Below are 113,288 nucleotides of genomic sequence, written 5' to 3'. Positions count from 1 at the left end.
CGAAGAAGCTGAAGGAGGAGCAGGAGCAGCGCCAGCTCCGCCTCGTGCCGGGCGCGCGCGTCATGACGCGCAGCGGCCTGTTCGGCACCATCGTCGAGTTCGACGCCGACGACCTCACCCAGCCCGCGCAGATCGAGATCGCCCCCGACGTGGTCGTCGAGGTGCACGCGCAGGCCATCGACCTGGCGCCCGAGACGGAGGCCGTCGTCGAGGAGGAGGACACGGCCGACGCGGCCGAGAGCCTCGAGAACCTCAGCGGCGCCGACGTCGAGACGACGACCGACGAGGCCCGTCCCCCGCAGGGCGCGCACGACCTCGACGGCGCCGCTGCCGACGACCTTCCCCGCGAAGACAAGCCCAAGGCCTGACATCTCCTGATCACGGGCCCTCGGGCCGACCGGAAAGCTGACGTTTCGTGGCGACACTCTCTCCTGTGCGCAGGGCCCTGCGCGCTCTCATCGGGCTCCTCGCGATCGCGGCCGTCCTCTTCGGAATCAACGCGCTCGGCGTGTACGCCTTCAAGGGCAGCTCCTGGGTGCCCGAGCTCGCGCTCGACCTGCAGGGCGGCACGCAGATCGTGCTCGAGGCCCAGACCGACGGCGCATCCCCCTCGTCCGAGCAGATGAGCCAGGCGGTCACGATCATCCGCGAGCGCGTCGACGCGTCGGGCGTGTCCGAGGCGGAGGTCACGACGCAGGGCGCGAGCAACATCGTCGTGCAGATCCCCGGCGAGGCCGACGAGGCGACGCGCGAGCGGATCGAGGCGAGCGCGCAGATGCAGCTCCGCAAGGTGCTGTACGCGACGCAGGCCGCCACGACGTTCGTGGGGGAGGACGGCGAGCCGACGCCGTATCCGACGCCCGACCCCTCGCTCGAGGCGACGCCGACGATCGAGCCGACGGCGGGCAACGACCCCAACTGGATCACGCCCGCGCTCGAGGCCGAGTTCCTCGCGTACGACTGCGCCGACCCGGCCGACCAGTCGTCGGTCGCGAACGACCAGCCGCTCATCGCGTGCGACGAGGGCGGTACGGCGAAATACCTCCTCGGCCCGCTCGAGATCGACGGCTCGGCCATCACGGACGCTCAGGCCGTCGTCGACCAGCAGAACGGCCAGTGGGCCGTGCAGCTGCGGTTCGACGACGAGGGGACCGAGCTGTTCTCGACCGTGAGCCAGGAGCTCTACGGGCAGACCGAGCCGTACAACATGTTCGCGTTCGTCCTCGACGGACAGGTGATCTCCGCGCCGACGATGGACGGCGTCATCACGAACGGCCGGCCGAGCATCTCCGGCACCGGCATCACGCAGGAGACGGCGCAGACCCTCGCCGACCAGCTGAAGTTCGGCGCGCTGCCGATCAGCTTCGAGGTCGTCTCCTCCGACACGATCTCCGCGACGCTCGGCTCCCAGCAGCTGCAGGTCGGCCTCATCGCCGGCCTCATCGGCCTGGGCCTCGTCGCGCTCTACGTCGTGCTCATCAGCTACCGCGCGCTCGGGTTCGTGATCATCGCCTCGCTCGGGGTGATGGCGGTACTCACGTACATCCTGCTGTGCATCCTCTCGTGGCGGATCGGATACCGCCTCTCGCTCGCGGGCGTCGCGGGGCTGATCGTGACGATCGGCTTCACGGCCGACTCGTTCATCGTCTACTTCGAGCGCATACGCGATGAGCTGCGCGACGGGAAGACGATCACCGGCGCGGTCGAGGACGGATGGTCGCGTGCGAAACGCACGATCTACATCTCGAAGTCGATCAACATCCTCGCGGCCGTGGTGCTGTACATCCTCGCCGACGCGACCGTGAAGGGCTTCGCCTTCACGCTGGGCCTCACGACCCTGCTCGACGTGCTGATCTTCGTCATCTTCACGCATCCGGTCATGCAGCTCCTCGCCCGCACCCGGTTCTTCGGCGGCGGCCATCCGCTCTCCGGCCTCGACCCCGAGGCGCTTGGCGCCGTCTTCCGCGGCCGCGCGCAGTTCCGGGCGCCGACCGCGACGGGGCCGCGGGCGAAGAGGTCCCGGGGCGAGGCGGAGCGCCGTCAGACGATCGCCGAACGCAAGGAGGCCGAGCGCGCCGCGGCGGAGCTCGGCGGCAAGAAGGAGAACGTCTGATGGGCATGGCGCAGTGGGGCAACGACCTCTACACCGGCAAGGCGTCCGTTCCGTTCGTCCGTCGCCGCCGGCTGTGGTTCGTCATCGCGATCGCGCTGATCGCCGTCTCGATCCTCGCGCCCTTCCTGCGCGGCGTGGAGTTCTCGATCGAGTTCACCGGCGGATCGCAGTTCACCGTCTCCGGCCCGTCGTCGACCGACCAGGCGATCGCGACCGACGTCGTCGCGGAGGTCGTGCCCGAGGCCGAGGCGAGGGTGACCGTGATCGGGGAGTCGGACATCCGCGTGCAGACGTCGCAGATGACGCAGGACGAGACGCGCTCGGTCGCGAGCGCCCTCGCCGAGGCGTACGACGTGCCCGCCGCCGAGGTCGCGGACTCCTTCATCGGCCCGACGTGGGGTGCGGACGTCACGCGGCAGTCGCTGTGGGGGCTCGGCGTGTTCCTCGCCCTGACCTTCGTCATCCTCGCGATCTACTTCCGCACCTGGAAGATGTCGGTCGCCGCGATCGTGGGCCTCGTCGACGTGCTCGTCATCACGATCGGCGTCTACTCGCTCGCGGGGTTCGAGATCTCCCCGGCGGCGGTGATCGGCTTCCTCACGATCCTCGGATACTCGCTCTACGACACGACCGTCGTCTTCGACAAGGTCCGCGAGAACACCTCGGAGGACGGCGAGACGTCGACGCGCACGTTCGGGGAGTCCGTCAACCTCGGCGTCAACCAGACGCTCATCCGATCGATCAACACCTCGATCGTCGCCGCGCTTCCGGTGGCGGCCATCCTGTTCATCGGCGTGTTCTGGCTCGGCGCCGAGACGCTCTCGGACATCTCGCTCTCCATCTTCGTGGGCATCCTCGTCGCGACCTACTCGACGCTCTTCGTCTCGGCCCCCCTGTACTCGCTCATGCGCGAGAGGGAGCCCGCGATCGCGCAGCGCGACGCGCGCGTCCTGGCCGCACGGGAGACCGCCCGCGTCGAGGCGAAGGGGTGACGACGGTCGTCGTCTCGGGCCCCTCCGTCCGGGCGTAGGATGATGTCCACGTCGGCGGGCAGGGGGAGGAGAGCGATGGCGGACACGACGGCCAGCCCGACGAGCCTTCGCAGGCTCGTGCCGAGGATCTTCTCGCGGGCGCCGCGTTACGCCGATCTCTCCCGGCTGCTCGCCGCCGTCAAGGCCAATCATCCTCGCGGCGACATCGCGATCATCGAGAAGGCGTACCAGGTCGCCGAGGAGCGGCATCGCGGCCAGAAGCGGCGCAGCGGCGAGCCCTACATCACCCATCCGCTCGCGGTGGCCGAGATCCTCGCGGAGCTGGGGCTCGGGCCCAAGGCGATCGCGGCGGCGCTCCTGCACGACACCGTGGAGGACACGGGGTACCCGCTCGAGGACCTGCGCGCGGAGTTCGGCGACGAGGTCGCGCTCCTCGTGGACGGCGTGACGAAGCTCGACAAGGTCAAGTACGGCGAGAGCGCCCAGGCCGAGACCGTCCGCAAGATGATCGTGGCGATGTCGAAGGACATCCGCGTGCTCGTCATCAAGCTCGCCGACCGCCTCCACAATGCGCGGACCTGGGGCTTCGTGCCGCCCGAGAAGGCGAAGAAGAAGGCGACCGAGACGCTCGAGATCTATGCGCCGCTCGCGCACAGACTCGGCATCCAGGCCATCAAGTCGGAGCTAGAGGACCTCTCCTTCGCGGTGCTCTATCCGAAGATCTTCAACGAGATCGACAGCCTCGTGAAGCAGCGCACGCCGCAGCGCGAGCAGTACGTGCAGCGCGTCATCGACGACGTGAACGTCGACCTGCACGAGCTCCGCATCCGGGGCATGGTCGTCGGACGGCCGAAGCAGCTCTACTCCGTGTACCAGAAGATGGTCGTGCGGGGCCGGGAGTTCGACGACATCTACGACCTCATCGGCATCCGGGTGATCGTGAGCAGCGTGCGCGACTGCTACGCGGTGCTCGGCGCGATCCACGCCCGCTGGACGCCGCTCCCGGGCCGGTTCAAGGACTACATCGCGACGCCGAAGTTCAATCTGTACCGCTCGCTCCACACGACCGTGATCGGGCCCGGAGGCCGTACCGTCGAGATCCAGATCCGCACGCAGGAGATGCACCAGCAGGCGGAGTACGGCGTCGCGGCGCACTGGAAGTACAAGGAGCGGATGGCCTCGGGCCAAAGCGACCAGCGTCCCTCCGACACCGACATGGCGTGGGTCGCACGCCTGAGCGACTGGCAGGCGGAGACGAAGGACCCCGGCGAGTTCCTGGACTCGCTGCGGTTCGAGATCGGCGCCAAGGAGGTCTACGTCTTCACGCCGAAGGGCCGCGTGATCGGCCTCCCGGCCGGCGCCACCCCCGTGGACTTCGGGTATGCGGTGCACACCGAGATCGGCCACCGGACGATGGGGGCGAAGGTCAACGGGCGGCTCGTCCCGCTGGACTCGCAGCTGAACTCGGGCGACGTCGTCGAGGTGTTCACGTCGAAGAACCCCGACGCGGGGCCGAGCCAGGACTGGCTGACCTTCGTGAAGAGCTCGCGTGCGCGGAACAAGATCCGCGGCTGGTTCACGAAGGAGCGTCGCGACGAGGCGATCGAGCAGGGCAAGGAGGCCATCGCGCGAGCGATGCGCCGCAACAGCATGCCGCTGCAGAACCTCAAGAACTCGCTCGGCGACGTCGCGCACCAGCTGCATCTCGAGGACGTCTCCGCCCTCTACGCCGCGGTCGGCGAGGGGCACGTCTCGACGCAGTCGGTGCTCGAGAAGGTCACCGCGCTGCATCAGACGGTGGAGCCCGTCACCGGCCCGCTGGATCTGCCGCCGACCGTCTCGCAGCGGAAGATCCGCGGCGGCGACTCGGGCGTGCTCGTGCGCGGCGCCGACGACATCCTCGTGAAGCTCGCGAAGTGCTGCACGCCGGTCCCCGGCGACGAGATCGTGGGCTTCATCACGCGCGGCCAGGGAGTGTCCGTCCACCGGGCGGACTGCACCAACGTCTCGGCGCTGAAGGACACCCCCGAGCGCATGATCGACGTCGAGTGGGCGCCGACGACCAAGAGCGTCTTCCTCGTCCAGATCCAGGTGGAGGCCCTCGACCGGGCCGGGCTCCTCTCCGACATCACGAAGGCGCTGAGCGAGCACCATGTGAACATCCTGTCGGCGAACGTGTCGACGACGCGCGAGCGCCTGGCGATCTCCCGCTACGTGTTCGAGATGGGCGACACGGTGCACCTCGATCGGGTGCTCAACGCGGTGAGGCGCATCGACGGCGTGTACGACGTCTACCGCGTGACGTCGTCCTGACCGCGGTCGTCTCCCGCTGCGCCGACGGAGCGCAGGAACGCGACGGCGGCGACGGCGTGCGTGCGCCGCGGATGCGCGTCGAACCACGCGAGCGCGCCGCGGCACGCTGAGGCGTCGGCGGCGAGACGGATCGCCGCGTCGTGCGCGACGGGGTCGGGACGCACGGCGTCGCGGGCGAGGTCGGCGAGCGTGCGAGACGGCGTGGAGACGGTGGCGCCGGCGAGGACCACGCCGTCCTCGGGCGGCAGCTCCTGATCGCGATAGCGGATCCTCCGGTCGACGATCCGGGTCGTCTGCCACGGCACGGCGCGCTGGACCTCCCACCTGTCTCCGAGCTCATCCGTCGCGCCATGGATCCATGCGGCGGTGAGCCGCACGAACGCGTAGCTGGAGGCGATGCAGGGAGCGATGGCGGCGGCGCGGACGAACGGCGGCGTCGGCGCGTCGGCGGGGAGATACCCCGCGCCGAACGGGATGAGCTCGCCGTCGAGGCACGCGGCCCGGAGCTCGGCGACGGAGAAGCGGGGTCCGGGGAACAGCACGGGGGCGATGGACGGCATGCGGGCCAGTGTGCCGGTCGACCGCGGGGTGGCGTGCATGCCTGTGGACAGCGCCACGCTCCGGACGGTCGGTCCGGAGCGTGGCGCCGCCGCGTCCGTGCTCCTCAGCCGCCGATCGCGCGAAGCCAGGCCTGGCGTGCGTCGAGGGCCTCCCTGGCCTCCGACGCGGCCTTCGCGTCGCCCGTCGCCTCGGCCTCGGCGATCTCCGTCTCGAGCTTCTCGATCGCCTCGCGCAGCTGCCCGCCGAGGTCGTTCGCCCGCGCCTTGGTCTCGGGGTTGTTGCGCTTCCAGTCGACGTCCTCGCGCTGCTTGAGCTCCTGCTCGATCTTGCGGAGCTGATCGTCGAGACCCCGCTCGACGTCGCGCGGGAAGATGCGGCCGACCTCGTCCCAGCGGCGCTGGATGCCGGTGAGGATCCTCCGGGCCTCGGTGAGGTCCTTCGTCTCGGCGACGATCCTCGCCTCCTCCAGAAGCGCCGTGCGCGCCTCGATGCGCGGAGCCGACTCCGCCTGCTCGGCGGCGTCGCGGTCCGCGCGTGCCCGGTAGAGGGCGTCTCCCGCGGCCTTGAAACGTGCCCAGAGCGCATCGTCGGCCTTTCGCCCCGCGCGTCCGGTGCGCTTCCACTCGTCGAGCAGGCCGCGGTAGGCGGGGATGCCGTCCTCGCCCTGCGGCGCGAGGGCCTCGGCGCGCTCGATGAGCCGGTTCTTCACGTCGCGCGCGGCCTTGTGCACCTCGTCCAGCTCGGCGAAGAACGCCCTGCGGCGACGCTCGACCGTCGAGCGCGCGTCGCGGAACCGCTTCCAGAGCGCTTGCGCCTGAGCCTTCGGAAGGCGGGGGCCGTTCTGCTGATGGCTCTGCCACGCGGCGAAGAGATCGGCGAGGTCGGCCGTCGCCTGCTTCCACTGCACCGACTGGGGATCGCGGGCGGCCAGCTCCTCCGCCTTCTCGACGATCGCCGTGCGCTCGACGACGGCGGCCTCGACCGCCGCGCGCGCGGCGGCGGCCTCTTCGGCCGTGGCCTCCGCCAGCGTCTCGACGAGCGTGCCGAGGCGGCGTTCGAGTCCCTGCAGGTCGCCGACCGCGGCGGCGCCCCGGACGTCGCCCTGGAGACGGGCGGCCTGGCTGCGCAGATCGCCGGCCGACGCGCCGCCCCGCGTGTGACGCTGCTCGAGCGTCCGCACCTTGAACTCGAGGTCGGCGAACTTGCGCGCGAAGTACTCCAGCGCCTCCTGCGGGGTGCCGTCCGGATACTCGCCGACGACACGCCATCCCTCCGCCTCGCGGACGGAGACGACGCCGTTCTCGGTGACCTGCGCCCAGGTCTCCTCGATGACCACGGCGCCCGGGGTGGCGGGCGCGGCAGATGGTTCTTCCGCGGCGGGAGCGGCGGGCGCGGTCTCCGTCACGGCGGGCGCGGGCTCCGGCGCGGGCGCGGTCTCCGGCGCGGGCGCGGTCTCCGGGGCGGGCGCGGCAGATGGCTCCTCTAGTGCGGGAGCGGGTGCGGCCTCCGTCTCCGGGGCGGCGGGCGCGGCCTCGATCGGCCCCGGGGCGTCCTCCTGTCCCTCCGCGGCATCCGTCTTCGGCGCCGGCACCTGGCCGCCTTCGGAGACGGCGCTGTCCGCGACGGCCTTCGCCGTCAGGGGGTCCGCGACGCCGGCATCCGCGTCGACGGTCGGCTCGTCCGCCGGCCGGGGCGCGGAGTCGTTCTCGGGGGTGTGATCGGAAGTCGACACAGGAATCTCCTTGCGCGGGATCCCGCGGGAGGGGGACAGGACGGCCCCAGCCTAGTACGCGTCGACGCCCCGTCGCGGGCCGCGCGGGTCACTCGGCCGGCGTCGCGGCGGGCGAGGGCGTCGAGCCCTCCGGCGTGACGAGCGGAGCGGGTGCGCTCGTCTCCGAGGGCGACGGCGAGACGGCGGGCTCCGGCGCGCCGGGCCCGACGGAGTAGAAGAGCGCCTGAGCGCCGATCGCGGCGGCGACGATGACGGTCGCGGCGCCGATGGAGACGATGTTGTCGCGCTTCCGGCGCGCGACCTGAGCGTCGTGCAGCCGGGTGCGGGCCTCGTACGCTCGTACGCGCTGACGCGCCTCGCGATCGTCACGGTTCTTACCGGTGGCCAACGGATTCTCCTTCGCTCCCTCGGTCTGAGCCGGGGAAGAGACTACGCCGCACGGTACGCGCAGCCAAAACGGCGCGCCCCGGGCGACGGACGGGGCGGACCGCGTCCGTTCGGGGCCTCGAATGACGAGAACGACCCGGTTCGGACGACGAGTCGGGTCGAATCCGTCAGGTGAACGGAGGCGACGTCGCCGAATTCGCCGACGGCGGGAACAGACCGTGTCGGAGATCGCGACGAGCCTGGGGAGGTCGGCGCGTACCGCGGGCCTAGGGTCGTGTCATGAAAGCAGGACGGGCGGCGCGAGGACGGTGCGGATGAGGCCGGGTGCGCCGTCGTGGCTCTCCCGGGCGATCGGGCGGCCGGGCAGCGTGTCGTTCCGGCGATTCGCGCCCGTGGTCGGACGAGCCGCGTTCCTCGCCGACGAGATGCGCGCGGGCAGCGATGCAGAGGTGAAGGCGGTCGTGGCGACGTCCGTCCGGGCGGCGCACGCGGAGCCCCCGCCGGCGCGGCTGCTCGCCGCCCTGCGCGAGGCCGCGCGACGCACAATCGGCGTGGAGGCCTTCGATGAGCAACTGCTGGCCTGCTGCGCGCTGGTCACGGGCCACGGCGTGGAGATGGACACGGGCGAGGGGAAGACGCTCGTGGGGGCGCTCGCGGCTGCGGTGCACGCCGCGGAGGGCCGCCACGTGCACGTCGTCTCGGTGAACGACTACCTCGCCCGACGTGATGCGGAGGGGATGGGCCCGTTGTTCGCGCTTCTGGGCATGAGCGTGGCCTGGGTGGGCCAGGAGACGCCTCAGGACGTCCGGCGGCGCGTGTACCGCAGCGACGTCGTGTACGCGCCGGTGGGCGAGATCGGCTTCGATGTCCTCCGAGACCGCTTCGTCGTCGACCCGGCGGAGCGCGTGCGGCCCGTCCTCGACGTCGCGATCGTCGACGAGGCCGACGCCGTGATGATCGACGAGGCCATGGTCCCGCTCGTCCTCGCGGGGAGCGACGCCGCTCGCGGGCCCGAGACGGACGAGGCGACGCGTCTTGTCGAGCGGCTCCAAGAGGGGCGGGACTTCGCCGTTGACGCGGACCATGCGACCGCCTCGCTGACGGACCGGGGAATCGACGCGATCGAGGGGATGCTCGGCGGCCAGAACCTCTTCGCGGAAGACAGTATCCACATCCTCACGCGCGTCAACCTCGCTCTTCACGCACGCGTGTTCCTCCGACGCGACGTGGACTACCTCGTCGAGGGCGACGCCGTTCGGCTCGTCAGCACGAGCCGGGGCCGAGTCGCCCGTCTGCAACGCTGGCCCGACGGTCTGCAGGCCGCCGTGGAGGCGAAGGAACGCCTCGCGATCAGCACGCCGGGCATCATCCTGGACAGCATCACCATTCAGGATCTCCTCCGCTCGTACGCCACGCTGACGGGCATGAGCGGGACCATGCTGGCGGTGGCCGAAGACCTGCTCGAGTTCTACGAGCTCCCGGCGGGGCGCGTCGAACGACGAGAGCCGAACAGGAGGGCCGACGAGCCCGATCGCGTGTTCCTCACCGGGATCGAGAAGACGACGGCCGTCGTCGACGAGGTCGTCGCACGTCACGGGGGAGGGCAGCCCGTCCTCGTCGGGACGCAGAGCGTCGCCGAGTCGGAGTCCCTCGCCGATGCCCTTCGTCGCACCGGGATCGAGCCGCGGGTGCTGAACGCGAAGAACGACGCCGACGAGGCGTCGATCGTCGCGCGCGCCGGTGAGCACGGCGCCGTGACGATCTCCACCCAGATGTCGGGCCGCGGGACGGATGTCCGCCTGGGCGGCGCCGACGAGGGCGACCGCGAGCGCGTCGTGGCGACAGGCGGGCTCGCCGTGGTCTCGGCGGGCAGGTACCCGTCGGGCAGGCTCGACGCCCAGCTCCGCGGGCGGGCGGGCAGGCAGGGCGACCCCGGCTCGAGCGTCCTCATGGCGGCGCTCGCTGACGAGCTCGTCCAGGCGCACGCGCCGGCGCATCTGCTCGCGGAGGTCGCGCGGCGCGGTGCGGGGATGGCGCAGGCACGCCGACGCGCGATCGTGGACGCGTCGCAGCGGATCGCCGCGGGGGTGCGGCGCGATCGGCACCGAGCCACATGGGTCTATAGCCGCGCGATCTCCGCGCAGCGCGCCGCCGTCCTCGCACGGCGCCACGCGCTCGAGGCGGAAGACGCGGCGGTCGGAGCGCTGCGGAGCGAGCTCCCGGACCATCTGGCGCTGCTGGAGGCGGGCAGAGGGCGTGACGCGACGGCCGGAGCGGTCCGGAGCGTGCTGCTCTTCCACCTAGACGACCACTGGACCGATCATCTCGCCCTGCTCCAGGAGGTCCGGGACGGGATACATCTGCGTGCCCTCGCGGGCCAGCGACCTTCCGACGAGTTCCATCGCATCGCCCTTCGCGAGTTCGCAGGCTTCTTCGAGAAGGTCTTCCGCGATGCCGCGGACTTCGTGGCATGCCTGAGCCCGGATGACGTCGGCCGCGACCTGGAGGAGCTCGGGCTACGGCGTCCGTCGGCGACGTGGACGTACATGATCACGGACGACCCCCTCGGAAGCGCCGGCGATCGGCTCACGGGCCGGGCTGGGCGCGCCTTCCGCTCGAAGGTGCTCGGCATCGAGTGAGGCGCGGGCCGGACCGGACGGTGTCCCAGGTCGCGACTAGCCTGGGGGGATGACCTCCCCATCCGCGCTGTTCCAGGGGCAGACGCCGCTCGCCGTGCGGATGCGTCCGACGTCGCTCGACGAGGTCGCCGGTCAGTCGCACCTGCTGCGCCCGGGGTCGCCGCTCGTCGCGCTGGCCGACCCGAGCGCGACGAAGCCGGGCACGGTGTCGGTCATCCTCTGGGGGCCGCCCGGGACGGGCAAGACGACCCTCGCGCAGGCGATCGCCCGCTCCTCCGGCCGGCGGTTCGTGGAGCTCTCGGCCGTCACGGCGGGCGTCAAGGACGTGCGCGAGGTGATGCAGGAGGCGCTGAACCAGCGCGATCTCTACGGTCAGTCGACCATCCTCTTCCTCGACGAGATCCACCGCTTCACGAAGGCGCAGCAGGACGCGCTGCTTCCCGGCGTGGAGAACGGCTGGGTGATCCTCATCGCCGCGACGACCGAGAACCCCTCGTTCTCCGTCGTCTCCCCGCTGCTGTCCCGGTCGCTCCTGCTCACCCTCCAGCCCCTCACGGACGACGACCTCGGGACGCTCGTCGACCGGGCCGTGAGCGACGCGCGCGGCCTCGCGGGCGCGGTGACGCTCTCGCCGGAGGCGCGCACCGCCCTCATCCAGCTCGCATCGGGCGATGCGCGCCGAGCGCTGACCGCCCTGGAGGCGAGCGCGGCCGTGGCGGTCTCGGACCGCACGGAAGACGACGACGCCGAGGACGAAGGCGCCGAGGACGACGACCGGACGGAGGATGAGGCGGCGCCGTCCGTCGTGACCGCCGAGCAGGTCGCCCAGGCCGTCGACCGCGCGCTCCTTCGCTACGACCGTCAGGGCGACGAGCACTACGACGTCATCAGCGCCTTCATCAAATCGATCCGGGGCTCCGACCCCGACGCGGCCGTCCACTACCTCGCGCGCATGATCGAGGCGGGGGAGGACCCGCGCTTCATCGCTCGCCGGCTCGTCATCCACGCCGCGGAGGACATCGGCCTCGCCGACCCTCAGGCGCTGCAGATCGCGGTGGCCGCCGCCGACGCGGTCGCCTTCATCGGCATGCCGGAGGGGCGCATCCCCCTCGCCGAGGCCACGATCTACCTGGCGACGGCCGCGAAGTCGAACGCGGCCTACACGGCCATCTCGTCCGCGATGGCCGACGTGCAGGCGGGACGGATGGGACCCGTGCCGAAGCACCTGCGCGACGCGCACTACGCGGGCGCGAAGCGGCTCGGGCACGGCAAGGGATACGTGTACCCGCACGACCACGATCTCGGCGTCGTCGCCCAGCAGTACCTCCCGGACGAGCTCGTCGGACGCCGGTACTACGAGCCCACCAACCACGGCGGCGAGCGCGAGGTCTCCGCGCGACTCGAGCGGATCCGCCGCATCCTCGGCTCCTGAGGGCTCCCGGCCGCGCGGCGAGCGGCGCCCATCCCCGTCTGATAAGCTCGGGTGGCTCGAAATCCGGGCACATCCCTCTTCGCATTCCTCTGGGCAGTCCGGCGTACGCCCTCTGCGGGAGAAGAGCGATGTACGTCCGTGCGACCGCGACAGACGCGGCCACGTGAAAGGAAACCGATGGTCACCAAGTCCCAGGACCGCCGCAAGGTCCGTCTCTCGCGCGCGCTCGGCGTCGCGCTCACCCCGAAGGCCGCGCGCTACCTCGAGAAGCGCCCCTACGGCCCCGGCCAGCACGGCCGCACCAAGCGCAAGGCAGACAGCGACTACGCCGTCCGTCTCCGCGAGAAGCAGCGTCTGCGCGAGCAGTACGGCATCCGCGAGAAGCAGCTGCGCATCGCGTTCAACGAGGCCCGTCGCCACGACGGCCTGACCGGTGAGAACCTCGTCGAGCTCCTCGAGGTGCGCCTCGACGCCCTCGTGGTCCGTTCGGGCTTCGCCCGCACCACGGCGCAGGCCCGCCAGTTCGTCGTGCACCGCCACATCCTCGTCGACGGCAAGATCGTCGACCGCCCGTCGTTCCGCGTGAAGCCGGGCCAGACCATCGAGGTCAAGGCGAAGAGCGAGGGCCTCGAGCCCTTCCAGGTCGCGGCCGCCGGCGGTCACGCCGAGGTCCTGCCCCCGGTCCCGGGCTACCTCGAGGTCGCGCTCGACAAGCTCCAGGCCAAGCTCGTGCGCCAGCCGAAGCGCGCCGAGGTGCCCGTCACGTGCGACGTGCAGCTCGTCGTCGAGTACTACGCGGCTCGCTGATCCCGCACGGCGGGGCGACCGGGAGGGCGTCGGGGCTTCGGCCCCGGCGCCCTCCCGCGTCGCCGCCGCCATTCGCAACTAGGATGGACGGACGCCGCTCGCGAGGTGCGGCGCCGGCGGACGAGACCCGCGAGGACGGATGAGATGAAGAGACTGCTGTGGTTCCTGATCGGCATCGTCGGCGGGTTCGTCGCCGCGCACGTCCTCAACAAGGACCCGCGCGGTCACGAGGTGCTCGCATCGATCGACGCCCGCATCGAAGAGTTCACCGAGCGCATCTCCGACGCGTACTACGCCGAGGCGTCACGCCGCGACGACGAGACCGGCGAGCGCGCCTGACCCCCTGACGTTCCCCGGCCGCCCGCCCGGCGGCCGCTTCCGCACGCATCAGCAAGGACGAGTCCCCATCCCATGAAGACCGCGGAGATCGCGCAGCGCTACCTCGACTACTTCGAGAAGAACGAGCACACCATCGTCCCGTCGGCATCGCTTGTGAGCGACGACCCGTCGATCATGTTCACGATCGCCGGCATGGTGCCGTTCATCCCGTACCTGACGGGCGTGGTGCCCGCGCCCTACGCGCGCGCCGCCGACGTGCAGAAGTGCATCCGCACGAACGACATCGAGGAGGTCGGGAAGACCGCCCGGCACGGCACCTTCTTCCAGATGCTCGGCAACTGGTCGTTCGGCGACTACTTCAAGGAGGGGGCGATCTCCTACGCCTGGGAGCTCCTGACGTCGAGCGAGGCGGACGGCGGCCTGGGCTTCGCCGAGCGCGACCTGTGGGTCACCGTGTACGAGGACGACGACGAGGCCGCGGCCCTCTGGCAGCGGATCGCGGGTCTTCCCGCCGAGCGCATCCAGCGCCTGGGACGCGCCGACAACTTCTGGACGACCGGGCAGCCCGGTCCCGCGGGCCCGTGCTCGGAGATCTATTTCGACCGCGGCCCCGCCTACGGCGCCGAGGGCGGGCCCGCCGTCGACGACAACCGCTTCCTCGAGATCTGGAACCTCGTGTTCATGCAGAACTCGATCGCCAACGTGCGCTCCAAGACCGAGTTCGACATCGTCGGCGAGCTGCCGGAGAAGAACATCGACACGGGCATGGGGCTCGAGCGCGTCGCCTTCATCAAGCAGGGCGTCGAGAACATGTACGAGACCGATCAGGTGCGCCCTGTCCTCGACCGCGCCGTCGAGCTCTCCGGCCGCCGCTACGGCGCCGAGCACGTCGACGACGTCCGCTTCCGCGTCATCGCCGACCACGTGCGCTCGTCGCTCATGCTCCTCTCCGACGGCGTGACGCCGTCGAACGAGGGCCGCGGCTACATCCTGCGCCGGCTGATGCGGCGCACCGTGCGCTCGATGCGTCTGCTCGGCGTCGAGGAGGCGACCTTCCCCGCCCTGTTCGAGGCCTCGCGCGACGCCATGAAGGCGGGCTACCCCGAGGTCGAGACCGACTGGCAGCGCATCTCCTCCTACGCGTTCGCGGAGGAGGAGACCTTCCTGCGCACGCTGACCGCCGGCTCCACCATCCTCGACACCGCGGTGGAGAAGACCAGGGCGTCCGGCGGATCGACGCTCACGGGGCCCGAGGCTTTCCTCCTGCACGACACGTACGGGTTCCCCATCGACCTCACGCTCGAGATCGCCGAGGAGGCGGGCCTGGGCGTCGATCGCGACGCCTTCGACTCGCTCATGCAGGAGCAGAGGCAGCGTGCGAAGGCCGACGCCCGCTCGCGCAAGCGCGCCATCGCCGACGTCGGCGTCTACAGCGCCTTCCGTGCGCAGGGGGAGACGGCCTTCACGGGCTACACCGATCTGGAGACCGAGACGAACGTGCTCGGCGTGCTCGTCGACGGCGTGAGCGTGCCCAGCGCGACGCAGGGTCAGATCGCGGAGGTCATCGTCGCCGAGACGTCGCTCTACGCCGAGTCCGGCGGGCAGGTCGCGGACAAGGGCGTGATCGTCGGCCCCGGGTTCGAGCTCGAGGTGCTCGACGTGCAGCGGCCCGTGCCCGGTCTCGTGAGCCACACGGTCGAGGTCGCGCGAGGCGAGGTCGGCGTCGGACAGCCGGCGTCGACGATCGTCGACGCCGCCAACCGGCGCGCCGCGACGCAGGCGCACTCCGCGACGCACCTCGTGCACGCGGCCCTCCGCGACACCCTCGGCAAGGGCGCGACGCAGGCCGGCTCGCTCAACCGCGCCGGATACCTGCGCTTCGACTTCACGTGGGGCCAGGCGCTGAGCCCCGTCACCCGCACCGAGATCGAGGAGATCGCGAACAACGCGGTGCGCGACAACCTCGAGGTGACCACGCGCGTGCTCTCCCTCGATGACGCCAAGGCCGCCGGCGCCACGGCGCTGTTCGGCGAGAAGTACGGCGACCGGGTGCGGATGGTCGACATCGGGGGACCGTGGTCGCGCGAGCTGTGCGGCGGCACCCATGTGGCGTCGTCGGCCGAGATCGGCCTCATCAGCATCACGGGCGAGTCGTCGGTGGGCGCGTCGAACCGGAGGGTCGAGGCGCTCGTCGGCCTCGACGCCTTCCGCGAGCTCACGGCGGAGCGCGCCCTCGTGAACGAGCTCACCTCGGCGCTGAAGACGCCGAAGGACCAGCTCGCGACGCGCGTGTCCGAGCTCGCCGCGAGCCTCAAGGCCGCCGAGAAGAAGATCGCCCAGTTCGAGGCGAAGGCGCTCGGCGAACGCGTGCCGGCGCTCGTCGACGCCGCGACGCGTGCGGGCGCCGTCCGGCTCGTGGCGGAGTCCGTCGGCGCCGTCGGATCGCAGGACGACGTGCGCTCGCTCGTCTCCAGCGTGCGGGAGAGGCTGGGCAGCGAGGCCGCCGTGGTGGCGCTCGCCGCCGAGGTCGCGGGACGCCCGGTCGTCATCGTCGCGACGAACGACGCCGCTCGTCGTGCCGGGGCGAAGGCCGGCGCGCTGGCGAAGGCGGCCGCGGCGGCGCTGGGCGGCGGAGGCGGCGGCCGGGACGACATGGCGCAGGGAGGCGGCGCCGACGCGTCGGCCGTCCCGGCGGCGCTCGATGCGGTGCGACGCGGCCTGGTCGCTGCGTGACGGGCTTCCGTCGCGGCGTCCGGCTCGGCGTCGACGTGGGGAAGGCCCGCATCGGCGTCGCCCGCTGCGACCCCGACGGGATGCTCGCCGTGCCCGTGGAGACGGTTCCGCGGAACGAGCGCTCGATCGCCCGGCTGGTGGAGCTCGCGGTCGAGCACGGGCCGCTCGAGTTCGTCGTCGGGCTCCCGCTCAACATGCGCGGCGACGACACGCCGTCCACGCAGGACGCGCGCGACTTCGCCGCGGCTCTGGCGGCGCGCCATCCCGTGCCCGTGAGGCTCGTCGACGAGCGGCTGAGCACCGTGAGCGCGCATTCCGCGCTGCGGCAGTCCGGGCGATCGCAGAAGGGCTCGCGTAGCATTGTCGACCAGGTCGCCGCGGTGGTGCTGCTGCAGCACGCGATCGACACGGAGAAGCAGACGGGATCCGCCCCCGGGGAGCCCGTCGGCACCGGTTTGGAGTAGACCCCCGAATGCCCGAGACCTCGAATCCCGATCCCGAGCGCCCGCTGACGCGTCGTGAGCGGCGCGCGCAGGAGCTGGCCGCCGAGTCGCGCCGCACGCTGCCCAGCGCCGCCGCGCACGACGCGGCCTCCGGTCCGCCGATCACGCGCCCGCCCGCGGACGCCGCTCCGCAGGGCGCGACCATCGACGAGGCCACGGCGAGGGGCGAGCGACAGCCCGCGGGCCTGGACGACCTCTTCACGCCGGAGACCGTGGGGCGACCCGCGCCGCGCAAGGGCAGCAGGCTCGGCTGCCTGATCTCCATCGTCATCGTGCTCGTCCTCCTCGGCGGCGTCGCCGCGGGCGGACTGTGGGCGTGGAACGCCTACGGCGACCGGATCTCGGCCGTCATGGGTTGGGACGGCCCGCACGACTACGAGGAGGGCGACGCGACCGGCGAGGCGCTCGTCACGGTCGCCGACGGGGACACGGGCGAGGCGGTGTCCGCCTCGCTGCACGAGGCCGGCGTCACGCTCGAGTCGGACTCGTTCTACCAGTACCTTCTCGACAGCGGCGAGAACCCCACCTTCTATCCCGGCGTCTACCGCCTCCAGCAGAAGATGACGTCCGCGGCGGCCCTCGACGCGCTCGAGGACCCCGAGACGCGCCTGGAGAACACGGTGCTGATCACGGAGGGGAGCTTCGCCGCCGACGCGCTCGTGAGCATCTCCGAGGTCACGGAGATCCCGCTGGAGGAGCTGCAGGCAGAGGCGGCCGACTACACGCAGTTCGGCATCCCGGCCGACGCCCCGAGCATCGAGGGCTTCCTCTTCCCCGCCACCTACACGTTCGAGCCGGATGCGACGGCGGAGGACGTCATCCGCGTGCTCGTCGACGAGATGTTCGAACGGCTCGACGGTCTGGGCGTTCCCGAGGAGGACCGGCTGCAGATCCTCACGATGGCGGCCCTCGTCCAGCGCGAGTCGGGTGGCGAGGACGACATGGCGCAGATCGCGCGCGTCTTCTTCAACCGCGTCGACGAGGGCATGCTGCTGCAGTCGGACGCCACCGTCGCGTACGGCGCCGACAGCACGCACACGGTGTGGACGACCGACGAGCAGCGCGCCGACGAGTCGAACCCGTACAACACCTACGTGCACCAGGGGCTGCCCGTGGGGCCCATCGGGCTGCCCGGCGAGGCCGCGATCCAGGCGGCGATGTCGCCCGCGGACGGCGACTGGCTCTACTTCGTGCCGGTCGACCTCGCCACGGGGGAGACGGTGTTCTCGAGCACGCTCGCGGAGCACGAGGCGGCCGTGGAGCGGCTGCAGGAATGGTGCCGGGCGAGCGCCGAGAACGCGGTCTACTGTGAGTGAGACGCGCCTCGAGGTCTGGGGCGCGCCGATCGAGCACAGCCGGTCGCCGCAGCTGCACGGCGCCGCCTACCGCGTGCTCGGGCTCGACTGGACGTTCGGACGCCGCCTGGTCGAGCGGGCGGCGTTCGACCAGGCGCTCGCGGGCATCGGAGCGGGATGGCGGGGCCTGGCGGTGACGATGCCGCTCAAGGAGGCGGCGTTCCGCGCCGCGTCGTGGCACGGCAGGCGCGCCGAGCTGACGGGGGCCGTCAACACCCTCTTCTTCGGCACCCCCTCCCGCGACCTCCCGGGCATCGACAGCGGGGACGGAGCGGGCCCGATCGGATTCAACACGGATGTCGGCGGCATCGTCGTCGCGCTTGCCGAGCTCGGGATCCGCGAGGTCGAGACCGCGCGCATCGCGGGGGCCGGAGCGACGGCGGCGTCGGCGCTCGTGGCGCTGGGCGAGCTGGGAGCGCGCCGCGTCCACGTCGTCGCACGCACGCCGGAACGCGCGGCGCCGCTCGTCGCGATCGGCGAGCGGGCCGGCGTCGCGGTGCAGGCGGAGCCCTTCGGGGCCGCGCACGAGCCGGTGGACCTGACCGTCGCGACCCTGCCCGGGGGGACCGTGCTCCCCGACGCGCACGCGGAGCGGCTCGCGCGGGCGGGAGGACCGCTCTTCGACGTGGCGTACGATCCCTGGCCCTCCGCGCTGGCGCGACTCTGGACCGACGGCGAGGCGCATTCGGGGCTCGGCATGCTCCTTCACCAGGCCGTGCTGCAGGTGCGCGTGTTCACGTCCGGCCGTCTCGACACCCCGCTCGACCGGGAGGCGGACGTGGTGGCCGCGATGCGCGCGGCGCTCATGGGAGAATAGCGATCATGCTCCGTGTGCTCACGGCCGGCGAATCGCACGGCCCCGAACTGATCGCCCTCATGGAGGGACTCCCGGCGGGCGTCCCCGTGACCGCCTCCGCCATCCAGGAGGATCTGCAGCGGCGCAAGCTCGGCTACGGGCGCGGCTCGCGCATGAAGTTCGAGCAGGACGAGCTGTCGATCTCCGCCGGCATCCGACACGGACTCTCGATCGGGAGCCCCGTCGCACTGCGGATCGGGAACACCGAGTGGCCGAAGTGGACGGAGGTCATGAGCCCCGAGCCCGTGGAGCTCACCGAGAAGTCGCGCGGCCGCGGTGCGCCGCTCACGCGGCCCCGGCCCGGACATGCGGACCTCGTCGGGATGCAGAAGTACGGCTTCGACGAGTCGCGCCCGGTCCTCGAGCGGGCGAGCGCCCGCGAGACCGCCGCCCGTGTCGCCCTCGGCGCCGTGGCGCGCGCGTTCCTCGGCGAGCTCGGGATCCGTCTCGTCAGCCACACGCTGTCGATCGGCCCCGTGCGCGTGCCCGACGGCTCCCCGCTTCCGTCGCCCGACGACGTCGCGGCGCTCGACGCCGATCCGCTGCGGTGCTTCGACCCGGCGACGAGCGCGCTCATGGTGGCCGAGGTCGACGCGGCGAAGAAGGACGGCGACACGCTGGGCGGGGTCGTCGAGGTGCTCGCGTACGACCTGCCCCCCGGGCTCGGCTCGCACGTGCAGTGGGACCGCCGTCTCGACGGCAAGCTCGCACAGGCTCTCATGAGCATCCAGGCCATCAAGGGCGTCGAGGTCGGGGACGGGTTCGAGACGACGCGCCGTCGCGGCTCGCAGGCGCACGACGAGCTCTTCTCCACCGACCGGGGCATCGCCCGCGGGACCGACCGGGCGGGCGGGACCGAGGGCGGGATGTCGACGGGCACGCTGCTGCGGATCCGCGCCGGCATGAAGCCCATCGCGACGGTGCCGCACGCCCTGCGGACGGTGGACGTGGCCACGGGCGACACGGCTTCGGCGCACCATCAGCGCTCGGACGTGTGCGCCGTGCCCGCGGCCGGCGTCGTCGCGGAGGCCATGGTCGCCATCGTGCTCGCGGACGTCGTGCTCGAGAAGTTCGGGGGGGACTCCGTCTCGGAGACCCGTCGCAACCTCGAGTCATACCTCGCCGCCATCCCCGAGACCCAGCACACGGCGGCCGGCGCGGTGTCGCATGACCTCGCCCGCTGAGGCGGGATCGCGCGGTTCCTCCGAGGCGGGACCGGCCGGGAAGGGCGCGATCGTGTTCGTCGGCCCCATGGGCGCGGGAAAGTCGAGCATCGGCAGGCGCGTCGCACGCGCCCTGAACGTCCCGTTCACCGACACCGACGCCGAGATCGTCCGCGCGCACGGGGCGATCGCGGACCTGTTCGCGCGGGAGGGCGAGGAGCGCTTCCGCGCCCTCGAGCGCGAGGCGGTGCGCGAGGCGCTGGAGCGTCGAGGCGTCGTCGCGCTGGGCGGAGGGGCCGTGCTCGCGCGGGAGACGCGCGAGCGCCTGCGCGATCACCGCGTCGTCCTGCTCACGGTCGACGAGGACTCCATCGCGCGGCGGATCCGGGGCCGGAGACGGCCGTTGCTCAACGGCGGCGATCCGCTCGCGGAGTGGGTGCGGATCGCCGGCGAGCGCGCCCCGATCTACGCGGAGGTCGCCGACGTGGCCTTCGACACGTCGCGGCTCCCCACCCAGACGACCGTCGAGCACGTCGTCGCGTGGCTGCGCGGCGAGGAGCAGCACGCCGCTGCCCCGGAGGAGGAACGATGAACGACACCGTCATCCCGGTCCGCGGGACGCCCGGCTACGACGTCGTCGTCGGAAACGGCGTCATCGCGCGACTGGGGGAGCTGCTGCCCCCCGCGGCGAAGAAGGTCCTCATCGTGCACCAGCCGTCGCTCGGGGCCCGGGCCGAGCAGCTGCGGTCCGAGCTCGTCGGGGACGGATCGCGCGAGATCCTCCTCGCGGAGGTGCCCGACGCGGAGCAGGCCAAGCGCGTCGAGGTCGCGGCCTTCTGCTGGCAGATCATGGGCCAGGCCGACTTCACGCGCACCGACGCCGTCATCGGCCTCGGCGGAGGCGCGGTCACCGACCTCGCGGGCTTCGTCGCGGCCACGTGGCTGCGCGGGGTCGACCTCGTCCAGATCCCCACGACCGTCCTCGGGATGGTCGACGCGGCGGTGGGCGGCAAGACCGGCATCAACACGGCGGAGGGCAAGAACCTCGTCGGCGCCTTCTGGGCCCCGCGCGTCGTGGTCTGCGACCTCGACCTCCTCGCGACGCTGCCCGCCAACGAGGCGGTCGCCGGGTTCGCCGAGGTCGTGAAGGCCGGGTTCATCCGCTACCCGGAGATCCTCGACGTCGTCGAGGCGGATCCGGCGCGCGCGACGGACCCGACGACGGCGGAGTTCCGCCGCTGCATCGAGCTGGCCATCCGGATGAAGGCCGACGTCGTCGGCCAGGACTTCCGCGAGGCGGGGCTCCGCGAGACGCTGAACTACGGCCACACCCTCGGCCACGCGATCGAGCACGCCGAGCGCTACCGCTGGCGTCACGGCGCTGCCGTGTCGATCGGCATGATGTACGCCGCGGAGCTCTCCCGGCTCGCCGGCCGCCTGTCCGACGCGGCCGTGGACCGCCACCGCGCCGTCCTGACGTCGCTCGGCCTGCCGACGACCTATCGCTCGGGCGCCTGGCGGCAGCTCCTGGCGACGATGCAGCGGGACAAGAAGGCGCGGGCGGGCATGCTGCGCTTCGTCCTGCTCGACGACATCGGCAAGCCCACCGTGGCGCAGGCGCCCGACGAGTCGCTGCTCTTCGCGGCGTACCAGGAGATCGGCGAGGAGGACGCGGGCCGCATCATCCCGACGGGCGGCGCCCGCTAGACTCGTTCATCGGCCCGGAAGCGGGCCCGCCGACTCCCGACGAACCGACTCCTCACGAACGGACCACATACGACAATGGCATCGACCGCAGACATCAGGAACGGCGTCGTGCTCGCCATCGACGGGCAGCTCTGGAACGTCGTGGAGTTCCAGCACGTCAAGCCCGGCAAGGGCGGTGCGTTCGTGCGCACGAAGCTCAAGAACGTCGTCTCGGGCAAGACCGTCGACCGCACGTTCAACGCGGGGGCCAAGGTGGACATCCAGAACGTCGACCGCCGCGACTTCACGTACCTCTACAACGACGGCGAGTCGTTCGTCTTCATGGACGCGGCCGACTACGACCAGATCAACGTCTCGAGCTCCGTCGTGGGCGACGCCGCCAACTATCTGCTCGAGAACCAGCTCGTCACGATCGCCCTCCACGACGGCCTGCCGCTGTACGTCGACCTCCCCGCGTCCGTCGTGCTGGAGATCACCTACACCGAGCCGGGCCTGCAGGGCGACCGCTCGTCGGCCGGCACCAAGCCCGCCACGGTCGAGACGGGCTACGAGATCCAGGTGCCGCTCTTCCTCGAGACCGGCACGAAGGTCAAGGTCGACACCCGGACGGGCGACTACCTCGGCCGGGTCAACTGAGCCGCCGGAGTGAGCGCACGCACCAAGGCGCGCAAGCGCGCCCTCGACATCCTGTTCTCCTCCGACGTCCGCGGCGACGCCGTCGAGGCGACCCTCGCGGCCGAGGCGAAGCGCGCGGCGGGGGAGCCGGCACGCCAGGCCTCCTGGCTGTACGCGCGGGACATCGTCGACGGCGTCCTCGACCATCGCGACGAGATCGACGAGCAGATCACGACCCACAGCCGGGACTGGCGGATCGAGCGCATGCCCGCCGTCGACCGGGCGCTCCTGCGCATCGGCGTCTGGGAGATCCTCTTCAACGACGAGGTGCCGACCGCCGTCGCGATCGACGAGGCCGTCGAGCTCGCGAAGGAGCTCTCGACCGAGGAGTCCGGCGCGTTCGTCCACGGCGTGCTCGCCCGGATCGCGCGGTCCAGCTGAGAGCGCGGGCGTCCTCGGGGTGATCGTGCCGTACATCGAGCCCGAGGCCATCCGCCGCATGGCGGAGGGCGGGGCGTACGAGCGCGGTCTCGCGTACTTCCAGGAGGGCGCCGTCGCGCACGCGCAGTGGCTCTCCGACGGCGTCACGCTCACGGCCGCCGTGCACGGCAGCTCGGGGCGCAGCTACCGCAGCCGCGTGCTCGTCGACGGTCGCTCGGGGGCGATCGCGGCGACCGAGTGCAGCTGCCCCCTGCGCAGCCGCTGCAAGCACGTCGTCGCCGCGCTGCTGGCGGCGAACGCGCAGCAGCGCTCGGCCGCCGCCGGGCTCCGGCCCCGGGGCGGACCCGCGGCCTCGTCGTGGCGCTCGCTCGTCCCCGAGACCGCGGCGGAGACGGGGGCGGTGCCGCTCGCCCTCGGCGTGGAGCTGCGCAGGCGGTCGCCCGGCGGGGCACGAGCGTGGCAGACGCGCCGTGCGGAGCCCGCCCGTCCGCGCGACCTCGCGGGGGAGCGGCTGCCCGAGCTGTTCGTCGGCCTGCGCCCCCTGCTCCGCAGCGACAGGTCGAGCGCATGGATCAAGGGCGACGCGTCGTGGGAGACCGTCCGGCGTCCGGGAGGACGCTTCCCCCGGGCGCAGTCGCGGTGGTTCGCGGAGCTCTACAGCATCGCGCGCGACGTGTTCCGTCTCGACGCGTTCGGCGACGGCGCGGAGTGGCTCACGCTGGACACGATCGCATCGGCGCTCCTCTGGCCGCACCTGCGCACGGCGGCACGCCTCGGCATCCCGCTCGTGCCGACGCAGAAGCTGCTCGACGTGCGCCTGGCGGACGGCGCGGCCGCCCGCATGCGCATCGTCCGCGACGAGGACGGCGGGATGAGCGTGCACGCCGAGATCGAGATCGACGGCGAGGACGTGACCGCCGCGTCGGCACGGCCGGTCTCCCGCGCCGGGCTGTACGCGTTCGCGGTCGAGGACGGCCGGATCGCGCTCGCGCTCGCCCCGGTCGAGCTGACGGATCCGCTGCAGGCGCTGCTCGCCGCGGGCGGGACCCTCGCCGTCCCGGCGTCGGAGTCGGAGGAGTTCCTGCGCGAGGCCGTCCCGGTGCTCGCCCGGCGCGCGGACGTGCGCGCCGGAGACGGGATCGAGCTGCCGGAAGCGCCGCGGCCGCGTCCGCTCCTCGCGGTGGTCTTCCGCCCGGGGGACAGGACCGCCTACGAGCTCGCCTGGTCGTACCCCGGTCTCGGCCGCCGCCCGTTCGACGGGGAGCCGGGGGCCGCCGCAGCCGACCCGGACCGCGACGCCGCCGAGGAGGCGGAGCTCGCCTCGCGGATCGCCGGCACGTGGGCGGACGCCTCCGACCTGCCGTTCGCGGCCTCGGGAGAGCTCCGCGACGTCGACGCGGCCGAGTTCTCGGCGAAGGTCGTGCCCGCCCTCGAGGCCGCGGGCGTCGTCGTGGAGGCGACGGGGACGCCTCGCCGGTATCGCGAGCTCACCTCCGCGCCCGAGATCACCGTCTCGACGGTCGAGAGCACGGATGCGGACTGGTTCGACCTCGGCGTGATCGTGACGGTGGACGGCCGCAACATCCCCTTCGCGCCCCTGTTCACGGCGATCAGCCAGCGCCGGAAGAAGATGCTGCTCGCCGACGGAGGATACTTCTCGCTCGCCCATCCCGCGCTGCAGCGTCTGCGGGATCTGGTCGACGAGGCCGCGACGCTCTCGGAGTGGGAGAGCGGGCCACGCATCAGCCGCTATCAGACGGACCTCTGGGCCGACTTCGAGGACCTCGCGGACGAGGCCGTGCCCGCCGTCTCGTGGCGCGCGACGGCCGAGGGGCTGCGGGACTTCGAGCGCATCGAGCCGACCCCGCTGCCCGCGGGGCTCCGTGCGCAGCTGCGCACCTATCAGAAGGCGGGCTTCGACTGGCTCGCGTTCCTCTGGCGGCACCGGCTGGGCGGCATCCTCGCGGACGACATGGGGCTCGGCAAGACGGTGCAGATGCTCGCGCTCATCCTGCACACCCGCGAGGCCGGCGAACGTCGGCCCTTCCTCGTCGTCGCGCCCACCTCCGTGACGTCGACGTGGGAGGACGAGGCCGCGCGCTTCGCGCCGGAGCTCAGGGTGCGCCGGATGACCGCGACACGCGCGAAGCGGCCGGCGTCCGTCGCGGACGCGGCGGCGGACGCGGACGTCGTGGTCGCCTCCTATGCGCTCCTGCGGTTGGAGGGCGACGAGTACGCGGCCGTGGAATGGGCCGGCCTCGTGCTCGACGAGGCGCAGTTCGCGAAGAACCCCCGGACGAAGGTGCACCGGGCGGCACGGGAGCTCCGCGCGGACGTGACCTTCGCCGTGACGGGCACGCCGCTGGAGAACGGCCTCGAGGACCTGTGGGCGCTGCTCTCGCTCGCCGCTCCCGGTCTCTTCCCGTCCGCGCGGCGGTTCCGCGAGGAGTACGTCGGCCCCATCGAGAAGGGCAAGGTCCCCGAGAACCAGGAGGGGAGCGCGTACCGCGCACGGCGACTCGAACGCCTGCGTCGCCGCATCCGCCCCCTCATGCTGCGGCGCACCAAGGAGCACGTCGCTGAGGACCTGCCTCCCAAGCAGGAGCAGCATCTGCACGTGGAGCTGAGCGCCGCGCACCGCGCCGTCTACGACGTCGTCCTGCAGCGCGAACGGCAGAAGGTGCTGGGGCTCCTGGACGACCTGGACCGCAACCGGTTCATCGTGTTCCGCTCGCTCACGCTCCTGCGGCTGCTGAGCCTCGCCCCCGAGCTCGTCGACCCGGCGCACGCGCACGCCGGGTCGAGCAAGCTGGACGCGCTCGCCGAACGGCTGACCGAGATCGTCGCGGAGGGCCATCGCGCGCTCGTCTTCAGCCAGTTCACGTCGTACCTCGATCTCGTCGAGTCCCGGCTCGGTCGCGAGGGGATCGCGCACGCACGGCTCGACGGCGCGACGCGCGACAGGACGGGGGCCGTCGACGCGTTCCGGCAGGGCGACGCGCCGGTCTTCCTCATCAGCCTGAAGGCCGGCGGGTTCGGCCTCACGCTCACCGAGGCCGACTACGTCTTCCTGCTCGACCCGTGGTGGAACCCCGCCGCGGAGTCGCAGGCCGTGGACCGCGCGCACCGCATCGGCCAGACGCGCACCGTCGTGGTGTACCGGATGATCGCGGCCGACACGATCGAGGACAAGGTCATGGCGTTGCAGGAGCGGAAGTCGAGGCTGTTCCGCGCCGTGATGGACGACGACGCGCTGTTCTCGCAGGAGCTCACGGCCGACGACATCCGCGGGCTGCTCGAGGACTGATCGCCTGTACCACCGATTCGTCCGGTGGTACACTTGACGCATGCCCACGGCGCTTCCCCGCATCCAGGTCACCCAGACGCCTCCCGTCGCGGAGGCGCTCGACCTGGCCGCCAAGGAGTGGCCGGGCGTCGCGCGCTCGGAGCTCGTCACGCGGCTGCTGACCGCGGGGGCCGAGTCCGTGGCCGCGACGCGCTCCTCCCGCCGCGCGGAGAGGCGTCGCGTGCTCGAGGAGACGCGTGGCACGATGACCGACGCGTATCCGCCGGGGTATCTCGAAGAGCTCAGGGGGGACTGGCCGGCGTGATCGTCCTCGACGCGAGCGTGATGATCGCGCACATGGTCGGAGGCGATGCGCATGCGGAACGGGCTTTCGAGATCCTCGACACCGAGGACGAGTTGATGCTGCACCCCATGACCGCTGCGGAGAGCCTCGTCGGACCGGTGCGTGTCGGACGCGAGGCGGAGGCGCTCGCCGTGCTCACGAGGCTCGGCGTGGAACGCCACGTCCCGGCCGACGACGAGCCCGTCGAGCTGGCCCGGCTGCGGGCGGAGACGGGGCTGCGCCTGCCGGGCTGCTGCGTCCTCGCCGCGGCCCTGGTGGAGGGTGCGAGCCTCGCGACCTTCGACACGAGGCTCGCGCGCGCCGCCCGTGAGCGCGGCGTGGACGTGATCGGGGCGGACGAGGAGCCGGCGGCCGGGTAGACTCGGGGCATCTGCACCTTTAACCCCGTCCCGTGAGGCGGAGAAGGGAGCGGCGGATGAGCACGCGGACCGTGCTGCATGACGCTGACATCGCCCGGGCCCTGACCCGGATCGCCCACGAGATCCTCGAGGCGAACAAGGGGCCGGACGGCCTCGTCCTCCTCGGCATCCCGACCCGTGGCGTGACGCTCGCCCGCCGTCTGGGCGAGCTCATCGAGCGCTTCGGCGGCCGGCACGTGCCCGTCGGCTCCCTCGACGTCACGATGTACCGCGACGACCTCGCCAGGCACCCGACGCGGTCGCCGCGGCCCACAGAGATCCCCGACGACGGCATCGACGGCCGCACGGTCGTGCTCGTCGACGACGTGCTCTTCTCCGGGCGCAGCATCCGCGCCGCGCTCGACGCCCTGAACGACATCGGCCGGCCCGCGGCCGTGCGCCTCGCCATCCTCGTCGACCGCGGGCACCGGGAGCTCCCGATCCGCCCCGACTTCGTCGGGAAGAACCTGCCGTCCTCGCGAGCGGAGCGCGTCAACGTGCACCTCGCCGAGGTCGACGGCGACGAGCGCGTGTCGATCGAGGACGCCGGCTGATGCGCCATCTCCTCGACACCAAGACGCTCTCCCGCGACGACGCCGTCCGCATCCTCGACGTCGCGGAGGACATGGCGGGCACCCAGGAGCGGGAGGTCAAGAAGCTGCCGACCCTCCGCGGCAAGACCGTCGTGAACCTCTTCTTCGAGGACTCCACGCGCACGCGCATCTCGTTCGAGGCCGCCGCGAAGCGGCTCTCGGCGGACGTCATCAACTTCTCCGCCAAGGGATCGAGCGTCTCGAAGGGCGAGAGCCTGCAGGACACGGCCCAGACGCTGCAGGCGATGGGCGCGGACGCGGTGGTCATCCGGCACGGAGCGTCCGGCGCGCCGCGGACGCTCGCGACGAGCGGATGGATCTCGGCGGGCGTCGTCAACGCGGGCGACGGGACGCACGAGCATCCCACGCAGGCGCTCCTCGACGCGTTCACGATGCGGAAGCGCCGCCACGGCCACGGCAGCCGCGGCCGCGATCTCGAGGGATACCGCGTCGCGATCGTCGGCGACATCCTCCACTCCCGCGTCGCGCGCTCGAACGTGTGGTTGCTCCGCGCCCTCGGCGCCGAGGTGACGCTCGTCGCGCCGCCGACGCTGCTGCCGCAGGATCTGTCGCTGTGGCCCGTGACGGTGCGCTACGACCTCGACGAGGCCATCGCCGACGGGCCCGACGCGCTCATGATGCTGCGGATCCAGCTGGAGCGGATGAACGCCGCCTATTTCCCGTCGGAGCGGGAGTATTCCCGCCGCTGGGGCCTCGACCCCGAGCGTCTGGCGACGCTGCCGGAAGCTACGATTGTCATGCACCCCGGTCCCATGAACCGGGGACTGGAGATCTCCGCAGCAGCAGCCGACTCGCCCCGGGCCACCGTGCTCGAGCAGGTGAAGGCCGGCGTCTCGGTGCGGATGGCCGTGCTCTACCTGCTGCTCGCGGGCGAGCGGACGAGCGAGGAGGAGCGATGAGCGAGGTGCTTCTCATCCAGGGGGCCGCGATCGAGGGCGGCGAGGCGGCGGACATCCTCGTCGAGGACGGCCGCATCACCGAGGTCGGCACGGGCGTCAGCCGCGCCGGCGCGCGCGTCGTCGACGCCCACGGCCTCGTCGCCCTGCCGGGGCTCGTCGACCTGCACACGCACCTGCGCGAGCCGGGATACGAGGCGAGCGAGACCATCCTCACGGGGACGCGCGCGGCCGCGGCGGGCGGCTTCACGGCCGTCTTCGCCATGCCCAACACCTCTCCCGTGGCGGACGTCGCGGGCGTCGTCGAGCAGGAGCTCGCGCTCGGCGAGGCCGCGGGCTACGCCACCGTGCAGCCCATCGGCGCGGTCACCGTGGGGCAGAAGGGCGAGCGTCTCGCCGAGCTCGGCGCGATGGCGGGCTCCCGGGCCCGCGTGCGCGTCTTCAGCGACGACGGCTTCTGCGTGTTCGACCCGCTCATCATGCGCCGCGCGCTGGAGTACGTGAAGGCGTTCGACGGCGTCGTCGCCCAACACGCGCAGGACCCGCGCCTCACGGAGGGCGCGCAGATGAACGAGGGCGTCGTGTCGGCGGAGCTCGGCCTGGCCGGATGGCCGGCCGTCGCCGAGGAGTCGATCATCGCCCGCGACGTGCTGCTCGCCGAGCACGTCGGCTCGCGGCTTCACGTCTGCCATCTCTCGACCGCCGGCTCCGTCGACCTCATCCGGTGGGCGAAGCGCCGCGGCGTCGACGTGACGGCGGAGGTCACGCCGCATCACCTGCTCCTCACGGACGAGCTCGCCCACGGCTACGACGCGCGCTACAAGGTCAACCCGCCGCTGCGGACGGCCGAGGACGTGCTCGCCGTGCGCGAGGGACTCGCCGACGGGACGATCGACATCGTCGCGACGGATCACGCGCCGCATCCGGCCGAGAGCAAGACGTGCGAGTGGGCCGCCGCGGCCAACGGCATGGTCGGGCTCGAGAGCGCCCTGCGGGTCGTCCACGAGTCGATGGTGGCCACGGGCCTCCTCGACTGGGCGGATGTCGCACGCGTCCTCTCGAAGGCGCCCGCGCGCATCGGCCGGATCGACGGGCACGGCACGCCGCTCGAGGCCGGGCAGCCCGCCGAGATCACCCTCTACGACCCGCGGCCGGCCGGCGTGTTCTCCACAGACGACCTCCGAGGCCGCAGCGCGAACTCGCCGTACCTCGGCCGGGAGCTTCCTGGCCGTGTCGTGTGGACGATCCATCGCGGATACGCGACGCTCGCCGACGGCGTGCTCGCCGACCTGGAAGGAGCCCGCCCATGAGCCCGTACGTGCCGGGACTGCTCGTCATGATCGCGATCGCCGCGGCGATCCTCGCGGGGATGGTCTGGGGCTGGCGACGACGCGTCCGCCGCGACGCCGGGGTGGTCGCGCCCGTCCGCGCGACGGAGGGCGCCGCGACCGCGGCGTTCTCCGGCCTGTACGTCGCGACGACGCGCCACGGCGAGCCGCTCGAGCGGATCGCCGTGCGCCCGCTCGGCTTCCGCGCGAGGACGACCGTCACCGTCACGGACCGCGGCGTCGCGCTCGATCTCGTCGGCGAGCCCACCGTGTTCCTCCGCGTCGACGAGCTCGCCGGCGCCGGACGGGCCACCTGGACCATCGACCGCGCCGTGGAGCAGGACGGCCTCGTGCTGATCGCCTGGCACGCCGCGGACGGCACGGTCTGCGATTCCTACGTGCGCCTGCAGGGAGGCGACCCCGACGCCCTCGTCGAGGCGATCGAAGACCTGCGCGCCCCTTCCACCCCCACAGGAGCCACCCGATGACCTCTCTCCTCGACCGCGATCCCGCGGTCCTCGTCCTCGAAGACGGCACGCGCTTCAGCGGCCGCGCCTACGGCGCGCGCGGCACGACCATCGGCGAGGTGGTCTTCTCCACCGGCATGACCGGATACCAGGAGACGCTCACGGACCCGTCCTACGCGGGGCAGATCGTGCTGCAGACCGCGCCGCACATCGGCAACACCGGCGTGAACTCCGAGGACCCGGAGTCGCGACGCATCTGGGTCGCGGGGTACATCGTCCGCGACCCCAGCCGCGTCGTGTCCAACTGGCGTGCCGACGAGTCGCTCGAGACCGCCCTCGAGCGCGACGGCGTCGTCGGGATCAGCGGCATCGACACGCGCGCCGTCACCCGGCACATCCGATCGGCGGGCTCGATGCGGGGCGGCGTGTTCTCGGGGGAGGCCGCGGCCATCGAGCCGGCGGAGCAGCTGCGCATCGTGACCGCGGCGCCCGAGATGGCAGGCCGGAACCTCTCGGCGGACGTCTCGGTCGAGGTCGCCGCCGTCACCCCCGCCGTGGGAGAGAGGATCGGCAACCTCGCGGTCATCGACCTCGGCATCAAGCAGGCGACGGTCGAGAACCTCGCCCGTCGCGGCTTCGAGGTGCACGTGCTGCCGCAGAGCGTCTCCTTCGCGGAGCTCAAGGCCGTCGACCCCGTCGCGGTGTTCTACTCGAACGGGCCCGGCGACCCCGCGGCGAGCGACGACCACGTGGCGCTGCTGCAGGACACCCTGCGGGACGGCCTGCCCTTCTTCGGGATCTGCTTCGGCAACCAGCTGTTCGGCCGCGCGCTCGGGCTGGGCACCTACAAGCTGCCCTTCGGGCACCGCGGCATCAACCAGCCCGTCAAGGACAAGCTCACGGGGCGCGTCGAGATCACGGCGCACAACCACGGCTTCGCCGTCGACGCGCCGGTCGAGGGCTCCTTCGAGAGCCCCGCCGGCTTCGGCCGGGTCGAGGTGAGCCACGTCGATCTCAACGACGACGTCGTCGAGGGCCTGCGCGCGCTCGACATCCCCGCGTTCTCCGTGCAGTACCACCCCGAGGCCGCCGGGGGCCCGCACGACGCCAACTACCTCTTCGATCGCTTCCGCGACATGGTGATCGACACTCTCAGCAAGAAGGACGCGAATGCCTAAGCGCGACGACATCCACTCCGTCCTCGTCATCGGATCCGGCCCGATCGTCATCGGCCAGGCCTGCGAGTTCGACTACTCGGGCACCCAGGCCTGCCGCGTCCTGCGCGAGGAGGGCGTGCGCGTCATCCTCGTGAACTCGAACCCGGCCACGATCATGACCGATCCGGACTTCGCGGACGCGACGTACATCGAGCCGATCACCCCCGAGGTCATCGAGACGATCATCGCCAAGGAGCGGCCGGACGCGATCCTGCCGACGCTCGGCGGGCAGACGGCGCTCAACGCCGCCATGGCGCTGCACGAGCGCGGCATCCTGGAGAAGTACGACGTCGAGCTCATCGGCGCGAAGGTCGACGCCATCCGCAAGGGCGAGGACCGCCAGGTGTTCAAGGAGCTCGTGGTCGAGGCGGGCGCCGAGGTGGCGCGCAGCCGCATCGCGCACACGATGGACGAGGTCCTCGAGGCCGCCGAGGATCTCGGCTACCCGCTCGTCGTGCGCCCGTCGTTCACGATGGGCGGCCTGGGCTCCGGCTTCGCGTACGACGAGACGGACCTCCGCCGCATCGCGGGCGCGGGCCTGCACGAGTCGTCGACGACGGAGGTGCTCCTGGAGGAGTCGATCCTCGGCTGGAAGGAGTACGAGCTCGAGCTCATGCGCGACACCGCCGACAACACGGTGGTCGTCTGCTCCATCGAGAACGTCGACCCCGTCGGCGTGCACACGGGCGACTCGATCACCGTCGCCCCCGCGCTCACCCTCACCGACCGCGAGTACCAGCGCCTGCGCGACATCGGCATCGACATCATCCGCGCCGTCGGCGTGGACACGGGCGGCTGCAACATCCAGTTCGCGATCGACCCCGCGGACGGGCGCATCATCGTCATCGAGATGAACCCGCGCGTCTCGCGCTCGTCGGCTCTCGCGTCGAAGGCGACGGGCTTCCCGATCGCGAAGCTCGCCGCGAAACTCGCCCTCGGCTACCGTCTCGACGAGGTCCCGAACGACATCACGCGCGTCACGCCCGCGTCGTTCGAGCCCACGCTCGACTACGTCGTCGTCAAGGTCCCGCGCTTCGCGTTCGAGAAGTTCCCCGCCGCCGACCCGACGCTCACGACCACCATGAAGTCGGTCGGCGAGGCGATGGCGATCGGCCGCAACTACGCCACGGCGCTGCAGAAGGCCCTGCGCTCGGTCGAGAAGCGAGGTTCGAGCTTCCACTGGGGCGAGGAGACCCGCACGGTCGCGAGCCTGCTGGAGAGCATCGCCACGCCCACGGACGGCCGCATCGTCGACGTGCAGCAGGCGCTGCGTCTCGGGGCCACGGCGGAGCAGGTGTTCGAGGCGACCAAGATCGATCCGTGGTTCATCGACCAGATCGTCCTGATCAACGAGGTCGCCGACGCGATCGCGGGGGCTGCGGAGCTCGACGAGCGCGCCATCCGCCTCGCGAAGGACCACGGCTTCTCGGACGCCCAGATCGCCCAGCTGCGCGGCGTCGCGGAGACCGAGGTGCGCGGCGTCCGCCACGCCCTCGGCATCCGGCCGGTGTTCAAGACGGTCGACACGTGCGCCGGGGAGTTCCCCGCGGCCACGCCGTACCACTACTCGAGCTACGACCTCGAGACCGAGGTCACTCCGTCCGACCGCCGCAAGGTCGTCATCATCGGTTCGGGTCCCAACCGCATCGGGCAGGGCGTCGAGTTCGACTACTCGTGCGTGCACGCGTCGTTCGCGCTGTCGGACGCGGGCTTCGAGACCGTGATGGTCAACTGCAACCCCGAGACCGTCTCGACCGACTACGACACCTCCGACCGCCTGTACTTCGAGCCGCTCACGCTGGAGGACGTGCTCGAGGTGCTCCACGCGGAGGCGCAGTCGGGCGAGATCTTCGGCGTCGTCTGCCAGCTCGGCGGGCAGACGCCGCTGGGCCTCGCCAAGGGCATCGAGGACGCCGGGTACACGATCCTCGGCACGAGCCCCGCGGCGATCGACCTCGCGGAGGAGCGGGGCCTGTTCTCCGGCATCCTCGACAGGGCCGGCCTCCTCGCCCCGCGCAACGGCACCGCGATCGACGCCGACGGGGCCGTGGAGGTCGCGCAGGAGATCGGCTTCCCGGTCCTCGTGCGCCCGAGCTTCGTGCTCGGCGGACGCGGCATGGAGATCGTCTACGACACCGCGAGCCTGCGCGACTACTTCGTCCGCATCGCCGACCAGGCCATCATCGGCCCCGGTCAGCCCCTCCTCGTGGACCGCTTCCTCGACGATGCCGTGGAGATCGACGTCGACGCGCTCTACGACGGCCACGAGCTCTACGTGGGCGGCATCATGGAGCACCTGGAGGAGGCCGGCATCCACTCCGGCGACTCCAGCTGCACGCTGCCGCCCATGTCGCTCGGACGCAGCGAGATCGACCGCGTGCGCGAGGCGACGCTGGCCATCGCGCAGGGCGTCGGCGTGCGCGGCCTGCTGAACGTGCAGTTCGCGATCAGCGCCGGCGTCCTGTACGTGATCGAGGCCAACCCGCGGGCGAGCCGCACCGTGCCCTTCGTCTCGAAGGCGCTCGGCATCCCGCTCGCGAAGGCGGCCAGCCGCGTCATGGCCGGCACGACGATCGCCGATCTGAAGGCGGAGGGCCTGCTGCCGGTGGCCGACGGATCGCGCGTGCCCTTCGACGCCCCCGTCGCCGTGAAGGAGGCCGTGCTGCCCTTCAAGCGCTTCCGCACGAAGGACGGCGCCATCGTCGACTCCGTGCTCGGACCCGAGATGCGCTCGACGGGCGAGGTCATGGGCATCGACCGCGACTTCCCGACCGCGTTCGCGAAGAGCCAGGCCGCGGCCTACGGCGGCATCCCGCTCTCGGGCACCGTGTTCATCTCGGTCGCCGACAGCGACAAGCGCGACGTCATCCTGCCCGCGCACCGGCTGCGCCAGCTCGGCTTCGAGCTGCTCGCGACGGAGGGCACGGCGGAGATCCTGCGGCGCAACGGCATCGAGGTCGAGGTCGTGAACAAGTACAGCGCGACGCAGGCTTCCGGCGAGGAGAACATCGTCGACCTCATCAACGCCGGCCGCGTCGACATCGTCGTGAACACCCCGAGCGGGATGTCGGCGCGCGCGGACGGATACGAGATCCGCGCGGCCGCCGTCGGAGCGGACAAGGCGCTGTTCACGACCATCTCGGTGCTGGGCGCGGCGGTGAGCGCCATGGACACGATGGGCGGCGGCTTCCGTGTGCGCAGTCTTCAGGAGTTCGCGGCCGACCGGGCCGCGAGCCTGGCCGCGGCGACCGCGGGCGAGGCCGTGGTGAGCGCGTAGTGGCCGCCTTCGGAGAGCGGGTCCGATCCGTCGTCGGCGCACGCGGGCCGCTCTGCGTGGGCATCGACCCGCACCTCTCCCTCCTCGCGGAGTGGGGGCTGGCGGCGGACGCCGGCGGCGTGCGCGAGTTCGGCCTCCGCGTCGTCGAGGCGGCGACGGGTCGTGCGGGCTTCGTCAAGCCGCAGGCGTCGTTCTACGAGCGGTTCGGGTCCGCCGGCTTCGCGGCGCTGGAGGAGGTGCTCGCCGCGGCGCGCGCGGCGGGGCTGATCGTCATCGCCGACGCGAAGCGCGGGGACATCGGCTCGACCATGGACGCGTACGCGGCGGCCTGGCTCGCCCCGGGGTCGCCGCTCGAGGCGGACGCGCTCACGATGAGCCCGTACCTCGGCGTCGGCGCGCTGGAGGGCGCGCTGTCCCTCGCGGACGCGCACGGGAAGGGCGCGTTCGTCCTCGCGGCCACGAGCAACCCGGAGGCCGTCGGCGTGCAGCGCGCCGCGACGGAGCGCGGGACGGTCTCGGCGTCGATCGTGTCGGACGTCTCGGCCCGCAACGCGCGCGTCGCCGCCGACGGCGAGTGGGGGAGCACCGGGCTCGTCATCGGCGCGACGGTGGGATGGACGGACGCCGGGCTCGCGCCGTTCGCGCCGCCGGCTCCCATCCTCGCGCCCGGCTTCGGGTTCCAGGGCGCGCGCGGCGGCGACCTCGCGTCGGTCTTCGGGGACATGGCGCCGTGCGTCATCGCCTCCGAGAGCCGGAGCATCCTCGCGGCCGGTCCGGCCGACATCGCCGACGCCGTCGCGGAGGCCGCGCGGGCCTACCGGCGCGAGCGGGACGGAGGATCCGTTGACTGAGCACCCGGGCGTGCCCCGCCCCGCCCCGCCCGAGGTCGACCGCGCCGCCGCGTCGCGGAGGGCCGTCGAGGCGCGCCGTGCACGGGCGAGCCTCAAGCGGGACCTGTCGACGCGCGTCGTGACGCCGCAGGAGATCCTGCGCCGTGCGGACGCCGATCCGCACTCGCCGGCCGGGACCCTGCGCGTGCCGGAGTTCCTCACCGCCCTTCCCGCGATCGGGGAGGGGAAGCGCGACCGCATCCTGACGGAGCTCGCGATCTCGCCCGTCAAGCGCATCGGCGGCCTCGGCGGCCGGCAGCGCCAGGCGCTGGCCGCATGGCTGGACGACCGCATGCCGGAGCCGGAGGCGCGACCCGGCCGGAGCCGGCTCATCGTGCTCGCCGGTCCGACGGCGGTGGGCAAGGGCACGGTGGCGGCCCACATCAAGGAGCACCACCCCGAGCTGCTGCTGTCGGTCTCGGCGACGACGCGCCCGCCGCGCCCGGGCGAGGTGGACGGCGAGCACTACTTCTTCGTCGACGACGCGGAGTTCGACCGCCTCGTCGCCGACGGCGAGCTGCTCGAGCACGCCACGGTACACAACCGGCACCGTTACGGCACGCCGCGCGCCCCCATCGAGCGGGCGCTGGCCGACGGGAAGGCCGTCCTCCTCGAGATCGACCTGCAGGGCGCGCGCCAGGTGCGGGCGGCCGCCCCCTCCGCGACGCTCGTGTTCCTGCTGCCGCCGAGCTGGGACGAGCTGACCTCGCGCCTCGTCGGACGCGGGACGGAGGACGCCGAGGAGCGGGCCCGCCGGCTGCGCACGGCGAAGGTCGAGCTGGCCGCGCAGGGGGAGTTCGACTTCCGCGTCGTGAACGACAGCGTCGCCGATGCGGCGCGACAGGTCGTAGACTTGATCCAGGCATCCGGGCGCTGACACCACGGCGCGCCGTCCCGCCATGGATTCGCCGTGCGACATGCGTCGCCGAACAGGAGGACTGCAATGAGCAGCGAGCACAAGGGCATCATCGACCCGCCGATCGACGAGCTTCTCGACCGCGTCGACTCGAAGTACCAGCTTGTGATCTACGGCGCCAAGCGCGCCCGCCAGATCAACGACTACTACACCGATCTGCACGAGGGCAACCTCTTCGACAACGTCGGGCCGCTCGTCGACTCGTCGGTCGAGGACAAGCCGCTCACGATCGCGCTGCACGAGATCCACCAGGACAAGCTGCGCCTCCGTCCCGCGGAGTGATGAGCGCCGCCGAGTAGCAGAACGTCATACCGAGGGCCTCCGTCACCGAGTGTCGGAGGCCCTCGTCATACTGGAGGGCGCGGCGCGAACCGCACCGCGTCCGACCGATCGCCTGGAGCCGCCATGAGCCTGCGCCTGTTCACGTCCGAGTCGGTCACGGAGGGGCATCCCGACAAGATCTGCGACCAGATCTCCGACAGCATCCTCGACGGGCTGCTGCGCGTCGACCGCGAGAGCCGTGTCGCCGTGGAGACCCTCGTGACCACGGGTCTCGTGCACGTGGCGGGCGAGATGCGCACGGACGGGTACGTCGAGATCCCCGCGATCGTGCGCGGCGTCATCAACCGCATCGGGTACACCTCGAGCGAGATGGGCTTCGACGGCGACTCGTGCGGCGTGAGCGTCTCGGTGGGCGAGCAGTCCGGCGACATCGCGCACGGCGTCGACAGGGCGCTGGAGCAGCGCGAGGGCGACTCCGTCGACCGGTTCGACCTGCTGGGCGCCGGCGACCAGGGCATCATGTTCGGCTTCGCGACGAACGAGACGCCGCAGCTCATGCCGATGGCGGCGTGGACGGCGCACCGCCTCGCCGAGCGCCTCACCGCGGTACGCCGCAACGGCGAGCTCCCCTTCCTGCGCCCGGACGGCAAGACGCAGGTGACCCTGGGTTACGAGGGTTTCACGCCGAAGACCGTGGACGCCGTCGTGCTCTCGACGCAGCATCACCCCGGCACGACGCAGGAGGAGCTGCGTCAGGAGATCGAGCAGAGGGTCATCCGCCCCGTCCTCGATCAGACCGGCCTCGACCACACGGGGGTCAAGCTGTACATCAACCCCGCCGGTCCCTTCGTCACGGGCGGCCCGAAGGGCGACGCCGGCCTCACGGGCCGCAAGATCATCATCGACACCTACGGCGGCGCCGCCCGGCACGGCGGCGGCGCCTTCAGCGGGAAGGACCCGTCGAAGGTCGACCGCTCGGCCGCATATGCCATGCGCTGGGTCGCGAAGAACGCGGTGGCCGCGGGCCTCGCCGAGCGGCTCGAGGTGCAGGTGGCGTACGCGATCGGCAAGGCGAACCCCGTGGGCCTCTACGTGGAGTCGTTCGGCACGGGGTCCGTGTCCGACGAGACCATCACGCGCGCGATCTCCGAGGTCTTCGACCTGCGCCCGGGCGCGATCATCGAGGAGCTCGACCTGCTGCGCCCCATCTACGCCCAGACGGCGGCGTACGGGCACTTCGGCCGCGAGCTCCCCGACTTCACCTGGGAGCAGACCACGCGCGTCGAAGAGCTGCAGCGCGCCGCAGGCCTCTGACGGCAGGGGGCGCGTGATGCCGCGCCGTATCGCACGCGTGCTCCTGGAGTCGTCGCTGCCGCAGCTGGACCGGCTGTTCGACTATGCGATCCCCGACGAGCTGGTCGGCGACGCCCGGCCCGGCGTCCGGGTGAAGGTCCCGCTGCGCTCGGCGGGGAGGACGATCGAGGGATTCGTCGTCGAGACCGGCGACGAGGACGACGCCGACCGCGCCCTGTCCGAGATCGACCAGGTGGTCTCCGCGGCACGCGTGCTGCCGGAGCGTCTGTACCGGCTCGCGCGCACCGTCGCGGACAGGTCGGCGGGCTCCGCGAGCGACGTGCTGCGCCTGGCCATCCCCAAGCGGATGGTCAGGGCCGAGAAGGCGTGGCTCGCCTCCGACGGGGCGACGCCGCCCGTCGTGCTGTCGGAGGAACGGCGGACGGCCGACGACGTGCTCGCGGAGTTCCCCATGCTGCGCGATCGGCTCCTCGACGGCGCACGGATCGCCGTCGACGCGCCCCCGCGCCTCGTCGACGGACGGCCGGCGTGGGCGCGCCTGCTGGCCGCCGCCGCGGCGGCCGTGCTGGCGGAGGGGCGCTCGGCGATCGTGGCGGTCCCCGACCATCGCGACCTCGATCTGCTGCAGGAGCAGCTGCTGGCACTCGTCCCCGGGTCGGCGCTCGTACGGCACGACGCCGGCCAGTCGGGACCGGAACGCTACGCGGGGTTCCTCCGCACCCTCGACGATGCGCCGTGTGTCGTCATCGGCAACCGCTCGGCGGTGTACGCGCCCGTGCACGACACGGGCCTCGTCGCCCTCTGGGACGACGGCGACCCGCTGTTCGAGGAGCCGCTCGCGCCGTACGCGCATGCGCGCGACGTCGCCCTCGTGCGCCAGGCCGTCGACGGCTGCGCGCTGCTCTTCGCCGGCCACACGCGCACGAGCGACGTCGAGCGACTCGTGACGCTCGGGTTCGTGGCGGAGGCGGCCGCGCCGCGCCGGGCGGCGCCGCGCGTCGTGCTGAGCACGGCGCCGGAGCACGAGCAGGCCTCCGCGCGCATCCCGTCGGCCAGCTTCCGCGCCGTGCGCGAGGGGCTCGACCTCGGGCCCGTGCTCGTGCAGGTCGCACGCCCCGGCTATGCGCCGTCGCTCGTCTGCGCTGACTGCCGCACCCCGACGCGTTGCGCGCACTGCGGCGGGCCGCTGCACGCCCGCGCCCGCGGCGCGACGCCCGTGTGCGGATGGTGCGGGAGATCGGCGCACGCGTGGGCGTGCGCCGCCTGCGCGTCGACCCGGCTGCGCCTCGCCTCCTCCGGCAGCGAGAGGACGGCCGACGAGCTCGGCCGCGCGTTCCCCGGGGCGCGCGTCATCGTGGCGGACGGCGCCCATCCCGTCCGCGAGGTCGACGACCGCGCCGCGCTCGTGGTGGCGACGCGGGGCGCCGAGCCGATCGCGCCGTCCGGATACCGCGCCGTCCTCCTCCTCGACGGCGACCGCATGCTGCAGGCCCCCGACCTGCGCATCGGCGAGTCGTGCCTGCGCTGGTGGTCGAACGCGGCCGCGCTCGCGGCTCCCGGGGCTCCCGTGCATCTCGTCGGCGTGACGGGGCCGGTCGCCCGGGCCCTCGCGAGCTGGACGCAGCCGAACTACGCACGGACCGAGCTGGAGGAGCGGCTGCCGCTGCGCATGCCGCCGGCGGCACGCGTGGCACGCCTCGAGGGGGACTCCGCGGCGGTCGACCGCGCGCTGGAGACGCTCGCGGCGGACGTGCCGGGTCTCGGCGACGACGCCGTCCTCGGACCCGTGCCGATCGACCGCGACGGCTATCCGGGAGCACGCGCCCTCATCCGGTTCGACTACGGCCGCGGGCCGGCCGTGACGAGATCCCTGCGGGCGTCGGTCGTGGCGGCCGCCATGAGCGGCAGGGGCCGGGGGCGGGGGAAGGGCGCGCGCGGTCGCGGCACGTCCCGCAACACGCTCGCCGTGCGCGTCGACCTCGCCGATCCCGAGCTGTAGACGCCGGAGGCCGGACACGATGCAGGAGCGACGCCGAGGCTCCGCTCGGCGCGTCGCAGGATTCCGCGGGTCGGCTGTGCGCCCCTGGTCCATCCTTCCTGCGTTCCGTCGAGGCATAGACTCGAGGGGCTCACCCGCCGCGCCCGTGGTGACGCCCGCCGCCCCGTTCGAACGCCCGAGGTACCCCACGCATGACCGCATCCCCGTCGTTCCGTCTCGTCTTCGCGGGCACGCCCGAGGCCGCCGTGCCGTCGCTTCGCGCCCTGCACGCCGCGGGTCACGACATCGCGGCCGTCGTGACCCGGCCCGACGCGCCTCAGGGGCGCAAACGCGTGCTCACGCCCTCGCCCGTCGCGGTCGAGGCGGAGCGGCTCGGGCTCCCCGTGATCCGGGCGGCGCGGCTCGACGACGACGCGACCTCGGAGATCGTCGCGCTCGACGCGGACCTCGGCGTCGTCGTCGCCTACGGCGGCCTCGTGCGCGAGCCGCTCCTGTCGGCGCCGGCGCACGGGTGGATCAATCTGCACTTCTCGCTGCTGCCGCGATGGCGGGGAGCCGCGCCCGTGCAGCACGCGCTCATCGCGGGGGACGACGAGCTCGGCACCGCGGTGTTCCGCCTCGTCCGCGAGCTCGATGCCGGAGACGTCTACGCGCAGGCGCCCGTTCCGCTGCCCGACGACGCGACGGCGGGGGAGGCCCTCGCGGTCCTCGCCGACGCGGGCGCCGAGCAGCTCGCGGGCGTCGTCGCCGCGATCGCGGACGGCTCGGCGGTCGCCGTTCCGCAGTCGGGGGAGCCGACGCCCGCGCCGAAGCTCCGCCTCGAGGACGGCGCGCTGGACTGGACGCAGCCGGCCGGCCGCATCCTCGCGCGCTGGCGCGGCGTCACGCCCGAGCCGGGGGCGCACACGACCGTCGGCGGCGGGCGCGTCAAGGTGCTGAGGATGGAGCGGGCGCCGGGGGCTCCCGGGCTCGCGCCGGGGGAGACGGCGTCGTCGAAGCGGGGCGTCCTCGTCGGAACCCGCACGGACCCGCTCCTCGTGACGCGGGTGCAGCCGTCGGGCAGGGGCCCGATGGACGCGGCGGACTGGCTTCGCGGCGCACGCGACGCGGTGAGGTTCGGCGCATGACCGGCGCGCACCTCTCCCGAGCGCCGGAGATGTCCCGAGCGCCGGAGATTCCGCGAACACCGGACGGTATCCGCCGATTCGATCCGGCGTTCGCGGAATCTCCGGCGCCGGGGGCCGGACGGGTCGCGGGTGCGTCGGGCCGGCCGAACGGGACGGTCCGATGAACGGCCGGGAGAGGCGAGCGGACGTGCGCGTGCAGCTGCCGCGTCGGGTCGCCTTCGTCGTGCTGCGGGCCGTGTCCTCGTCCGACGCGTACGCCAATCTGCTCTTGCCGCGCGAGATCCGGCGGGCGGGGCTCGGCGCCGCCGACGCGGCCCTCGCGACGGAGCTCGCATACGGCACGCTGCGGCGCCGCGGAACCTACGACGCGATCATCCGGATGGCCGCAGATCGCGACGCGTCGGCGATCGACCCGCCCGTGCTGGACGCGCTGCGGCTCGCGGTGCACCAGATCCTCGCGACGCGCGTCGCGTCGCACGCGGCCGTGAACGAGTCGGTTCAGCTCGCGCGGGAGGAGGCCGGGTCGCAGGCGGCCGGCTTCGCGAACGCCGTGCTCCGCCGCGTGGCACGAGACACGCCGGGCGACTGGATGGCGCGCGTGGGGGAGACCGCGCGATCGGAGGACGAGCGGCTGGGACTCTCCAGCGCGCATCCCGTCTGGGTGATCCGGGCCTTCCGGCGCGCCCTGGCCGCCGAGGGGCGCGCCGAGGAGCTCGCCTCCCTCCTCGAGGCCGACAACGTCGCGCCGGGGGTGACGATGGCCGCCCTTCCGGGACTCGCGGCGCCCGAGGGGGAGAGCACGCCGCATTCGCCCGTCGGCTTCCGCCTCGGCGGCGGCGACCCGGAGCGGCTCGTCCGATCGTCCGAGGGGCGCGTCCGCGTGCAGGACGAGGGCTCGCAGCTCGTCGCGCTCGCCCTCACGCGGCTGTCGCCCGTCGCCCCCGGGGAGCGGTGGCTCGACCTCTGCGCAGGGCCCGGCGGGAAGACGGCGCTGCTCGCGGCCGAGGCGCTCGCCGGAGGCGCGCTGCTCGAGGCGAACGAGGTCGCCCCGGCGCGCGCCGGGCTCGTGCGCCGGGCGCTCGACGCCGTACCGCTCGACGTCGAGGTGCACGAGGAGGACGGCCGATCGCTCGCCGCCGACCGCGCGGGACGGTACGACCGCGTTCTCGTCGACGCGCCCTGCACGGGGCTCGGCGCACTGCGCCGCAGACCGGAGGCGCGGTGGCGCAAGCAGCCGTCCGACGTCGCAGACCTCGTGCCGGTGCAGGCGGCGCTGCTCGACGCCGCGATCACGGCGATCGCTCCGGGCGGCGTCGTGGCGTACGTGACGTGCTCGCCCCATCTCGCGGAGACCGCCGGGGTCGTGCGCGAGGTCCGCGAGCGCCGCGGCGACGAGGTGGAGGAGCTCGACGCGCGCGCGGCGCTGCAGGCCGTGTCGCTGACGCCGCTCGATCTGCCGGAGCCGTCCGACGGCTCCCTCCATGCGCAGCTGTGGCCGCACCGTCATGGGACGGACGCGATGTTCCTGGCGCTGCTGCGCAAGCGGGCCTGAGCCCCGTTCCGCGCCCGGCGGATCCGTCCCGGCGGCGAGAATCCACGCCGCCCGCGACGATCCGTCTGCCGCGTGCATTCTCGCGGGCCGGATGGACTCTCGGGGGCGGACCATAATGGAACGGATGACCCTTCCCGCCGCGCCCCGGATCAACCCGAGCATCCTCTCGGCCGACTTCGTGAACATGCAGGCCGATCTCGAGCGGATCGCGACGGCCGACTTCGTGCACGTCGACGTCATGGACAACCACTTCGTGCCGAACCTCACGTTCGGTCCGCAGATGGTCGAGCGCATCCAGCAGACGAGTCCGGTTCCGCTCGACGTGCACCTCATGATCACCGACGCCGACCGTTGGGCTCCCGGCTACGCGGAACTCGGCGCCGCGTCGGTGACCTTTCATCTCGAGGCGGCCGCGGAGCCGATCGCCCTCGCGCGGCGCCTGCGGGCGAGGGGCGCCAGGGCCGGCGTGGCCGTGAAGCCCGGCACGCCCGTCGAGGGGCTGTTCGAGCACCTGCACGAGTTCGACCAGATCCTCGTCATGACCGTCGAGCCGGGGTTCGGCGGCCAGTCGTTCATGGGCGACATGATGCCCAAGCTCCGCTCCCTCTCCGCCGAGGCGCGCACGCGTGGGGCGGATGTCTGGCTGCAGGTCGACGGAGGGATCTCCGCCTCGACGATCGGGCAGGCCGCGGAGGCCGGCGCCGACACCTTCGTGGCGGGGTCGGCCGTGTTCGGGGCGACGGATGTCGCGTCCTCCGTCGCCGATCTGCGCGCCCTCGCCGCAGAGCACGCCCACCGGACCCGGTAGCCTTGTCGGGTGAAGAAATTCGACGATCTGTTCGCCGAGCTGGCTGAGAAGGCCCAGAGCCGTCCGGAGGGCTCCGGGACGGTGGCGGAGCTGGACGCCGGCGTCCACTTCATCGGCAAGAAGATCGTGGAGGAGGCCGCCGAGGTCTGGATGGCCGCGGAGTACCAGTCCGACGCCGAGACGGCGGAGGAGGTCTCGCAGCTGCTGTACCACCTGCAGGTGCTGCTGATCGCGAAGGGCCTCACCCTCGAGGACGTCTACCGACATCTGTGAGCTGCGCGGCCATCCCCTCTCACACCTCGATCGAAAGCCCCCGAATGCTCCGCATCGCCGTTCCCAACAAGGGTTCGCTGTCCGAGACCGCCGCCGAGATGCTCACAGAGGCCGGCTACGCCGGACGCCGCGACTCCAAGTCGCTCCACCTCGTCGACGCGGCCAACGACGTCGAGTTCTTCTACCTCCGCCCGCGTGACATCGCGACGTACGTCTCGGCCGGCGCGCTCGACGTCGGCATCACGGGGCGCGATCTGCTGCTCGACGCGCGGATGTCCGCGCGCGAGATCGAGACGCTCGGCTTCGCGCGCTCGACGTTCCGCTTCGCCGCTCCTCCCGGGCGGTTCACGGGCGTCGCGGACCTCGACGGCGCCCGCGTCGCGACGTCGTATCCGGGCCTCGTCGACGCGTTCCTCGACCGCCGCGGCGTCGCCGCCGACCTCGTGCCGCTCGACGGCGCCGTCGAGTCGGCCGTCGAGCTCGGCGTGGCGGACGCGATCGCCGACGTCGTGGAGACCGGCACGACCCTGCGCCAGGCGGGCCTCGACGTCTTCGGCCCCGTGATCCTCGAGTCCGAGGCCGTGCTCATCCAGGGCCCGCAGGAACACCCGGGCATCGAGAAGCTCCTGCGTCGGCTCCGCGGCGTCATGGTCGCACGGCAGTACGTCATGCTCGACTACGACCTGCCGGCCGACCTCGTCGACCAGGCCGTGGCGATCGCCTCGGGCATCGAGTCGCCGACCGTCTCGCCGCTCCGCGACCCGGAGTGGGTGGCGGTGCGCGTCATGGTCCCGCGCAAGGGCGCGAACCGCGTCATGGACGACCTGTACGCGATCGGCGCCCGCGCCATCCTCGTCACCGCGATCCACAACGCGCGTCTCTGATGGGCGTCATCACCCGCGTCATCCCCTGCCTCGACGTGGCCGCGGGCCGCGTCGTGAAGGGCGTCAACTTCGCGAACCTGCGCGAGATGGGCGATCCCGTCGAGCTCGCGCGGCGGTACTTCGCCCAGGGGGCGGACGAGCTCACCTTCCTCGACGTGACGGCCACGGTGGACGAGCGGGCGACGATGTACGACGTCGTGCGGCGGACGGCCGAGCAGGTCTTCATCCCGTTGACGGTCGGAGGCGGCGTCCGCTCGGTCGACGACGTCGCCCGGCTCCAGGCCGTCGGCGCCGACAAGGTGGGCGTGAACTCCGCCGCGATCGCCCGGCCGGGTCTGCTCGGCGAGATCGCCGACCGCTACGGCGCGCAGGCGCTCGTGCTCTCCCTCGACGTGAAGCGCGCGGCGCGCACGCCCTCGGGCTTCGTCGTCACGACGCACGGCGGGAGGAAGGAGACCGACCTCGACGCCCTCGCATGGGCGCGCGAGGCCGTCGAGCGCGGCGCGGGGGAGCTCCTGGTGAACTCCATCGACGCCGACGGGACGAAGGAGGGCTTCGACCTCGAGCTCATCGGGCTCATGCGCGAGGCGGCGGACGTGCCCGTCATCGCCTCCGGAGGCGCGGGCGACGTGACGCACTTCGCCCCTGCGGTGCGCGCGGGCGCCGACGCCGTCCTCGCCGCGAGCGTGTTCCACTCCGGTCAGATCACGATCGGCGAGGTCAAGGACGCGCTCCGCGCCGACGGGATCGAGGCACGATGACGGACCGGCAGACCGACCTCGACGCGCGCATCTCCCGCGTGGCGTTCAACGCAGACGGCCTCGTGCCCGCGATCGTGCAGGAGCACGCGACGCACGAGGTGCTCATGCTCGCGTGGATGGACGCGGAGGCGCTGCGCCGCACCCTCACCACGGGGCGGGTGACGTACTGGTCGCGTTCGCGCGGCGTCTACTGGCGCAAGGGCGACACGTCCGGGAACATCCAGGTCGTCAAGGGGGCGCGGCTCGACTGCGACGGCGACGTCGTCCTGCTCGAGGTCGCGCAGACGGGCCCCGCCTGCCACACGGGGACGCGCACGTGCTTCGAGAGCGACCTGTCGCGAGACGACGTCGGCGACCGCGACCTGCATCCGGTGGTCGGATGAGCGACGCCGCCCGTTCCCGCGCCTCCGGCCCGATCGCGGCCCGCGGGCGGTCGTCGGCGGTGCTCGGCGCGCTCGCGGGCGCGTCCGTGGCGCTCATCGGCTCCACGCAGACGTGGCTGACGGCCACCGTCGCCGACGCGGCGCTTCCCGTCTCGGGGGCCGAGGCCGTCCCGGTGCTCCAGCCGCTCACGCTCGCGGCGCTCGCCCTCTCGCTCGTGCTCACCCTCGTCGGACGCGTCCTCCGCTACGTCCTCGGCGCGATCGCCGTGGCCGTCGGCGGCACGATCGCGTGGATCAGCGGCCGCCTCGCGGCCGACCCGACGCCGTCGGCGGCCGTCTCCGTCGTCACGGAGCACACCGGCATCGCGGGCGCCGACGCCGTCTCCGATCTCGTCACGGGCATCTCCCTCACGCCCTGGCCGGCGGTGTCGGTCGTCGCGGGTGCCGTCGTCGTGCTCGCGGGCGTCTGGACGCTCGCCACGGCGCACGCCTGGCGCCGGAGCGGGCGGCGCTACGAGAACGACGGCGGGGCGGCGGCGAGGGCGGCGGACGAGCCGCTCGACGCCGTCGACTCCTGGGACGGGCTGTCGCGCGGCGACGACCCGACCCGGTGACCGGCACCGGCGGCGAGAGCGGGCGCACCGCCCCGATAGACTGGAACGCGTTCCCAGCAGCACGGAGGATGACACGACATGACCAATCCGATCGACGATCCCGGACACGGACACTCGCCCGCCGCCTGGACGAGCGTGCTCATCATGCTGGTCGCGCTCTCGATCGCCGCGGTGGCCCTGTTCGTCTGGATCCCGTGGCTGCTCGTCGCGGCGTCCGTGCTCTTCGTCATCGGCCCCATCGCGGGATGGATCGTGTCGAAGGCCGGCTACGGCGTGCGCGGGACCAAGTACCAGACGAAGGCGCACTGATGTCGCTCCTGGCCGAGCTCACGGCCGGGGCGGTCGAGGACTCGGAGGGCCGCAGGGCCCTTCATCCGCTGGCCGAGGTGGAGCGCGTCGCCGCGGCCCAGGCGCCCGCCCGCGACGCCGCCTCCGCGCTGCGCCGCGGGACGAGCGTGCGGATCATCGCGGAGGTGAAGCGCGCGAGCCCGTCGCGCGGCGACCTCGCGGCCATCCCCGATCCGGCCTTCCAGGCGGGCCTCTACGAGGCGGGGGGCGCGTCGGCGATCTCCGTGCTCACCGAGCGGCGCCGCTTCAAGGGCAGCCTCGACGACCTCTCGGCCGTGAAGGCGGCGGTGTCCCTTCCCGTCCTGCGCAAGGACTTCGTCGCCACGCCCTATCAGGTGATCGAGGCGAGGGCGGCCGGCGCCGACATCGTGCTCCTCATCGTCGCGGCGCTCGAACAGCGCGTCCTCGAGGAGCTGTTCGCGCTGACGCTCGAGCTCGGCATGACGCCGCTCGTCGAGGCGCACACCGCGGAGGAGGTCGCCAGGGCGGCGGATCTCGGCGCGGGGCTCATCGGCGTGAACGCCCGTGACCTCACGACCTTCGAGCTCGACCGCGACCTGTTCGGACGTCTCGCCGACGGCATCCCCGACGACGCCGTCAAGATCGCGGAGTCGGCCGTGCTGCGGCCGAGCGACGTCGCGCACTACCGCAGCGCCGGGGCCGACGCCGTGCTCGTCGGCGAGGCGCTCGTCACAGGAGACCCGGTCGCGACGCTCGGGGCGTTCATCGCCGCCGGCGACGCGGTCGCAGGAGAGGAGCCCTCGTGAGCCTTCGCGAACAGCCGGGTCCGTTCTACGGCGACTTCGGCGGCAGATACATGCCGGAGTCCCTCATCGCCGCGATCGACGAGCTGTCGGCCGCGCACGAGCAGGCGATCGCCGACCCGGACTTCCGGGCGGAGCTCGACGGGCTGCTGAAGGACTACGCGGGACGGCCGTCGGCGCTCACCGAGGTGCCCCGCTTCGCCGCGCACGCCGGGGGAGCGCGCGTCTTCCTCAAGCGCGAGGACCTCAACCACACCGGCAGCCACAAGATCAACAACGTGCTCGGGCAGGCGCTCCTCACGCGCCGCCTGGGCAAGACGCGCGTGATCGCCGAGACGGGCGCGGGCCAGCACGGCGTCGCGACCGCGACGGCGGCCGCGCTGTTCGGGCTCGAGTGCCGCATCTACATGGGCGAGGTCGACACGCAGCGCCAGGCGCTCAACGTCGCCCGCATGCGTCTCCTGGGCGCAGAGGTCGTGTCCGTCACGACGGGATCGCGGACGCTCAAGGACGCGATCAACGAGGCGTACCGCGAGTGGGTCGCGAGCGTCGAGACGACGAACTACATCTTCGGCACGGCCGCGGGGCCGCACCCGTTCCCGGCGATGGTCCGCGACTTCCAGAAGATCATCTCGGAGGAGGCACGCCCGCAGCTCCTCGAGCGCACGGGGCGCCTGCCGGACGCCGTCGTCGCGTGCGTCGGCGGCGGATCGAACGCGATCGGCATGTTCGACGCGTTCATCGACGACCCGGAGGTGAGGCTCTACGGCGTCGAGGCGGCGGGGGACGGCGTCGACACCCCGCGGCACGCGGCGTCGATCGCTCGTGGACGGCCCGGCGTCCTCCACGGATCGCGCACCTACGTCCTGCAGGACGAGGACGGGCAGACGGTCGAGTCGCACTCGATCTCCGCCGGGCTCGACTATCCCGGGGTCGGTCCCGAGCACTCCTGGCTCGCCTCGATCGGGCGCGCGGAGTACATCCCGGCGACCGACGCGGAGGCGATGGAGGCGCTGCGTCTCCTCAGCCGCACGGAGGGGATCATCCCCGCGATCGAGTCGGCGCACGCCCTGGCCGGAGCCATCCGGATCGGCAAGGAGCTGGGGCCGGACGCGGTGATCGCGGTCTGCCTGTCGGGACGCGGCGACAAGGACGTGGACACCGCGGCGCGCTGGTTCGGGCTGTACGACGAGGGAGCGGACGCGTGAGCCGGATCGAGGACGCGCTCGCGCGTGCCGAGCGCGACGGCCGCGGCGCCTTCATCGGCTACCTCCCCGTGGGCTTCCCCGATCTGCGGACGAGCATCGACGCCGCCGTCGCGCTGGCGGAGAACGGCGTCGACGTGATCGAGCTCGGGCCTCCCTACAGCGACCCGGTCATGGACGGCCCCGTCATCCAGGAGGCCACGAACGCGGCTCTGGAGGCCGGGTTCCGCACGGCCGACCTCTTCACGGCCCTGCGGGAGATCACGCGGCGCACGGACGTCCCCGTCGTCGTCATGACGTACTGGAACCTCGTCGTCCAGCACGGCGTCGACCGCTACGCCGACGACGTGCTCGCGGCGGGCGGAGCGGGACTCATCACGCCCGACATCACGCCCGACGCGGCGGAGGAGTGGATCGCCGCGTCGCGCCGGACGGGACTGGACCGCGTCTTCCTCGCCGCGCCGACCTCGACGGACGAGCGGCTCGACCTGATCGTGGCGGAGTCGACGGGATTCGTGTACACGGTGTCGACGATGGGCATCACCGGCGAGCGGGCCGAGCTCGACGTCGCGGCGCGCGCTCTCGTCGAGCGTCTCCGCGCGCACGGCGCACGGCGCGCGTGCGTCGGGATCGGGGTCTCCACCCCCGACCAGATCGCGAGCATCCTCGAGTACGCGGACGGCGCGATCGTCGGCACGGCGCTCGTGCGCGCGCTCGGCGACGGCGGCGTCGAGGCGCTCGCGGCGAAGACCCGAGAGCTCGCGGCCGGCGCCGTGCGTCGCTGAGCGCCCTCCGTGAGGAATTAGACTCTCGATCATGCTGTCCTCCGCCGTCTCCTCGGGTGTCGTGAACCGCGTCGTCACGAGCATCCCCAGCCCCGAGGTCTCGTACATCGACCTCGGCCCGTTGCGCATCCACTTCTACGCGCTCTGCATCATCCTGGGCATCGTCGTGGCGACGCTCATCACGAACCGCCGGCTCACCAGGCGGGGGGCGGAGCCGTGGGTCGTCGTCGACATCGCGCTGCTGGCGGTCCCGCTCGCGATCGTCGGCGCCCGCGTCTACCACGTCGTGACGCACTGGGGCTTCTACTTCGGCGCCGGCTCGAACCCGTGGAACCCGTTCGAGCCCGGATCCGTGTGGGCGATCTGGGAGGGCGGGATCGCCATCTTCGGCGCGCTCCTCGGCGGAGCCGTGGGCGCGTGGCTCGGCTGCCGCTGGACCGGCATCCGCTTCGGGAGCTTCGCCGACGCCCTGGCGCCGGGAATCCTCCTCGCCCAGGCGATCGGGCGGTTCGGCAACTGGTTCAACCAGGAGCTCTACGGCTGGCCGACGGATCTGCCCTGGGGCCTCGAGATCGACCCGGACAACGCCGCCTTCCCGCCCGGGCTGCCCGACGACACGCTGTTCCACCCGACGTTCCTGTACGAGGTCGTGTGGAACGTGCTCGGCGTCGTCGTCCTCCTCGCCCTCGGACGCAAGCGCGTGTTCCAGTGGGGGCGCCTGTTCGCCGTCTACCTCATCTGGTACGGCGCGGGTCGGGTGGTCTGGGAGACCATCCGCATCGATCCGAGCGAGATCATCCTCGGGCTCCGCACGAACGTGTGGGGCGCGATCGCCGCGATCGCGGTCGGCATCGCCGTCCTCGTCGTGCAGACGCGCCACACCGGCGACGTGCCGTCGCCGTACGTCCCGGGGCGCCGGAGAGCCGACGCCGACGCGCTACAATCGCAGGACACACCCGAAGACTTCGTCGACGTGAGCGATCCTGCTGCGTCGGAAGCCGACACCACGGCCGTCGCCACAAGCACCGCAGCCGCGAGATAGCGCCTCTGCTGTCCTTTCGCAGGGGACACGAGGCGAAGAACGCGAGCGAGAGACGGTCTCCGCAGGGCCGACGTCGTCCCACCTGAGCATTCGACCCCGAGGACGGTAGGCATGGCATCGAGCCCCCGTTACAGCGCATCCGGCGCGTTCCCCCCGAAGCAGGGGATGTACAACCCGGCGTTCGAGAAGGACGCCTGCGGGCTGGCGATGGTCGCCACGCTGCGCGGCGAGGCGGGCCACGACATCGTCGACCTCGCCCTCGAGGCGCTGCGGAACCTCGAGCACCGCGGCGCGATCGGGTCCGACGCCGGGACGGGCGACGGGGCGGGCATCCTCACGCAGATGCCCGACGCGTTCCTCCGTGCCGTGGTCGACTTCGCTCTCCCGGTCGCGGGGGAGTACGCCGTCGGCCTCTCCTTCCTCCCCACGGACGAGTCCGAGCGCGCCGCCCAGAAGGCCGACATCGCGGCGATCGCGGCGACCGAGGGCCTCGCCGTGCTCGGCTGGCGCGAGGTGCCCGTCGACCCGTCCCACCTCGGACGTCTCGCGAGCGCCGCGCAGCCGGCCATCGAGCAGATCTTCCTCGCCAGCGCGCAGGCGGCCAATCAGCCCGCACGCTCGGGGATCGAGCTCGACCGGCTCGCCTACCGGCTGCGCAAGCGCGCGCAGCACGAGCTCGGCGCGTACTTCGTCTCGCTCTCCAGCCGCACGCTCGGCTACAAGGGCATGGTCACGACGCTGCAGCTCGAGCCGTTCTACCTCGACCTGCAGGACGAGCGGTTCACGACCGAGCTCGCGGTCGTCCACTCGCGCTACTCGACGAACACGTTCCCCTCCTGGCCCCTCGCGCAGCCGCTGCGCATGATCGCCCACAACGGCGAGATCAACACCGTCGGCGGCAACCGCAACTGGATGCGCGCGCGGCAGTCGCAGCTCGAGAGCGAGCTGCTCGGAGACGTCCGCCCGCTGCTGCCGATCTGCAGCGACACGGAGAGCGACTCCGCGTCCTTCGACGAGGTGCTCGAGCTGCTCACCCTCACGGGCCGCAGCCTGCCGCACGCCATGCTCATGATGGTGCCGGAGGCGTACGAGAAGAAGGCGTACGTCGACCCCGCCCTGCGGGCGTTCTACGACTTCCACGCCGGTCAGATGGAGCCGTGGGACGGCCCGGCCGCGCTCATCGCGACCGACGGGACCCTCGTGTGCGCGACGCTCGACCGCAACGGCCTGCGGCCGGGACGGTGGACCGTCACGAAGGACGGCCTCGTCGTCATCGGCTCCGAGACGGGCGTCCTCGACTTCGCGCCGGAGCGCATCGAACGGCGGGGGCGCCTGCGACCGGGCACGATGTTCGTCGTCGACACCGAGGCGGGCCGGATCATCTCCGACGACGAGGTGAAGTCCTCTCTCGCGGCGCTGGCCCCCTGGCAGGAGTGGCTCGACCGGGGCGCCGTGAGCCTGGCGGACCTGCCCGAGCGCGAGCACCTCGTGCACCCCATCGCGTCGATCACGCGCCGGCAGCGCACGTTCGGCTACACCGAGGAGGAGGTGCGGATCCTGCTGAGGCCGATGGGGCAGAACGGCGCCGAGCCGCTCGGCGCCATGGGATCGGACACGCCCATCGCCGTCCTCAGCAAGCGGCCTCGCCTGCTCTTCGACTACTTCACCCAGCAGTTCGCGCAGGTGACGAACCCGCCCCTCGACTCGATCCGCGAGGAGGTCGTGACGAGCCTCAAGCAGGGACTCGGCCCCGAGCCGAACCTCCTCGCCTGGGGCCCCGAGCACGCCCGCACCGTCGGGCTCGACTTCCCCGTCATCGACAACGACGAGCTCGCCAAGATCCAGCACATCGACAGCGCCCTTCCCGGGCGCAGCGCGCGGACGATCCATGCGCTGTACCACCTCGACGCGGGCCCCGGGACGATGCGCGCACGCCTCGAGGAGATCTGCGCCGAGGTGGACGACGCGATCGCCGAGGGGGCGGAGTTCATCGTCCTGTCCGACCGCGACTCGAACAAGGACCTCGCGCCCATCCCGTCGCTGCTCACCGTCGCGGCCGTCCACCACCACCTCATCCGCAACGAGACCCGCATGAAGGTCGGCCTCGTGGTCGAGGCCGGCGACGTCCGCGAGGTCCACCACGTCGCGACGCTCCTCGGCTACGGCGCCACCGCCGTGAACCCGTACCTCGCGATGGAGACCGTCGAGTACCTGGTCCGCTCCGGCGCGATCGCGGGCGTCACGCCGGAGAAGGCGGTCAAGAACCTCATCTACGCGCTCGGCAAGGGCGTGCTGAAGATCATGTCGAAGATGGGGATCTCCACGGTCTCGTCCTACACGGGCGCGCAGGTGTTCGAGGCCGTCGGCCTCAGCCAGGAGACCGTCGACGCCTACTTCACCGGCACGGAGTCGAAGCTCGGCGGGATCGGCGTCGAGGACATCGAGGCCGAGAACCGCGTCCGTCACGACTTCGCGTACCCGGAGGACGCCGCCGTGCGCGCGCACGAGCGGCTGTGGACGGGCGGGGAGTACCAGTGGCGTCGCGACGGCTCGCCGCACCTGTTCAACCCGGAGACGATCTTCAAGCTCCAGCACTCCACGCGCACGGGCCGCTACGACGTCTTCCGCGACTACACGCGCCTGGTCGACGAGCAGGCGGAGGAGCTGAAGACGCTCCGCGGCCTCTTCGCGTTCAGGCAGGGCCTCCGCCCGCCCGTGCCGATCGACGAGGTCGAGCCGGTCTCCTCGATCGTGAAGCGGTTCTCGACCGGCGCCATGAGCTACGGATCGATCTCCCGCGAGGCGCACGAGACGCTCGCGATCGCGATGAACCGCCTGGGCGCCAAGTCCAACACGGGCGAGGGCGGCGAGGACGTCGACCGGCTGCTCGACCCCGAGCGCCGCAGCTCCATCAAGCAGGTCGCGTCGGGCCGGTTCGGCGTGACGAGCATGTACCTGACCCATTCGGACGACATCCAGATCAAGCTCGCCCAGGGCGCGAAGCCCGGCGAGGGCGGGCAGCTGCCCCCGGGCAAGGTCTACCCCTGGGTCGCGCGCACGCGCCATGCGACCGCCGGCGTGGGGCTCATCTCCCCGCCTCCGCACCACGACATCTATTCGATCGAGGACCTCAAGCAGCTCATCTTCGACCTGAAGCGCGCCAACCCCGACGCGCGCATCCACACGAAGCTCGTGAGCCAGTCGGGCATCGGCGCGGTGGCGGCGGGCGTCGCGAAGGCGCTGAGCGACGTCATCCTCGTCTCCGGCCACGACGGCGGGACGGGCGCGAGCCCGCTGAACTCGCTCAAGCACGCCGGGACGCCGTGGGAGCTCGGCCTCGCCGAGGCGCAGCAGACGCTCATGCTCAACGGGATGCGGGACCGCGTCGTCGTGCAGGTGGACGGTCAGATGAAGACCGGCCGCGACGTCGTGATCGGCGCCCTGCTCGGTGCCGAGGAGTTCGGCTTCGCCACGGCGCCGCTCGTCGTCAGCGGATGCATCATGATGCGCGTGTGCCACCTCGACACGTGCCCGGTCGGCGTCGCGACGCAGAACCCGCTGCTGCGCAGCCGGTTCACCGGCCAGGCCGAGCACGTCGTGAACTTCATGCGGTTCGTCGCGCAGGAAGTGCGCGAGTACCTCGCGGAGCTCGGCTTCCGCTCGATCGAGGAGGCCGTCGGCCACGCCGAGGTCCTCGACGTCGACCGCGCGATCAGGCACTGGAAGACCGACGGGCTCGACCTGTCGCCCGTGCTCGAGGGGCCCGCCTTCCCGGACGACGAGCCGCGCAGCCATGCGCGGGCGCAGGAGCACGAGATCGAGGAGCACTTCGACATCCAGCTCATCGAGCGCGCGAAGGACGTCATCGCGGGCGGCGGCGAGATCGTCATCGACCTGCCGGTGCGCAACACCGCACGCGCCGTCGGGACGCTGCTCGGCCACCACGTGACGAAGGCCCACGGCGAGCACGGGCTCCCCGCGGGCGCGATCACGGTCAACCTCCGCGGCTCGGCCGGTCAGTCCTTCGGCGCGTTCCTGCCGAACGGCATCACGCTCCGCCTCGAGGGCGACTCGAACGACTACGTCGGCAAGGGGCTCTCGGGCGGGCAGATCGTCGTGCGGCCGTCCGCCGACAGCACGTTCGACGCGTCGGAGAACGTCATCGCGGGCAACGTCATCGGCTACGGCGCGACCCAGGGCACGCTGTTCCTCCGCGGCGTCGTCGGAGAGCGCTTCTTCGTGCGCAACTCGGGCGCGACGGCCGTCGTCGAGGGCGTGGGCGACCACGCGCTCGAGTACATGACGGGCGGCCTCGCGGTCATCCTCGGGAAGACCGGCCGGAACCTCGGCGCCGGCATGTCGGGCGGCACCGCGTACGTCTACCGTCTCGACGAGAAGCTCATGAACCGCGACTCGCTCGCCTCCGGCGAGCTCACGCTCGGCCCGCTCGGATCGGGAGACGTCGAGATCCTGCGCGACCTGCTCCACCAGCACGTCGCCGAGACGGGCTCCGAGCTGGCGCAGCGCCTGCTCGACGACTTCGAGGACGAGGCGGAGAACTTCGTGCGGGTGCTCCCGCGCGACTACGCGGCGGTGCTGGAGACCCGGCAGGCGGCCGCGGACGAGGGGCTCGATCCCGACGGCGACGTCGTCTGGAACCGCATCATGGAGGTGACCGGTGGCTGATCCGAAGGGCTTTCTGAAGACGACCGAGCGGGAGCTCCCCGCCCGGCGGCCGGTGCCCGTGCGCATCCTCGACTGGAAGGAGGTGTACGAGCCGGGCGACTCGGCCGTGCTCCGCCGCCAGGCGGGGCGCTGCATGGACTGCGGCGTGCCGTTCTGCCACCAGGGATGCCCTCTCGGCAACCTCATCCCGGAGTGGAACGACCTCACCTGGCGCGGCGAGGGCCGCGACGCCATCGAGCGGCTGCACGCGACGAACAACTTCCCGGAGTTCACCGGACGCCTGTGCCCGGCCCCGTGCGAGAGCGCATGCGTCCTCGGCATCAACCAGCCCGCCGTGACGATCAAGCAGGTGGAGGTCTCGATCATCGACGACGCCTTCTCCCGCGGATGGGTCGAGCCGGAGCCGCCGGCCCGCCTCACCGGGAAGACCGTCGCGGTCGTCGGATCGGGTCCCGCCGGCCTCGCGGCCGCCCAGCAGCTCACGCGGGCCGGGCACACCGTCGCCGTCTACGAGCGCGACGACCGCATCGGCGGCCTGCTGCGCTACGGCATCCCCGACTTCAAGATGGAGAAGCGCCACTTGGAGGCGCGGCTGCGCCAGATGCAGGACGAGGGCACGCGGTTCCGCGCGGGCGTCACGATCGGCGTCGACATCGCCTGGGACGAGCTGCGCGCCCGCTACGACGCCGTGGTCATCGCGACCGGCTCGACGCAGCCCCGCGAGCTGGCCGTCCCCGGTCGCGATCTCGACGGCGTGCACTACGCCATGGAGTACCTCGTCGAGTCCAACAGGGCCGTCGCGGGCGACCAGGTGACGAACCAGATCACGGCGGAGGGCAAGCACGTCGTCGTCATCGGCGGCGGCGACACGGGCGCCGACTGCATCGGCACCGCGCACCGTCAGGGCGCGCTGAGCGTCACGAACCTCGCCATCGGCAATCGGCCGTCCGACTCCCGCCCCGACCACCAGCCGTGGCCCATGACGCCGCAGGTGTTCGAGGTGTCGTCGGCGCACGAGGAGGGCGGCGAGCGCGAGTTCCTCGCCTCGACCGTCGAGTTCGTCGGCGACGACGCGGGCGAGGTCCGTGCGCTCGTCGTGGCCGAGACGGAGTTCGTCGACGGGCGTCGCGTCCCCAAGCCCGGCACGGAGCGGGAGATCCCGGCGGACCTCGTGCTCATCGCGATGGGGTTCACGGGACCCGAGCGCGAGCCGCTCGAGGAGCAGCTGCACACGCGGTTCACCCCGCGCGGCGCGCTCGAGCGCGACGGGTCGTACCAGACGAGCGCTCCCGGCGTCTTCGTCGCCGGCGACGCCGGACGCGGCCAGTCGCTCATCGTGTGGGCGATCGCGGAGGGCCGCTCGGCGGCCGCCGAGGTCGACGCGTTCCTCATGGGCGCCACGCAGCTCCCCGCGCCCGTCCGGCCGACCGACGTCGCCATCGGCGTCTGAGGGTCGCGTGCGGGTGCGCGTAGTGTGGAACCTGCATCCCGTGAATCCGCGGTGGCCGTTCGTGCGGAACGGCTCACCGGCCCGACGGACGCCGATGCGTCCACAACAGAAGAAGCAAGCAGTGCGGAAGGCAAGCTTTTGAGACGAGCCAAGATCGTCGCCACGCTGGGACCCGCCACCTCGACGAAGGAGACTGTGAAGTCCCTCATCGAGGCGGGGCTCGATGTCGCGCGTTTCAACCTCAGCCACGGTGACTACACCGTGCACGACAACAACTTCGAGAACGTGCGCGCCGCAGCCGAGGAGGCGGGCAAGCCGGTGGCGATCCTCGTCGACCTGCAGGGTCCGAAGATCCGCCTCGGCAAGTTCGAGGACGGCCCCTACGACCTCGCAGCGGGCGACATCTTCAAGATCACCACCGAGGACATCCTCGGCAACAAGGAGATCAGCAGCACGACGTTCAAGGGGCTTCCCCACGACGTCAGGCCGGGCGACATGCTCCTCATCGACGACGGCAAGGTGCGCGTGAAGGTCGTCGACACCGACGACACGGTCGTCACCACCGAGGTGATCGTCGCCGGCGCCGTGTCGAACAACAAGGGCATCAACCTGCCGGGGGTCGCCGTCAACGTCCCCGCCCTCAGCGAGAAGGACGAGGCGGATCTCCGCTACGGGCTCCGCAAGGGCGCCGACATCATCGCCCTGTCCTTCGTGCGGAGCGCGAAGGACGTCCAGCGTGCGCACGTGATCATGGCGGAGGAGGGGCGCCGCGTCCCGATCATCGCCAAGATCGAGAAGCCGCAGGCCGTGGACAACCTCGAGGAGATCGTGCACGCCTTCGACGGCATCATGGTCGCGCGCGGCGACCTCGGCGTGGAGCTCCCCCTCGAGGCCGTCCCGATCGTGCAGAAGCAGGCCGTGGAGCTCGCGCGCCGCCTGGCGAAGCCCGTCATCGTCGCGACCCAGATGCTGGAGTCGATGATCTCGAGCCCCGTTCCCACGCGGGCCGAGACGAGCGACGTCGCCAACGCCGTGCTCGACGGGGCCGACGCCGTCATGCTCTCCGGCGAGACGAGCGTGGGCGCCTACCCCGCCATCACGGTGCAGACCATGGCGCGCATCGTCGAGTCGACGGAGGACCACGGGCTGGAGCGCATCGCGCCGCTCACGGCCAAGCCCCGCACGCAGGGCGGCGCCATCACGCTCGCCGCGATCGAGGTCGCCGACTTCGTCGAGGCGAAGTTCCTCTGCGTGTTCACGCAGTCGGGCGACTCCGCTCGCCGCCTGTCGCGTCTGCGCTCGCGCCGTCCCATGCTCGCGTTCACGCAGGACGAGGCGACCCGTCGCCGGATGGCGCTGACCTGGGGCATCCGCTCGGTGCGCGTCGAGCAGGTCGAGCACACCGACCGCATGTTCCTGCAGGTCGACGAGCACCTGCTGTCGAACGACCTGGCGAAGGTCGGCGACAAGGTGATCGTCATCTCGGGTTCCCCTCCCGGGATCTCGGGCTCGACCAACGACCTGCGCGTGCATCGCGTCGGCGACGCCGTCCACGGCGCCGCTCCCGTGTACAAGCAGGGGCAGTAGCGTCCTGCGGGGGCGGGACGGCGGGCATCCGTCGGTCCCGCTCCCGCGCATGCCGCGACGCCGGGCCGATCCGGTATCGTCGTGGACGCATGCCGGTGTGGCGGAATGGCAGACGCGGAGCACTCAAAATGCTTTGCCCGACAGGGCGTGTGGGTTCGACCCCCACCACCGGCACGACGCGCCGCGCGGATCCGCGCGGCGTTCTGCGTGTCGTCTGGGGGTTCGCCCAGCGACTTGACCTCTAGGATGGAACAGTGAGCGAAGAGCAGACCGAGAAGACCCCCGCGACGGCACCTCGCCGCGTGGTGGTCGCAGAAGACGAGTCCCTCATCCGCCTGGACATCGTGGAGATCCTCCGCGACAACGGCTACGACGTCGTCGGCGAGGCGGGCGACGGGGAGACCGCGGTCCAGCTCGCGACGGAGCTCCGGCCGGACCTCGTCATCATGGACGTCAAGATGCCGCAGCTCGACGGCATCAGCGCCGCCGAGAAGCTCAGCAAGAACCACATCGCGCCCGTCGTCCTCCTCACGGCGTTCAGCCAGAAGGAGCTCGTGGAGCGGGCCAGTGAGGCCGGCGCCCTGGCGTACGTCGTGAAGCCGTTCACCCCGAACGACCTGCTGCCGGCGATCGAGATCGCACTCGCCCGCCACGACCAGATCATCACGCTCGAGGCCGAGGTCGGCGACCTCGTCGAGCGGTTCGAGACGCGCAAGCTCGTCGACCGCGCCAAGGGGCTCCTCAACGAGAAGATGGGCCTGTCGGAGCCGGAGGCGTTCCGCTGGATCCAGAAGGCGTCGATGGACCGCCGGCTCACCATGCAGGACGTCGCGAAGGCGATCATCGAGCAGCTGGCCCCCAAGAAGGGCTGACCGCCGAGACGCGAGAAGGGCCGGGCATCCCGTGGATGCCCGGCCCTTCGGCCGTCAGGACGCCTTCGGCGCGTCCCTGATGACGTTGGTGATGCGCACGGTCGAGCAGCGTCGGCCGTCCTCGTTCGTGATGGCGATCTCGTGCACGGTGAGCGTGCGGCCGAGATGGATGGGCGTGCAGACCCCCGTGACGACGCCGCGCACGGCGGAGGCGGTGTGGGTCGCGTTGACGTCGACGCCGACGGCGAGCCTCCCGGGACCGGCGAAGAGGTTGGCCGCCATCGATCCGAGCGACTCGCCGAGCACGACGTAGGCGCCCCCGTGCAGGAGCCCCACGGGCTGCGTGTTCCCGGCGACGGGCATCGTCGCGACCGACCGCTCGACGGAGAACTCGGTGAACTCGATGCCCATCCGCTCCGCCAGGAGGCCCGCTCCGCGCTCCCTGACCCACTGCAGGCCGTCCTGCTGATCCGCCATCGGTCTCCCTCGTGACTCGGATGTCCGTGCCGCTCGTTACGCTGGACGGGTGACGGACTCCACGAAGCCTACTCTGCTCGTCGTCGACGGCCATTCGCTCGCCTTCCGGGCGTTCTTCGCCCTCCCGGTCGAGAACTTCTCCACCTCGGACGGCCAGCACACGAACGCGATCCACGGGTTCCTGTCGATGTTCGTCAACCTGCTGCGGGACGAGGATCCGACCCACGTCGCGGTCGCGTTCGACGTGTCGCGGGAGTCGTTCCGCACGCGCGAGTACGCCGAGTACAAGGGCACCCGTGCCGAGACGCCGCCCGAGTTCAAGGGGCAGATCCCGCTGCTGCAGGAGTGCCTGCGCGCCATGAACGTGACGGTGCTGGAGAAGCCCGACTTCGAGGCCGACGACATCCTCGCGACCCTCGCGACCCGCGGTGCGGAGGCGGGATGGCACGTGCTCGTCTGCTCGGGCGACCGCGACACCATCCAGCTCGTGAACGACGACATCACGCTGCTGTACCCGTCGGTGCAGGGCGTGTCGAAGCTCAAGCGCTACGACCCCGCCGCCGTCGTGGAGAAGTACGGGCTGCCACCGGAGATGTACCCCGACATCGCCGCCCTCGTCGGCGAGACGAGCGACAACCTGCCCGGCGTGCCGAAGGTCGGCGAGAAGACCGCCGTGAAGTGGCTCACGCAGTTCGGCTCGCTCGACGCCCTGCTCGACGGCGCCGACACCCTCAAGGGCGTGGTGGGCGGCAATCTGCGCGACCACGTCGAGGACGTGCGCCGCAACCGCCGGCTCAACCGGCTCCTGCGCGACGTGGAGCTGCCGGTCGCGCTCGACGACCTCAGGCGCGAGGGCGCCGACGCCCAGGCGCTGCGGGACGTCTTCGCGCGCCTCGAGTTCCGCGCGCTGCTCGGGCGGGTGCTGCAGGTGACGGGGGTCCCCGGAGACGAGGCCGCGGCGGCGCCGGCGACCCGGGCGCCGGCCGCCTCGGAGCGGACGGCGCCCGAGCTGGCGTCGTGGGTCGCCTCCGCGGAGGGCGAGATCGGCGTCACCCTCGTGACCGATGCCGGGCTCCCGGTGCGGATCGGGCTCGCGACCGCCGAGGAGGTCGTGGAGGCCGGCTGGGACGACGACGTGCGCGACGCGCTGGCCGACTGGTTCGCGTCGGAGGCGCCCAAGGCGTTCGCCGACGCGAAGCCGCAGGTCAAGGCGCTGCGCCGCGCGGGCGTCGCGGTCGCGGGGCTCGCGTTCGACGTCATCCTCGCGGGATGGCTGCTGCGCCCGAGCTTCCCCGACAAGACGCTCGCCCACCTCGTCGACACCTACCTGCAGGAGAAGCTCCCCGAGGCGGATCCCTCCCAGCTGGTCCCCGAGGACGAGGGGGCGACGCCCGGTCAGCGCTCGTGGTTCACGGTGCGGGTGGCGGCGGCGCTGCGCGACGCGCTTCCCGAGGGCGTGCGGCCCGTCCTCTCCGACATCGAGCTGCCGACGCTCCTCGCGCTGGCCGAGATGGAGCTCGCGGGAGTGTCCGTGTCGCACGAGAGGCTCTCGGCGTTCTCGGACGAGCTGGGGGAGCGCGCGCAGGGGCTCGCCCAGGAGGCGTACGCGACGATCGGGCACGAGGTGAACCTCGGCTCGCCGAAGCAGCTCCAGGAGGTGCTCTTCGTCGAGCTCGACCTCCCGAAGACGAGGAAGACGAAGACCGGCTACACGACCGACGCCGGCGCCCTCTCGGAGCTTCAGGAGAAGGCCGACCATCCGTTCCTCGGCCTCCTGCTCGCGCATCGCGAGGCCACGAAGCTCAAGCAGATCATCGACGGGCTCGACGCGGCCATCGACGCGGACGGACGGGTGCACACGACCTATGTCCAGACGGGCTCGCAGACCGGGCGGCTGTCGAGCACCGACCCGAACCTGCAGAACATCCCCGTCCGCACCGAGGAGTCGCGCCGCATCCGCGCCGCGTTCGAGGTGGGGGCGGGCTACGAGACCCTGATGACGGCCGACTACTCGCAGATCGAGATGCGGATCATGGCGCACCTGTCGGGCGACCCCGCGCTCATCGAGGCCTTCCGGGCGGGGGAGGACCTGCACCGCTTCGTCGGCGCCCGCGTGTTCGGCGTGGAGCCGCAGGACGTGTCGAACGAGATGCGCACGAAGGTGAAGGCGATGTCGTACGGCCTCGTGTACGGGCTGTCGGCCTTCGGGCTCTCGAAGCAGCTGCGCATCGAGCAGTCCGAGGCGAAGGCGCTCATGCTGGAGTACTTCGCGCGGTTCGGCGCCGTGCGCGACTACCTGCGGTCGTCGGTGGAGAAGGCCCGCGTCGACGGGTACACCGAGACGATCTTCGGCCGCCGGCGACCGTTTCCCGACCTCACAAGCCCGAACCGCGTGCTGCGCGAGAACGCGGAGCGCGCGGCGCTCAACGCGCCGATCCAGGGATCGGCGGCCGACATCATGAAGATCGCGCTGTTCCGAGTGCACGAGGACCTCGCCGGTCTGCGCTCACGGCTGCTGCTGCAGATCCACGACGAGATCGTCGTGGAGGTGGCCGAGGGGGAGTGGGACGCGGTGGAGACGATCGTCCGCGGGCGCATGGCCGACGCGGCCGAGCTCACGGTGCCGCTCGACGTGCAGGTCGGCCGCGGCGACGACTGGAACCAGGCCGCGCACTGAGCGCGGCAGACGGAGGAGAAGACACGACGATGACCGACGCCGTTCGACAGCAGACCGAGATCGACCGCATCGCGGAGGGGTGGGTGGACACCGTCGTCGACCTCTCGCCCACGCTCGCGACGTACATCGGGCGCGACGAGGCGAACGACCGCTACGACGACTTCAGTCCCGCGGGCGCGGAGCGGCACGTGGCCGAGGCGCGTGCCGTGCTCGCGGCGCTGGACGCCGCCGAGCCCGCCGACGACGTCGACCGCGTCACGAAGGCGGATCTGTCGAGCGGGCTCCGCCTGAGCATCGAGCGGTTCGAGGCGCGTTGGCATCTGCGCGACCTCAACGTCATCGCGAGCGCGCCGCAGGACATCCGACAGGTGTACGACCTCATGCCGACCGAGACGCCCGACGACTGGTCGGCCGTGGCGCGGCGCCTCGGCGCCATCCCCGCCGCGATCGACGGCTACATCGCCACCCTGCGCGAGGGGATCGCGCAGGGGGTCGTGCCGGCCGTCCGCCAGGCGCGCGAGGTCGCGGCGCAGATCCCTCGCTACACGGCGGACGACGGGTTCTTCGCCACCCTCGCGTCCGGAGCGCGAGCCGGCGCATCGGAGCTGCCCGCATCGCTCGCCGGCGACCTCGAGAAGGGATCGGATGCGGCCCGGGGCGCGTACGACCGGCTCGTGCGGTTCCTTGCGGACGAGCTCGCGGACGCGGCCTCGACGGAGGACGCCGTCGGACGCGAGCTCTACGCGCTCAACTCGCGCCGCTTCCTCGGCGCGACGATCGACTTCGACGAGACGTACGAGTGGGGCGTCGAGGAGCTCCGCCGGATGGTGGCCGAGCAGCAGGCGATCGCCGAGGAGATCGTGCCGGGCGCGACGGTGGAGGAGGCCGTGGCCTTCCTCGAGTCGGACCCCGCGCGGAAGCTCGTGGGCACGGAGGCGCTGCAGCGCTGGATGCAGGAGACGAGCGACCGAGCGGTCGCTGAGCTCGCACAGTCCCACTTCGACATCCCCGAGCCGATCCGTCGCCTCGAGTGCAGGATCGCGCCCACGCAGGAGGGCGGGATCTACTACACGGGTCCCACCGACGACTTCTCCCGGCCGGGCCGGATGTGGTGGTCGGTGCCGGAGGGCGTGACGGAGTTCGACACCTGGCGCGAGCTCACGACCGTCTATCACGAGGGCGTGCCGGGACATCATCTCCAGATCGGGCAGGCCGTGTACAACCGCGCGGAGCTCAACTCCTGGCGGCGCCTCCTCGCCGGCACCTCGGGGCACGCGGAGGGATGGGCGCTGTACGCCGAGCGTCTCATGGAGGGCCTCGGCTACCTCGACGACCCCGCCGATCGCCTCGGCATGCTCGACGGCCAGCGCATGCGCGCCGCCCGCGTCGTCCTCGACATCGGCGTTCACCTCGGCAAGCCGCGGCTCGACGGACAGGGCACCTGGGACGCCGCGTATGCGCTCGATTTCATGCGGGCGAACGTGAACATGTCCGACGAGTTCGTGCGGTTCGAGGTGAACCGCTACCTCGGATGGCCGGGGCAGGCTCCGGCGTACAAGGTGGGCCAGCGCATCTGGGAGCAGCTGCGGGACGCGTACGCGTCCCGTCGCGGCGACGCCTTCTCGATCAAGGAGTTCCACAAGCGCGCGCTCGATCTGGGTGGCGTGGGCCTCGACACCCTCAGGACCGCGCTCGTCCCGTGACCGGCTGAAGGACGATGGCCGCGCTCAGGGGTCGCGGCGCGGGCGGTCGAGGCCCATGTGGACCCGTGTGCGTCTGCGCTCGCGGACGATGAACGCCGCACCCGTGAGCCAGATGGGCACCTGCGTCAGGAACGCGATCCGGAAGGCCTCGAGCGAGTAGGAGGAGGGGTCGCTCGCGCCCTGCAGGTCGAGCGCCACGCCGATGAACAGGATGGCCAGGAGACCGGCGAGGAAACCTCCGACGTTCGTGATGCCGGTGGCCGTGCTGAGCTGATGAGACGGGTTGTGCGTGCGCGCATGGTCGAAGGCGATCATGGACGCGGGCCCGCCCAGCGCGAGGGCGACGACGAGCAGGAGCAGCAGCCAGAGGGGAGCGGGTCCCGGCCATGCGAGCACGACGATCCAGGCGAGGAGCTGGATGGCGACGATCGGCAGGACGAGCATGCGGGAGCGGCGATGGGGGTTGCGCGACGAGAGAATGCCGATCACGGGGCCGAAGACGATCCCCATGAGGACGAGCGTGCTCTGCACGAGCGACGCCTGGCCGGACGAGAGCCCCTCGCCGGCCGTGAGGAAGGGGAAGCCCCAGAGCATGACGAAGGCCGTGCCCGCGAACGGCGTCGTGAAGTGCGACCAGAACGCGAGACGCGTGCCCGGGTTCGCCCAGGCCGCGCGGATGCCGACCCGCGTGTCGATCGCGCTCGTCACCACGCGGATGGCGCCGGTCTCGGTGTTCACGGACACGTCGGCATCGCGCTCGGGCGGATGGTTTCGCACGAGCGCGACGATGAGGATCGTGAACAGCGCGGCGAGGCCGGCGAGGCCGCCGAAGGCGATGGACCACGACGTCGCGTGCAACAGGGCGGCGAGGGGGAGGATCGCGACGAGCTGGCCCAGCTGACCGACGATGCCCGTGAGCTGCACCATGATCGGGTTGCGCTGGGCGGGGAACCACGTCGCCACGAGGCGCAGGACGCCGGGGAAGATCGCCGCGTCTCCCGCGCCGAGGAGCATCCGCGCGACGATCGCGACGCCGACGTTCGGGGACACGGCCATGATCAGCTGGCCCGCGGCCATGAGCACCATCCCGATCGCCATGATCGGGCGCGCGCCGTATCGGTCGAGCCAGACGCCGATCGGGACCTGCATGAGGCCGTAGACCCCCAGCTGCAGCACGGCGAACATCGACAGGGTCGACGCGTCGGCGCTGAAGTGCTCGGCGGCGTCGACCCCGACGGCGGAGAGCGAGGTGCGGTTCGTCACCGCGAGCACGTAGGCGAGGACGGCGACGATCCAGATCGTCCACATCCACGCGGCTGAAGGGGGCGCGGTGCGGCCTCTCACATGTCCTCCGTACGTCTCGATCGTCCCTCTCAGGCTACTCCCGCGCGTGCATCCTTCATGTCGGATTGACACTAACCTGGTGCTATGGCGACTCCCTCCTCACGACTCGACACGCTGCCGTTCAACCGGCAGCACGTGCGTCTCCTCACCGGCTCCGGCATCGGCTGGGCGCTCGACGCCATGGACGTCGGCCTCATCTCGTTCGTCATCGCCGCGCTCACCGTGCAGTGGCAGCTGGCGCCGGGCGAGGCGGGGCTCATCACCTCCATCGGGTTCGTGGGGATGGCGGTCGGTGCGAGCGTGGGCGGGCTCCTGGCCGACCGGCTCGGTCGCCGCCAGGTGTTCGCGCTCACGCTCCTGGTCTACGGCGTCGCAACCGGGGCGAGCGCGCTGGTCGGCGGCGTCGGGGCGCTCCTCGTCTTCCGGTTCCTCGTCGGCGTCGGGCTCGGCTCCGAGCTCCCCGTCGCCTCGACGTACGTCAGCGAGTTCGCGCCCGCGCGCATCCGCGGCCGGCTCGTGGTCGTCCTCGAGGCGTTCTGGGCGGTCGGATGGACGCTGGCCGCCGTCATCGGGACGTTCGTCGTGGGCGCGTTCGACGACGGATGGCGGTGGGCCTTCGTGCTCGGCGCCGTGCCGGCGGTGTACGCGATCGTCGTGCGCTGGGGCCTCCCGGAGTCGCCCCGGTGGCTCGAGTCGAAGGGCCGCGTCGCGGAGTCGGAGGCGATCGTGCGACGCTTCGAGGAGGCATCGGGACGTGCGCCGTCGGCATCGGCGGACGAGGCGCCCGTCGTCGGGGCCGCCCCCGCCGTCGCGGAGACGCCCACAGGGACGGCGGCCATCGGGGCGCTGTGGGCGCCCGCGCTGCGCGCGCGCACGGCCGCGATCTGGGTCGTCTGGTTCTGCGTGAACTTCTCGTACTACGGCGCGTTCATCTGGATCCCGTCGATCCTCGTCGCCCAGGGGTACGACCTCGTCCGGTCGTTCGAGTTCACCCTCCTCATCACGCTCGCGCAGCTGCCGGGATACGCCGTGGCGGCGTGGCTCATCGAGGTGTGGGGACGACGGGCGACGCTCGCGACCTTCCTCGTCGGGTCGGCGGTCGCCGCCGTGCTCTTCGGCAACGCGGGGGAGCTGTGGCAGATCCTCGTGTTCGGGTCGCTGCTGTCGTTCTTCAACCTCGGCGCGTGGGGCGCGCTCTACGCCGTGACGCCCGAGCTCTATCCCACGGGCGTGCGGGCGACCGGCGCGGGCTGGGCCGCGGGCGTCGGACGCATCGCCTCCATCGTCGCGCCGCTGTTCACGCCGTGGGCACTCGCCCAGGGCGGCGCGGTGCTCGTCTTCGCGGTCTTCGCGGCGTTCTTCGTCATCGCCGCCGTCGGCACCATCCCCCTCGCCGACAAGCGCGGCGAGGCGCTCGACGCGACCCTGCCGTCCGTGCCCGCTCGGTAGCCTGAGGGGATGACAGAGACCATCCGCTATGTGGCCATCGGCGACTCGTTCACGGAGGGCGTCGGCGACGAGATGCCGGATGGGCAGCCTCGCGGCTGGGCGGACCTCGTCGCGTACGGGTGGTCCGACGCGGTGGGAGCGCCGGTCGAGTACGCGAACCTCGCGATCCGCGGCAGGCTCGCCTGGCCCATCGTGGAGGAGCAGCTCGAGCCCGCGCTCGCGTTGAAGCCGACGCACCTGTCGTTCAACGGCGGAGGCAACGACATCCTTCGCCGCGGGGCCACCGTCGAGAGCATCGCGGAGGCGTTCTCGGTCGTCCTGAGGCGATGCGACGAGGAGGGGGTACGGCTCATCCTCCTCTCGGGAGCGAATCCGTCGGCGGGGCTGCCGTTGTCCCGGCTCCTCCAACGCCGCGGCGATGAGCTCTCGGAGGCCGTGGGCCGTCGCATCGAAGACCGTGCCGACGTCGTCCAGGCGCTCAACTGGCCGGATCGCGAGCTGTCGCACCCCAGGTTCTGGTCGGCCGATCGCCTGCACATGGGCCCGCGCGGCCACCACCGCGTCGCCGCGCGGGTGCTCGACGCGCTCGGACTGAACCCGCCGGAGGAGTGGTGGGACCTCCCCGGCCCCGACGTCGTGCATCTCTCGTCCGGCGCCTACTACCGGACCCACGTGCTCCCGTGGGTGGGCCGTCGACTGAGACGACGCTCGTCGGGAGACGGCAAGCAGCCGAAGTACCCGGAGCCGGTGATCGTCTCGGCGCGTGATTATTCATCGGAATAGGTCGTGAGCGCTGACGGTTGCATCACCTCGTGAAGAACATCGGCTTTCTCTCCTTCGGCCACTGGACGCCGCATCCGACCTCGGCGACGCAGAGCGCAGCGGACGTGCTGCTGCAGTCGATCGAGCTCGCGCAGGCCGCGGAGGAGCTGGGCGCGGACGGCGCGTACTTCCGCGTGCATCACTTCGCGCGTCAGCTCGCGTCGCCCTTCCCGCTGCTCGCCGCGGCGGGCGCGAAGACGAGCCGCATCGAGCTCGGCACCGGCGTGATCGACATGCGGTACGAGAACCCGATGTACATGGTCGAGGACGCGGGGTCCGCCGACCTCATCGCGGGCGGGCGGCTCCAGCTCGGCATCTCGCGGGGGTCACCCGAGCAGGTCGTCGACGGGTGGCGTCACTTCGGCTACCGGTCCGCGGAGGACGACCCGTCGGGCGGGCAGGCGGCGCGTCAGAAGACCGAGCTTCTGCTGCAGCTGCTCGAGGGGAGGGGCTTCGCGGAGCCGAACCCGCGGCCGATGTTCCCGAACCCGCCGGGTCTGCTGCGACTCGAGCCGCATTCGGAGGGGCTGCGTCGCCGCATCTGGTGGGGCGCGGCGTCGGACGCGACGGCGAGGTGGGCCGCTCAGCACGGGATGAACCTCATGAGCTCCACGCTCAAGAGCGACGAGACCGGCGAGCCCTTCCACGTGCAGCAGGCGAGGCAGATCGGTGCGTTCCGCGAGGAGTGGGCCGCTCAGGACCACGGCTTCGAGCCCCGCGTGTCGGTCTCGCGCTCGATCTTCGCGATCGTGGACGACCGTGACCGAAGGTACTTCCTCGGCAGCGGCGACCGGGACGATCAGTTCGCCTCCATCGACGGCATGCGCGCGGTCTTCGGCCGGTCGTACGCCGCCGAGCCCGACGAGCTGATCGAGGAGCTCGCACAGGACGAGGCCGTCGCCGAGGCCGACACCCTGCTGCTCACCGTGCCGAACCAGCTGGGAGTGGCGTACAACGCGCACGTGCTCGAGTCGATCCTCACGCACGTGGCGCCGGCGCTCGGCTGGCGCTGACAGCGGCGCCGATACCCTGGGGCGCATGGGCATGGAACACGTGACGGACGTCTCGGTCGGCGACTGGGTGCGCGAGCGCGTCGGCGACGTCCGGACCATCCACCGGCTCGTGCCCGGCGGTTTCGAGGCGTACGCGCGGATCCTCCACCCGGGGGAGCGCGACCGCCCCGTGGGGGCGTTGTGGCCGGACGACGACGACCGCGACGCCTGGGAGGCCTTCCTCGCACACCCGCATCGCGTCGAGGTCGAGCCGGTGGCGTGGGCCGAGGCGGCCGCTGCGCTCGGACGTCGGCTGCCTCCGCCCCACGCCTGGGAGGCGCTGTTCGAGGACATGCCGAGAGACGCCGCGGGCTGGCGCTACAGTGCGCCGCGCACGGGAAGCCTCGCCGCCGACCTGCTCACGGCGACGGCGCAGGCGCTCGCGCCGTTCTCGACGGCGTCGCAGCTGTACGCCGGCGTGTGGGACGGATGGGGCGGCCTGCTGGGCCACCTCGGCTTCGCTCCGTCCGCCGCTGCGCAGTCCTGGGCCGATCCTCGCCACGCCGACATGCTCGCGGCGAGCGCGATCGACCGTTTCAACCCGCGCTCGGACAAGCCGACCTGGCAGCGGGGGACGCTGTCGGACGAGATCTCGCGGGCGCCGCGCCTGGAGCTCCCGGAACGTCTGCATGTGCTGTTCCGCGGCGCGACGGACGACTTCGCGGAGGTCGAGTGGGCGGAGCGCGTGCCGTGGACGCAGGGCGACCCGACGTGGACCCCGTCGCCGAGCATTCTCTGGCCGGAGGACCGCACGTGGTTCCTGGCGACCGACGTCGACCTCGCCTACACGCTCGTCGGAGGGTCGGAGGCATCGGTCTCCGCCCTGCTCGCCGACACGAGGCTCGAGGCGCGACGCGCGGAGCCGGGCGCGTCGCTGTAGACGTATGCCGTCCGGCGCGGCGCGGAGATCGGTGAGCTCGTCGGCCCGCGCATGAGGCGACGCGTCGGCGGACGAGCTCATGGCGGCACTCCGTGGGACGTCGGGCAGTGGGAGGCCGTCGGGGCGGGGGATACTGGCGCGATGGAGCTTCAGACTCTGGACGCGGCGGGCTGGCGTGTCTGGCGCGCGTTGCGCCTGCGCGCGCTGACGGAGGATCCCGACGCCTTCGGCTCGCGGCTGGCGAGCTGGACCGGCGACGGCGACCGGGAGGACCGGTGGCGGGCGACCTTCGCGATCCCGGGGAGCGTGCATCTCGTCGCGCGTGTCCACGGCGAGCCGTGCGGGATGGTGAGGGGGATCTGGGCGGACCACGTCGACGCGATCGAGCTCGTCTCGCTCTGGGTCGCGCCGGACGTCCGAGGTCGCGGCGTCGCGACCGCCCTGATCGATGCGATCGAGCAGTGGGCCGCGGAGCGGGCGGGCGTGCTCCTCCTGAGCGTCGCTCCCGCGAACGTGCGCGCCATCCGCCTCTACGAGAGTCTCGGATTCGCGGCATCGCGGTGGACGGGCGACCTCCTCCCGGATGGCGTCACGCGAGAGATCGTGATGGCGAAGAGCCTGGGCGACGCATCGGCGCGGCCACCGCGCCGAGGACGCCGTCGAGACGGGGAGTAGACCAGTTCGAAACGTTCGCACACGACCGGCATGTCGCGTGCGAAGCCCCGGTCGTTCTCGGAGAACTCCCGCCAGAACCTCGCATGGGTCTCGCGCCATGCGCGGAGCGATCGATCCCCCTCGCCCTCTGCGAACGCATGCTCTGCGTCGACCTCGTCGAACGGCACGATGCGGACGTCCGTGGTCGAGACGACGACCCGCGGAGCGCCACGGCCGTCCAGGACGATGCTCAGACCTCCGACCTCGGGAAGAGGATCATGCGCGGCCGCGGTCACGATGGTGTCGAGGCAGCCGGGGCGGGCTTGAGGTCGTAGGTGACCCACGGGGTCGCGACGGCGACGCGATCGTAGAGACGGCGTGCGTCGGCGTTGCCCTCGGCCGTGATCCAGCGGACGACGCTGGCGCCTCCCTCGCCTGCGAGCTCCGCGGCACGGTGCAACAGCGCTTGTGCGACGCCCTGGTGTCGTGCCTCCGGCGACGTGAAGAGGTCGTCGACATAGAGGCCTCGCGTTGCGGTCGAGGGGCGGGCGAACCAACGGAGGTTCGCGAGCCCGATGGGCACGTCGGCGTGGTTCGTCGCGACGAGGCCGACCAGGCTGTGCTCGCCGTTCAGGAGCCAGTCCCACGTCCGCTTCACGACCTCCGGGTCGTCCGGGAGCTGATAGAAGGTGCGATATCCGGCATAAAGCGACGCCCAGGCGAGAGCGTCATCAGGGCCGACGAAGCGAATTCCGACAGACATGCGTGTCAGCGTATACGTTCCGCCGCGCCGCGCTGCGGTCGCCGTTCGCGGCGAGTCACGAAGCGGCTGCGCGGACCATCCGCAGGTCCCGCACCCCGTCCTCGACCTTGCTGACGCCGTCCGGCACGAATCCGTGCTTGCGGTAGAACGCCTGAGCGCGAGGGTTCGGATCCGCGACCCAGAGGGCCGCGGACTCGTGGGGCTCGACGACCGCCTGCAGGAGAGCCGTTCCTGCGCCGCCGCCGTGGTGCTCCGACAGCAGATAGAGCATGTTGAGGTGCACATCCCATTCCTCCTCCTCGGCGGGAGCCGACCCGGCGATCCCGATGACGGAGCCGCCGCTCTCCGCGACGGCGAACCGGTGCGTCGTCCACCGTTCGCCGGTGAGCGCCGTCGTCCAGAACCGCTCTCGTCGGGGGAGGAAGCCCGGGTCGTCGAGCAGCTCGTCGGGCAGGAGACCCCGGTACGTCTCCCGCCAGCCTTGGACGTGCACCCACGCCATCGCCCGCGCATCCTCCGCCCGCGCCGGACGGACCTCGAACCCATCGCTCATGGCCCGAGAGTAGCGACGGGAAGCAGGCGTGTCGCGTCGCTGTCCGCAGCGCGTCCGACTGGGCCGGTAGCGTGACGTGCATGACCGATCTCGATCTCCTGATCCGCGACGTCCGCGAGGACGACGCCGGCGAACTGCTCACGCTCCAGCGAGCGGCCTTCGTGTCGGAGGCGCAGATCTACGGCAGCGCCGACATGCCGCCGCTCACCCAGACGCTGGAGGAGGTGCAGTGGGAGCTGCAGGAGAGCCTCGGATGCGTCGCGCAGGCGGGAACGCGGATGGTCGGCGCCGTCCGAGCGCGACGTGACGGCACGCTGCTGCTCGTCGGCCGGCTCGCCATCGCGCCGGACATGCAGGGGCACGGCATCGGATCGAGGCTTCTGGAGGCCGTCGAGGAGCGGGGGCGCGGGGCGGGCGCACGCGAGGCGGAGCTCTTCACGGGGTCGCTGAGCGTGGCGAACATCCGCTTGTACGAGCGCCACGGCTACGAGGAGACGCAGCGTGTCGAGGAGGGCGACGGCATCGAGCAGGTCTTCATGCGGAAGCCCCTCTGAGCGGAAGCCTCTCTGACTCGTCCGCCGCGATCGCCGAGAACGGAAATGGGGGAGGGGACGCTGCGATGAAGGCATCGATACGACCCGATGTGCGGCCTCCAGTGGCGTCCGGCGGGCATCGGTGCCGCGATCGCCGTCGTCGATGCGGCGTGCCGGCACGGTTGCCCTCTCGACCGCCTGGCGGCTGACGCCGCCGCGGGCAGGCGTGGATAATCGGCCCATGGCCATCCCGATCTCGTACGACGTGCGGGGCACCGCGACGGACGAGGAGATCGAAGCTCTTCACGCCGTCGCCTTCGCGCACGTGCCCGAGGACACGCCATGGAACGAACGCCTCCTGGCGCGCAGCCTGACGTGGGTGACGGCGCGGCGCGACGGCGAGCTCATCGGCTTCGTCCACGTCGCCGGCGACGGTGGACGTCATGCGTTCCTGCTGGACACCTGCGTTCATCCCGCAGCCCAGGGGAGGGGCGTGGGACGACGCCTCGTCGCGGAGGCCGTCGCCGAAGCGACCCTCCAAGGAGCGGAGTGGATGCACGTCGACTACGAGCCGCAGCTCGCGCGCTTCTACGAGGACGCATGCGGGATGCGATCGACGTCCGCAGCGTTGCTGAGGCTACGACGGTTCTGACGGGGAGCCGTGGCGGCCCTGCGCACTCATCGCGCCGCTATGACGCCCCGAGCAGTAGCCATCCACCGAACACCGCGCAACCGACCGTGACGACGCCGAACGCGCCGATCCAGACGAGGGCGGGGAGCGGCGTGATGCGGCCGAGCTGGTCGGCGTCGGAATCGCGCGCTCGACCGCGCCGCCGCTGGCTCTGGAGCTCGAACACCGGCTTCACCGACCCGAGGAGGAGGAACCACGTCACGGCGTACGCCGCGGTCGTCTGCGCCGATGGCGGTGCGTACCACGACACGACGACGAGGATCGTGCCCGTGACCAGTACCGACCACAGCCCGAACCAGTTGCGGATCTGCAGCAGCAGGAGTGCGAGCAGCGCCGTCAGCGACCAGAGAACACCCATCGCGTAGCCGTGGCTCAGGAGCCAGGCCGCGCCGAGCCCGATGAGCCCGGGCCCGACGTATCCCGCGAACGACGTCAGCACCATCCCGGCGCCTCGCGGGCGTCCTCGGGAGAGCGTGAGCCCCGATGTGTCGGAGTGGAGACGGATACCGGCGAGCCTCCGACCCGACAGCAGCGCGGCGACGCCGTGCGCCCCCTCGTGCGCGATCGTCACCAGATGGCGCGCGACGCGCCAGACGGGCGTGACGACGACCACGAGAACCGCGAAGACCAGCGTGCCGACCACGATGGCGGGCGGGGGAGCGGGCGCCGGCGTCAGCGCGCTCGTCCAGATCTTCGCGAGGGCGCCCATCGCGGCGGACGCGATGCTGTCGAAGGAGTCCATCGCGTCGAGCAAAGCGCATCCGCCTGGGAGACCTCGTGTCGCCTCTCCGGCGTCGTCGCTTCGTTACTGGACGTGACGACATCGCGCGTCGTGTCGTCGCCCCGCGTCAGACGGCACGCATAGGCTTCGAGCCATGACGACCTCGAATCTCGCACCGTTCTCACCCATCAGCACGCGTCGCGGCAGCGTCGCCATCACCAACGGGTACGTCGTGCCGGTGTCGTCGGCTCCCGTCGAGAACGGGACGGTGCTGGTCGAGGACGGCGTGATCACGGCGGTCGGGGCGGATGTCGTCGTGCCGGACGGCGTGCCGGTCATCGACGCGCGTGGACGCTGGGTGCTGCCCGGCTTCGTCGAGGCGCACGCGCACCTCGGCGTGAGCGAGGAGGCGGAGGGATGGGCCGGTGCGGACACGAACGAGCTGACGGATCCGAACGGCTCGGCCCTGCGCGCGATCGACGGCATCAACATCGAGGAGGAAGGCTTCCGCGATGCCCTCGTCGGCGGTGTGACGAGCGCCGTCGTCAAACCCGGGTCGGGCAACCCCATCGGCGGCGTGACGGTCGCGATCAAGACGTGGGGCGGCCGCACGGTCGACGAGCAGGTGATCCGCGAGTCCGTTTCGGTGAAGGCGGCGCTGGGGGAGAATCCGAAGCGCGTCTACGGCGAGCAGAAGAAGACGCCCGCGACCCGCCTCGGCGTCGCGAGCGTCATCCGCGCGGCGTTCGTCGAGGCGCAGAACTACGCCGCGAAGCGCGCCGCGGCGGAGGCGGCGGGGGAGCCGTTCGACCGCGATCTCGGCAAGGAGGCCCTCGCGCGGGTGCTCGACGGGGAACTGTTCTGGGACCAGCACACGCACAGGGCCGACGACATCGCCACCGCGCTGCGTCTCGCGGACGAGTTCGGCTATCGTCTCGTCGTCAACCACGGGACGGAAGGCGCGGAGCTCGCCGACGTGCTCGCCGAGCGCGACATCCCCGTGATCTACGGACCGGTGTTCACGTCACGGAGCAAGGTCGAGCTGCGCCGGCGCGACACCGCGAATCTCGGCGTGCTGGCACGTGCGGGTGTGCGCGTCGCGATCACGACCGACCATCCCGTCGTGCCGATCAACTATCTCGTGCACCAGGCATCCCTCGCGGTGAAGGAGGGGCTCGACCGCGACACCGCGCTGCGCGCCCTCACCGTCAACCCCGCCGCGTTCCTCGGCCTCGATGAGCGGATCGGCTCGCTCGCGCCCGGGCTCGACGGTGACGTCGTGATCTGGTCCGGCGACCCGCTCGACGTCAACGCGCGCGCCGAGCACGTCCTCATCACGGGCGCGGAGGTCTACGCGTGGGACGCCGATGCCCGCACGGGCCGCGTCGTCGAACGCCGTGAGCGCTTCGCGCGGTCGTGACGCACGGAGATCATCCGGACATCCTCCTCGATCCGTGGCGCGCACAGCGACCGGTGTCCCGCGTGCGTCATCAGGACTCCGACGAGGCTCGGCCTGCTCTTCGCGGCTCGAGGCCCGCGCGAGCTATGCGCGCGCCCGATGTTCGATAAGAGCTCGCTGGCAAGACCCTGGCAGCGATTGTTACTTCATCGTGATCAACGCGTATGGTGGGCACCTTGAACCGCGAAGGACGGCCGTCGAATCCGCCCCATGAGTCCTTCGTGTCCTGAGATCAACGAGATGTTCCGGCCGGGCGGTCGGACGTGCGGGTGACGCCGCGCGCCCAGACGGGGCCATGGAGTTCACTGTGTACCCGAAGCAGAACCTCCGACGCGACAGCCGTTCGCGCCGTTCCACCCGACTCGTCCGTGGCGGCCTCGTGGCCGCAGGCCTGGCGGCCGCCGCGGCCGCCGCAATCGTGCCGACAGCCGCCAACGCGGCCGACGGCGCGACCTGGGACGCCCTCGCGCAGTGCGAGTCCGGCGGCAACTGGTCGATCAACACCGGCAACGGCTACTACGGCGGCCTGCAGTTCTCGCTCGGCACCTGGCAGGCCAACGGCGGATCAGGAAACCCGGCCGATGCATCGCGCGAGGAGCAGATCCGCGTCGCGGAGAACGTGCTGGCCTCGCAGGGCTGGGGAGCGTGGCCGACATGCTCCGCTCAGATCGGCGCGACGGGCTCGGCCGAGCCGAGCGAGCAGTCCGCAGCGCCCGTAGAGACGACCGAGCCGAGTGCCGACGACACCACGACCGCGCAGCCCGCGGAAGCCGCGCCTTCGACGAGCGAGACGCCGGCCGAGACGTCAGAGCCCGCCGCGCCGGCTTACACGCTTCCCGACGTGGAAGCCTCGGATGAGACCTACACGGTCGAGGCGGGGGACACGCTGTTCGAGATCTCCGAGAAGCTCGGGGTGGACAGCGGATGGCTCGGCATCTACGCCGTGAACCAGGACACGATCGCCGACCCCGATTACATCGAGGTCGGGGAGGCCCTGGTGCTGCCGGCGGAGTAGCCGTACGGACGAGGGCGGGCGGGTGCTCCATCGGAGCCCCCGCCCGCTTTTCCGTCCGCAGATCATCTTCGTCTCGTTCGGCGACCCGTCACCGGCGCGGAGGCCGCCGAGACGGCGGATCTCGCGCGCCGAGGCGTCGGCCGATGCCGGAGACCATGGATCGGGTTCGCCGCGCCCCCTGCGCACGGCGACGCGATAGGGCAGGATCGGTGCATGAATCTGCGCACGCTCCTCAAGGCGGTGCCGGCCGTCGTCCTCGTCGTGGACACGATCATCCGCATCGGTGCGATCGTCACGGTCCCGCGGAACCTGCGCCCCACGACCGCGATGGCCTGGCTGCTCGCCATCTTCGTCGCTCCCATCCCCGGCAGCTTGCTCTATGGGCTTCTCGGCAGCTCGAAGCTGCCCAAGGACCGCCGTGACAAGCAGCGGAAGGTCAACGGCTTCATCCTCCGAGCGAGTGCCGCTCTCGACCCGTTCAAGCGCCGACCGGATCTGCGGAACCATCGCAATATCATCGTCATCGACGGCATCGTCGCCTTCACCGGCTCGCAGAACATGGTCGATGCGAGCTACAACAAGCCGGGCAACCTCCGCCGGGGCCTGCGCTGGAAGGATCTCATGATGCGCATCGACGGTCCCGCGGCGCTGGGGCTCGACGCCCTCTTCATCACCGACTGGTACAGCGAGACCGACGAGATGCTCATCCCGGCCGACGTCGCGCCCCTCGAGTTCGAGTCCCGTCCCGACGGCTTCGCGTGCCAGGTCGTGCCGAGCGGGCCCGGCTTCGAGGGCGAGAACAACCTCCGCCTCTTCAACGCGCTGGTCTACGGCGCGCAGCGCCGGCTGGTCATCGACAGCCCCTACTTCGTCCCTGACGATTGCGATCACCACGGCGGCCGAGCGGGGTGTCGAGGTGCAGCTGTTCGCCTGTGCCGTGGCCGACCAATACCTCGTGTTCCACGCGCAGCGCCCCTACTACGAGACGCTGCTGCGCGCGGGTGTTCGGATCTTCCTCTACGAGGAGCCGACGGTCCTGCACTCGAAGCACTTCACGGTCGACGACGATGTCGCCGTCGTCGGCTCGAGCAACATGGACATGCGCTCGTTCACGCTCAACCTCGAGGTGTCGCTCATGGTGCATGGAGCGGAGTTCGTGAAGGAGCTGCGCGAGGTGGAGGACGCCTACCGGGCCAGGTCGCGGGAGGTGACCCTCGACGACTGGGTCGCCCGTCCGGCGGCGGCGCACGTCCTCGACACCGTGGCGCGGCTCACGGCCGCGGTGCAGTGAGCCGTCGGCCAGCAGGAGACGCCCGTCGTTCGGGGGAGTGTCGCAGACCGTCGTCCGGCTCCGGGACGCCGACACCGCACCTCTCTAAACTGACATAATGTGCATTATCGGATGTTCTCTGCTTTGTGCGATCGGCCGGACGCGTCAGCCGGCGGACGTCGGGCCGAACCAGAGGCCGACGATCTGACCGGCGTCGTCGAGGGTGACGGACATGTTCATCGGGTCGACGACGTCGCTCTCGAGCGTCGTGACCGATTGCGTCCCCGAGTCCTCGTAGCCGGTCACCGTGTACGGCGCCGCGGGACGGATGTCCGTGTTGAGGAGATCGACCAGCTCGTCCGACGAGACCTCTGCGACGAAGCTCTCGTGCAGCTCGGGCTCCCACTCCGCGACGGTCGTGTCCTCGTCCGCATTGAGGAGGTCGACGATCCACTGCGCCTTCTCGCCCGCCGGCGTGGCGGTGTCGATCTCGACAGACGCTGTGCCGGTGTCCGAGGGCGAGGACGAGCCGGGCGATGCGCACGCCGACAGGGACAGCGCCGCCGCCACCCCGACGAGAACGAGCGACGCCCTGCGCCGCGACGCGTTCGAACGGCTCATGACGTCTCCTCCTCTTCGCGGGGTGTCACGCGAGACTAGCGGATGATCACGGACGCGGCGTCGTGTTCCCCCACTTCGGAGCGGGCGAGCGCCACGCGAGGAGGACGTCGAGCAGGTCCTCGACGTCCTCCTCGACGATGAGCGTCGTCCGGAACCGCTCGCGGACGAATCCCTCTGCCGTCATGTGATCGAGCGCGCGGACGAGCGGCTGCCAGAACCCGTCGACGTCGAGCAGCGCGACGGGCTTGCCGTGGATGCCCAGCTGCAACCACGTCCACGCCTCGAACAGCTCCTCGAGGGTGCCCGCACCGCCCGGAAGCGCGACGAACGCGTCTCCCAGTTCGGCCATCCGCAGCTTGCGGGCGTGCATGTCGGGGACCACCTCGAGCGTCGTGAGACCGTCGTGCGAGATCTCGGCGTCGACGAGCCCTTGCGGGATGACTCCGGTCACCTCTCCCCCGGCGGCGGACGCGGCGTCGGCCAGCGTCCCCATGAGTCCCACCCTGCCGCCGCCGTAGACGAGGCCGAAGCCTCGTCGCGCGAGCGCCTCCCCGAAGGCGATCGTCGCGGCGGTGTAGCCCGGGCCGGTCCCGTGCGCCGACCCGAGGAAGACCGTGACCCTCATGCGCGCCTCTCCACGTCCATGCCCATGACCGTCCGGACGATCCAGGGGTGCGCATGGTCGTCGTCGATGTGCGCCATGCCGAGCTTCTCGGCGACACGTCTCGAGGCGGTGTTCTCCGGATGGATGATCGCGGTGAGCAGCGTCGGCGCGAAACGCTCCCGGACGAGCTCCACGCACGCTCTCGCCGCCTCGGTCGCGAGCCCTCTCCCCTGCTCTGCGCGCACGACGTGATATCCGACCTCGCGGACCGCGCGTCCGTTGACGGACTGCCACGTGATGCCGCAGTCGCCGAGGAAGCGGCCGTCGGGCGTCTCGATGGCCCACATGCCATGGCCATGCTCCTCGTACGACGCGCGCGCCCGCGCGATCCAGCCCGCCGTCTCCTCGTGTGTCTTCGGCGCGGGATAGAACGCCATCACCTCCGGGTCGCCCAGCATCGCGGCCATCTCCTCGATGTCCTCTTCGACGAGTTCACGGAAGCGCACGCGCGATGTCGGCCGCGGCAGCGGCCGCCGGGATGACGACATGTCCTCAGCCTAACGAGCGCGCTTCCTCGTCCTCTGCCGCTCGGGCGTATGTTGGACGTGTGAGCCGAGACGACACCGCGATCCGATGATCGGGATCCTCACCGGATTCGCCGTCATCTCCGTCGCGATCCTCACGGGCTACATCGTCGGTCGCATCGGCCTTCTGGGGTCCCAGGGACGCTACGTGCTCTCCCGCCTCTCCTTCTTCGTCCTCAATCCGTTCCTGCTCTTCACCGTGCTCGCCGACGCCGACCTCACGACGCTCTTCTCGGCCCTCCTGCCGGTGTCCGCGATCGCGGCGGTTGTGATCTTCCTCTGCTACGGCGTCCTCGCGCGGCTCCTGTGGCGCCGTGAGCTGGGTGTGACCGTGATCGGAGCCCTGGGCGCCGGCTATGTGAACGGCAACAACATCGGTATTCCGATAGCGACATATGTTCTCGGCGATGGTTCCTATTCGGCGCCGGTCATCCTCGTCCAGCTCCTCGTGTTCACACCCGTCGTGCTCGCGCTCCTCGACGCCTCGTCGGCGACCGACGCCTCGTTCGGCAAGATCATGCGCCGCACGCTCCGCAATCCGATGATCATCGGCGCTGCTCTGGGAGTGCTCGTCGCGTTGCTCGACATCGACCTGCCGCCCATCGCCATGGACCCGTTGAAGCTCCTCGCCGGCGCAGCCGTGCCGGTGCTGCTCATCAGCTTCGGCATGTCGCTGAACGGCCAGCGCGTCCTCACGAAACCCGGCACGCGCCGCGACGTCCTGCTCGCGACGTCGATGAAGCTCCTCCTCATGCCGGTCGTCGCGTGGGTGCTCGGGAGATTCGTCTTCCAGCTCGACGATCACGCGCTGCTCGCAGTCGTCGTCCTCGCGGCGCTGCCGAGCGCCCAGAACGTCTTCAACTACGCGCAGCGCTACGAGACCGGAGAGGTCGTCGCGCGCGACATCGTGTTCCTCACGACGCTGGGATGTCCGCCGATCCTGTTCGCGTCGGCTCTTCTGCTCGCCTGATCCGGGGAACGCCGCCCGGGCGCCTCTCGCGGCCGTCTATGCGGTGCCGTTGAAGCCGCTCGTGTCGCCCACGATGCGCTCGTTGCCATCGGGGATCGGGTCGACGATGGCGCGGGCGATCTCCGCGGCGAACTCCGACACGTTGTACAGGCGTCCCGCCTCCTCCCGTCGCGCCGCGATGGCTCCCGGGTTCACGCGCTCGAGCAGCGTCGCGGTGATCGTGCCCTCGATCATGTCGCCCGAGACCACGACGAACTCGACGCCCTTCGCGGTGAGCGCCGGGAGGCGCTCGCGCAGGGCGTCCTCGCCAGCGCGCTTGGAGAGGGCGACGGGCTCGTACGCCGCCATCGTCGGAGTCGTCCGGATGAAGTGCGCCTGGTGACTGGTCACGAACACCACCCGCGAACCGGCGGGCATGATCGCGAGCGCCGTCTCGAGCACGCTGACCTGGGCGTCTCGGTTGAGGCGGAGGGCGTAGTCCTCGCCGAGGTCGGCCTCCATGCCGCCGGACGCGTTGAGGACGAGGACGTCGAGCGAGCCGAGCTCCTCCTTGACGGCCTCCACCATGCCGGCGACCGCTCCGGGATCCGTGAGGTCGGCTCCCACGACGAGCGCCTCGACGCCGAGCCCGCGCACCTCGGCCGCGAGCTTCTCGGCACGGGGCGCCTTGTTGCGGAAGTTGATCACGACGTTCGCGCCCGCGGCGGCGGCGTAGCGGACGGTGTCCGCGCCGATCCCGCGGGAGGACCCCGTCACGAGCACGGTCTTGCCGGAGAGGGATTCAGGGGCGAGAGGCTGCGACACGAGGACTCCGAAAGCGTGGGGACGGGACGGTCCGACCCTACCAAGCGGCCGTGGGCCGGGAGGAATCCGGTCCTCGCGGAGATCGCCGTGATGGCGTCATAGGCACGTGATAGGTTCCGAGCAGGAACCGCGCCGAGGAGGCCTCGTGGAGACGATCGATCAGTTCGCGTGGATCGGATGGCTGGCCGTCATCGCGATCTTCCTCGTCGTGGAACTGGTCTCGGGCGAGCTGACGTTCCTCATGCTCGGGTTCGGCGGCGTCTTCGGTCTCGCGTCCGGGGCGGTCGGCGCACCCCTGTGGCTTCAGGTCATCGTCGCGGCCGCGGCCGCCGCCCTGCTCCTGCTGTTCGTGCGGCCGCCGCTCCTGCGGCGCCTGCGCCGCAGCGCCGATCCGAAGGCGTTCAACGTCGACGCGCTCATCGGCCTGGCGGGCGTCGTCACCGAGACGGTCACGCCCCTGGCAGGGCGCGTCAAGCTCGTCAACGGAGACTCCTGGTCGGCACGCATCCGGGAGGACCGGTCGCTCGCCCCGCAGACGCCGGTCACCGTCGAATCCATCGAGGGCGCGACCGCCGTCGTCGCGCCCCGCACGTCCGAGGAGAACTGACATGGACGACAGCAACATCACCGGCACGGTGCTCACGTGGATCCTCGTGGCCGCCGTCGTCATCCTCGTCGTCACGATCCTGATCCGGGCGATCCGCATCGTGCCCCAGAGCGACTCGGTCATCGTCGAGCGCCTGGGCAAGTACCACCGCACCCTCTTCGGCGGACCGCATCTGATCGTCCCGTTCGTCGACCGTGCCCGGACGAACGTCGACCTGCGCGAGCAGGTCGTGTCGTTCCCGCCCCAGCAGGTGATCACGGAGGACAACCTCTCGGTCGCCGTGGACACCGTCGTCTACTTCCGCGTGACCGACCCCCGCGCGGCGGTCTACGAGATCGCGAACTACCTCGGCGCGGTCGAGCAGCTCACGATCACGACGTTGCGGAACGTCGTCGGCAGCCTGAACCTCGAGGAGGCGCTCGTCAGCCGAGACGTCATCAACGGCAAGCTCAGCGCCGTGCTCGACGAGGCGACGGGCCAGTGGGGCATCAAGGTCGGCCGCGTCGAGCTCAAGGCGATCGATCCGCCCGCGACGCTGCAGGACGCGATGGAGAAGCAGATGCGCGCCGAGCGCGACCGCCGTGCCGCGATCCTCACGGCGGAAGGCCAGAAGCAGTCGCAGATCCTGGTCGCCGAGGGCTCGCGCCAGGCGGCGATCCTCCAGGCCGAGGGCGAGCGGGAGGCGCAGGTGCTGCGCGCCGAGGGCGAGTCGCAGGCCATCACGACCGTCTTCGGGGCCATCCATGCGGGCGACCCGGACGAGAAGCTCCTCGCGTATCAGTACCTGCAGACGCTTCCCAAGATCGCCGAGGGCGAGGCGAGCAAGCTGTGGATCATCCCGAGCGAGCTGACCGAGGCGCTCAAGGGGATCACGAACGGGTTCGCCGGACGGATCCCCGGCCTCGGGGGTCCGACCCCTCCCCCGCAGGCGTGACGCACGCCTATCTGACCGGGGCCCGCCGTCCGCGCGTGCTCGCCCACCGAGGTCTCGTCACCGGGCAGATGGCGGCCGACGGCCTCGTGGAGAACTCCGTCGCGGCGATCGCGGCCGCTCACGCCGTCGGCGCGGAGTACGTCGAGTCGGACTGCCGTCTGACTTCGGACGGGGCCGTCGTGCTGTTCCACGATGACACGCTCGAGCGCGTGACGGGCGACCCCCGACGGGTGTCGGAGGTGACGCTGCACGAGCTCGCGGAGCTCATGGCGCCCCGCGGCGGGCTCGCGCTGCTCGAAGACGTCCTCCGCGACTTCCCCGACACGCGCTTCAACATCGACGTGAAGACCGACGACGCGGCGGCGCCGGCCGGCAGGATCGTCTCGGAGCACGCCGAACGCGTGCTCCTCACGAGCTTCTCCGACGAGCGCCGGCGCATCGCGCTCCAGTCCGCGGCCCCCGCGCGTCCCGCGACGAGCGCGGGATCGTCGATCATCAGACGACTGGTGCTCTCGACGGCGGTGGGCGCGCGGCGCCGGGCGGGGCGGCTCCTCGATGGCATCGACGCGCTGCAGATCCCCGAGCGGCAGAACGGCGTGCGCGTCCTCACCCCGCGGCTGCTCCGCTGGGCGCACGAGCACGGTGTGGAGATCCACGTCTGGACCGTCGACGACGTGCCGCGCATGCGCCGCCTTCTCGCGCGCGGTGTGGACGGCATCGTGACCAATCGCGCCGACGCGGCCCTGGTGGAGACACCGGCCTGAAGATAGCCTGGGAAAACAGCCTCTCCCCGCGACCGTTCGGATGATCCGCACAGCCGGGCACGTTACAAATAATGACCGACGAGAGGACTTCACCATGGCAGATCGCAGCCTTCGCGGTATCCGACTCGGAGCACAGAGTCTCCAGAGCGAAGAAGGCGTCGTCTTCATGGAGCGCAAGGAGCAGACGTACGCCTGCTCGTCCTGCGGCCGTGAGACGACTTTGATGTTCGCTGCCGACGCCGAGGCTCCCGAGACGTGGGAGTGCCGCACGTGCGGCGGCGAGGCCCTGCTCAAGCTCGACAAGGGCACCGTCGAGGTCGACCACTCGGGCGACAAGGCCGCCCGCACCCACTGGGACATGCTGCTGGAGCGCCGTTCGATCGAAGAGCTCGAAGAGCTCCTCGCCGAGCGGCTCGCCTTCATCCGCGAGCGGCGCGGAGAGGGCCAGGACCCGACCCGGGTCAAGAGCGCCTGAGCGCACGTCAGCGGACGCCGGTCTCGTCGAGGCCGGCGTCTTGTCGTGTTCGAGTCCCTCTTTTGCGGCCAGTAGGCTGAGAGGATGGCGAAGACTGTGGATCGTGCCGTCGGGATCGACATCGGCGGAACCGGTATGAAGGCCGGAATCGTCGACCTGTCCGAGGGCACCCTGCTGAGTGACCGGGTGCGGATCGACACTCCCCAGGGAGCCCATCCGAAGGACGTGCTGAAGACGGCGCATCGTCTGATTGAGCTGCTCGGGGCCGACGCAGCAGGCCTCCCGCTGGGCGTGTGCTTCCCCGCGATCGTGAAGGACGGCAAGACCCTCTCCGCGGCGAACATCTCGCACGAGTGGATCGACTTCGAGGCGGAGAGGTTCTTCGAGGACGGCCTCGGCCGCGACATCCACTTCGTCAACGACGCCGACGCGGCGGGCCTGTCCGAGGCGCGCTTCGGCGCCGCGAAGGGGCAGAAGGGCCTCACGATCCTCACCACGCTCGGCACGGGCATCGGCTCGGCGTTCATCTACGACGGCGTGCTCATCCCGAACACCGAGCTCGGCCACCTCATCTGGAAGGGCGAGTCGATCGAGCGCTACGCCGCCGCGACCGCCCGTGAGCGCGAGGGGCTCAGCTGGGAGAAGTGGGGGCATCGCCTTCAGAAGTTCTACGCCCACGTGGAGTTCCTCTTCTCCCCCGACCTCCTCGTCGTCGGCGGCGGGGTCTCGAAGAACCCCGAGAAGTTCCTGCCCTACGTCACGACGCGCGCCAAGATGGTCACCGCGGTGCACCGCAACAACGCCGGCATCATCGGCGCGGCATCCCTCGCGCTCGCCTGACACCCTCGAGACATCGCGAAAGCCCCGGCTCCCGAGAGCCGGGGCTTTCGCCGTCCGAGGCGAATGGGCCGGCCTGTACGCCGGGTTCTGTGCCCTCTGAAAATGGGAGTTAGGGGCTGATAACGGATGGTGTTGTAAGTTCGGTCTGACCAGGATTTTGTATACTGACGCCTGATGGTCGTCGATGGGCAGGAAGGCCGCGTCCCGTTGTGTGGTGGAGTTTCTCGACACGGGCGAGGTCAGCTGTTTCTGATTATGCCGCGGTGAGTTCGGGGATGCTGCCCTCCTCGTCTGTCGTGTTCGGCAGCGCCATGGATGCGTCGCTGAAGTAGCAGCGGTCGGCGCTGTCCCATTCGTCGTGCTGCTCGATGAGGACGTGTCCGGCCAGGCGCAGCAGCGCGGCGGGGTTGGGGAAGGCGCCGACGACGTCGGTGCGGCGCTTGATCTCCTTGTTCAGCCGTTCCAGCGGGTTCGTCGACCAGATCTGCTGCCAATGGGCAGCGGGGAACGCGGTGAACGCCAACAGTTCGTCGCGGGCGTCCTCGAGCATCTCGGCCACGGGCGGGTGTGAGCGCTCGAGCATGCGGACGACCTCCCCGACGACCGCGAACAACGCCTGATCCCCTGCGGCGTCGTTCCAGCAGCGAAGGGAAGAACGACCATTGTCGCAGCTTCGGGATCCGCAGATCCAGATCTCCGCCCGTGGTGGTCAGCGTCCGCGGACGCGACCCGTTGCGGACCGCGACACGGTCCTCGGCGCGCTCATATGGGGCCGCGCCGATGAACGCGGTCGCTTCCTGTTGCGGCAGGGAGGGGCGGATTCGTCGGTTCAGGTTGGTCGCGTGTGCCGGTGTTCCAAGGCGCGCGACGCGCCGTGTCATAGAGGTTGAAGGTACGGGCGCATCTTGCTTGAATGCTGGCGGCTGATGGGGCTCCCCAGCCGAATCCACAACAATCGGGGGGGTTGAAGTTGAAGAAACATGCGTTCATAGGCGCGATCGCGGTGGGTGCGCTTGCGCTCGGACTGGCTACACCGGCACCCCTGTGAGCGTCCGATATGATCCCGAAGCGGATGCGGCCTACATCCCCATCGGCCGAGAGCCACGAACCGGCGAAGCCGAGCAACAGATCGCCGAGATCCGGAACCCTAGCGGGACGGGAGAAATCATCCTCGACTTCGACCGAGACGGCCACCTCATCGGAGTAGAGATTCTTGAGGCCTCGCGACTGTTGCGGGCAGAAGATCTCACCGGGTGACCGGGAGACCGCCCCTTCATTGCTTCGGCAGGGAGGGGCGGTTTCGTTGTGCAGAGGCCGAGGTCGCGCTTGACGTCGATTCAACGCCGCTCGCCTTGGACTGGCTTTGTCCCCCGAAATGCCGACAGCGCTGCGTCTCTCCTCCATGCGAGAGTGAGCGAGGTCCAGCTCTTCCACGTGGGTACCAACACTCGCGATCGGGCCACACGCACATGACGAGACGGGGGTTCTATGTTTTGGCCTCTGGAGGCGCTCAGCTGGGCGCCATACCGGCCGTCCCGAGCGTGTCCAACGTCTCGGTCGTCGGAGCGTCGGAGGCGAAGGCGGGGCGCATCGTTCCGGCGCACACCAAGAAGACGTGCGACAACGAGTACAAGCTCCTCTCAGCGAACTGCCGCCGTATCCCGTTGCCGCAGGCCCGTGCAGTCTGCTGGGCAGCTGCCGCCGTGACCTACGCCGGATGCCTCGCTACGGCAAGCTGAGCACATGTCGAACACGCCCTACCTGTCCAGGTCGCTCGAGTCGTCCGACTTCGGGACGATCGAACTGCGGATCACTCGCGAGGACGATGAGGTCCCCGCCTTCGCGTACACGATCCAGAACACCGATGGCCGCGTCGATGAATCCTTCACCGCCTACGGCGAAGACGATGTCCAGGCGTTGCTGTTCTGTCTCACAGCAGCGGGAGACTACTTCGCTCGGTTCGTACCTGATGCGTCGTTTGTCGAACTCGGAATCACCGGGCTCCCGGTCACGGCTACGCGCGCGGAAGGTGAATGGCGCGCCGAAGTAGTGACGCCTACCGTCTTGCCGGCCTGATCAGGCTCGCTCCTCCCACGGCACGGCACCGCCCCTTCCTGCTTCGGCAGGGAGGGGCGGTTACGTCGTGTCAGGGGACAGGATCTCCGTGCGTAGCGCGTTTGGAAGCTCGTCCGGTTGCCGGCCGGATCGGAGGTTGTGCCAGGCCTTGACCTGGACGGTCAGGTCGTCGGGAACAGCCATCGCCGCGCCTCGCTTGTAGATGCGCTCTGGCTGAGCGACGATCTCCAACTCGTAGAAGTACCGCTTGATACGACAATGGTCGCCGGCCCAATGGTCGCCTCCATCATCCGCACCGTGTTCGTTCCGCGCGGAAAGGCCAGCCTCGTCACCGCCCAGTTCGGGGAGGTCGTCCGCATGCTCGAGCGCTCACACCCGCCCGTGGCCGAGATGCTCGAGGACGCCCGCGACGAACTGTTGGCGTTCACCGCGTTCCCCGCTGCCCATTGGCAGCAGATCTGGTCGACGAACCCGCTGGAACGGCTGAACAAGGAGATCAAGCGCCGCACCGACGTCGTCGGCGCCTTCCCCAACCCCGCCGCGCTGCTGCGCCTGGCCGGACACGTCCTCATCGAGCAGCACGACGAATGGGACAGCGCCGACCGCTGCTACTTCAGCGACGCATCCATGGCGCTGCCGAACACGACAGACGAGGAGGGCAGCATCCCCGAACTCACCGCGGCATAATCAGAAACAGCTGACCTCGCCCGTGTCGAGAAACTCCACCACACAACGGGACGCGGCCCTGCGCGGACTGAGACCGCGTCGGGCTCAAGGAAAAGCCTGATCAAGCGGTATTAGGCGAATGGGCCGGCCTGTACGCCGGGTTCTGTTCCGGGGCTCTCGCCCCATCGACGGCCATCTCTCTCGGCGACACGTTGCCGTGCCGCTCCAGCGACCTACCCGAGGACTCGGCGGGCCGCGTCAACATCCTCTGTCTGGTCTTGCTCCGGGCGAGGTTTGCCGAGCAGGCCGCGTCACCGCGGCCCCTGGTGGTCTCTTACACCGCCGTTTCACCCTTACCGTGACCCTTCTGACACGCAGAAGGGACGCCGGCGGTCTGTTCTCTGTGGCACTGTCTCGCGGATCGCTCCGGGTGGGTGTTACCCACCGCCCTGCCCTGCGGAGCCCGGACGTTCCTCGGCACGAGCGGAGAACCGCCCGCGACGCGGCCGTCCGGCCGACCCATTCGCACGTCGAGTCTACGCGGCCCCGTCACTTCGCCGCGTCGTCGTCGATGCGCACGTCGAGAGGGAAGTCGATCGGGAACGCCCCGAACAGCAGCCGGCCAGCGGCCGTCGCCGCGTCGCGCACGGCCTGCGCGGCCTCCTCCGCCACCGAGGCCGGGGCGTGGACGAGGACCTCGTCGTGGAGGAAGAAGGCGAGGTGCGGCCGATCCGAGAACACCGCTCCGGACGCGGGCGCGCCAGGTCCGTCCGCCGCGGACCCCAGCGACGCGAGACGCAGCCGCAGATCGGCGAGCCACGCGAGCGACCACTCCGCGGCGGTGCCCTGTACGACGAAGTTGCGCGTGAAGCGTCCCCTGTCGCGTGCGGATCGCCTCGCCCGCCTCTCGTCGACGGCGGACGCGTCCCCGCCGCTCGCCCTCGACTGCTCCTCGTACCAGGCGTCGTCGGGAGACGGCGACGTGCGCCCCAGCCACGTACGGACGATCCCGCCGTCCTCCCCGGTGCGCGCCGCCGCGTCGACGAGCGCCATGGCGGCCGGGAACACCCTTCGCAGACGCGGCACGAGACGTCCGGCGTCTCCCGTGGTCGCGCCGTACATCGCGCCGAGCACAGCGATCTTCGCCTCGGACCTCGTCGCGACCGCGCCGCTGGCCACGATCCCCGCGTACAGGTCGGAACCGGCCGCGGCGGCGGCCATCCCCTCGTCGCGGGCCATCGCGGCGAGCACGCGCGGCTCGAGCTGCGCGACGTCCGCAGAGACGATCCGCCATCCCGGATCGGCCCGGACCGCGGCACGCAGCGCGCGTGGGATCTGCAGAGCCCCGCCGCCCGACGACGCCCACCGGCCGGTCACCACGCCGCCGGGGACGTAGACGGGGCGGAAGCGCCCGTCGTGCACCCACTCCGCCAGCCAGGCCCATCCGTTGGCGGCGAGCAGACGCGAGAGGCGCTTGTAGTCGAGCAGCGGCGGGATGGCCGGATGGTCGTGCGGGGCGAGCTCCCACTTGCTCGTGGAGTCGACGTGGACCCCCGCGGCCCGCAGCGCACGGAGCACGCGCGGCGGCGAGTCGAGACCGAGGGTCGGATCCCCGAGCGCTTCGCGAACGGCCGCCGCGGCCTGCTCCATGCGCTCGGGCAGCCCGTTCGCGCGGCGCGGCCCGAGCGTCGCCGCGAGGATCGCATCGTGACGGTCGGCATCCCAGGGAAGCCCGGCTTCGCGCAGCTCCGCGGCGACGAGCGCGCCTGCGGACTCTGCGGCGAGCAGCAGGCGCAGACGGCCGGCGTTCGAGGCCGTGACGACGGCGCGTCGCTGTCGCGCATGTTCGGTGACGACGGCGTCGATCGCGTCCACCGTGTCGTCGGCGTCGACGCGGTCGTCCAGCTCGAACAGCGCGGCGGCGGCCGTCGGCGGCTCCTCGAACGCGGCGTCCCACCCGGGCGCCTCGTGCCACGGCACGGCGTCGGGCAGGGCAGTGCGCAGGATACGGCGGCCCAGGCGCAGGTCGTGGCAGCGCTCGACGCGCACGCCCGCCGCGAGCAACGGCGCGTACCAGGCCGCGGTGTCCGCCCAGACCCAGCGCGGGCGCTCCTCGGCCTCCGCCCTCGCGACCCAGGCCGCGAGCCCGGCGCGATCCTCCGCGCGGCAGACCGCGATGCGCTCGGGATCGTCGTCGAGCCGGACGGCCACGATCTCGTCGCCCGCGCGTCCGAGCGCGACGGCGCGGGCGCGGGTCTCAGCCGGCGGCGCCACCGTCGGCGTGCGCCGTGTCCGAGCCGCCGCCGGTCACAGTCCCGACTCCTCCGTGCGCACGAGGATGCAGCCGCACTCGGGGCAGTTCGCGATCTCGTCGGCAGGCACGGCGCGGAGCGCCTGCAGATCGCTCGGCGCGAGCATCACGTGGCAGCCGCCGCACGCTCCGCGCGCGAACAGCGCCGCCGCGATCACGCCCCGCTCCGCCAGGCGGTCGTACGCCGTCGTCAGAGCGGCGGGCAGACGACCGGCGATCGATGTGCGGTCGCGCGTGAGCGCGTCGATCTCGCGCACGGCCGTCTCGGCCTGCGCGCGGCCCTCCGCGCTCACGCGCTGTCCGTCCGCCGTCGTCGCGGCGAGCAGCGCCTCCTGCTCGACGACCGCGCCCTCGGCGGCCTCCAGACGCTCCATGATCTCCAGCTGCCCGTCCTCGAGGCTGCTCAGCCGTTTCGTGAGCGCCTCGATCTCGCGCTCCAGCGCCTGCGCGTCCTTCGCGCTCGCGGAACCGCCGAGGCGGTCTCGATCGCGCGTGCGACGCTGCTCGGCGAGCGCGACATCCGACTCGATGCGTGCGAGGTCGGCCTTCAGCGCATCGCGCGCGCTCACCCGGACGGCGAGCTCGTGACTCTGCGCGTTGCGCTGCGCCACGAGCTCCTGCACCCGTGCGGCCTGCGGCGGGTTCCTGCGCGCCGCCTCCGCCTGACGCAGTCGTCGGTCGAGGTCGGCGAGATCGAGCAGCAGACGCTGGTCTGCGAGACTGGCTTTCACGTGGGCCCTGCCGGGGTCGAACCGACGACATCCACGGTGTAAACGTGGCGCTCTACCAGCTGAGCTAAAGGCCCGCCCTCCCACTCTAGACGGGTCGTCGGTGCCTCATCCGACGATCTCGACCTCGTCCCCCACCCGGATGCGCCCTCCTCCGCCCGACGGCAGCAGCAGGATGCCCAGGGTGGGCTCGTCCTGAGCGAAGACGCGGGTCAGCGTCTTGAGCACCGGCGCGTCCCGCTGTCCCGAGTCCGGGTTCGCCTGGACGGCGAGGCAGCGGCCGATCGGGCCCCGCACCAGGAACACGACGTCGCCGACCCGCACGCGTCCCCGCCACCCGAGCTCCGCCCATGCGGCGACGCCGTCGACGACGACGTTGGATCGGAAGCGCCTGTCGTCGATCCGCCCGTCCGGCACGGCGTCGTCGACGGCGGCGACGGATGCCGAGGCGTGGAGCGACACGAAGCCGCGCGCACGATCCTGGAACCGCGACCGCTCGCCGTCCCCCACGAGCGCGAGGGGCAGGCGCCCCGCCCGCTCCAGCCGCCGGCCGTCCGTCGTGCCGCGGAGGAACTCGGTCACGTGCGCGACGAGCTCGTCCCGTCCCGCCGCATCCAGCCCCGCCTCGATGACGACGGCGCCGTCGAGCGAGAGGCGGAGCCGGCGTGCGTCGTGGTCGTAGTCCAGCTTCAGCCGGGCCAGCGAGGGGAAGTCCATGAGCGACAGGCCCTTCGACTTCGGCCAGTGATCGAGGCCGTCCCTGTCCTCGGGGACGGCGGCGTCCGAGAAGCGGAACGCGAGCACGCGGTCGCCGGCGACGCGGCCGTCCGCCTGCACCGTGAGCTCGCGCGTCTCCTCCGGGGTGAACCCCTTGACCGGGTGCCGGTACAGCGCTGAGACGCGTGGCATGGATCCCATCCTGCCCCCTTCCCGCGCCTCATCGGACGGATAGCGCTTTCCTGATGGCGCGGCCGACACGTCGTCCCGTGCCTACCCGGGCTGGGAAAGGACTAGGCTGTCTCCGATACGCGTGCGGTGGGCCGACCGGGCACATCCATGCCTCGATCCGTTTCCGCGGCACGATCTGCCCGCCAGACGAAAGGTCACCTGTGGCTGTTCACGACCAGGATCCGTACTCGCAGGGGGCGCATGACAGCGACCCGGAGGAGACCAGCGAGTGGCAGCAGTCCCTCGACGAGCTGGTCGACGCGAAGGGTCACCAGCGCGGTCGCGAGGTCGTGCTGAGCCTGCTGAAGCGCTCGAAGGAGCTGCACCTCGGCGTCCCGATGGTCCCGACGACGGACTACGTCAACACCATCGCCCCCGAGGACGAGCCCGACTTCCCGGGCGACGAGGACCTCGAGCGCCGGTACCGTCACTGGATCCGCTGGAACGCGGCCATCACCGTCCACCGCGCGCAGCGTCCCGGCATCGGCGTCGGCGGGCACATCTCGAGCTACGCCTCCGCCGCCTCGCTGTACGAGGTCGGCTTCAACCACTTCTTCCGCGGCCAGGACCACCCCTCCGGCGGCGACCAGATCTTCTACCAGGGGCACGCCTCCCCCGGCGCCTACGCCCGCGGCTTCCTCGAGGGACGCCTCACCGAGGCGCAGCTGGACGCGTTCCGGCAGGAGAAGTCGGGAGCCCCGCACGGCATCCCCTCGTACCCGCACCCGCGCATGATGCCGGACTTCTGGCAGTTCCCGACCGTGTCGATGGGGCTGGGCCCGATCAACGCCGTCTACCAGGCGATGACGAACAAGTACCTCGCCAACCGCGGCATCAAGGACGTCGCCGACTCGCACGTCTGGGCCTTCCTGGGCGACGGCGAGATGGACGAGGTGGAGTCGCGCGGGCAGCTGCAGGTCGCGGCCAACGAGGGTCTCGACAACCTCACGTTCGTGATCAACTGCAACCTCCAGCGCCTCGACGGACCCGTCCGCGGCAACGGCAAGATCGTGCAGGAGCTCGAGAGCTTCTTCCGCGGCGCCGGCTGGAACGTCATCAAGGTCGTGTGGGGCCGCGAGTGGGACGACCTGCTCGCCCGCGACGAGTCCGGCGCGCTGCTGAACCTCATGAACGTGACCCCGGACGGCGACTTCCAGACGTACAAGGCCGAGTCGGGCGCCTACGTCCGCGAGAACTTCTTCGGCCGTGACCCGCGCGCGCTCGAGCTCGTGACGGACTACTCGGACGACCAGATCTGGAAGCTCCGTCGCGGCGGACACGACTACCGCAAGGTCTACGCGGCGTACAAGGCGGCCATGGAGCACAAGGGCCAGCCCACCGTCATCCTCGCGAAGACCGTCAAGGGCTACGGACTCGGCCCGCACTTCGAGGGCCGCAACGCGACCCACCAGATGAAGAAGATGACGCTCGACGACCTCAAGCTGTTCCGCGACACGATGCAGATCCCCCTCACGGACGCGCAGCTCGAGGCCGACCCGTACCAGCCCCCGTACTACCACCCGGGTGCGCAGGACGAGACGATCCAGTACATGCTCGAGCGTCGTCGCGACCTCGGCGGCTTCCTGCCGGAGCGCCGCAGCGCCCACGTGGACCTGGCCCTCCCGGAGGACAAGGACTACAGCTTCCCCAAGCGCGGGTCGGGCAACCAGGAGGTCGCCACGACGATGGCGTTCGTCCGCCTGCTCAAGGACCTGCTGCGCGTGAAGGGCTTCGGCAACCGGATCGTGCCGATCATCCCCGACGAGGCGCGCACCTTCGGCATGGACTCGTACTTCCCGTCGGCGAAGATCTACAACCCCAACGGCCAGAACTACACCTCGGTCGACCGCGAGCTGCTCCTGGCCTACAAGGAGAGCCCGCAGGGGCAGATCATGCACGTCGGCATCAACGAGGCCGGCGCCGCGGCCGCGTTCACGGCGACGGGCACCTCCTATGCGACGCACGGCGAGCCGCTCATCCCCGTCTACATCTTCTACTCGATGTTCGGCTACCAGCGCACGGGCGACGCGTTCTGGGCCGCGGGAGACCAGATGGCGCGCGGCTTCGTCATCGGCGCCACGGCGGGTCGCACGACGCTGACGGGCGAGGGCACGCAGCACGCCGACGGCCAGTCGCCGCTGCTCGCCTCGACGAACCCGGCGACGCTGACCTACGATCCGGCGTTCGGCTATGAGGTGTCCCACATCGTGCAGTCGGGCATCGAGCGGATGTACGGCGGGACGCATCCCGACCCCGACGTGATGTACTACCTCACCGTCTACAACGAGCCTCTCCGCCAGCCGGCGGAGCCGGAGGACGTGGACGTCGACGGCATCGTCAGGGGCATCCACCGCATCTCGACGGGGACCGGCGACGGGCCGCGGGTGCAGCTCCTCGCATCCGGCGTCGGCGTGCCGTGGGCGCTCGAGGCGCAGCAGCTCCTCGCGAGCGACTGGGGCGTCGCCGCCGACGTCTGGTCGGTCACCTCGTGGACGGAGCTCCGTCGTGACGGGCTCGCAGCCGACGAGCACAACTTCCTCCACCCGGAGGAGGAGCCGCACGTGGCCTACCTGACGGAGAAGCTGCGGGGAGCCGAGGGGCCGTTCATCGCGACGAGCGACTTCATGCACGCGGTGCAGGACCAGATCCGTCAGTGGATCCCCGGCGACTACTACACGCTCGGCGCGGACGGGTTCGGCTTCGCCGACACGCGCGCGGCGGCGCGTCGCTTCTTCAAGATCGACGGTCCCTCGATGACCGTGCGGGCGCTCCAGTCGCTCGCCGACCGGGGGACGCTCGACCGGAGCGTCATCGGGGAGGCGATCGAGAAGTACCGCCTCCACGACGTCAAGGCGGGCACGTCCGGCAACGCAGGCGGAGACGCCTGACGCCGTGACGGGACAGGCGGACGGCGGGGTCCCCGAAGCCGGGGACCCCGCTCCTGCGCCCTCCGAGCGGACCGGAAGGGAGAGGGCGACGATGGACAAGGCCGCGACGCTGGCATGGCTCCGACGCCTGTCGGGCGACCTCGCCACGGCGACGCTGCGGCGGCTCGAGGAGACCCTGCCCTGGTACACCGAGATGCCGCCGGCGCGCCGTTCGGCCGTCGGCCTCGTCGCGCAGGCCGGCATCGCCTCGTTCATCGAGTGGTACGAGGATCCGTCGGGCACGCCCTCGATCGCCGCAGACATCTTCGACGTCGCCCCCCGCGAGCTGCTCCGCAGCGTGAGCCTGCAGCAGACGCTGCAGCTCGTGCGCGTGACGGTGGACATCATGGAGGAGCGGATCGTCGACCGCGGCGACCACGTGCGGGAGGCCATGCTCCTGTATTCGCGCGAAGTCGCCTTCACGGCCGCGGACGTCTACGCGCGCGCGGCCGAGTCGCGCGGGCTCTGGGACGCGCGCCTCGAGGCCCTCGTCGTCGACTCGATCCTCACGGGCGAGACGGACGAGGAGCTGCCGAGCCGGATCGCCGCGCTCGGCTGGCACGGCCACGGCGAGGTGTGCGTGCTCGTCGGCACCACTCCCCCGGTCTTCGATGTGGACCAGGTCCGCAGAACCGCCCGCAAGCTGGGAGTGGACGTCCTGATCGGCGTCCAGGGCTCCCGGCTCGTGCTCGTGATCGGACGCGCCCAGCCGCCGGGAACGGACGCTTCGGCGGAAGGGACGACGCAGCTCGCGTTCGTCGAGATCGCCGATCAGCTCGAGCCCTGCTTCGGCACCGGCCATCTCGTGCTAGGACCCACGGTGCCCGCCCTCGTGGACGCGGGCCGCAGCGCGCGCGCGGCGCTGGCCGGCTTCGCCGTCGCCCGCGCATGGCGCCATGCCCCACGGCCCGTCGAAGCCGACGACCTGCTGCCCGAGCGCGCCCTCGCCGGCGACCCCCTGGCGAAGCAGACGCTCATCGAGCGCATCTTCCGGCCGCTCGAGGCGCACTCCACCGATCTCGTGACGACGCTGTGGAGCTACCTCGACAACGGCCGGTCGCTCGAGGCGACGGCGCGAGAGCTGTTCGTGCACCCCAACACCGTGCGCTACCGCCTCAAGCGCGTCAGCGACGTCATCGGATGGGACGCGACGGGGCCGCGCGAGGCGCTCATCCTGCAGACCGCGCTCATCCTCGGGTCGATCGGACCGAAGGACGCCGTCCGCCGGCCCGTCCGCCGTCCGAGAGACGCACGACGGTGATCCACCGATCCCCTGTCCGCCACGCACAACGGATCGCTTGATTGTTGTGACGGTCTCGCCAGCGAAGAGTGCGTCCGGTTGGCATGATGGTCAGGTGATCGTCGCCGCCTTCCCCGGTCAGGGCTCCCAGACCCCCGGGTTCCTCAGCCCCTGGCTCGAACTCGACGGCGCGCGCGAGCGCCTGGAGGCGGCATCCGACGCCGCCGGGGTCGACCTCATCGCCGCCGGCACCGAGTGGGATGCCGACCGCATCCGCGACACGCGTGTCGCCCAGCCGCTCATCGTCGCCGCGAGCCTCGTGTCCTATGAGGCGCTTCTCTCACGCGCGGGCGCTCCGGCCGGGGTCGCGGGGCATTCCGTGGGCGAGATCGGGGCGCTCGTCGCGGCGGGCGTGATCGCCTTCTCCGACGGCATGCGGCTCGTGGGCGACCGCGGCCGCGCGATGGCCGAGGCCGCCGCGCTCGTCGACACGGGGATGAGCGCCGTCGTGGGCGGTGTCGAGGAGCAGGTCCTCCAGGCGATCTCGGACGCGGGCCTGGAGCCGGCGAACTTCAACGGCGGAGGCCAGATCGTCGCCGCGGGGCCGAAGGACGCGCTCGCGTCCCTCGCCGAGAACGCCCCCCGCGGGAGCAGGGTCGTCCCGCTCCAGGTCGCGGGCGCCTTCCACACCTCGTACATGGGTGCGGCCGCCGCACCGCTCCAGGCGTCGGTCGACGTCATCGGCGAGGTGGGCGATCCCGCCGTCACGCTGTGGACGAACAGCGACGGCACGACGGTCGAGACCGGGACCCGGGCGCTCGAGCTCGTCGTGCGCCAGGTCAGCCATCCGGTGCGGTGGGACCTCTGCATGGCGTCGTTCGCCGACGCCGGTCTCGCGGGGCTCGTCGAGCTCGCCCCCGCCGGCGCCCTGGCGGGACTCGCCAGGCGCGGGCTCAGGGGCGTGCCGACGGTCGCCGTGAAGACGCCCGACGATCTCGACGCGGCAGCGGCGCTGCTCGCATGAGTGAGGAGAAGGACAGGATGACCCCCACGCTGAACGAAGCGGTCGGCAGCGCCCATTCGCGGATCTACGCGTACGGAGCGGCGCGCGGCGAGAACGCGGTGCCGAACGACGACCTCATCGGGCCGATCGACTCGAGCGACGAGTGGATCCGTCAGCGCACGGGCATCGTGACCCGCACGCGGGCCGTCAAGGAGACCACAGCCGTCGACCTCGCCGTCGCCGCCGCGGCGCAGGCCGTCGAGCGCGCGGGCGTCGACCCGGCCGAGATCGACCTCGTCGTCGTCGCGACGATCAGCAACCCGCGTCAGACGCCGTCCGTGTCGGCGATCGTCGCCGACCGCGTCGGCGCCGGCACGGCGGCCGCCTACGACATCAACGCCGCGTGCGCGGGGTTCTGCTACGGCGTGGCCCAGGCCGACGCGCTCATCCGGTCGGGCGGCGCACGTCACGCGCTCGTGATCGGCACCGAGAAGCTCAGCGACATCGTCGACCCCACCGACCGGTCGATCTCCTTCCTCCTCGGCGACGGCGCCGGCGCCGCCCTCCTCGGCCCGAGCGACACTCCCGGAGTGTCGCAGACGCTCTGGGGGTCCGACGGCTCGAAGTCGGAGGCCGTGCGGATGAACGCGACCCTCACGCAGTTCCGCGACGGCGAGGCGCCGTGGCCCACGCTCCGGCAGGAGGGGCCGACCGTCTTCCGCTGGGCGGTGTGGGAGATGGCCAAGGTGGCCAAGCAGACGCTCGAGGCAGCCGGCGTCGCGCCGTCCGACCTCGCCGCGTTCATCCCCCATCAGGCCAACATGCGCATCATCGACGAGTTCGCGAAGCAGCTGGACCTGCCCGAGAGCGTGAGGATCGCCCGCGACATCGCCGACACGGGCAACACCTCGGCCGCCTCGATCCCGCTCGCGACGCATCGTCTGCTCGAGGAGAATCCCGAGCTCTCGGGCGGGCTCGCGCTCCAGATCGGCTTCGGCGCCGGACTGGTGTTCGCGGCGCAGGTCGTCGTCCTCCCCTGACGCCTCCCCATGCCAGGGCCGGTCCCGTCCTAGACTGATGGGCGGTTCCCGACCCGGATACAGATCAACCAACCCCGAAAGAGAGAGACCCATGGCATTCACGAACGACGAGGTGCTCACCGGACTGGCGGAGCTCATCACCGACGAGACCGGCATCGACGCATCGGAGGTCGCCCTGGAGAAGTCGTTCACCGACGACCTCGACATCGACTCGATCTCGATGATGACGATCGTCGTCAACGCCGAGGAGAAGTTCGGCGTGACGATCCCCGACGAGGAAGTCAAGAACCTGAAGACGGTGAAGGACGCCGTCGACTTCATCACCGCCAACCAGTGAGTCTCCGAGGTGCCACATCGCACGGCCGGGCCGTGAGCGTTGTGGCACCCGGACGACCTTCCGAGGAACACAGGGGAACCAAGCCATGACCAAGCGCATCGTCGTCACAGGACTCGGCGCCTCCTCCGCGATCGGCGGCGACGTCGAGGAGAACTGGCGCAACCTGCTGGCAGGCGTCTCCGGCACGCGATCGCTCGACCACGACTGGGTCGCGACCTACGACCTGCCGGTGACCTTCGCCGCGGAGGCGAGCGTCCGGCCGGAGACCGTGCTGGACCGGCCGATCGCCAAGCGTCTCGACAAGTCCGCCCAGTTCGCCCTCGTGGCCGCTCAGGAGGCCTGGAAGGACGCCGGAGAGCCGCAGGTCGACCCCGAACGCCTCGGCGTCGACTTCGCGACGGGCATCGGCGGCGTCTGGACGCTGCTGGACGCCTGGGACACCCTGCGCGAGAAGGGACCACGCCGCGTGATGCCGATGACGGTCCCGATGCTCATGCCGAACGCGGCGGCGGGCAACCTCTCCCTGCACTTCGGCGCGAGGGCGTTCGCGCGCACGGTCGCCTCGGCCTGCGCGTCGAGCGTGGAGTCGATCGCGAGCGCGTACGAGCACCTGCAGGCGGGCAACGCCGACGTCGTCATCGCCGGTGGCGCCGAGTCGGCCATCCATCCGATCACGCTCGCGTCGTTCTCCTCCATGCAGGCGCTCTCCAGGCGCAACGACTCGCCCGAGACGGCGTCCCGCCCGTTCTCGGTCGACCGCGACGGCTTCGTCATGGGCGAGGGCGCGGCCGTCCTCATCCTCGAGACCGAGGAGCATGCGACGGCGCGCGGCGCGCGGATCTACGGCGAGCTCGTCGGCACGGGGGTCACGGCCGACGCGTACCACATCACGGCCAACGACCCGAGCGGCCAGGGGGCGGCCCGTGCCGTCCGCGCCGCTCTCGCGCAGGCAGGCGCCGAGCCCGACGAGGTCACGCACATCAACGCCCACGCGACGTCGACGCCCGTCGGCGATCCGGCGGAGTACGCGGCGCTCAGGGCGGTCTTCGGAGAGCGTGTGCACGAGATCCCCGTCTCGGCCACCAAGGCGTCGACCGGCCACCTCCTCGGCGGCACGGGCGCCATCGAGTCGATCTTCACGATCCTCGCGCTGCGCGACCGGGTGGCGCCTCCGACGATCAACCTCGTCGATCAGGATCCAGAGATCCCGCTGCGCGCCTCGTCGGAGCCTCAGCCGCTCGCGGAGGGCCGGCAGCTGGCGATCTGCAACTCGTTCGGCTTCGGCGGCCACAACGCGGTCGCCGCGTTCGCCTCGTACGAGAGCTGAGCCCGCGCCCCGACAGCAAGACGCCCCAGGAGTGTTCTCCTGGGGCGTCTGCCGTATGCGGGGCGGTCAGCCGACCTTGTGCAGCCAGACCACGGGAGCGTCGTCGCTCGCCGTGCGGAACGGCTCCAGCTCGTCGTCCCAGGCGCTGCCCAGGGCGATGTCGAGCTCGCGACGGAGCTCGAAGGGATCGGCGCCGGCGATCTCCAGGGCGTAGCGGACCCGGTCCTCGGGGATCACGACGTTGCCCGCCGTGTCCACCTGGGCGTAATGGATGCCGAGATCGGGCGTGTGCATCCAGCGGCCTCCGTCGCTTCGCGGCGTCGGATCCTCCGAGACCTCGAAGCGCAGATGCTCCCAGCCACGGATCGCGGTCGCGAGGGCGGCGCCGGTGCCCGCAGGAGCCTCCCAGTAGTACTCCGCACGGCGCGCGCCATGGAGGACCGGCTGGTCCTGCCACTCGAAGTTCACGGCACGGCCGAGGGAGCGCCCGACCGCCCACTCCAGGTGGGGGCACAGCGCTCGTGGCGCTGAGTGGATGTAGACCACTCCGCGCGCAAGGGGTGTCGCCATGATCGTCTCCGTTTCGTCAGGTTGCGTCTTCCCCTACGAACCTGACCGGACGTGTCCAGCGATGCTTTTTCGGTTTTCCTTTGCATTATGACCCGATGCGCGTCGAAATGACAAGCCTGTGATTCGCACGACACGCCGGTGATCGGGAAGCCGCCATCCGTTTCCCGGCGCGCGCCGAACTACCGGCACACGGAGACACCGTGAGACAGAACGGAGGCGCACCATGCGTACATCACCCAATCGGCTCGTCGGCATCGTCTTCGGCGCCGTCTACGTGCTCGTCGGCCTGCTCGGCTTCGCGGTCACGGGAGGCGTGTCGTTCTTCGCGACCGAGGGCGGCCTGCTGCTCGGGATCTTCGCCGTCAACCCGCTGCACAACATCGCGCATCTGCTCATCGGCGGCGCGCTCCTCGTCGCCGGACTCGTCGGCGCCCGCGCGGCGAAGGGCACCAACATCACCGTCGGCGCGGCCTACCTCGCCCTCGGCGTCGTCGGCTTCTTCCTCGCGGGGACCGCGCTCAACATCCTCGCCCTGAACACGGCCGACCACGTGCTGCACCTCGCGAGCGCGCTCGTGCTGCTGGGTGTCGGCCTCGGCGCCGAGCGGGAGTCGCAGGGGACCCGCGGCGCGGTCGCCTGATGGTCCTCCGGATCTGGCCCGCCCTCGCCTCGTGGGGGGCGGGCCTCATCCTGTTCGCGGTGGCCGCCGGTGCGCCGCCCTGGGCCGCCGTGGCGCTGTGCCTGTGGGCGGTCGCGACGTTCGGGTGGGGCGTGATCGCGCTGCGCGCGGTGCGTCTGCCCGCACCGCGGACGACGCTCGCGTGCGCGCTCGGCGCCGTGGCGGTCGGCCTCGTCCTGGTCCTCGCGGGCACGCTCGGCCCGGTCCCCTTCGCCGCCCTCACGGTGCTGCATCTGCTCGTCGCGGGGTGCGCCGCGGCGTCGCTGCGCCGAGGACCGTCCGCGGCCCGACACGAGCGGCCCGGGCGAACCGTCTTCGCGCTCGTGGCCGGGGCGCTCGCGGTGGCTGCGCTCACGACGCCGGCGCTGGCGTTCACGGAGCCGGGCTCGTCCGCCGTTCCCCACGGCGAGGATCCGGGCGGGCACCGGCACTGACCGGACGGTCCGCTACTCCGCAGGCAGGGCGACGATCGGCTCCGTCGTCGGAGCGCCGGTCGGAGAGCCGCCGGCCTGCTCGATCGTCACGGCGACGACGTCGCCGGGGGCGACCTCGCCCGCCAGAAGCGTCGGATCCGTCGTCCCGCCGTCGAACACCCCCGCGGAGACCGGCGTCTCCCCGCGCACGTTCCAGAGCTCGTACTGCTGCCCGTCCGTGAGCTCGGGGATTCCGTCGGCGACGACGACCGCCTCGCCGCTCGACGGAGCCCAGTGGAGGGCGACCGTGCCGCCCCCGGGAACGGCCGCGTCGACGACCCTGGCGTCGTCCGCGCTCTCGATGCGTTCGAGGGCCACGACGGCCTCCGGACGGTCGAGGAACTGCGAGATCGTCGCCGCCCCGATCCCGATCGTGAGGAGGAGCGCGATCGAGGCCGCGAGCACGAACCGGGCGCGCCGAGGTCTCTTCGCGCGCCGACGAGCGGTGGGCGACGCTGCGCCGTGCTCCGCGGCCGTCCGCTGCTCCTCTCCGGCGATGCGGGCGAGGAGCTCCTCGCGGACGTGCGCGGGAGGGGCGACCTCGGGCACGGCTTCTGCGAGCCACGCGGCCGTCTCCGCGTCGCGGTCGGCGCCCCGACGCGCGTCGGGGTCTCCGACCAGGGCGGACTCGAGCGCCCGCTCCTCGTCGGGGCTCAACGCGTGGAGCGCACGGCCGGCGAGCAGGTCGCCGATCTCGTCGTCGTCGTTCACGCGAGCACCCCCATCTCCGTCCTCAGGCGCGACAGCCCGTCGCGCATCCTCGTCTTGACCGTTCCCAGCGGCGCTCCCGTGAGCGCCGCGACCTCTCGCTGGCTGTATCCGCCGTAGTACGCGAGGGTCAGCGCCTCGCGTTGGGCGTCGGGGAGGAGACGGAGCGCTTCCATCACGCGGTCCCCTTCGACTCGGAGCTCCACGTTCTCGGCGACGCCGTCGAACGGCACCCCGAGGTCGCGGAGACCGATCCGGATGTCACGGTCGGTGCTCGCCTGAGCGGACCGCACACGGTCCACCGCCCGGCGATGCGCGATCGTGAGGATCCAGCCCCTCCCCTGTCCTCTGTTCGGAGAGAACCGCGAAGCGGATTGCCAGATCTCCAGGAAGATCTCCTGCAGCACCTCCTCGCTCTGCGCGCGGTCCACGAGGACCCGCAGCACGAGGCCGAAAACGCGTCCGGAGAGCATGTCGTACAGATCCGCGAAGGCGGACTGATCGCCGTCGGCGACGCGCTCCAGCAGCGCGGCGACATGGTCCACGGGGTCGTCGGCGTGCTCGTCCACCTCCGCTCCGTCGATCACCATCCGTCCAGCATGCCGCAAACGTCGCCGATCCGGCGCCGGATCGACGGTTCGCCGCGCTCTCGGATGCGGTGACGCTCCGCACTCCGCCGTCAATCCGCCGACGCGCGCACGGCCTCGACGACCGCCGGGGCGCCGGCCTCGATGAGGTCGAGCGTCTCCTCGAAGTCCGCTCGTCCGCCGTACCAGGGATCGGCGACGTCCCTCTCCCCGGCGTCCGGGACGAACTCCGTCCACAGCCGCGTGCGCGCGGGGTCGGCGCCCTGCCGCAGAAGCGCTCGCCGATGATGATCCGTCATCGCGAGGAGGAGATCCGCCGAGAGGTCGTCGCGGCTCACGGCGCGGGCCTGATGACGCGGCACGGCATAACCGTGCTCGGCCAGGACGGACGCGGCGCGCGCGTCGATCGGATTGCCGGCCTCCTCGGCGCTCACGCCCGCCGATCGCACGTCGACGCCCAGCCCGGCGGCCTCGAGACGGTCCCGCAGCACGACCTCCCCCATCGGAGAACGGCAGATGTTGCCGGTGCAGACGACGACGATCCGACGGATCATGGGGGTCCTCTCTCTCGACTCCGGCGGGGTGTGCGCCCGCTTCGAGTCTCACATGCGCGCGATCAGCGTGGCGCAGGTGCGAGACGCCGGCTTTCATGATGTGCTGACGACGTGCCGAACGAGTACTTGCCCTGGGTGGTCTCCGCGATCCTCGCCCTCGCGCTCATCGCGACGCTCATCGTGCTCCGTCGACGCAGCCGTGCCGCGAAGCAGCGGGCGCAGTCGCAGACGGCCTCCCACGAGAGCCGCGTGTCGGAGCTCGTGCGCGCGCACGAGGACGACATCGCCGCGCTCCGGCGCGGGCACGCGCAGGAGCTCGAGCAGGTGACGCAGCAGCGCGCCGAGGCCGAGGAGACGATCGAGCAGACCCGCAGCTTCATCGCCCGGGGCATGAAGCACGAGGCCGCCTCGCACAGCATGATCGTCGACGCCTGCGCCGAGCTCGGCGTCGACGGGGCTCTCCTCACGAACCTGGTCTTCCTGCCCGAGGACACTCGGCGCGAGCGGCGGTTCGTGGCGCAGATCGACCACCTCCTGCTCCTCGAGTCCGCGCTGATCGTGATCGAGAGCAAGCGCTGGAAGGGGCTCGTCTTCGACGGCATCAGGCCGAGCGAGGCCCAGCCGGGTCTCCGGTACCTCATCGACGAGTCGGACCTGCCCGAGTCCTTCGCCTTCCACGTGAACCGCGCGTCGAAGGGCTCGTCCAGCTGGAACGTCCAGAGGTACGACGGGCCGGATGCGCCAGCCTTCCAGGTCCGCCGGCAGGCCGGGCGGCTCTCGCAGCACATCAGGACGACGACCGGCGACTCGTTCTGGCTCGAGACGTGCGTCCTCTACTCGCATCCCGACGCCGAGGTGCACGCGCGTCCGCAGGACGTGAGCCAGGGTGGTGCTCCCACACACGTCGTCAAGGACATCGAAGGCCTCAAGCGCGTCATCAAGGGCTTCGAGATGCGCTCCAAGCCCGCCCTGACCTCGACCCAGCTGACGGGGCTCGTCGACGTGCTCGGCTCCCTCGGCCCGCAGGTGGATCGCTTCGGCGTCTACGATCAGCACGGACGACGGGGCGCATAGGGATCGCCGCTCGGCGGACGTAGGGCGGGCGGGACTTGAACCCGCGATCGTTGGGTTATGAGCCCACTGCCTTAACCAGCTTGGCCACCGCCCCGTACGCGACGAGCCTATCGCGGAGGAGAGGCTATCGCGGAGGAGAAGCCCCGCTCTCGGCGTCCGGCGGGCTCTGGCGACGTGACAGGAGGTCGTCCGGGTCGCGCGCGGCGCGGAGGTCGTCGAGCGGAGACGTCGTGGGGCGCGTCACGATGTCGTCCGTCGTCGCGGCGCTCCGACCGGCCGCCCCTCCGGAGCCGCGCTTGAGGGCGATCTCCTGGCTCTCGCTGACGACCTGCGGATGATGCCTGGCGAGGAGGAACACGCCGAGCGCGGCGACGGCGCCCACGACGACGAAGACGACGAGGGCCCACGCAGGGGCGTTCGCGGCCTCCCCCAGCACGATCGCGCCGATCAGGACGGCGACGATGGGGTCGATCACCGTCAGGCCCGCGATGACGAGGTCGGGCGGACCGGACGCGTACGCCGTCTGCACGAAGTAGGCGCCGGCCGCGGCCGCGGCGACGAGGGCGACGAGGCAGAGCACCACCGTCCAGTCGAACTCCCCCGCCTGGATGCGCTTGATGGTCACCTTGGCGAGCGTCGCGACGAAGCCGTAGAGCACCCCTGCCGCCGTGATGTAGAAGAGCGCCCCGATCCGGCGCCGGAGCAGGACCCATGCGCCGCCGAGCAGGATGATCACGACGAGGAGGATCGCGAGCACCACGAGCAGCTCGTAGTCCGTGATCGGGCGCTCGGTCGCGAAGAGCGCCGCGACGACCACGAACACGAGGATCCCCCCGACGCACAGGCCGATCGCCGTGAGCGAGCTCCGCGTGGGGGTGTGCCCGGTGATATGGGCGTTGAGGAGCGTCGTGATCACGAGGGAGATCGCCCCGAGCGGCTGGACGACGATGAGCGGGGCGACCGCGAGCGCGCTCAGTTGGCAGGCGACGGCGATGCCGAGCAGGAGCGTGCCGGCGATCCAGGACGGCCTCGTCAAGAGACGCAGGAGGTGGATGGTTCCGAGCCCCGTCTCCCCGGTCTCCCCCGCGAGGTGCTCGACCTTCTTGACGCCACGGCTCTGATACTGCGCCCCCAGAGACATGAAGACGGCGCCGGCGACCGCCAGCGGGATGCCGAGCAGCAACGCGGGGTTCTGGAACGCCCCGACGAGCTGCTCTCCGACATCCGCCGCCGCGAGACTCGTCGCCGCACTCGCCCAGGTCACCTCCTGAGACTAGCGCCAGGTGCGGCCGACTACCCTGAAGGAATGGCCGTTCTGCCGATTCGCATCTGGGGCGACCCCGTCCTCCACGCTCCCGCTTCTCCCGTGGATGAGATCACCGACGAGATCCGCACGCTCGTGCAGGACATGTACGAGACGATGGATGCCGCTCCCGGCGTCGGGCTCGCCGCTCCCCAGGTCGGCGTCGGCCTGCGTCTCTACACGTACTCCTACGAGGACGACGAGGGGCGACCGTGGCGCGGCGAGATCGTCAATCCCGCGCTGTGGATGGTGCCGACGACGCCGGGCGACCCGGACGAGGACGCCGAGTCCGAGGGCTGTCTCTCCTTCCCGGGCGAACGCTTCCCGCTCCGCCGTTCGGACCGTGTGATCGTCACGGGCACGGATGTGAGAGGCACGCCGGTCCGGATCGAGGTCGACGGATGGCGCGCGCGCATCATGCAGCACGAGTTCGACCACCTCGACGGCATCATCTACGTGGACCGTCTCTCCGACAGCGACTGGAAGACGGCGCAGAAGATCTCCAAGAAGCGCGGATGGGGACGACCGGGCGTCAGCTGGACGCCGGGGATCGACGATCTCGACGCGTGACCCGCGCACGAACGCGAGGTCCGCATTCGGCCGCATGAGGCTTTGCGCTGATGCACAGCCAGCGCGTAGCGTTCTCTCAGGGGTATGAGCGCCGGCCCGTGGCGTGCTGCCCTCTGACACAGGAGAGAAAACGCATGATTCGCACGTTCCCGACCCGCCGCGTCCTCGTCGCCGGCGCGGCAGTCGCCCTGGCATTGACGCTGGGCGGCTGCTCGAGCATCGCCAACCTCCTCAACGGCGACAGCGCCACGCGCGACGAGGACACGAACGAGGTCACCGAGGGCGGCACGGTCGACGTCTTCGAGGTGTCCGTCGGGGACTGCATCGGAAGCCCGGCGGAGGGCGAGGTCGTCGACGTCGAGGTCGTTCCCTGCGACGAGCCCCACGACGGCGAGGTCTACTACGAGTTCGCTCTCGACGACGGCGAGTGGCCCGGCGACACCGCCGTGTCGACCGCGGCCGAGGAGGGGTGCACCGCCTCCGACGCGTTCGAGGCGTACATCGGCACGCCGTACGACAGCTCGGAGGTGTGGGTGCAGTTCTTCCTCCCCACCGAGGACACCTGGACCGACTCCACGCTCAACGACCGTCTCATCTCCTGCATCGCCTACGTGCCCGACGAGCAGCAGACCGGCTCGCTGAAGGACTCCGGCCTCTGAGGCCCCGGCGCTGACATCCGGAGGGCCCCGCCGAAGCGGGGCCCTCCGGCGTCTCCGGGGAAGGAGCGCCGCGCCGACGCGACGGAAGTAGGGAATCCCCCGTGCGGCGGACGCGCCGGCGCGGACGAGCGCCTATCGTGCTGTCCATGAGCACGCCGGAGCAGGACCCCGACGAGGAGAAGGACGAGAAGCAGAGCAGCGGACAGGGGCTCGCGCTCGGCATCGCGTTGGGCATCCCGTTCGGGATGCTCGCCGGCCTGCTGTTCCTCGACAACCTCGCGCTCGGGATGGGCCTCGGGATCTCCGTCGGGATCGCCCTCGGCGTGGCGCTGGACGCACGGAACAAGTAGCCGAGCCTCGACGAAAAGGCCCCCACCCCGAAGGGTGAGGGCCTGTCGCTCCCCGGCTTGGACTCGAACCAAGAACCTGCCGGTTAACAGCCGGCTGCTCTGCCAATTGAGCTACCGAGGATCACTCGCCACCCACTTCGGGGCAACTCGGACAGCTTAGCAAACGCTGCCGCCTGCGCAGAAACCGCTCCGCGCGCACGGGCGTGTCGTCACGTGACGAGCAGTGTCTCCGTGCTCTTCATGCCCGGCGTCCACCGGAGCACCTCCGCATCGCCCGCCGCGACCACGTGCCCGGCGCGCAGGATGAGGCGGTCGGCGTCCAGCTCGCGAGCAAGGTCCGCGTCATTGGTCACGAGGAACGCCGCCATCCCCCACTCCTGCTGGCGACGGATGATCGCGTCGAAGATCACGTGGCGCACTTCGAGGTCGATGTTCGCGAGCGGCTCGTCCGCGACGAGCACACGCGGGTCGAGGATGAGCGCCCGGGCGAACGCGACGCGCTGACGCATGCCGGCGCTCAGCTCGTACGGGAACTTCGCGGCGGCGCCGAGCGGCAGGTGCATCTCGTCGAGCAGCGCCGCGACCCGCACGGAGAGAGCGCGCTGGTTGACACGACGGTCGCGCGCCGTGATCGGCTCGGAGATGACCTCCGACACGGTGAGGCGCGACGGCAGCGTCGCACCCCCGCCCTGCGGCAGGTAGCCGGTCCGATACGTCAGGACACGGTGCGCACGGCCGGGATGACGCACCGAGATGCCCGTGACGAAGGCGTCCCCGCCCGACACGGACAGCGTGCGATCGCGCGCTCCCGCGAGAGCCGCGGCCAGGCTCGACTTCCCCGAGCCCGTGGGGCCCGCGACGCACAGCGTCTCCCCCGCCTCCAGCGTCGTCGTGACGCCGTCGACGGCGCGGATCGCCTGGCCCCTCCCAGACCGCGAGACGCTCAGGTCGACGCAGCGGATGGCGTTCTCGGTGTCGTCGGGCACGCGCATGCTCCCATCCTGCCTGGTCGCTCAGCCTTCGTCGAGCAGCTGGCGCCGGTCGGCGTCGATGTCGCGCAGGCGCACCCGCACGGTGCGCCCCTCCTCCGAGTCCGGAGCGACGCGCTGCACGGCGCCCAGCAGCTCGTTCTTCTCGGCGTCGAGGGCTCGCAGGACGATCCTCCGGCAGAGGTCGTTCACCGACAGCGCCGCATGCTCCTCGTCGCGCGCCGGGAAGTCGCGCGTGATGAGCTCGGCCGCGAGCGAGCGGTAGGGCTCGCGCACCGCCTCGACAGCGGTCACCGACCATCCGATCTTCGTGCGGTCGACCGCCTCGACGGCCGCGCGGACCGCCTCCAGCGGCGGCGTGCGGAACGGCAGCGAGAGCGCACGGTGCAGCAGGGTCGGCTCGACCCGGTGTCCGTACTGGAGGATGCCCGTGAGGACGTCGCGTTCGATGGCCGTGTCCGTGCCGCGCGGCAGCGACGCCAGGCTCACGCGAACGGTCGGCAGGGCAGCGGGCTGGCCCGTCGGACGAGGCTGCTGCGCCTCGGCACGCCGCTGCTCCCCCGCGCTCTGGCGCGAGGCGCGCTCGACCTCGCCGCGCACCTCGGTCGGGTCCATCCCGAGCCGGCGCGCGAGGACGCGCTCGTACCCCGGACGGATCAGCCGATCGCGGATCTCGCCGACGATCGGAGCCGCCGAGCGGAGCGCGCCGACGCGCCCTTCGACGGTGCCGAGGTCGAAGCGCGCGATCGCCCGGTCGATGACGAACTCGAACATCGGCACCTTGTGGTCGACGAGCGTGCGGACGGCGCCGTCTCCGCGCTGCAGGCGGAGGTCGCACGGGTCGAGCCCGTCGGGCGCCACGGCGACGAACGTCTGCGCGTTGAAGCTCTTGGCGTCGGTGAAGGCGCGGATGGCCGCCTTCTGTCCTGCCGCATCGCCGTCGAACGTGAACACGACCTCGCCCGACGCGGACGAGTCGCCCATCACGCGCCGGAGCACCGTGACGTGCTCTGCGCCGAAAGCGGTGCCGCACGTCGCGATGGCCGTGGTCACCCCGGCGAGATGGCAGGCCATGACGTCGGTGTACCCCTCGACGACGACGACGCGGCGCGGATCGCCCCGGGCGATGTCGCGCTTGGCGAGGTCGAGGCCGTACAGCACCTGCGACTTCTTGTAGATCAGCGTCTCGGGGGTGTTCAGGTACTTCGGACCCTGATCGTCGTCGTACAGCTTGCGCGCCCCGAACCCGATCGTCTGACCGGTGACGTCGCGGATGGGCCAGACGACGCGCCCCCGGAAGCGGTCGTAGACGCCGCCCCGCTGGTTGGCGGACACCAGGCCCGCCCCCACGAGCTCCTCGCGCGTGAACCCCTGCGCGGTGAGCGCCTTCAGCATCGCGTCCCAGCCCTTCGGCGCGTATCCGACGCCGAAGTGCGACGCGGCGCCGGCGTCGAAGCCGCGTTCCCCGAGGAAGCGCCGGGCGGCCTCCGCCTCCGCGGACGTCAGCTGCGAGCGGAAGAACTCCGCCGCGGCGGAGTTGGCGGCGAAGAGACGGGTGCGACCGCTCGTCTCCGGGGCCGGCCCGCCGTCCTCGTAGTGGAGCGTGAGGCCGATGCGTCCCGCGAGCCGTTCGACGGCCTCCGTGAACGAGACGTGATCGATCTCCCGCAGGAAGGTGTAGACGTCGCCCGACTCCCCGCAGCCGAAGCAGTGGTAGAAGCCGACCTGCGGACGCACGTGGAAGCTCGGGCTCTTCTCGTCGTGGAACGGGCACAGCCCCTTGAGCGAGCCCACGCCGGCCGACTTGAGCGAGACGCGCTCTCCGATGACGTCGGCGATGTTCGTGCGGGCCTTCACCTCGTCGACGTCGGCCTGGAGGATGCGCGGCATCAGGCCACCCTGGACGCCCGGGAGGCCTTCGCGCCGGGGGTGCGGCGCGCGTTGCGCGGCGCCCAGATCCCCACGTCGGCCGGATCGACCTCGCCGATGAGACGACTGTGCCACGCGACCGCCGTCTGATCCGTGAGGGACGCGACCTGGTCGACGACGACCCGCGTGCGCGCCGCGTCGCTCTCGGCGGCGAGGAAGTCGGCCGCGAAGGCCGGCTCGAGCGCGTCGCCCCCGGTCGACCAGAGGGCGTCCGTCGACACGAGGGCGTCCGCGATGCGGGCCAGGACACGGCGCTGCTCCGCGTAGACGTGCTTGCGCTCGTCGATCGTGACGATGGTGGACCCCATGAGGCCCTTCAGCACCGCGATCTCCGTGTCGACGTCGCGGGGCACCACGACGTGCCCGCCGTAGCGCGTCAGGGAGGTCGTGGGATACGCCGCGCGCGTCGCCTCGACCGACGCGCTGGCGAACCGCCCGATGAGGTCGCTCGTGAGGTTCTTCAGCCGCGCGAGATCGCGGCGCGAGCGGTCGAACGTCCGCATCCACATCGGGATGCGCGTGAGGCGGTACAGGGCGTCGGCCAGCTCCTCGCGCGGATAGTCGTAGCCGACCCACTGCTGGATCTGACCGATGAGCGGATGATGCTCGATCGGATCGCTCACGCGCGTCAGATCGAGGTAGCCGTTGACGACGGCGTCCTCGAAGTCGTGCACCGAGTACGCGATGTCGTCGGAGAGGTCCATCACCTCCGCCTCGATGCAGCGGTCCTTGCCCGGGGCGCCCTCGCGCATCCAGCGGAAGACGTCCTCGTCCTCGGGGTACACGCCGAACTTCAGGCGTCCTCCCGGGTCGGCGACGGGATCGGCCACCGTCCAGGGGTACTTGCACGCGGCGTCCAGCGTCGCGCGCGTCAGGTTGAGCCCGTACGATCGGCCGTCGTCGAGCACCTTCGACTCGAGGCGGGTGAGGATGCGCAGGCTCTGGGCGTTGCCCTCGAAGCCGCCGATGCCCGACGCCCACTCGTTGAGCGCCTTCTCGCCGTTGTGGCCGAAGGGCGGATGGCCGAGGTCGTGGCTCAGGCAGGCGGCGTCGACGACGTCCTCGGCGAGACCGAGGGCCGTCCCGATCTCGCGCCCGACCTGCGCGACCTCGAGGGAGTGCGTGAGCCGGTTGCGCGCGAAGTCCGCGGGACTCGCGGGGCTCAGCACCTGCGTCTTCGCGGCGAGCTGACGGAGGGCGGCCGAGTGCAGCACGCGCGCGCGGTCGCGGGCGAAGTCGCCGCGACGCGAGCGATGGGTCTCCGGGCGGAAGCGCTCGGCGTCGATCCCGGTGTAGCCGCGCGGCCGGGTGGCGGCGTCGACGAGCTCAGCCACCGCTCGTGTCCAGCTCTGCTTCTCGCAGCTCGCAACCCGCGTCCTCGGCCAGCTCGCGCGAGTCGAGCCACCCCTGTGGCAGCACGGGGCGCTTCGGCGTCCCCGCGCGGCCGCGCTGGCCCTCGGCCGCCTCGCCCGGGTACGGCGCGTCGTGGTCGAGGCGTGCCAGCAGATCGTCGATCTCCGCGAGGCTCGACGCCGTCGCGAGGCTCGCGCGGAGATCCCCGCCCACCGGATATCCCTTGAAGTACCAGGCGACGTGCTTGCGGATGTCGCGGCATCCGCGCCCCTCGTCGTCGAAGAACTCCACGAGCAGCTCGGCGTGACGCCGGAACGCGCGTGCGACGAAACCGAGGGTGGCGTCGACCTTCACACCCGGCGCGCCGAACGCGTCGGCGAGGTCGCCGAACAGCCAGGGGCGGCCGAGGCAGCCGCGTCCGACGACGACCCCGTCGCATCCCGTCTCGTCCATCATCCGCACGGCGTCGTCCGCCGACCAGATGTCGCCGTTGCCGAGCACGGGGATGCTCGTCACCGTCTGCTTGAGCTTCGCGATGGCCGACCAGTCGGCCGTACCGGAGTAGAACTCGGAAGCGGTGCGCGCGTGGAGCGCCACGGCGGCCGCACCCGCATCCTCCGCGATCCGGCCCGCGTCGAGGTACGTCAGGTGGTCGGCGTCGATGCCCTTGCGCATCTTCACCGTCAGCGGGATGCCGCCGGCGGCCTCGACCGCCTGCTCGACGATGTCGCGGAACAGGCCGAGCTTCCACGGGAGAGCGGATCCGCCGCCCTTGCGCGTGACCTTCGGCACGGGGCAGCCGAAGTTGAGGTCGACGTGGTCCGCCCTGTCCTCCTCGGCGATGATCCGCACGGCTGCGGCGATCGTCTTCGGCTCGACGCCGTAGAGCTGGATCGACCTGGGACGCTCGGACTCGTGGTGGCGGATGAGGCGCATCGTGGCCTCGTTGCGCTCGACGAGGGCGCGCGAGGTGATCATCTCGCTCACGTACAGTCCGCCGCCGTACTCGCGGCACAGGCGGCGGAAGGCCGTGTTGGTGATCCCCGCCATGGGCGCGAGGACAACGGGCACGCCGATGTCGAGCGCGCCGATCCGCAGCGTGCGCGCGGTCTTCAGGAGGGTGGTCACCCTTCGATTCTCCCAGAACGAACCGGACAAGGAGCCCACTCTCCACAGGCGTCTTAAGCTGAGGCCATGACCGCCGCCCCAGACATCCGCAGTATCCCCTTCGCCGACGCGCACGGCGTCGAGAAGACCCTCGCCGATTACCGCGACGACGTCGTCCTCGTCGTCAACGTCGCCTCCAAGTGCGGCCTGACCGTCCAGTACGAGCAGCTCGAGGAGCTGCAGCGGACCTACGGCGAACGCGGGTTCACCGTCCTCGGCTTCCCCTGCAACCAGTTCCTCGGCCAGGAGCCCGGGTCGATCGAGGAGATCCTCGACTACTGCGCGACGACATGGGGCGTGAGCTTCCCGCTGGGCGACAAGGTCAACGTCAACGGATCGCACGCCGCGCCCCTGTACAAGGCGCTGAAGAAGACGAAGGACGGCGTCGGCCTGTCGGGGCCCGTCGCCTGGAACTTCGAGAAGTTCCTCGTTCTGCCCTCGGGCGAGGTCAAGCGGTTCCGTCCGCCCGTGAAGCCCGACGCGCCGGAGATCGTCGAGGCCATCGAGGCGGCGCTCCCCCGCTGACTCAGGCGGCCGGCTCCTCGGCGGCGTCCGACTCCTCGGCGGCCGAGGAGCGGTGCTCCGCCCATACCTGGCGGGCGACCTGCGCGAACGCCTCGGGCGGCTGGGCTCCGCTCACGCCGTAGGTGCCGTCGATCACGAAGAACGGCACGCCTTCGATGCCGTACGCGCGGGCCTGGTCCTGGTCCCGGCGCACGTCGGTCAGGTGCCGGTCGCTCGTCAGCGCCTCGCGCGCGGCCTCGGCGTCGAGGCCGATCTCCGCGGCCAGCTCGACGAGGTCGTCGATCCGGCCGATGTGCCGGCCCTCCGTGAAGTAGGCCCGCATGAGCCGCTCGACGGTGTCGAGCTGGCGCCCGTGCTCCGTGGCGAAGTGGATCAGCTCGTGCGCCTTGACGGTGTTCGTGTGGCGGAGGAGGTCGAACCGGTAGGCGAGCCCCGCGTCGGCGGCCACGCCGGTCACGTTCGCGAGCATCTGCTCCACCTCGTCCTTCGGCATCCCCTTGTGGCCCGCGAGGAAGTCGAGCTCGCCGCCGTCGAAGTCGACCGGCGTGTCGGGGGCCAGCTCGAACGAGTGGAAGGTCACCTCCACCCGGGGCGGGTCGTCGTCCCTCGCCGCCTGGGCGAGGCCGGACTCGAGGTTGCGCTTGCCGATGTAGCACCAGGGGCAGGCGACATCGCTCCACACGTCGATCTTGATGGCATCCGTCACATGACCTGGAAACGCGACGACGTGCCGTCGCATTCCCTCCTCGTCACGCGGACGCGGGCGTGTCGACGGCGCCGCCGTAGCGTCGATCCCGACTGTGGAAGACGCGGATGGCGTCCCACAGGTCGGTGCGCGAGAAGTCGGGCCAG

Annotated in this window: 106 protein-coding genes, 4 tRNA genes, 1 other RNA gene and 5 pseudogenes (2 of these 116 cut by a window edge); 83 read left to right on the top strand and 33 right to left on the bottom strand. The window is 71.4% G+C overall.

Translation table 11 applies throughout. The features are described 5' to 3' along the window. The 4 genes from N8K70_RS09055 to N8K70_RS09040 form a co-directional block, all read left to right on the top strand. On the top strand, positions 1 to 368 hold the 3' portion of the coding sequence (locus N8K70_RS09055; RefSeq protein WP_317138022.1) for a preprotein translocase subunit YajC. Its footprint begins 70 nt before the window's first position; 368 of the gene's 438 nt are visible here — the last part of the coding sequence; its start codon lies off the left edge, out of view; the stop codon is at positions 366 to 368. Positions 369 to 415: 47 nt separating this feature from the next. Next, positions 416 to 2,113 carry a protein translocase subunit SecD gene (secD, locus tag N8K70_RS09050; RefSeq protein ID WP_317138021.1) on the top strand — a complete coding sequence of 566 codons (1,698 nt, stop codon included), beginning with the start codon at positions 416 to 418 and terminating at the stop codon, positions 2,111 to 2,113. After that, the gene (secF, locus tag N8K70_RS09045) at positions 2,110 to 3,105 is read left to right on the top strand and encodes a protein translocase subunit SecF (protein ID WP_317141204.1); all 996 of its coding nucleotides are present in this window, start codon (positions 2,110 to 2,112) and stop codon (positions 3,103 to 3,105) included. Before secD ends, secF begins: the two co-directional genes overlap by 4 nt. Positions 3,106 to 3,180: 75 nt before the next feature. Beyond that, positions 3,181 to 5,418, top strand: coding sequence for a RelA/SpoT family protein (locus tag N8K70_RS09040; RefSeq protein WP_317138020.1), 2,238 nt, complete (start codon positions 3,181 to 3,183; stop codon positions 5,416 to 5,418). Here N8K70_RS09040 and N8K70_RS09035 read toward each other — a convergent pair. The 3 genes from N8K70_RS09035 to N8K70_RS09025 all read right to left on the bottom strand — a co-directional run bounded on the left by N8K70_RS09035 (position 5,397) and on the right by N8K70_RS09025 (position 8,099). Then, positions 5,397 to 5,978: a hypothetical protein gene (locus N8K70_RS09035; RefSeq protein ID WP_317138019.1), complete on the bottom strand. Its 582-nt coding sequence runs from the start codon at positions 5,976 to 5,978 to the stop codon at positions 5,397 to 5,399. The genes N8K70_RS09040 and N8K70_RS09035 overlap by 22 nt on opposite strands. Positions 5,979 to 6,082: 104 nt before the next feature. Continuing rightward, positions 6,083 to 7,711: a DUF349 domain-containing protein gene (locus tag N8K70_RS09030; RefSeq protein WP_317138018.1), complete on the bottom strand. Its 1,629-nt coding sequence runs from the start codon at positions 7,709 to 7,711 to the stop codon at positions 6,083 to 6,085. Positions 7,712 to 7,799: 88 nt separating this feature from the next. Beyond that, on the bottom strand, positions 7,800 to 8,099 hold the full coding sequence (locus tag N8K70_RS09025; protein ID WP_317138017.1) for a dioxygenase: 300 nt from the start codon (positions 8,097 to 8,099) through the stop codon (positions 7,800 to 7,802). Between the two features lie 313 nt (positions 8,100 to 8,412). Between N8K70_RS09025 and secA2 the strand changes: the two genes are divergently transcribed. The 45 genes from secA2 (at position 8,413) to N8K70_RS08800 (ending at position 59,077) form a co-directional block, all read left to right on the top strand. Beyond that, complete coding sequence (gene secA2 / locus N8K70_RS09020) at positions 8,413 to 10,737, top strand: accessory Sec system translocase SecA2 (protein ID WP_317138016.1); 2,325 nt, start codon at positions 8,413 to 8,415, stop codon at positions 10,735 to 10,737. A gap of 49 nt (positions 10,738 to 10,786) precedes the next feature. After that, positions 10,787 to 12,169, top strand: coding sequence for a replication-associated recombination protein A (locus N8K70_RS09015; protein ID WP_317138015.1), 1,383 nt, complete (start codon positions 10,787 to 10,789; stop codon positions 12,167 to 12,169). Between the two features lie 177 nt (positions 12,170 to 12,346). Continuing rightward, positions 12,347 to 12,976 carry a 30S ribosomal protein S4 gene (rpsD, locus tag N8K70_RS09010; RefSeq protein WP_317138014.1) on the top strand — a complete coding sequence of 210 codons (630 nt, stop codon included), beginning with the start codon at positions 12,347 to 12,349 and terminating at the stop codon, positions 12,974 to 12,976. 144 nt (positions 12,977 to 13,120) lie between these two features. Further along, positions 13,121 to 13,315: a hypothetical protein gene (locus N8K70_RS09005; protein ID WP_317138013.1), complete on the top strand. Its 195-nt coding sequence runs from the start codon at positions 13,121 to 13,123 to the stop codon at positions 13,313 to 13,315. A 72-nt stretch (positions 13,316 to 13,387) separates the two neighbouring features. Further along, complete coding sequence (gene alaS, locus N8K70_RS09000; protein WP_317138012.1) at positions 13,388 to 16,048, top strand: alanine--tRNA ligase; 2,661 nt, start codon at positions 13,388 to 13,390, stop codon at positions 16,046 to 16,048. After that, a complete protein-coding gene (gene ruvX / locus N8K70_RS08995; RefSeq protein WP_317138011.1) occupies positions 16,045 to 16,512 on the top strand; it encodes a Holliday junction resolvase RuvX in 468 nt (155 codons plus the stop codon). Before alaS ends, ruvX begins: the two co-directional genes overlap by 4 nt. Before the next feature lie 8 nt (positions 16,513 to 16,520). Then, positions 16,521 to 17,867 carry an endolytic transglycosylase MltG gene (mltG, locus tag N8K70_RS08990; RefSeq protein ID WP_317138010.1) on the top strand — a complete coding sequence of 449 codons (1,347 nt, stop codon included), beginning with the start codon at positions 16,521 to 16,523 and terminating at the stop codon, positions 17,865 to 17,867. Further along, positions 17,860 to 18,723, top strand: a complete 864-nt coding sequence (locus N8K70_RS08985; RefSeq protein WP_317138009.1) for a shikimate dehydrogenase — start codon at positions 17,860 to 17,862, stop codon at positions 18,721 to 18,723. The genes mltG and N8K70_RS08985 overlap by 8 nt, the downstream gene beginning before the upstream one ends. Before the next feature lie 5 nt (positions 18,724 to 18,728). Then, a complete protein-coding gene (gene aroC, locus N8K70_RS08980) occupies positions 18,729 to 19,946 on the top strand; it encodes a chorismate synthase (RefSeq protein WP_317138008.1) in 1,218 nt (405 codons plus the stop codon). Continuing rightward, on the top strand, positions 19,930 to 20,517 hold the full coding sequence (locus N8K70_RS08975) for a shikimate kinase (RefSeq protein ID WP_317138007.1): 588 nt from the start codon (positions 19,930 to 19,932) through the stop codon (positions 20,515 to 20,517). Before aroC ends, N8K70_RS08975 begins: the two co-directional genes overlap by 17 nt. Then, complete coding sequence (gene aroB, locus N8K70_RS08970; RefSeq protein WP_317138006.1) at positions 20,514 to 21,632, top strand: 3-dehydroquinate synthase; 1,119 nt, start codon at positions 20,514 to 20,516, stop codon at positions 21,630 to 21,632. The genes N8K70_RS08975 and aroB overlap by 4 nt, the downstream gene beginning before the upstream one ends. 75 nt (positions 21,633 to 21,707) lie before the next feature. Beyond that, positions 21,708 to 22,268: an elongation factor P gene (gene efp, locus N8K70_RS08965; RefSeq protein WP_317138005.1), complete on the top strand. Its 561-nt coding sequence runs from the start codon at positions 21,708 to 21,710 to the stop codon at positions 22,266 to 22,268. Between the two features lie 9 nt (positions 22,269 to 22,277). Then, positions 22,278 to 22,688: a transcription antitermination factor NusB gene (gene nusB / locus N8K70_RS08960; protein ID WP_317138004.1), complete on the top strand. Its 411-nt coding sequence runs from the start codon at positions 22,278 to 22,280 to the stop codon at positions 22,686 to 22,688. A 58-nt stretch (positions 22,689 to 22,746) separates the two neighbouring features. Further along, positions 22,747 to 25,995, top strand: a complete 3,249-nt coding sequence (locus N8K70_RS08955) for an SNF2-related protein (protein ID WP_449406850.1) — start codon at positions 22,747 to 22,749, stop codon at positions 25,993 to 25,995. A gap of 40 nt (positions 25,996 to 26,035) precedes the next feature. After that, positions 26,036 to 26,299, top strand: coding sequence for a hypothetical protein (locus N8K70_RS08950; protein WP_317138002.1), 264 nt, complete (start codon positions 26,036 to 26,038; stop codon positions 26,297 to 26,299). Continuing rightward, positions 26,296 to 26,697, top strand: a complete 402-nt coding sequence (locus N8K70_RS08945) for a type II toxin-antitoxin system VapC family toxin (RefSeq protein ID WP_317138001.1) — start codon at positions 26,296 to 26,298, stop codon at positions 26,695 to 26,697. Before N8K70_RS08950 ends, N8K70_RS08945 begins: the two co-directional genes overlap by 4 nt. A 56-nt stretch (positions 26,698 to 26,753) precedes the next feature. Further along, a complete protein-coding gene (gene pyrR, locus N8K70_RS08940; RefSeq protein WP_317138000.1) occupies positions 26,754 to 27,290 on the top strand; it encodes a bifunctional pyr operon transcriptional regulator/uracil phosphoribosyltransferase PyrR in 537 nt (178 codons plus the stop codon). Continuing rightward, entirely contained in the window at positions 27,290 to 28,249 is a 960-nt protein-coding gene (locus N8K70_RS08935; protein WP_317137999.1) for an aspartate carbamoyltransferase catalytic subunit, read from the top strand. The genes pyrR and N8K70_RS08935 overlap by 1 nt, the downstream gene beginning before the upstream one ends. Then, positions 28,246 to 29,556, top strand: coding sequence for a dihydroorotase (locus N8K70_RS08930; RefSeq protein ID WP_317137998.1), 1,311 nt, complete (start codon positions 28,246 to 28,248; stop codon positions 29,554 to 29,556). The genes N8K70_RS08935 and N8K70_RS08930 overlap by 4 nt, the downstream gene beginning before the upstream one ends. Then, a complete protein-coding gene (locus N8K70_RS08925) occupies positions 29,553 to 30,062 on the top strand; it encodes a PH-like domain-containing protein (protein WP_317137997.1) in 510 nt (169 codons plus the stop codon). The genes N8K70_RS08930 and N8K70_RS08925 overlap by 4 nt, the downstream gene beginning before the upstream one ends. Next, complete coding sequence (gene carA / locus N8K70_RS08920; protein ID WP_317137996.1) at positions 30,059 to 31,219, top strand: glutamine-hydrolyzing carbamoyl-phosphate synthase small subunit; 1,161 nt, start codon at positions 30,059 to 30,061, stop codon at positions 31,217 to 31,219. Before N8K70_RS08925 ends, carA begins: the two co-directional genes overlap by 4 nt. Beyond that, positions 31,212 to 34,535 carry a carbamoyl-phosphate synthase large subunit gene (carB, locus tag N8K70_RS08915; RefSeq protein ID WP_317137995.1) on the top strand — a complete coding sequence of 1,108 codons (3,324 nt, stop codon included), beginning with the start codon at positions 31,212 to 31,214 and terminating at the stop codon, positions 34,533 to 34,535. Before carA ends, carB begins: the two co-directional genes overlap by 8 nt. After that, positions 34,535 to 35,386, top strand: a complete 852-nt coding sequence (gene pyrF, locus N8K70_RS08910; protein WP_317137994.1) for an orotidine-5'-phosphate decarboxylase — start codon at positions 34,535 to 34,537, stop codon at positions 35,384 to 35,386. The genes carB and pyrF overlap by 1 nt, the downstream gene beginning before the upstream one ends. After that, positions 35,379 to 36,302, top strand: a complete 924-nt coding sequence (gmk, locus tag N8K70_RS08905) for a guanylate kinase (RefSeq protein ID WP_317137993.1) — start codon at positions 35,379 to 35,381, stop codon at positions 36,300 to 36,302. Before pyrF ends, gmk begins: the two co-directional genes overlap by 8 nt. A 66-nt stretch (positions 36,303 to 36,368) precedes the next feature. Continuing rightward, positions 36,369 to 36,623, top strand: coding sequence for a DNA-directed RNA polymerase subunit omega (gene rpoZ, locus N8K70_RS08900; RefSeq protein WP_317137992.1), 255 nt, complete (start codon positions 36,369 to 36,371; stop codon positions 36,621 to 36,623). Between the two features lie 123 nt (positions 36,624 to 36,746). Next, a complete protein-coding gene (metK, locus tag N8K70_RS08895) occupies positions 36,747 to 37,937 on the top strand; it encodes a methionine adenosyltransferase (protein WP_317137991.1) in 1,191 nt (396 codons plus the stop codon). Between the two features lie 16 nt (positions 37,938 to 37,953). Continuing rightward, positions 37,954 to 39,936 (top strand): primosomal protein N' family DNA-binding protein, encoded by a 1,983-nt coding sequence (locus tag N8K70_RS08890; protein WP_317137990.1) that lies wholly within the window; start codon positions 37,954 to 37,956, stop codon positions 39,934 to 39,936. A 191-nt stretch (positions 39,937 to 40,127) separates the two neighbouring features. Continuing rightward, positions 40,128 to 41,063 (top strand): methionyl-tRNA formyltransferase, encoded by a 936-nt coding sequence (gene fmt, locus N8K70_RS08885; protein WP_317137989.1) that lies wholly within the window; start codon positions 40,128 to 40,130, stop codon positions 41,061 to 41,063. Between the two features lie 160 nt (positions 41,064 to 41,223). Then, complete coding sequence (locus N8K70_RS08880) at positions 41,224 to 42,615, top strand: RsmB/NOP family class I SAM-dependent RNA methyltransferase (RefSeq protein WP_317137988.1); 1,392 nt, start codon at positions 41,224 to 41,226, stop codon at positions 42,613 to 42,615. Positions 42,616 to 42,739: 124 nt separating this feature from the next. After that, entirely contained in the window at positions 42,740 to 43,423 is a 684-nt protein-coding gene (gene rpe, locus N8K70_RS08875) for a ribulose-phosphate 3-epimerase (protein WP_317137987.1), read from the top strand. Between the two features lie 9 nt (positions 43,424 to 43,432). Then, the gene (locus N8K70_RS08870) at positions 43,433 to 43,696 is read left to right on the top strand and encodes a phosphoribosyl-ATP diphosphatase (RefSeq protein WP_317137986.1); all 264 of its coding nucleotides are present in this window, start codon (positions 43,433 to 43,435) and stop codon (positions 43,694 to 43,696) included. A gap of 44 nt (positions 43,697 to 43,740) precedes the next feature. Continuing rightward, complete coding sequence (gene hisG, locus N8K70_RS08865; RefSeq protein ID WP_317137985.1) at positions 43,741 to 44,580, top strand: ATP phosphoribosyltransferase; 840 nt, start codon at positions 43,741 to 43,743, stop codon at positions 44,578 to 44,580. Continuing rightward, positions 44,580 to 45,341 (top strand): imidazole glycerol phosphate synthase subunit HisF, encoded by a 762-nt coding sequence (gene hisF / locus N8K70_RS08860; protein WP_317137984.1) that lies wholly within the window; start codon positions 44,580 to 44,582, stop codon positions 45,339 to 45,341. The genes hisG and hisF overlap by 1 nt, the downstream gene beginning before the upstream one ends. Then, complete coding sequence (hisI, locus tag N8K70_RS08855; RefSeq protein WP_317137983.1) at positions 45,338 to 45,724, top strand: phosphoribosyl-AMP cyclohydrolase; 387 nt, start codon at positions 45,338 to 45,340, stop codon at positions 45,722 to 45,724. Before hisF ends, hisI begins: the two co-directional genes overlap by 4 nt. After that, entirely contained in the window at positions 45,721 to 46,338 is a 618-nt protein-coding gene (locus N8K70_RS08850; RefSeq protein ID WP_317137982.1) for a Trp biosynthesis-associated membrane protein, read from the top strand. The genes hisI and N8K70_RS08850 overlap by 4 nt, the downstream gene beginning before the upstream one ends. Positions 46,339 to 46,416: 78 nt before the next feature. Next, entirely contained in the window at positions 46,417 to 46,647 is a 231-nt protein-coding gene (locus N8K70_RS08845; protein ID WP_317137981.1) for a DUF6704 family protein, read from the top strand. Beyond that, on the top strand, positions 46,647 to 47,453 hold the full coding sequence (gene trpC, locus N8K70_RS08840) for an indole-3-glycerol phosphate synthase TrpC (RefSeq protein WP_317137980.1): 807 nt from the start codon (positions 46,647 to 46,649) through the stop codon (positions 47,451 to 47,453). Before N8K70_RS08845 ends, trpC begins: the two co-directional genes overlap by 1 nt. Then, positions 47,450 to 48,658, top strand: coding sequence for a tryptophan synthase subunit beta (gene trpB, locus N8K70_RS08835; RefSeq protein ID WP_317137979.1), 1,209 nt, complete (start codon positions 47,450 to 47,452; stop codon positions 48,656 to 48,658). The genes trpC and trpB overlap by 4 nt, the downstream gene beginning before the upstream one ends. Next, a complete protein-coding gene (trpA, locus tag N8K70_RS08830) occupies positions 48,655 to 49,440 on the top strand; it encodes a tryptophan synthase subunit alpha (RefSeq protein ID WP_317137978.1) in 786 nt (261 codons plus the stop codon). The genes trpB and trpA overlap by 4 nt, the downstream gene beginning before the upstream one ends. A 31-nt stretch (positions 49,441 to 49,471) precedes the next feature. Next, positions 49,472 to 50,482, top strand: a complete 1,011-nt coding sequence (gene lgt / locus N8K70_RS08825) for a prolipoprotein diacylglyceryl transferase (RefSeq protein WP_317137977.1) — start codon at positions 49,472 to 49,474, stop codon at positions 50,480 to 50,482. 111 nt (positions 50,483 to 50,593) lie between these two features. After that, the gene (gltB, locus tag N8K70_RS08820; RefSeq protein WP_317137976.1) at positions 50,594 to 55,168 is read left to right on the top strand and encodes a glutamate synthase large subunit; all 4,575 of its coding nucleotides are present in this window, start codon (positions 50,594 to 50,596) and stop codon (positions 55,166 to 55,168) included. Next, on the top strand, positions 55,161 to 56,618 hold the full coding sequence (locus N8K70_RS08815) for a glutamate synthase subunit beta (RefSeq protein ID WP_317137975.1): 1,458 nt from the start codon (positions 55,161 to 55,163) through the stop codon (positions 56,616 to 56,618). The genes gltB and N8K70_RS08815 overlap by 8 nt, the downstream gene beginning before the upstream one ends. Before the next feature lie 138 nt (positions 56,619 to 56,756). Further along, positions 56,757 to 58,205 (top strand): pyruvate kinase, encoded by a 1,449-nt coding sequence (gene pyk, locus N8K70_RS08810; RefSeq protein WP_317137974.1) that lies wholly within the window; start codon positions 56,757 to 56,759, stop codon positions 58,203 to 58,205. Between the two features lie 91 nt (positions 58,206 to 58,296). Continuing rightward, positions 58,297 to 58,379, top strand: a tRNA-Leu gene (locus N8K70_RS08805). Between the two features lie 80 nt (positions 58,380 to 58,459). Continuing rightward, positions 58,460 to 59,077, top strand: coding sequence for an ANTAR domain-containing response regulator (locus N8K70_RS08800; protein ID WP_317137973.1), 618 nt, complete (start codon positions 58,460 to 58,462; stop codon positions 59,075 to 59,077). A gap of 54 nt (positions 59,078 to 59,131) precedes the next feature. On the opposite strand, the gene N8K70_RS08795 is transcribed toward N8K70_RS08800, so the two are convergent. Further along, entirely contained in the window at positions 59,132 to 59,554 is a 423-nt protein-coding gene (locus N8K70_RS08795; protein ID WP_317137972.1) for a hotdog fold thioesterase, read from the bottom strand. A 49-nt stretch (positions 59,555 to 59,603) separates the two neighbouring features. Between N8K70_RS08795 and polA the strand changes: the two genes are divergently transcribed. Continuing rightward, the gene (gene polA / locus N8K70_RS08790) at positions 59,604 to 62,231 is read left to right on the top strand and encodes a DNA polymerase I (RefSeq protein ID WP_317137971.1); all 2,628 of its coding nucleotides are present in this window, start codon (positions 59,604 to 59,606) and stop codon (positions 62,229 to 62,231) included. 29 nt (positions 62,232 to 62,260) lie between these two features. Next, entirely contained in the window at positions 62,261 to 63,934 is a 1,674-nt protein-coding gene (locus tag N8K70_RS08785) for a DUF885 domain-containing protein (RefSeq protein ID WP_317137970.1), read from the top strand. A gap of 24 nt (positions 63,935 to 63,958) precedes the next feature. Here the strand turns inward: N8K70_RS08785 and N8K70_RS08780 are convergent, their stop codons facing one another. After that, positions 63,959 to 65,242, bottom strand: coding sequence for an MFS transporter (locus N8K70_RS08780; protein ID WP_317137969.1), 1,284 nt, complete (start codon positions 65,240 to 65,242; stop codon positions 63,959 to 63,961). A gap of 120 nt (positions 65,243 to 65,362) precedes the next feature. Here N8K70_RS08780 and N8K70_RS08775 point away from each other — a divergent pair, with 120 nt between their 5' ends. The 5 genes from N8K70_RS08775 (at position 65,363) to N8K70_RS08755 (ending at position 70,156) form a co-directional block, all read left to right on the top strand. Then, entirely contained in the window at positions 65,363 to 66,727 is a 1,365-nt protein-coding gene (locus N8K70_RS08775; RefSeq protein WP_317137968.1) for an MFS transporter, read from the top strand. A gap of 9 nt (positions 66,728 to 66,736) precedes the next feature. After that, positions 66,737 to 67,510: an SGNH/GDSL hydrolase family protein gene (locus N8K70_RS08770; RefSeq protein WP_317137967.1), complete on the top strand. Its 774-nt coding sequence runs from the start codon at positions 66,737 to 66,739 to the stop codon at positions 67,508 to 67,510. A 29-nt stretch (positions 67,511 to 67,539) separates the two neighbouring features. Next, positions 67,540 to 68,562, top strand: coding sequence for an LLM class flavin-dependent oxidoreductase (locus N8K70_RS08765; protein WP_317137966.1), 1,023 nt, complete (start codon positions 67,540 to 67,542; stop codon positions 68,560 to 68,562). 25 nt (positions 68,563 to 68,587) lie between these two features. Continuing rightward, the gene (locus tag N8K70_RS08760; RefSeq protein WP_317137965.1) at positions 68,588 to 69,481 is read left to right on the top strand and encodes a hypothetical protein; all 894 of its coding nucleotides are present in this window, start codon (positions 68,588 to 68,590) and stop codon (positions 69,479 to 69,481) included. 141 nt (positions 69,482 to 69,622) lie between these two features. Continuing rightward, positions 69,623 to 70,156, top strand: a complete 534-nt coding sequence (locus tag N8K70_RS08755; RefSeq protein WP_317137964.1) for a GNAT family N-acetyltransferase — start codon at positions 69,623 to 69,625, stop codon at positions 70,154 to 70,156. Between the two features lie 56 nt (positions 70,157 to 70,212). Here the strand turns inward: N8K70_RS08755 and N8K70_RS08750 are convergent. The 3 genes and pseudogenes from N8K70_RS08750 to N8K70_RS08740 form a co-directional block, all read right to left on the bottom strand. Beyond that, positions 70,213 to 70,431, bottom strand: a pseudogene (locus N8K70_RS08750) (ASCH domain-containing protein); the annotation flags it as partial. After that, positions 70,428 to 70,898 (bottom strand): GNAT family N-acetyltransferase, encoded by a 471-nt coding sequence (locus N8K70_RS08745; RefSeq protein ID WP_317137963.1) that lies wholly within the window; start codon positions 70,896 to 70,898, stop codon positions 70,428 to 70,430. The pseudogene N8K70_RS08750 and the gene N8K70_RS08745, both read right to left, overlap by 4 nt. A gap of 55 nt (positions 70,899 to 70,953) precedes the next feature. Continuing rightward, positions 70,954 to 71,451, bottom strand: coding sequence for a GNAT family N-acetyltransferase (locus tag N8K70_RS08740; protein ID WP_317137962.1), 498 nt, complete (start codon positions 71,449 to 71,451; stop codon positions 70,954 to 70,956). A gap of 80 nt (positions 71,452 to 71,531) precedes the next feature. Here N8K70_RS08740 and N8K70_RS08735 point away from each other — a divergent pair, with 80 nt between their 5' ends. Together N8K70_RS08735 and N8K70_RS08730 are read left to right on the top strand one after the other, a co-directional pair. Then, positions 71,532 to 72,005 carry a GNAT family N-acetyltransferase gene (locus tag N8K70_RS08735; RefSeq protein ID WP_317137961.1) on the top strand — a complete coding sequence of 158 codons (474 nt, stop codon included), beginning with the start codon at positions 71,532 to 71,534 and terminating at the stop codon, positions 72,003 to 72,005. Positions 72,006 to 72,225: 220 nt separating this feature from the next. Continuing rightward, complete coding sequence (locus tag N8K70_RS08730) at positions 72,226 to 72,636, top strand: GNAT family N-acetyltransferase (RefSeq protein WP_317137960.1); 411 nt, start codon at positions 72,226 to 72,228, stop codon at positions 72,634 to 72,636. A gap of 37 nt (positions 72,637 to 72,673) precedes the next feature. Here N8K70_RS08730 and N8K70_RS08725 read toward each other — a convergent pair whose 3' ends face one another. Next, entirely contained in the window at positions 72,674 to 73,417 is a 744-nt protein-coding gene (locus N8K70_RS08725; RefSeq protein ID WP_317137959.1) for a M50 family metallopeptidase, read from the bottom strand. A 133-nt stretch (positions 73,418 to 73,550) separates the two neighbouring features. Here N8K70_RS08725 and N8K70_RS08720 point away from each other — a divergent pair, with 133 nt between their 5' ends. The 3 genes and pseudogenes from N8K70_RS08720 to N8K70_RS08710 all read left to right on the top strand — a co-directional run bounded on the left by N8K70_RS08720 (position 73,551) and on the right by N8K70_RS08710 (position 77,161). Further along, positions 73,551 to 74,816 (top strand): amidohydrolase, encoded by a 1,266-nt coding sequence (locus tag N8K70_RS08720; protein ID WP_317137958.1) that lies wholly within the window; start codon positions 73,551 to 73,553, stop codon positions 74,814 to 74,816. A 334-nt stretch (positions 74,817 to 75,150) separates the two neighbouring features. Beyond that, positions 75,151 to 75,870: a transglycosylase family protein gene (locus N8K70_RS08715; RefSeq protein ID WP_317137957.1), complete on the top strand. Its 720-nt coding sequence runs from the start codon at positions 75,151 to 75,153 to the stop codon at positions 75,868 to 75,870. A gap of 213 nt (positions 75,871 to 76,083) precedes the next feature. After that, positions 76,084 to 77,161 (top strand): annotated as a pseudogene (locus tag N8K70_RS08710) (phospholipase D-like domain-containing protein). Positions 77,162 to 77,305: 144 nt separating this feature from the next. Here the strand turns inward: N8K70_RS08710 and N8K70_RS08705 are convergent. Genes N8K70_RS08705 through N8K70_RS08695 form a run of 3 tightly spaced genes read right to left on the bottom strand, consistent with a single transcriptional unit; the run spans position 77,306 to position 78,913 of the window. After that, positions 77,306 to 77,761, bottom strand: coding sequence for a Cpe/LpqF family protein (locus N8K70_RS08705; RefSeq protein WP_317137956.1), 456 nt, complete (start codon positions 77,759 to 77,761; stop codon positions 77,306 to 77,308). Between the two features lie 46 nt (positions 77,762 to 77,807). Next, positions 77,808 to 78,386, bottom strand: coding sequence for an LOG family protein (locus tag N8K70_RS08700; RefSeq protein ID WP_317137955.1), 579 nt, complete (start codon positions 78,384 to 78,386; stop codon positions 77,808 to 77,810). Then, entirely contained in the window at positions 78,383 to 78,913 is a 531-nt protein-coding gene (locus N8K70_RS08695) for a GNAT family N-acetyltransferase (RefSeq protein WP_317137954.1), read from the bottom strand. Before N8K70_RS08695 ends, N8K70_RS08700 begins: the two co-directional genes overlap by 4 nt. Positions 78,914 to 78,998: 85 nt before the next feature. Between N8K70_RS08695 and N8K70_RS08690 the strand changes: the two genes are divergently transcribed. Beyond that, positions 78,999 to 79,919 carry an AEC family transporter gene (locus tag N8K70_RS08690; RefSeq protein ID WP_317137953.1) on the top strand — a complete coding sequence of 307 codons (921 nt, stop codon included), beginning with the start codon at positions 78,999 to 79,001 and terminating at the stop codon, positions 79,917 to 79,919. Positions 79,920 to 79,955: 36 nt separating this feature from the next. Here N8K70_RS08690 and N8K70_RS08685 read toward each other — a convergent pair whose 3' ends face one another. Further along, complete coding sequence (locus N8K70_RS08685; protein ID WP_317137952.1) at positions 79,956 to 80,723, bottom strand: SDR family oxidoreductase; 768 nt, start codon at positions 80,721 to 80,723, stop codon at positions 79,956 to 79,958. A 145-nt stretch (positions 80,724 to 80,868) separates the two neighbouring features. Here N8K70_RS08685 and N8K70_RS08680 point away from each other — a divergent pair, with 145 nt between their 5' ends. The 5 genes from N8K70_RS08680 to ppgK all read left to right on the top strand — a co-directional run bounded on the left by N8K70_RS08680 (position 80,869) and on the right by ppgK (position 84,343). Beyond that, positions 80,869 to 81,330 carry an NfeD family protein gene (locus N8K70_RS08680; protein ID WP_317137951.1) on the top strand — a complete coding sequence of 154 codons (462 nt, stop codon included), beginning with the start codon at positions 80,869 to 80,871 and terminating at the stop codon, positions 81,328 to 81,330. A gap of 1 nt (position 81,331) precedes the next feature. Next, positions 81,332 to 82,264, top strand: a complete 933-nt coding sequence (locus tag N8K70_RS08675; RefSeq protein WP_317137950.1) for an SPFH domain-containing protein — start codon at positions 81,332 to 81,334, stop codon at positions 82,262 to 82,264. After that, positions 82,261 to 83,028, top strand: coding sequence for a glycerophosphodiester phosphodiesterase family protein (locus N8K70_RS08670; RefSeq protein ID WP_317137949.1), 768 nt, complete (start codon positions 82,261 to 82,263; stop codon positions 83,026 to 83,028). The genes N8K70_RS08675 and N8K70_RS08670 overlap by 4 nt, the downstream gene beginning before the upstream one ends. A gap of 94 nt (positions 83,029 to 83,122) precedes the next feature. Beyond that, a complete protein-coding gene (locus N8K70_RS08665) occupies positions 83,123 to 83,503 on the top strand; it encodes an RNA polymerase-binding protein RbpA (RefSeq protein WP_317137948.1) in 381 nt (126 codons plus the stop codon). A gap of 84 nt (positions 83,504 to 83,587) precedes the next feature. After that, on the top strand, positions 83,588 to 84,343 hold the full coding sequence (ppgK, locus tag N8K70_RS08660; protein WP_317137947.1) for a polyphosphate--glucose phosphotransferase: 756 nt from the start codon (positions 83,588 to 83,590) through the stop codon (positions 84,341 to 84,343). Between the two features lie 253 nt (positions 84,344 to 84,596). Here the strand turns inward: ppgK and N8K70_RS17175 are convergent. Both N8K70_RS17175 and N8K70_RS17170 read right to left on the bottom strand, forming a co-directional pair. Beyond that, a pseudogene (locus N8K70_RS17175) lies at positions 84,597 to 84,908 on the bottom strand (transposase); the annotation flags it as partial. A gap of 33 nt (positions 84,909 to 84,941) precedes the next feature. After that, positions 84,942 to 85,152: pseudogene (locus tag N8K70_RS17170) on the bottom strand (transposase); the annotation flags it as partial. A gap of 235 nt (positions 85,153 to 85,387) precedes the next feature. Here N8K70_RS17170 and N8K70_RS08650 point away from each other — a divergent pair. The 3 genes and pseudogenes from N8K70_RS08650 to N8K70_RS08640 all read left to right on the top strand — a co-directional run. Continuing rightward, positions 85,388 to 85,600, top strand: a complete 213-nt coding sequence (locus tag N8K70_RS08650) for a DUF2283 domain-containing protein (RefSeq protein WP_317137946.1) — start codon at positions 85,388 to 85,390, stop codon at positions 85,598 to 85,600. A 486-nt stretch (positions 85,601 to 86,086) separates the two neighbouring features. After that, entirely contained in the window at positions 86,087 to 86,419 is a 333-nt protein-coding gene (locus N8K70_RS08645; RefSeq protein ID WP_317137945.1) for a hypothetical protein, read from the top strand. Between the two features lie 273 nt (positions 86,420 to 86,692). Next, positions 86,693 to 87,106, top strand: a pseudogene (locus N8K70_RS08640) (transposase); the annotation flags it as partial. A 115-nt stretch (positions 87,107 to 87,221) separates the two neighbouring features. Here the strand turns inward: N8K70_RS08640 and rnpB are convergent. The 5 genes from rnpB to N8K70_RS08615 all read right to left on the bottom strand — a co-directional run bounded on the left by rnpB (position 87,222) and on the right by N8K70_RS08615 (position 91,033). Continuing rightward, positions 87,222 to 87,607, bottom strand: an RNA gene (gene rnpB, locus N8K70_RS08635) — RNase P RNA component class A. A gap of 27 nt (positions 87,608 to 87,634) precedes the next feature. After that, positions 87,635 to 89,359, bottom strand: a complete 1,725-nt coding sequence (locus tag N8K70_RS08630) for a bifunctional 3'-5' exonuclease/DNA polymerase (protein WP_317137944.1) — start codon at positions 89,357 to 89,359, stop codon at positions 87,635 to 87,637. A 33-nt stretch (positions 89,360 to 89,392) separates the two neighbouring features. After that, positions 89,393 to 90,127 (bottom strand): zinc ribbon domain-containing protein, encoded by a 735-nt coding sequence (locus N8K70_RS08625; protein ID WP_317137943.1) that lies wholly within the window; start codon positions 90,125 to 90,127, stop codon positions 89,393 to 89,395. 1 nt (position 90,128) lies between these two features. Then, positions 90,129 to 90,201 (bottom strand) — tRNA-Val (locus N8K70_RS08620). Positions 90,202 to 90,232: 31 nt separating this feature from the next. Then, positions 90,233 to 91,033, bottom strand: a complete 801-nt coding sequence (locus tag N8K70_RS08615; protein WP_317137942.1) for an MOSC domain-containing protein — start codon at positions 91,031 to 91,033, stop codon at positions 90,233 to 90,235. A 200-nt stretch (positions 91,034 to 91,233) separates the two neighbouring features. Here N8K70_RS08615 and aceE point away from each other — a divergent pair, with 200 nt between their 5' ends. The 6 genes from aceE to N8K70_RS08585 all read left to right on the top strand — a co-directional run bounded on the left by aceE (position 91,234) and on the right by N8K70_RS08585 (position 98,946). Then, the gene (gene aceE, locus N8K70_RS08610) at positions 91,234 to 93,960 is read left to right on the top strand and encodes a pyruvate dehydrogenase (acetyl-transferring), homodimeric type (protein WP_317137941.1); all 2,727 of its coding nucleotides are present in this window, start codon (positions 91,234 to 91,236) and stop codon (positions 93,958 to 93,960) included. 91 nt (positions 93,961 to 94,051) lie between these two features. Continuing rightward, positions 94,052 to 95,260 carry a PucR family transcriptional regulator gene (locus N8K70_RS08605; protein ID WP_317137940.1) on the top strand — a complete coding sequence of 403 codons (1,209 nt, stop codon included), beginning with the start codon at positions 94,052 to 94,054 and terminating at the stop codon, positions 95,258 to 95,260. 94 nt (positions 95,261 to 95,354) lie between these two features. Beyond that, positions 95,355 to 96,263 (top strand): ACP S-malonyltransferase, encoded by a 909-nt coding sequence (locus N8K70_RS08600; protein ID WP_317137939.1) that lies wholly within the window; start codon positions 95,355 to 95,357, stop codon positions 96,261 to 96,263. A gap of 17 nt (positions 96,264 to 96,280) precedes the next feature. Further along, positions 96,281 to 97,282, top strand: a complete 1,002-nt coding sequence (locus N8K70_RS08595) for a beta-ketoacyl-ACP synthase III (RefSeq protein ID WP_317137938.1) — start codon at positions 96,281 to 96,283, stop codon at positions 97,280 to 97,282. 91 nt (positions 97,283 to 97,373) lie between these two features. After that, complete coding sequence (locus tag N8K70_RS08590) at positions 97,374 to 97,619, top strand: acyl carrier protein (RefSeq protein ID WP_317137937.1); 246 nt, start codon at positions 97,374 to 97,376, stop codon at positions 97,617 to 97,619. Positions 97,620 to 97,704: 85 nt separating this feature from the next. Further along, positions 97,705 to 98,946, top strand: coding sequence for a beta-ketoacyl-[acyl-carrier-protein] synthase family protein (locus tag N8K70_RS08585; protein WP_317137936.1), 1,242 nt, complete (start codon positions 97,705 to 97,707; stop codon positions 98,944 to 98,946). Between the two features lie 66 nt (positions 98,947 to 99,012). Here N8K70_RS08585 and N8K70_RS08580 read toward each other — a convergent pair whose 3' ends face one another. Next, on the bottom strand, positions 99,013 to 99,516 hold the full coding sequence (locus tag N8K70_RS08580) for a DUF3145 domain-containing protein (RefSeq protein WP_317137935.1): 504 nt from the start codon (positions 99,514 to 99,516) through the stop codon (positions 99,013 to 99,015). Between the two features lie 223 nt (positions 99,517 to 99,739). Here N8K70_RS08580 and N8K70_RS08575 point away from each other — a divergent pair, with 223 nt between their 5' ends. Beyond that, positions 99,740 to 100,156 (top strand): DUF4383 domain-containing protein, encoded by a 417-nt coding sequence (locus N8K70_RS08575; RefSeq protein ID WP_317137934.1) that lies wholly within the window; start codon positions 99,740 to 99,742, stop codon positions 100,154 to 100,156. Further along, positions 100,156 to 100,629, top strand: a complete 474-nt coding sequence (locus N8K70_RS08570; RefSeq protein ID WP_317137933.1) for a hypothetical protein — start codon at positions 100,156 to 100,158, stop codon at positions 100,627 to 100,629. Before N8K70_RS08575 ends, N8K70_RS08570 begins: the two co-directional genes overlap by 1 nt. Positions 100,630 to 100,641: 12 nt before the next feature. Here the strand turns inward: N8K70_RS08570 and N8K70_RS08565 are convergent, their stop codons facing one another. From N8K70_RS08565 to N8K70_RS08555, 3 genes are all read right to left on the bottom strand, one after another. Further along, positions 100,642 to 101,379, bottom strand: a complete 738-nt coding sequence (locus N8K70_RS08565) for an anti-sigma factor (RefSeq protein ID WP_317137932.1) — start codon at positions 101,377 to 101,379, stop codon at positions 100,642 to 100,644. Beyond that, positions 101,376 to 101,966, bottom strand: a complete 591-nt coding sequence (sigK, locus tag N8K70_RS08560; RefSeq protein ID WP_317137931.1) for an ECF RNA polymerase sigma factor SigK — start codon at positions 101,964 to 101,966, stop codon at positions 101,376 to 101,378. Before sigK ends, N8K70_RS08565 begins: the two co-directional genes overlap by 4 nt. An 89-nt stretch (positions 101,967 to 102,055) precedes the next feature. Further along, on the bottom strand, positions 102,056 to 102,517 hold the full coding sequence (locus tag N8K70_RS08555; RefSeq protein ID WP_317137930.1) for a low molecular weight protein-tyrosine-phosphatase: 462 nt from the start codon (positions 102,515 to 102,517) through the stop codon (positions 102,056 to 102,058). A gap of 111 nt (positions 102,518 to 102,628) precedes the next feature. Between N8K70_RS08555 and N8K70_RS08550 the strand changes: the two genes are divergently transcribed. Further along, a complete protein-coding gene (locus N8K70_RS08550; RefSeq protein ID WP_317137929.1) occupies positions 102,629 to 103,591 on the top strand; it encodes a nuclease-related domain-containing protein in 963 nt (320 codons plus the stop codon). Positions 103,592 to 103,611: 20 nt separating this feature from the next. Here N8K70_RS08550 and N8K70_RS08545 read toward each other — a convergent pair. After that, positions 103,612 to 103,685: transfer RNA gene (locus N8K70_RS08545), tRNA-Ile, on the bottom strand. A 30-nt stretch (positions 103,686 to 103,715) separates the two neighbouring features. Next, positions 103,716 to 104,855: a DMT family transporter gene (locus N8K70_RS08540; protein WP_394357822.1), complete on the bottom strand. Its 1,140-nt coding sequence runs from the start codon at positions 104,853 to 104,855 to the stop codon at positions 103,716 to 103,718. Between the two features lie 42 nt (positions 104,856 to 104,897). On the opposite strand from N8K70_RS08540, the gene def reads away from it, so the two are divergent. From def to N8K70_RS08525, 3 genes are all read left to right on the top strand, one after another. Beyond that, positions 104,898 to 105,464, top strand: coding sequence for a peptide deformylase (gene def, locus N8K70_RS08535; RefSeq protein WP_317141157.1), 567 nt, complete (start codon positions 104,898 to 104,900; stop codon positions 105,462 to 105,464). Positions 105,465 to 105,598: 134 nt separating this feature from the next. Continuing rightward, positions 105,599 to 106,123, top strand: a complete 525-nt coding sequence (locus N8K70_RS08530) for a septum formation family protein (protein WP_317141156.1) — start codon at positions 105,599 to 105,601, stop codon at positions 106,121 to 106,123. A 146-nt stretch (positions 106,124 to 106,269) separates the two neighbouring features. Next, positions 106,270 to 106,473: a hypothetical protein gene (locus tag N8K70_RS08525; RefSeq protein WP_317141155.1), complete on the top strand. Its 204-nt coding sequence runs from the start codon at positions 106,270 to 106,272 to the stop codon at positions 106,471 to 106,473. A 48-nt stretch (positions 106,474 to 106,521) separates the two neighbouring features. On the opposite strand, the gene N8K70_RS08520 is transcribed toward N8K70_RS08525, so the two are convergent. The 5 genes from N8K70_RS08520 to dusB form a co-directional block, all read right to left on the bottom strand. Further along, positions 106,522 to 106,594: transfer RNA gene (locus N8K70_RS08520), tRNA-Asn, on the bottom strand. 88 nt (positions 106,595 to 106,682) lie between these two features. Further along, positions 106,683 to 107,465, bottom strand: a complete 783-nt coding sequence (locus N8K70_RS08515; RefSeq protein ID WP_317141154.1) for an ATP-binding cassette domain-containing protein — start codon at positions 107,463 to 107,465, stop codon at positions 106,683 to 106,685. Positions 107,466 to 107,486: 21 nt separating this feature from the next. Next, positions 107,487 to 109,352, bottom strand: a complete 1,866-nt coding sequence (gene dnaG, locus N8K70_RS08510; RefSeq protein ID WP_317141153.1) for a DNA primase — start codon at positions 109,350 to 109,352, stop codon at positions 107,487 to 107,489. Beyond that, on the bottom strand, positions 109,352 to 110,725 hold the full coding sequence (locus N8K70_RS08505) for a deoxyguanosinetriphosphate triphosphohydrolase (RefSeq protein ID WP_317141152.1): 1,374 nt from the start codon (positions 110,723 to 110,725) through the stop codon (positions 109,352 to 109,354). The genes dnaG and N8K70_RS08505 overlap by 1 nt, the downstream gene beginning before the upstream one ends. After that, positions 110,718 to 111,872: a tRNA dihydrouridine synthase DusB gene (dusB, locus tag N8K70_RS08500; RefSeq protein ID WP_317141151.1), complete on the bottom strand. Its 1,155-nt coding sequence runs from the start codon at positions 111,870 to 111,872 to the stop codon at positions 110,718 to 110,720. The genes N8K70_RS08505 and dusB overlap by 8 nt, the downstream gene beginning before the upstream one ends. 66 nt (positions 111,873 to 111,938) lie before the next feature. On the opposite strand from dusB, the gene N8K70_RS08495 reads away from it, so the two are divergent. Beyond that, positions 111,939 to 112,436 (top strand): glutathione peroxidase, encoded by a 498-nt coding sequence (locus N8K70_RS08495; RefSeq protein ID WP_317141150.1) that lies wholly within the window; start codon positions 111,939 to 111,941, stop codon positions 112,434 to 112,436. Between the two features lies 1 nt (position 112,437). Here the strand turns inward: N8K70_RS08495 and N8K70_RS08490 are convergent, their stop codons facing one another. Further along, a complete protein-coding gene (locus tag N8K70_RS08490; RefSeq protein ID WP_317141149.1) occupies positions 112,438 to 113,142 on the bottom strand; it encodes a DsbA family oxidoreductase in 705 nt (234 codons plus the stop codon). Between the two features lie 43 nt (positions 113,143 to 113,185). Continuing rightward, positions 113,186 to 113,288: the 3' end of an isoprenyl transferase gene (locus N8K70_RS08485; RefSeq protein ID WP_317141148.1), read on the bottom strand. Its footprint extends 701 nt past the window's final position; only the last 103 of its 804 coding nucleotides appear in the window; its start codon lies off the right edge, out of view — the gene reads right to left on this strand; it ends in the stop codon at positions 113,186 to 113,188.

This window comes from Microbacterium sp. AB (genome assembly GCF_032878875.1).
Classification (GTDB): domain Bacteria; phylum Actinomycetota; class Actinomycetes; order Actinomycetales; family Microbacteriaceae; genus Microbacterium; species Microbacterium betulae.
This window is presented reverse-complemented; position numbering and strand designations above follow the sequence as displayed.

Bases quoted from the DNA above. Each gene is read 5' to 3' on its own strand.
- rpe (WP_317137987.1), top strand. From the start codon at position 42,740: ATGACCCTTCCCGCCGCGCCCCGGATCAACCCGAGCATCCTCTCGGCC.
- N8K70_RS08575 (WP_317137934.1), top strand. From the start codon at position 99,740: ATGCGTACATCACCCAATCGGCTCGTCGGCATCGTCTTCGGCGCCGTC.
- N8K70_RS08890 (WP_317137990.1), top strand. From the start codon at position 37,954: ATGCCGCGCCGTATCGCACGCGTGCTCCTGGAGTCGTCGCTGCCGCAG.
- pyrR (WP_317138000.1), top strand. From the start codon at position 26,754: ATGAGCACGCGGACCGTGCTGCATGACGCTGACATCGCCCGGGCCCTG.
- N8K70_RS08555 (WP_317137930.1), bottom strand. From the start codon at position 102,517: ATGATCCGTCGGATCGTCGTCGTCTGCACCGGCAACATCTGCCGTTCT.
- gltB (WP_317137976.1), top strand. From the start codon at position 50,594: ATGGCATCGAGCCCCCGTTACAGCGCATCCGGCGCGTTCCCCCCGAAG.
- N8K70_RS08570 (WP_317137933.1), top strand. From the start codon at position 100,156: ATGGTCCTCCGGATCTGGCCCGCCCTCGCCTCGTGGGGGGCGGGCCTC.
- N8K70_RS08695 (WP_317137954.1), bottom strand. From the start codon at position 78,913: ATGTCGTCATCCCGGCGGCCGCTGCCGCGGCCGACATCGCGCGTGCGC.
- carB (WP_317137995.1), top strand. From the start codon at position 31,212: ATGCCTAAGCGCGACGACATCCACTCCGTCCTCGTCATCGGATCCGGC.
- N8K70_RS08665 (WP_317137948.1), top strand. From the start codon at position 83,123: ATGGCAGATCGCAGCCTTCGCGGTATCCGACTCGGAGCACAGAGTCTC.
- secA2 (WP_317138016.1), top strand. From the start codon at position 8,413: ATGAGGCCGGGTGCGCCGTCGTGGCTCTCCCGGGCGATCGGGCGGCCG.
- rpsD (WP_317138014.1), top strand. From the start codon at position 12,347: ATGGTCACCAAGTCCCAGGACCGCCGCAAGGTCCGTCTCTCGCGCGCG.
- N8K70_RS08515 (WP_317141154.1), bottom strand. From the start codon at position 107,465: ATGCGCGTGCCCGACGACACCGAGAACGCCATCCGCTGCGTCGACCTG.
- carA (WP_317137996.1), top strand. From the start codon at position 30,059: ATGACCTCTCTCCTCGACCGCGATCCCGCGGTCCTCGTCCTCGAAGAC.
- hisI (WP_317137983.1), top strand. From the start codon at position 45,338: ATGACGGACCGGCAGACCGACCTCGACGCGCGCATCTCCCGCGTGGCG.
- def (WP_317141157.1), top strand. From the start codon at position 104,898: ATGGCCGTTCTGCCGATTCGCATCTGGGGCGACCCCGTCCTCCACGCT.
- rpoZ (WP_317137992.1), top strand. From the start codon at position 36,369: ATGAGCAGCGAGCACAAGGGCATCATCGACCCGCCGATCGACGAGCTT.
- N8K70_RS08950 (WP_317138002.1), top strand. From the start codon at position 26,036: ATGCCCACGGCGCTTCCCCGCATCCAGGTCACCCAGACGCCTCCCGTC.
- N8K70_RS08615 (WP_317137942.1), bottom strand. From the start codon at position 91,033: ATGCCACGCGTCTCAGCGCTGTACCGGCACCCGGTCAAGGGGTTCACC.
- N8K70_RS08955 (WP_449406850.1), top strand. From the start codon at position 22,747: ATGGCGGAGGGCGGGGCGTACGAGCGCGGTCTCGCGTACTTCCAGGAG.
- N8K70_RS08770 (WP_317137967.1), top strand. From the start codon at position 66,737: ATGACAGAGACCATCCGCTATGTGGCCATCGGCGACTCGTTCACGGAG.
- N8K70_RS08775 (WP_317137968.1), top strand. From the start codon at position 65,363: ATGGCGACTCCCTCCTCACGACTCGACACGCTGCCGTTCAACCGGCAG.
- N8K70_RS08725 (WP_317137959.1), bottom strand. From the start codon at position 73,417: ATGGACTCCTTCGACAGCATCGCGTCCGCCGCGATGGGCGCCCTCGCG.
- aroC (WP_317138008.1), top strand. From the start codon at position 18,729: ATGCTCCGTGTGCTCACGGCCGGCGAATCGCACGGCCCCGAACTGATC.
- trpC (WP_317137980.1), top strand. From the start codon at position 46,647: ATGTCGCTCCTGGCCGAGCTCACGGCCGGGGCGGTCGAGGACTCGGAG.
- N8K70_RS08585 (WP_317137936.1), top strand. From the start codon at position 97,705: ATGACCAAGCGCATCGTCGTCACAGGACTCGGCGCCTCCTCCGCGATC.
- N8K70_RS08580 (WP_317137935.1), bottom strand. From the start codon at position 99,516: ATGGCGACACCCCTTGCGCGCGGAGTGGTCTACATCCACTCAGCGCCA.
- N8K70_RS09035 (WP_317138019.1), bottom strand. From the start codon at position 5,978: ATGCCGTCCATCGCCCCCGTGCTGTTCCCCGGACCCCGCTTCTCCGTC.
- N8K70_RS09015 (WP_317138015.1), top strand. From the start codon at position 10,787: ATGACCTCCCCATCCGCGCTGTTCCAGGGGCAGACGCCGCTCGCCGTG.
- N8K70_RS08730 (WP_317137960.1), top strand. From the start codon at position 72,226: ATGGCCATCCCGATCTCGTACGACGTGCGGGGCACCGCGACGGACGAG.
- N8K70_RS08755 (WP_317137964.1), top strand. From the start codon at position 69,623: ATGGAGCTTCAGACTCTGGACGCGGCGGGCTGGCGTGTCTGGCGCGCG.
- N8K70_RS08590 (WP_317137937.1), top strand. From the start codon at position 97,374: ATGGCATTCACGAACGACGAGGTGCTCACCGGACTGGCGGAGCTCATC.
- N8K70_RS09040 (WP_317138020.1), top strand. From the start codon at position 3,181: ATGGCGGACACGACGGCCAGCCCGACGAGCCTTCGCAGGCTCGTGCCG.
- N8K70_RS08715 (WP_317137957.1), top strand. From the start codon at position 75,151: ATGGAGTTCACTGTGTACCCGAAGCAGAACCTCCGACGCGACAGCCGT.
- N8K70_RS08700 (WP_317137955.1), bottom strand. From the start codon at position 78,386: ATGAGGGTCACGGTCTTCCTCGGGTCGGCGCACGGGACCGGCCCGGGC.
- N8K70_RS08495 (WP_317141150.1), top strand. From the start codon at position 111,939: ATGACCGCCGCCCCAGACATCCGCAGTATCCCCTTCGCCGACGCGCAC.
- dnaG (WP_317141153.1), bottom strand. From the start codon at position 109,352: ATGCCGCGCATCCTCCAGGCCGACGTCGACGAGGTGAAGGCCCGCACG.
- ppgK (WP_317137947.1), top strand. From the start codon at position 83,588: ATGGCGAAGACTGTGGATCGTGCCGTCGGGATCGACATCGGCGGAACC.
- N8K70_RS08795 (WP_317137972.1), bottom strand. From the start codon at position 59,554: ATGGCGGATCAGCAGGACGGCCTGCAGTGGGTCAGGGAGCGCGGAGCG.
- N8K70_RS08605 (WP_317137940.1), top strand. From the start codon at position 94,052: ATGGACAAGGCCGCGACGCTGGCATGGCTCCGACGCCTGTCGGGCGAC.
- sigK (WP_317137931.1), bottom strand. From the start codon at position 101,966: ATGGTGATCGACGGAGCGGAGGTGGACGAGCACGCCGACGACCCCGTG.
- N8K70_RS08595 (WP_317137938.1), top strand. From the start codon at position 96,281: ATGACCCCCACGCTGAACGAAGCGGTCGGCAGCGCCCATTCGCGGATC.
- N8K70_RS08745 (WP_317137963.1), bottom strand. From the start codon at position 70,898: ATGTCTGTCGGAATTCGCTTCGTCGGCCCTGATGACGCTCTCGCCTGG.
- lgt (WP_317137977.1), top strand. From the start codon at position 49,472: ATGCTGTCCTCCGCCGTCTCCTCGGGTGTCGTGAACCGCGTCGTCACG.
- N8K70_RS08925 (WP_317137997.1), top strand. From the start codon at position 29,553: ATGAGCCCGTACGTGCCGGGACTGCTCGTCATGATCGCGATCGCCGCG.
- fmt (WP_317137989.1), top strand. From the start codon at position 40,128: ATGACCGCATCCCCGTCGTTCCGTCTCGTCTTCGCGGGCACGCCCGAG.
- N8K70_RS08720 (WP_317137958.1), top strand. From the start codon at position 73,551: ATGACGACCTCGAATCTCGCACCGTTCTCACCCATCAGCACGCGTCGC.
- mltG (WP_317138010.1), top strand. From the start codon at position 16,521: ATGCCCGAGACCTCGAATCCCGATCCCGAGCGCCCGCTGACGCGTCGT.
- N8K70_RS08880 (WP_317137988.1), top strand. From the start codon at position 41,224: ATGAACGGCCGGGAGAGGCGAGCGGACGTGCGCGTGCAGCTGCCGCGT.
- N8K70_RS08740 (WP_317137962.1), bottom strand. From the start codon at position 71,451: ATGAGCGATGGGTTCGAGGTCCGTCCGGCGCGGGCGGAGGATGCGCGG.
- N8K70_RS08780 (WP_317137969.1), bottom strand. From the start codon at position 65,242: ATGTGGACGATCTGGATCGTCGCCGTCCTCGCCTACGTGCTCGCGGTG.
- N8K70_RS09005 (WP_317138013.1), top strand. From the start codon at position 13,121: ATGAAGAGACTGCTGTGGTTCCTGATCGGCATCGTCGGCGGGTTCGTC.
- N8K70_RS08850 (WP_317137982.1), top strand. From the start codon at position 45,721: ATGAGCGACGCCGCCCGTTCCCGCGCCTCCGGCCCGATCGCGGCCCGC.
- N8K70_RS08525 (WP_317141155.1), top strand. From the start codon at position 106,270: ATGAGCACGCCGGAGCAGGACCCCGACGAGGAGAAGGACGAGAAGCAG.
- N8K70_RS08675 (WP_317137950.1), top strand. From the start codon at position 81,332: ATGGACGACAGCAACATCACCGGCACGGTGCTCACGTGGATCCTCGTG.
- N8K70_RS08845 (WP_317137981.1), top strand. From the start codon at position 46,417: ATGACCAATCCGATCGACGATCCCGGACACGGACACTCGCCCGCCGCC.
- N8K70_RS08690 (WP_317137953.1), top strand. From the start codon at position 78,999: ATGATCGGGATCCTCACCGGATTCGCCGTCATCTCCGTCGCGATCCTC.
- N8K70_RS08735 (WP_317137961.1), top strand. From the start codon at position 71,532: ATGACCGATCTCGATCTCCTGATCCGCGACGTCCGCGAGGACGACGCC.
- N8K70_RS08705 (WP_317137956.1), bottom strand. From the start codon at position 77,761: ATGAGCCGTTCGAACGCGTCGCGGCGCAGGGCGTCGCTCGTTCTCGTC.
- efp (WP_317138005.1), top strand. From the start codon at position 21,708: ATGGCATCGACCGCAGACATCAGGAACGGCGTCGTGCTCGCCATCGAC.
- N8K70_RS08645 (WP_317137945.1), top strand. From the start codon at position 86,087: ATGTCGAACACGCCCTACCTGTCCAGGTCGCTCGAGTCGTCCGACTTC.
- aroB (WP_317138006.1), top strand. From the start codon at position 20,514: ATGAACGACACCGTCATCCCGGTCCGCGGGACGCCCGGCTACGACGTC.
- hisG (WP_317137985.1), top strand. From the start codon at position 43,741: ATGCTCCGCATCGCCGTTCCCAACAAGGGTTCGCTGTCCGAGACCGCC.
- alaS (WP_317138012.1), top strand. From the start codon at position 13,388: ATGAAGACCGCGGAGATCGCGCAGCGCTACCTCGACTACTTCGAGAAG.
- metK (WP_317137991.1), top strand. From the start codon at position 36,747: ATGAGCCTGCGCCTGTTCACGTCCGAGTCGGTCACGGAGGGGCATCCC.
- hisF (WP_317137984.1), top strand. From the start codon at position 44,580: ATGGGCGTCATCACCCGCGTCATCCCCTGCCTCGACGTGGCCGCGGGC.
- N8K70_RS08760 (WP_317137965.1), top strand. From the start codon at position 68,588: ATGGGCATGGAACACGTGACGGACGTCTCGGTCGGCGACTGGGTGCGC.
- N8K70_RS08530 (WP_317141156.1), top strand. From the start codon at position 105,599: ATGATTCGCACGTTCCCGACCCGCCGCGTCCTCGTCGCCGGCGCGGCA.
- N8K70_RS08930 (WP_317137998.1), top strand. From the start codon at position 28,246: ATGAGCGAGGTGCTTCTCATCCAGGGGGCCGCGATCGAGGGCGGCGAG.
- N8K70_RS08975 (WP_317138007.1), top strand. From the start codon at position 19,930: ATGACCTCGCCCGCTGAGGCGGGATCGCGCGGTTCCTCCGAGGCGGGA.
- N8K70_RS08785 (WP_317137970.1), top strand. From the start codon at position 62,261: ATGACCGACGCCGTTCGACAGCAGACCGAGATCGACCGCATCGCGGAG.
- N8K70_RS08935 (WP_317137999.1), top strand. From the start codon at position 27,290: ATGCGCCATCTCCTCGACACCAAGACGCTCTCCCGCGACGACGCCGTC.